The sequence below is a fragment of the Pseudoalteromonas sp. NZS127 genome, assembly GCF_015864805.1.
Classification (GTDB): Bacteria; Pseudomonadota; Gammaproteobacteria; order Enterobacterales; family Alteromonadaceae; genus Pseudoalteromonas; species Pseudoalteromonas nigrifaciens.
The window spans coordinates 1-115,343 of sequence record NZ_JADYWN010000012.1 but is presented as its reverse complement, the minus strand read 5'-3'; the positions used below and the strand labels follow the sequence as shown (position 1 = coordinate 115,343).

110 protein-coding genes, 2 tRNA genes, 1 rRNA gene and 1 pseudogene (1 of these 114 running past the window's edge) are annotated in these 115,343 nt (G+C 40.3%); 37 read left to right on the top strand and 77 right to left on the bottom strand.

Going from position 1 to position 115,343, the window contains the following annotated elements; translation table 11 throughout:
• The 9 genes from rpoD to I6E78_RS12150 all read left to right on the top strand — a co-directional run.
• Positions 1–1,817 carry the 3' portion of an RNA polymerase sigma factor RpoD gene (gene rpoD / locus I6E78_RS12190; RefSeq protein WP_011327061.1) on the top strand. It extends 31 nt beyond the left edge of the window, so only the last 1,817 of its 1,848 coding nucleotides appear in the window; its start codon lies off the left edge, out of view; the stop codon is at positions 1,815–1,817.
• Between the two features lie 82 nt (positions 1,818–1,899).
• Entirely contained in the window at positions 1,900–2,781 is an 882-nt protein-coding gene (gene prmA / locus I6E78_RS12185; RefSeq protein WP_197182610.1) for a 50S ribosomal protein L11 methyltransferase, read from the top strand.
• Between the two features lie 280 nt (positions 2,782–3,061).
• Entirely contained in the window at positions 3,062–4,033 is a 972-nt protein-coding gene (dusB, locus tag I6E78_RS12180; protein WP_058372447.1) for a tRNA dihydrouridine synthase DusB, read from the top strand.
• 19 nt (positions 4,034–4,052) lie between these two features.
• Positions 4,053–4,343 (top strand): DNA-binding transcriptional regulator Fis, encoded by a 291-nt coding sequence (fis, locus tag I6E78_RS12175; protein ID WP_011327058.1) that lies wholly within the window; start codon positions 4,053–4,055, stop codon positions 4,341–4,343.
• A gap of 474 nt (positions 4,344–4,817) precedes the next feature.
• On the top strand, positions 4,818–6,404 hold the full coding sequence (purH, locus tag I6E78_RS12170) for a bifunctional phosphoribosylaminoimidazolecarboxamide formyltransferase/IMP cyclohydrolase (RefSeq protein ID WP_058372446.1): 1,587 nt from the start codon (positions 4,818–4,820) through the stop codon (positions 6,402–6,404).
• Positions 6,405–6,507: 103 nt separating this feature from the next.
• Positions 6,508–7,332, top strand: coding sequence for a class I SAM-dependent methyltransferase (locus I6E78_RS12165; RefSeq protein WP_197182619.1), 825 nt, complete (start codon positions 6,508–6,510; stop codon positions 7,330–7,332).
• Between the two features lie 16 nt (positions 7,333–7,348).
• Complete coding sequence (gene purD, locus I6E78_RS12160; RefSeq protein ID WP_197182609.1) at positions 7,349–8,638, top strand: phosphoribosylamine--glycine ligase; 1,290 nt, start codon at positions 7,349–7,351, stop codon at positions 8,636–8,638.
• 112 nt (positions 8,639–8,750) lie between these two features.
• Positions 8,751–11,291: an EAL domain-containing protein gene (locus I6E78_RS12155; RefSeq protein WP_197182608.1), complete on the top strand. Its 2,541-nt coding sequence runs from the start codon at positions 8,751–8,753 to the stop codon at positions 11,289–11,291.
• Between the two features lie 22 nt (positions 11,292–11,313).
• Positions 11,314–12,123 (top strand): DUF2797 domain-containing protein, encoded by an 810-nt coding sequence (locus I6E78_RS12150; RefSeq protein ID WP_179807990.1) that lies wholly within the window; start codon positions 11,314–11,316, stop codon positions 12,121–12,123.
• Here the strand turns inward: I6E78_RS12150 and I6E78_RS12145 are convergent.
• Entirely contained in the window at positions 12,102–14,648 is a 2,547-nt protein-coding gene (locus I6E78_RS12145) for an EAL domain-containing protein (protein ID WP_197182607.1), read from the bottom strand. The genes I6E78_RS12150 and I6E78_RS12145 overlap by 22 nt on opposite strands.
• A gap of 82 nt (positions 14,649–14,730) precedes the next feature.
• Between I6E78_RS12145 and I6E78_RS12140 the strand changes: the two genes are divergently transcribed.
• Positions 14,731–15,021, top strand: a complete 291-nt coding sequence (locus tag I6E78_RS12140) for a hypothetical protein (protein WP_197182606.1) — start codon at positions 14,731–14,733, stop codon at positions 15,019–15,021.
• On the opposite strand, the gene I6E78_RS12135 is transcribed toward I6E78_RS12140, so the two are convergent.
• The 6 genes from I6E78_RS12135 to I6E78_RS12110 form a co-directional block, all read right to left on the bottom strand.
• A complete protein-coding gene (locus tag I6E78_RS12135; protein ID WP_197182605.1) occupies positions 15,004–15,924 on the bottom strand; it encodes a histone deacetylase family protein in 921 nt (306 codons plus the stop codon). The two genes, I6E78_RS12140 and I6E78_RS12135, sit on opposite strands and share 18 nt — an antisense overlap.
• 116 nt (positions 15,925–16,040) lie before the next feature.
• Complete coding sequence (locus tag I6E78_RS12130) at positions 16,041–17,582, bottom strand: serine hydrolase (protein WP_058372442.1); 1,542 nt, start codon at positions 17,580–17,582, stop codon at positions 16,041–16,043.
• A 21-nt stretch (positions 17,583–17,603) separates the two neighbouring features.
• The gene (locus tag I6E78_RS12125; RefSeq protein WP_197182604.1) at positions 17,604–18,098 is read right to left on the bottom strand and encodes a gamma-glutamylcyclotransferase family protein; all 495 of its coding nucleotides are present in this window, start codon (positions 18,096–18,098) and stop codon (positions 17,604–17,606) included.
• Between the two features lie 34 nt (positions 18,099–18,132).
• Complete coding sequence (locus I6E78_RS12120) at positions 18,133–18,759, bottom strand: LysE family translocator (RefSeq protein WP_197182603.1); 627 nt, start codon at positions 18,757–18,759, stop codon at positions 18,133–18,135.
• 13 nt (positions 18,760–18,772) lie between these two features.
• Complete coding sequence (locus I6E78_RS12115) at positions 18,773–19,546, bottom strand: hypothetical protein (protein ID WP_197182602.1); 774 nt, start codon at positions 19,544–19,546, stop codon at positions 18,773–18,775.
• A gap of 3 nt (positions 19,547–19,549) precedes the next feature.
• Positions 19,550–20,026 carry a CreA family protein gene (locus I6E78_RS12110; protein ID WP_197182601.1) on the bottom strand — a complete coding sequence of 159 codons (477 nt, stop codon included), beginning with the start codon at positions 20,024–20,026 and terminating at the stop codon, positions 19,550–19,552.
• Between the two features lie 254 nt (positions 20,027–20,280).
• Between I6E78_RS12110 and I6E78_RS12105 the strand changes: the two genes are divergently transcribed.
• Positions 20,281–20,610 carry a 5-carboxymethyl-2-hydroxymuconate Delta-isomerase gene (locus tag I6E78_RS12105; protein WP_058372437.1) on the top strand — a complete coding sequence of 110 codons (330 nt, stop codon included), beginning with the start codon at positions 20,281–20,283 and terminating at the stop codon, positions 20,608–20,610.
• Between the two features lie 125 nt (positions 20,611–20,735).
• Here the strand turns inward: I6E78_RS12105 and I6E78_RS12100 are convergent, their stop codons facing one another.
• Both I6E78_RS12100 and I6E78_RS12095 read right to left on the bottom strand, forming a co-directional pair.
• A complete protein-coding gene (locus I6E78_RS12100) occupies positions 20,736–21,035 on the bottom strand; it encodes a HigA family addiction module antitoxin (RefSeq protein ID WP_197182600.1) in 300 nt (99 codons plus the stop codon).
• A 73-nt stretch (positions 21,036–21,108) separates the two neighbouring features.
• Complete coding sequence (locus I6E78_RS12095; protein WP_197182599.1) at positions 21,109–21,414, bottom strand: type II toxin-antitoxin system RelE/ParE family toxin; 306 nt, start codon at positions 21,412–21,414, stop codon at positions 21,109–21,111.
• Between the two features lie 613 nt (positions 21,415–22,027).
• Between I6E78_RS12095 and I6E78_RS18685 the strand changes: the two genes are divergently transcribed.
• Positions 22,028–22,375 (top strand): hypothetical protein, encoded by a 348-nt coding sequence (locus tag I6E78_RS18685; protein WP_231617993.1) that lies wholly within the window; start codon positions 22,028–22,030, stop codon positions 22,373–22,375.
• A gap of 51 nt (positions 22,376–22,426) precedes the next feature.
• On the opposite strand, the gene I6E78_RS12085 is transcribed toward I6E78_RS18685, so the two are convergent.
• From I6E78_RS12085 to I6E78_RS12060, 6 genes are all read right to left on the bottom strand, one after another.
• Positions 22,427–24,004: a non-canonical purine NTP pyrophosphatase gene (locus I6E78_RS12085; RefSeq protein ID WP_197182598.1), complete on the bottom strand. Its 1,578-nt coding sequence runs from the start codon at positions 24,002–24,004 to the stop codon at positions 22,427–22,429.
• A complete protein-coding gene (locus I6E78_RS12080) occupies positions 23,997–24,908 on the bottom strand; it encodes a beta-ribofuranosylaminobenzene 5'-phosphate synthase family protein (protein ID WP_231617997.1) in 912 nt (303 codons plus the stop codon). Before I6E78_RS12080 ends, I6E78_RS12085 begins: the two co-directional genes overlap by 8 nt.
• Before the next feature lie 34 nt (positions 24,909–24,942).
• Entirely contained in the window at positions 24,943–25,647 is a 705-nt protein-coding gene (locus I6E78_RS12075) for a hypothetical protein (RefSeq protein WP_197182596.1), read from the bottom strand.
• Positions 25,648–25,770: 123 nt separating this feature from the next.
• Positions 25,771–25,847 (bottom strand) — tRNA-Ile (locus I6E78_RS12070).
• Between the two features lie 307 nt (positions 25,848–26,154).
• Positions 26,155–26,313, bottom strand: a complete 159-nt coding sequence (locus I6E78_RS12065) for a YqaE/Pmp3 family membrane protein (RefSeq protein ID WP_011327039.1) — start codon at positions 26,311–26,313, stop codon at positions 26,155–26,157.
• 75 nt (positions 26,314–26,388) lie between these two features.
• The gene (locus tag I6E78_RS12060; RefSeq protein WP_058372436.1) at positions 26,389–26,952 is read right to left on the bottom strand and encodes a BON domain-containing protein; all 564 of its coding nucleotides are present in this window, start codon (positions 26,950–26,952) and stop codon (positions 26,389–26,391) included.
• Between the two features lie 315 nt (positions 26,953–27,267).
• Between I6E78_RS12060 and I6E78_RS12055 the strand changes: the two genes are divergently transcribed.
• Both I6E78_RS12055 and suhB read left to right on the top strand, forming a co-directional pair.
• Positions 27,268–27,933 carry a LiaF domain-containing protein gene (locus I6E78_RS12055; protein ID WP_197182595.1) on the top strand — a complete coding sequence of 222 codons (666 nt, stop codon included), beginning with the start codon at positions 27,268–27,270 and terminating at the stop codon, positions 27,931–27,933.
• A gap of 270 nt (positions 27,934–28,203) precedes the next feature.
• Entirely contained in the window at positions 28,204–29,007 is an 804-nt protein-coding gene (gene suhB / locus I6E78_RS12050; protein WP_058374485.1) for an inositol-1-monophosphatase, read from the top strand.
• Between the two features lie 71 nt (positions 29,008–29,078).
• Here the strand turns inward: suhB and I6E78_RS12045 are convergent, their stop codons facing one another.
• From I6E78_RS12045 to queA, 6 genes are all read right to left on the bottom strand, one after another.
• Entirely contained in the window at positions 29,079–30,860 is a 1,782-nt protein-coding gene (locus I6E78_RS12045; RefSeq protein WP_197182618.1) for a GGDEF domain-containing protein, read from the bottom strand.
• Positions 30,861–30,980: 120 nt separating this feature from the next.
• Entirely contained in the window at positions 30,981–31,928 is a 948-nt protein-coding gene (gene secF, locus I6E78_RS12040) for a protein translocase subunit SecF (RefSeq protein ID WP_058372432.1), read from the bottom strand.
• A gap of 9 nt (positions 31,929–31,937) precedes the next feature.
• Entirely contained in the window at positions 31,938–33,797 is a 1,860-nt protein-coding gene (secD, locus tag I6E78_RS12035) for a protein translocase subunit SecD (protein ID WP_058372431.1), read from the bottom strand.
• Positions 33,798–33,816: 19 nt separating this feature from the next.
• Complete coding sequence (gene yajC / locus I6E78_RS12030) at positions 33,817–34,152, bottom strand: preprotein translocase subunit YajC (protein ID WP_011327033.1); 336 nt, start codon at positions 34,150–34,152, stop codon at positions 33,817–33,819.
• A 26-nt stretch (positions 34,153–34,178) separates the two neighbouring features.
• On the bottom strand, positions 34,179–35,306 hold the full coding sequence (gene tgt / locus I6E78_RS12025; RefSeq protein ID WP_011327032.1) for a tRNA guanosine(34) transglycosylase Tgt: 1,128 nt from the start codon (positions 35,304–35,306) through the stop codon (positions 34,179–34,181).
• Between the two features lie 150 nt (positions 35,307–35,456).
• Positions 35,457–36,488 carry a tRNA preQ1(34) S-adenosylmethionine ribosyltransferase-isomerase QueA gene (gene queA / locus I6E78_RS12020; RefSeq protein ID WP_197182594.1) on the bottom strand — a complete coding sequence of 344 codons (1,032 nt, stop codon included), beginning with the start codon at positions 36,486–36,488 and terminating at the stop codon, positions 35,457–35,459.
• 199 nt (positions 36,489–36,687) lie between these two features.
• Here queA and I6E78_RS12015 point away from each other — a divergent pair, with 199 nt between their 5' ends.
• Entirely contained in the window at positions 36,688–39,228 is a 2,541-nt protein-coding gene (locus tag I6E78_RS12015) for an EAL domain-containing protein (RefSeq protein WP_197182593.1), read from the top strand.
• A gap of 187 nt (positions 39,229–39,415) precedes the next feature.
• Complete coding sequence (locus I6E78_RS12010; RefSeq protein ID WP_011327029.1) at positions 39,416–39,628, top strand: hypothetical protein; 213 nt, start codon at positions 39,416–39,418, stop codon at positions 39,626–39,628.
• Here I6E78_RS12010 and I6E78_RS12005 read toward each other — a convergent pair.
• The 7 genes from I6E78_RS12005 to I6E78_RS11975 all read right to left on the bottom strand — a co-directional run bounded on the left by I6E78_RS12005 (position 39,625) and on the right by I6E78_RS11975 (position 48,273).
• Positions 39,625–40,563, bottom strand: a complete 939-nt coding sequence (locus tag I6E78_RS12005) for a hydrogen peroxide-inducible genes activator (protein WP_197182592.1) — start codon at positions 40,561–40,563, stop codon at positions 39,625–39,627. The two genes, I6E78_RS12010 and I6E78_RS12005, sit on opposite strands and share 4 nt — an antisense overlap.
• Positions 40,564–40,645: 82 nt before the next feature.
• On the bottom strand, positions 40,646–41,914 hold the full coding sequence (locus I6E78_RS12000) for an inorganic phosphate transporter (RefSeq protein WP_197182591.1): 1,269 nt from the start codon (positions 41,912–41,914) through the stop codon (positions 40,646–40,648).
• 39 nt (positions 41,915–41,953) lie between these two features.
• Positions 41,954–42,631 carry a TIGR00153 family protein gene (locus tag I6E78_RS11995; RefSeq protein WP_058372425.1) on the bottom strand — a complete coding sequence of 226 codons (678 nt, stop codon included), beginning with the start codon at positions 42,629–42,631 and terminating at the stop codon, positions 41,954–41,956.
• A gap of 149 nt (positions 42,632–42,780) precedes the next feature.
• A complete protein-coding gene (phoU, locus tag I6E78_RS11990) occupies positions 42,781–43,482 on the bottom strand; it encodes a phosphate signaling complex protein PhoU (RefSeq protein WP_011327025.1) in 702 nt (233 codons plus the stop codon).
• Positions 43,483–43,524: 42 nt separating this feature from the next.
• Complete coding sequence (gene pstB, locus I6E78_RS11985) at positions 43,525–44,352, bottom strand: phosphate ABC transporter ATP-binding protein PstB (protein WP_011327024.1); 828 nt, start codon at positions 44,350–44,352, stop codon at positions 43,525–43,527.
• A gap of 22 nt (positions 44,353–44,374) precedes the next feature.
• A complete protein-coding gene (gene pstA, locus I6E78_RS11980) occupies positions 44,375–46,024 on the bottom strand; it encodes a phosphate ABC transporter permease PstA (protein ID WP_197182590.1) in 1,650 nt (549 codons plus the stop codon).
• A gap of 14 nt (positions 46,025–46,038) precedes the next feature.
• Positions 46,039–48,273: an ABC transporter permease subunit gene (locus I6E78_RS11975; protein WP_197182589.1), complete on the bottom strand. Its 2,235-nt coding sequence runs from the start codon at positions 48,271–48,273 to the stop codon at positions 46,039–46,041.
• 358 nt (positions 48,274–48,631) lie between these two features.
• Between I6E78_RS11975 and I6E78_RS11970 the strand changes: the two genes are divergently transcribed.
• Complete coding sequence (locus I6E78_RS11970; protein WP_197182588.1) at positions 48,632–49,138, top strand: glycine cleavage system protein R; 507 nt, start codon at positions 48,632–48,634, stop codon at positions 49,136–49,138.
• Positions 49,139–49,206: 68 nt separating this feature from the next.
• Here I6E78_RS11970 and I6E78_RS11965 read toward each other — a convergent pair whose 3' ends face one another.
• The 6 genes from I6E78_RS11965 to I6E78_RS11940 form a co-directional block, all read right to left on the bottom strand.
• Complete coding sequence (locus I6E78_RS11965; RefSeq protein ID WP_197182587.1) at positions 49,207–49,662, bottom strand: hypothetical protein; 456 nt, start codon at positions 49,660–49,662, stop codon at positions 49,207–49,209.
• A gap of 141 nt (positions 49,663–49,803) precedes the next feature.
• Positions 49,804–52,920 carry an efflux RND transporter permease subunit gene (locus I6E78_RS11960; RefSeq protein ID WP_197182586.1) on the bottom strand — a complete coding sequence of 1,039 codons (3,117 nt, stop codon included), beginning with the start codon at positions 52,918–52,920 and terminating at the stop codon, positions 49,804–49,806.
• Between the two features lie 8 nt (positions 52,921–52,928).
• Positions 52,929–54,689: an efflux RND transporter periplasmic adaptor subunit gene (locus tag I6E78_RS11955; RefSeq protein ID WP_197182585.1), complete on the bottom strand. Its 1,761-nt coding sequence runs from the start codon at positions 54,687–54,689 to the stop codon at positions 52,929–52,931.
• Positions 54,679–56,004, bottom strand: a complete 1,326-nt coding sequence (locus I6E78_RS11950) for a TolC family protein (RefSeq protein WP_197182584.1) — start codon at positions 56,002–56,004, stop codon at positions 54,679–54,681. The genes I6E78_RS11955 and I6E78_RS11950 overlap by 11 nt, the downstream gene beginning before the upstream one ends.
• Before the next feature lie 91 nt (positions 56,005–56,095).
• A complete protein-coding gene (locus I6E78_RS11945; RefSeq protein ID WP_197182583.1) occupies positions 56,096–56,479 on the bottom strand; it encodes a hypothetical protein in 384 nt (127 codons plus the stop codon).
• Positions 56,480–56,567: 88 nt separating this feature from the next.
• Positions 56,568–57,176 carry a paraquat-inducible protein A gene (locus I6E78_RS11940; protein WP_197182582.1) on the bottom strand — a complete coding sequence of 203 codons (609 nt, stop codon included), beginning with the start codon at positions 57,174–57,176 and terminating at the stop codon, positions 56,568–56,570.
• 241 nt (positions 57,177–57,417) lie between these two features.
• Between I6E78_RS11940 and I6E78_RS11935 the strand changes: the two genes are divergently transcribed.
• Together I6E78_RS11935 and I6E78_RS11930 are read left to right on the top strand one after the other, a co-directional pair.
• Positions 57,418–57,984 (top strand): PhnA domain-containing protein, encoded by a 567-nt coding sequence (locus tag I6E78_RS11935; protein WP_011327013.1) that lies wholly within the window; start codon positions 57,418–57,420, stop codon positions 57,982–57,984.
• 147 nt (positions 57,985–58,131) lie between these two features.
• Positions 58,132–58,941, top strand: coding sequence for an META domain-containing protein (locus I6E78_RS11930; RefSeq protein ID WP_197182581.1), 810 nt, complete (start codon positions 58,132–58,134; stop codon positions 58,939–58,941).
• A 56-nt stretch (positions 58,942–58,997) separates the two neighbouring features.
• Here I6E78_RS11930 and I6E78_RS11925 read toward each other — a convergent pair whose 3' ends face one another.
• Complete coding sequence (locus I6E78_RS11925) at positions 58,998–59,837, bottom strand: 23S rRNA (adenine(2030)-N(6))-methyltransferase RlmJ (RefSeq protein WP_011327011.1); 840 nt, start codon at positions 59,835–59,837, stop codon at positions 58,998–59,000.
• Positions 59,838–60,075: 238 nt separating this feature from the next.
• Between I6E78_RS11925 and I6E78_RS11920 the strand changes: the two genes are divergently transcribed.
• The 9 genes from I6E78_RS11920 (at position 60,076) to I6E78_RS11880 (ending at position 67,376) form a co-directional block, all read left to right on the top strand.
• The gene (locus tag I6E78_RS11920) at positions 60,076–60,306 is read left to right on the top strand and encodes a cell division protein ZapB (protein ID WP_011327009.1); all 231 of its coding nucleotides are present in this window, start codon (positions 60,076–60,078) and stop codon (positions 60,304–60,306) included.
• A complete protein-coding gene (locus I6E78_RS11915) occupies positions 60,306–60,611 on the top strand; it encodes a cell division protein ZapA (RefSeq protein ID WP_011327008.1) in 306 nt (101 codons plus the stop codon). The genes I6E78_RS11920 and I6E78_RS11915 overlap by 1 nt, the downstream gene beginning before the upstream one ends.
• Before the next feature lie 59 nt (positions 60,612–60,670).
• Positions 60,671–61,687 (top strand): MBL fold metallo-hydrolase, encoded by a 1,017-nt coding sequence (locus tag I6E78_RS11910; RefSeq protein WP_011327007.1) that lies wholly within the window; start codon positions 60,671–60,673, stop codon positions 61,685–61,687.
• Between the two features lie 56 nt (positions 61,688–61,743).
• Positions 61,744–63,213 (top strand): LysM peptidoglycan-binding domain-containing protein, encoded by a 1,470-nt coding sequence (locus I6E78_RS11905; protein ID WP_197182580.1) that lies wholly within the window; start codon positions 61,744–61,746, stop codon positions 63,211–63,213.
• Between the two features lie 70 nt (positions 63,214–63,283).
• On the top strand, positions 63,284–63,778 hold the full coding sequence (locus I6E78_RS11900; protein WP_011327005.1) for an FKBP-type peptidyl-prolyl cis-trans isomerase: 495 nt from the start codon (positions 63,284–63,286) through the stop codon (positions 63,776–63,778).
• A gap of 31 nt (positions 63,779–63,809) precedes the next feature.
• A complete protein-coding gene (locus I6E78_RS11895; RefSeq protein WP_058372409.1) occupies positions 63,810–64,538 on the top strand; it encodes an SDR family NAD(P)-dependent oxidoreductase in 729 nt (242 codons plus the stop codon).
• On the top strand, positions 64,535–65,374 hold the full coding sequence (locus I6E78_RS11890; RefSeq protein WP_089367628.1) for an amidohydrolase family protein: 840 nt from the start codon (positions 64,535–64,537) through the stop codon (positions 65,372–65,374). Before I6E78_RS11895 ends, I6E78_RS11890 begins: the two co-directional genes overlap by 4 nt.
• A gap of 49 nt (positions 65,375–65,423) precedes the next feature.
• Positions 65,424–66,989, top strand: a complete 1,566-nt coding sequence (locus I6E78_RS11885; protein ID WP_193038832.1) for a S41 family peptidase — start codon at positions 65,424–65,426, stop codon at positions 66,987–66,989.
• 3 nt (positions 66,990–66,992) lie between these two features.
• On the top strand, positions 66,993–67,376 hold the full coding sequence (locus I6E78_RS11880; protein WP_011327001.1) for a hypothetical protein: 384 nt from the start codon (positions 66,993–66,995) through the stop codon (positions 67,374–67,376).
• A gap of 70 nt (positions 67,377–67,446) precedes the next feature.
• Here I6E78_RS11880 and I6E78_RS11875 read toward each other — a convergent pair whose 3' ends face one another.
• The 4 genes from I6E78_RS11875 to I6E78_RS11860 all read right to left on the bottom strand — a co-directional run bounded on the left by I6E78_RS11875 (position 67,447) and on the right by I6E78_RS11860 (position 70,646).
• On the bottom strand, positions 67,447–68,622 hold the full coding sequence (locus I6E78_RS11875; RefSeq protein WP_011327000.1) for a mandelate racemase/muconate lactonizing enzyme family protein: 1,176 nt from the start codon (positions 68,620–68,622) through the stop codon (positions 67,447–67,449).
• Between the two features lie 27 nt (positions 68,623–68,649).
• A complete protein-coding gene (locus I6E78_RS11870) occupies positions 68,650–69,417 on the bottom strand; it encodes a class II aldolase/adducin family protein (RefSeq protein WP_011326999.1) in 768 nt (255 codons plus the stop codon).
• A 191-nt stretch (positions 69,418–69,608) separates the two neighbouring features.
• Positions 69,609–69,932 (bottom strand): c-type cytochrome, encoded by a 324-nt coding sequence (locus tag I6E78_RS11865; protein ID WP_011326998.1) that lies wholly within the window; start codon positions 69,930–69,932, stop codon positions 69,609–69,611.
• A 174-nt stretch (positions 69,933–70,106) separates the two neighbouring features.
• On the bottom strand, positions 70,107–70,646 hold the full coding sequence (locus I6E78_RS11860) for a DUF2058 domain-containing protein (protein ID WP_058372404.1): 540 nt from the start codon (positions 70,644–70,646) through the stop codon (positions 70,107–70,109).
• Between the two features lie 262 nt (positions 70,647–70,908).
• Here I6E78_RS11860 and I6E78_RS11855 point away from each other — a divergent pair, with 262 nt between their 5' ends.
• A complete protein-coding gene (locus I6E78_RS11855; protein WP_197182579.1) occupies positions 70,909–72,057 on the top strand; it encodes an MFS transporter in 1,149 nt (382 codons plus the stop codon).
• Here I6E78_RS11855 and I6E78_RS11850 read toward each other — a convergent pair.
• Together I6E78_RS11850 and I6E78_RS11845 are read right to left on the bottom strand one after the other, a co-directional pair.
• Positions 72,024–72,524, bottom strand: a complete 501-nt coding sequence (locus I6E78_RS11850) for a prolyl-tRNA synthetase associated domain-containing protein (protein WP_197182578.1) — start codon at positions 72,522–72,524, stop codon at positions 72,024–72,026. The genes I6E78_RS11855 and I6E78_RS11850 overlap by 34 nt on opposite strands.
• Before the next feature lies 1 nt (position 72,525).
• Positions 72,526–72,912: a hypothetical protein gene (locus I6E78_RS11845; RefSeq protein WP_197182577.1), complete on the bottom strand. Its 387-nt coding sequence runs from the start codon at positions 72,910–72,912 to the stop codon at positions 72,526–72,528.
• Between the two features lie 167 nt (positions 72,913–73,079).
• Between I6E78_RS11845 and I6E78_RS11840 the strand changes: the two genes are divergently transcribed.
• Positions 73,080–73,155: transfer RNA gene (locus tag I6E78_RS11840), tRNA-Ala, on the top strand.
• Between the two features lie 245 nt (positions 73,156–73,400).
• On the opposite strand, the gene I6E78_RS11835 is transcribed toward I6E78_RS11840, so the two are convergent.
• Together I6E78_RS11835 and proB are read right to left on the bottom strand one after the other, a co-directional pair.
• Positions 73,401–74,648 carry a glutamate-5-semialdehyde dehydrogenase gene (locus tag I6E78_RS11835; RefSeq protein ID WP_058372401.1) on the bottom strand — a complete coding sequence of 416 codons (1,248 nt, stop codon included), beginning with the start codon at positions 74,646–74,648 and terminating at the stop codon, positions 73,401–73,403.
• A complete protein-coding gene (proB, locus tag I6E78_RS11830) occupies positions 74,645–75,751 on the bottom strand; it encodes a glutamate 5-kinase (protein WP_011326992.1) in 1,107 nt (368 codons plus the stop codon). Before proB ends, I6E78_RS11835 begins: the two co-directional genes overlap by 4 nt.
• Positions 75,752–76,614: 863 nt before the next feature.
• Here proB and I6E78_RS11825 point away from each other — a divergent pair.
• Complete coding sequence (locus I6E78_RS11825; protein ID WP_058372400.1) at positions 76,615–78,462, top strand: cation:proton antiporter; 1,848 nt, start codon at positions 76,615–76,617, stop codon at positions 78,460–78,462.
• Between the two features lie 80 nt (positions 78,463–78,542).
• Here the strand turns inward: I6E78_RS11825 and I6E78_RS11820 are convergent, their stop codons facing one another.
• The 15 genes from I6E78_RS11820 to cutA all read right to left on the bottom strand — a co-directional run bounded on the left by I6E78_RS11820 (position 78,543) and on the right by cutA (position 94,143).
• Positions 78,543–79,181, bottom strand: coding sequence for a tetratricopeptide repeat protein (locus I6E78_RS11820; RefSeq protein ID WP_197182576.1), 639 nt, complete (start codon positions 79,179–79,181; stop codon positions 78,543–78,545).
• A 132-nt stretch (positions 79,182–79,313) separates the two neighbouring features.
• On the bottom strand, positions 79,314–80,627 hold the full coding sequence (locus I6E78_RS11815) for an adenylosuccinate synthase (RefSeq protein ID WP_011326988.1): 1,314 nt from the start codon (positions 80,625–80,627) through the stop codon (positions 79,314–79,316).
• A 211-nt stretch (positions 80,628–80,838) separates the two neighbouring features.
• The gene (hflC, locus tag I6E78_RS11810; RefSeq protein ID WP_011326987.1) at positions 80,839–81,717 is read right to left on the bottom strand and encodes a protease modulator HflC; all 879 of its coding nucleotides are present in this window, start codon (positions 81,715–81,717) and stop codon (positions 80,839–80,841) included.
• 5 nt (positions 81,718–81,722) lie between these two features.
• Positions 81,723–82,892, bottom strand: a complete 1,170-nt coding sequence (gene hflK, locus I6E78_RS11805) for an FtsH protease activity modulator HflK (protein ID WP_197182575.1) — start codon at positions 82,890–82,892, stop codon at positions 81,723–81,725.
• Positions 82,893–82,993: 101 nt separating this feature from the next.
• Entirely contained in the window at positions 82,994–84,283 is a 1,290-nt protein-coding gene (gene hflX / locus I6E78_RS11800; RefSeq protein ID WP_197182574.1) for a ribosome rescue GTPase HflX, read from the bottom strand.
• Between the two features lie 16 nt (positions 84,284–84,299).
• Entirely contained in the window at positions 84,300–84,563 is a 264-nt protein-coding gene (hfq, locus tag I6E78_RS11795; protein WP_011326984.1) for an RNA chaperone Hfq, read from the bottom strand.
• Positions 84,564–84,644: 81 nt separating this feature from the next.
• On the bottom strand, positions 84,645–85,562 hold the full coding sequence (gene miaA / locus I6E78_RS11790; RefSeq protein WP_197182573.1) for a tRNA (adenosine(37)-N6)-dimethylallyltransferase MiaA: 918 nt from the start codon (positions 85,560–85,562) through the stop codon (positions 84,645–84,647).
• A 10-nt stretch (positions 85,563–85,572) separates the two neighbouring features.
• Positions 85,573–87,429 carry a DNA mismatch repair endonuclease MutL gene (gene mutL / locus I6E78_RS11785; RefSeq protein ID WP_197182572.1) on the bottom strand — a complete coding sequence of 619 codons (1,857 nt, stop codon included), beginning with the start codon at positions 87,427–87,429 and terminating at the stop codon, positions 85,573–85,575.
• 37 nt (positions 87,430–87,466) lie between these two features.
• Positions 87,467–88,810 (bottom strand): N-acetylmuramoyl-L-alanine amidase, encoded by a 1,344-nt coding sequence (locus tag I6E78_RS11780; RefSeq protein WP_058372396.1) that lies wholly within the window; start codon positions 88,808–88,810, stop codon positions 87,467–87,469.
• Between the two features lie 52 nt (positions 88,811–88,862).
• The gene (gene tsaE / locus I6E78_RS11775) at positions 88,863–89,339 is read right to left on the bottom strand and encodes a tRNA (adenosine(37)-N6)-threonylcarbamoyltransferase complex ATPase subunit type 1 TsaE (RefSeq protein WP_058372395.1); all 477 of its coding nucleotides are present in this window, start codon (positions 89,337–89,339) and stop codon (positions 88,863–88,865) included.
• A 130-nt stretch (positions 89,340–89,469) separates the two neighbouring features.
• Positions 89,470–90,810 (bottom strand): acetyl-CoA carboxylase biotin carboxylase subunit, encoded by a 1,341-nt coding sequence (gene accC / locus I6E78_RS11770; RefSeq protein WP_011326979.1) that lies wholly within the window; start codon positions 90,808–90,810, stop codon positions 89,470–89,472.
• Positions 90,811–90,836: 26 nt separating this feature from the next.
• Entirely contained in the window at positions 90,837–91,298 is a 462-nt protein-coding gene (accB, locus tag I6E78_RS11765) for an acetyl-CoA carboxylase biotin carboxyl carrier protein (RefSeq protein WP_197182571.1), read from the bottom strand.
• A gap of 33 nt (positions 91,299–91,331) precedes the next feature.
• Complete coding sequence (aroQ, locus tag I6E78_RS11760; RefSeq protein WP_011326977.1) at positions 91,332–91,784, bottom strand: type II 3-dehydroquinate dehydratase; 453 nt, start codon at positions 91,782–91,784, stop codon at positions 91,332–91,334.
• A 227-nt stretch (positions 91,785–92,011) separates the two neighbouring features.
• On the bottom strand, positions 92,012–93,823 hold the full coding sequence (locus tag I6E78_RS11755) for a protein-disulfide reductase DsbD (RefSeq protein WP_197182570.1): 1,812 nt from the start codon (positions 93,821–93,823) through the stop codon (positions 92,012–92,014).
• Entirely contained in the window at positions 93,823–94,143 is a 321-nt protein-coding gene (gene cutA / locus I6E78_RS11750) for a divalent-cation tolerance protein CutA (RefSeq protein ID WP_197182569.1), read from the bottom strand. Before cutA ends, I6E78_RS11755 begins: the two co-directional genes overlap by 1 nt.
• A 179-nt stretch (positions 94,144–94,322) precedes the next feature.
• Here cutA and I6E78_RS11745 point away from each other — a divergent pair, with 179 nt between their 5' ends.
• The 4 genes from I6E78_RS11745 (at position 94,323) to rnk (ending at position 97,533) form a co-directional block, all read left to right on the top strand.
• Positions 94,323–94,799 carry an FxsA family protein gene (locus I6E78_RS11745; RefSeq protein ID WP_058372392.1) on the top strand — a complete coding sequence of 159 codons (477 nt, stop codon included), beginning with the start codon at positions 94,323–94,325 and terminating at the stop codon, positions 94,797–94,799.
• 107 nt (positions 94,800–94,906) lie between these two features.
• On the top strand, positions 94,907–95,194 hold the full coding sequence (locus I6E78_RS11740; protein WP_011326973.1) for a co-chaperone GroES: 288 nt from the start codon (positions 94,907–94,909) through the stop codon (positions 95,192–95,194).
• A gap of 48 nt (positions 95,195–95,242) precedes the next feature.
• A complete protein-coding gene (gene groL, locus I6E78_RS11735) occupies positions 95,243–96,886 on the top strand; it encodes a chaperonin GroEL (RefSeq protein ID WP_058372391.1) in 1,644 nt (547 codons plus the stop codon).
• A gap of 233 nt (positions 96,887–97,119) precedes the next feature.
• The gene (gene rnk / locus I6E78_RS11730) at positions 97,120–97,533 is read left to right on the top strand and encodes a nucleoside diphosphate kinase regulator (protein ID WP_197182568.1); all 414 of its coding nucleotides are present in this window, start codon (positions 97,120–97,122) and stop codon (positions 97,531–97,533) included.
• 124 nt (positions 97,534–97,657) lie between these two features.
• Here the strand turns inward: rnk and I6E78_RS11725 are convergent, their stop codons facing one another.
• Together I6E78_RS11725 and I6E78_RS11720 are read right to left on the bottom strand one after the other, a co-directional pair.
• Complete coding sequence (locus I6E78_RS11725) at positions 97,658–98,968, bottom strand: APC family permease (protein WP_197182567.1); 1,311 nt, start codon at positions 98,966–98,968, stop codon at positions 97,658–97,660.
• Positions 98,969–99,021: 53 nt separating this feature from the next.
• Positions 99,022–99,471 carry a hypothetical protein gene (locus I6E78_RS11720; RefSeq protein ID WP_197182566.1) on the bottom strand — a complete coding sequence of 150 codons (450 nt, stop codon included), beginning with the start codon at positions 99,469–99,471 and terminating at the stop codon, positions 99,022–99,024.
• Between the two features lie 224 nt (positions 99,472–99,695).
• Between I6E78_RS11720 and I6E78_RS11715 the strand changes: the two are divergent.
• A pseudogene (locus I6E78_RS11715) lies at positions 99,696–100,186 on the top strand (transposase); the annotation flags it as partial.
• 122 nt (positions 100,187–100,308) lie between these two features.
• Here I6E78_RS11715 and I6E78_RS11710 read toward each other — a convergent pair.
• From I6E78_RS11710 to I6E78_RS11650, 13 genes are all read right to left on the bottom strand, one after another.
• Complete coding sequence (locus I6E78_RS11710; protein ID WP_197182565.1) at positions 100,309–100,698, bottom strand: cation transporter; 390 nt, start codon at positions 100,696–100,698, stop codon at positions 100,309–100,311.
• A gap of 206 nt (positions 100,699–100,904) precedes the next feature.
• Entirely contained in the window at positions 100,905–101,363 is a 459-nt protein-coding gene (locus I6E78_RS11705) for an ATPase (RefSeq protein ID WP_197182564.1), read from the bottom strand.
• Between the two features lie 59 nt (positions 101,364–101,422).
• Complete coding sequence (locus tag I6E78_RS11700; RefSeq protein ID WP_197182563.1) at positions 101,423–102,751, bottom strand: APC family permease; 1,329 nt, start codon at positions 102,749–102,751, stop codon at positions 101,423–101,425.
• A gap of 126 nt (positions 102,752–102,877) precedes the next feature.
• A complete protein-coding gene (locus I6E78_RS11695; protein WP_197182562.1) occupies positions 102,878–104,620 on the bottom strand; it encodes a hypothetical protein in 1,743 nt (580 codons plus the stop codon).
• 101 nt (positions 104,621–104,721) lie between these two features.
• The gene (gene hflC, locus I6E78_RS11690) at positions 104,722–105,681 is read right to left on the bottom strand and encodes a protease modulator HflC (protein WP_197182561.1); all 960 of its coding nucleotides are present in this window, start codon (positions 105,679–105,681) and stop codon (positions 104,722–104,724) included.
• On the bottom strand, positions 105,681–106,655 hold the full coding sequence (gene hflK, locus I6E78_RS11685) for an FtsH protease activity modulator HflK (protein WP_197182560.1): 975 nt from the start codon (positions 106,653–106,655) through the stop codon (positions 105,681–105,683). Before hflK (I6E78_RS11685) ends, hflC (I6E78_RS11690) begins: the two co-directional genes overlap by 1 nt.
• Positions 106,656–106,929: 274 nt before the next feature.
• Positions 106,930–107,574 carry a methyltransferase family protein gene (locus I6E78_RS11680; RefSeq protein WP_197182559.1) on the bottom strand — a complete coding sequence of 215 codons (645 nt, stop codon included), beginning with the start codon at positions 107,572–107,574 and terminating at the stop codon, positions 106,930–106,932.
• Between the two features lies 1 nt (position 107,575).
• Positions 107,576–107,836, bottom strand: a complete 261-nt coding sequence (locus tag I6E78_RS11675; protein WP_197182621.1) for a DUF5676 family membrane protein — start codon at positions 107,834–107,836, stop codon at positions 107,576–107,578.
• 2 nt (positions 107,837–107,838) lie between these two features.
• Positions 107,839–108,120, bottom strand: coding sequence for a YHS domain-containing protein (locus I6E78_RS11670; protein ID WP_197182558.1), 282 nt, complete (start codon positions 108,118–108,120; stop codon positions 107,839–107,841).
• 84 nt (positions 108,121–108,204) lie between these two features.
• Positions 108,205–108,558 carry a cupredoxin domain-containing protein gene (locus I6E78_RS11665; protein ID WP_197182557.1) on the bottom strand — a complete coding sequence of 118 codons (354 nt, stop codon included), beginning with the start codon at positions 108,556–108,558 and terminating at the stop codon, positions 108,205–108,207.
• A gap of 12 nt (positions 108,559–108,570) precedes the next feature.
• Positions 108,571–110,940, bottom strand: coding sequence for a heavy metal translocating P-type ATPase (locus tag I6E78_RS11660; protein WP_197182556.1), 2,370 nt, complete (start codon positions 110,938–110,940; stop codon positions 108,571–108,573).
• 39 nt (positions 110,941–110,979) lie between these two features.
• Complete coding sequence (locus I6E78_RS11655) at positions 110,980–111,399, bottom strand: MerR family transcriptional regulator (RefSeq protein ID WP_197182555.1); 420 nt, start codon at positions 111,397–111,399, stop codon at positions 110,980–110,982.
• Positions 111,400–111,959: 560 nt separating this feature from the next.
• Positions 111,960–112,313 (bottom strand): hypothetical protein, encoded by a 354-nt coding sequence (locus I6E78_RS11650; protein WP_197182554.1) that lies wholly within the window; start codon positions 112,311–112,313, stop codon positions 111,960–111,962.
• A gap of 808 nt (positions 112,314–113,121) precedes the next feature.
• Between I6E78_RS11650 and tnpB the strand changes: the two genes are divergently transcribed.
• Positions 113,122–113,301 carry an IS66 family insertion sequence element accessory protein TnpB gene (gene tnpB / locus I6E78_RS18910; RefSeq protein ID WP_197182553.1) on the top strand — a complete coding sequence of 60 codons (180 nt, stop codon included), beginning with the start codon at positions 113,122–113,124 and terminating at the stop codon, positions 113,299–113,301.
• Positions 113,302–113,538: 237 nt separating this feature from the next.
• Here the strand turns inward: tnpB and I6E78_RS11640 are convergent, their stop codons facing one another.
• From I6E78_RS11640 to rrf, 4 genes are all read right to left on the bottom strand, one after another.
• Entirely contained in the window at positions 113,539–113,721 is a 183-nt protein-coding gene (locus I6E78_RS11640; RefSeq protein WP_197182552.1) for a transposase, read from the bottom strand.
• Between the two features lie 75 nt (positions 113,722–113,796).
• A complete protein-coding gene (locus I6E78_RS11635) occupies positions 113,797–114,039 on the bottom strand; it encodes a transposase (RefSeq protein ID WP_197182551.1) in 243 nt (80 codons plus the stop codon).
• A 243-nt stretch (positions 114,040–114,282) separates the two neighbouring features.
• Positions 114,283–114,597: a helix-turn-helix domain-containing protein gene (locus I6E78_RS18885; protein WP_197182550.1), complete on the bottom strand. Its 315-nt coding sequence runs from the start codon at positions 114,595–114,597 to the stop codon at positions 114,283–114,285.
• 648 nt (positions 114,598–115,245) lie between these two features.
• A 5S ribosomal RNA gene (gene rrf / locus I6E78_RS18905) occupies positions 115,246–115,343 on the bottom strand; the annotation flags it as partial.

Genomic DNA, 115,343 nt, shown 5'->3' with positions numbered 1-115,343 from the left:
TTCTGATTCTAAAAGGTAAAGAGCAAGGCTACTTAACTTTTGCAGAAGTAAATGATCACCTTCCACAAGATATTATAGACTCAGATCAAGTAGAAGATATCATTAGCATGATTAATGACATGGGTATCAAGGTTAGCGAAAACGCGCCAGATGCCGATGAACTAATGATGCAAGAAACAACGACAGACGAAGACGCAGCTGAAGCTGCCGCTGCAGCCCTTGCGACCGTAGAAAAAGAGATCGGCCGCACAACGGATCCGGTACGCATGTACATGCGTGAAATGGGTACTGTTGAACTTCTGACCCGTGAAGGCGAAATTGTAATCGCTAAGCGTATTGAAGAAGGCATTAACCAAGTACAAATTTCGGTTGCTGAATACCCTGAAGCAATTACTTACCTACTCGAGCAGTGGGATAAGTTTGAAGCAGAAGAAATGCGCCTTAGCGATATTATCGTTGGCTTTATTGATCCTAATGAAGATACAGCGCCAATTTCAGCAACTAATATTGGTTCAGAATTAAGTGCTAAGCAACTTAATGATGACGATAAAGACGATGACGACAGCGACGAAGATGATGAAGACGAAGAAGAAGTAGACACAGGGCCAGATCCTGAAGAAGCACGTGTTCATTTTGAAAATTTACGTGATTTATATAATAAAGCACGTGAAACGTTTGAAGCTAAAGGTCGCTCGCACCCAGATTCTCTTGCCGCTATATTTGAAATTGGTGAGTTATTCAAAACCTTTAAATTAATACCTAAGCAATTTGATCGCATGGTTAATAACATGCGTGAAATGATGGACAGAGTTCGCGTTCAAGAACGTCTTATCATGAAACAAGCAGTACAAATTGCTAAGTTACCAAAGAAAACGTTTGTTAAGCACTTTGCTAATAACGAAACGGATGCAACTTGGGTTGATTTAGAAATTGCAGCTAACGAAAAGTACTCGGCAAAACTTGAAGAAGTTAAGCCTGAGATCATTCGTAGTCTTAATAAGTTACGTGTTATTGAAAGTAGCACTGGCTTAAATATTGAGCGTATAAAAGACATAAACCGTCGTATGAGTATTGGTGAAGCTAAAGCTCGCCGTGCGAAAAAAGAGATGGTTGAAGCTAACTTACGTTTGGTAATTTCAATTGCTAAAAAATATACAAACCGTGGTTTACAGTTCTTGGATTTAATTCAAGAAGGTAATATTGGTTTGATGAAAGCCGTTGATAAGTTTGAATATCGCCGTGGTTATAAGTTTTCGACTTATGCTACGTGGTGGATACGCCAAGCAATTACGCGCTCTATTGCTGACCAAGCAAGAACGATCCGTATTCCGGTACATATGATTGAAACGATTAATAAACTTAACCGTATTTCACGTCAAATGTTACAAGAAATGGGACGTGAGCCAAATCCAGAAGAATTAGCTGAACGCATGATGATGCCTGAGGACAAAGTCCGTAAGGTACTTAAAATTGCTAAAGAGCCAATTTCGATGGAAACACCGATTGGTGATGATGAAGATTCGCATTTAGGTGACTTTATCGAAGATACGACCATTGATTCGCCAATTGATTCGGCAACTATGGAGTCGCTTCGTGGCGCAACTAACGACGTACTTGCTGGCCTAACAGCCCGTGAAGCTAAAGTACTGCGTATGCGTTTTGGTATTGATATGAATACCGACCACACCTTAGAAGAAGTAGGTAAGCAGTTTGACGTAACACGTGAACGTATTCGTCAAATAGAAGCGAAGGCGCTGCGTAAATTACGTCACCCTTCTCGTTCTGATTTACTGAAAAGCTTTTTAGACGCTAAATAATAAGCGGCTAATACATATTAAAACTAAAAAGGCCGCTCTTGCGGCCTTTTTTCTATTTACCCCCTTTTATCTGGAAATAAACATGGCTTGGATCCAAATTCGTATTAACGCCAACGCTAATAACGCTGATTTAATTAGTGATCTACTAGTTGAAGCTGGTAGTGCATCGGTTACTTTTATTGACGCCAAAGACACGCCTATCTATGAGCCTAAAATAGGCACTGTGCAATTTTGGGCCGATACTACAGTAATAGGCTTATTTGATGCTAATCACGATATGGATGGCGTTGTAGCGCTGTTAAACGCAGATAAATCAGTTGCGCAAAACCTAACATATAAAATAGAACAACTTGAAGACAAAGATTGGGAACGTGAGTGGATGGATAACTTTCACCCTATCCAATTTGGCGAAAGACTTTGGATTTGCCCAAGCTGGCGCGACATTCCTGATCCAGATGCAGTAAACGTATTGCTCGACCCAGGCCTGGCGTTTGGTACCGGCACTCACGCGACTACAGCATTGTGTTTAAAATGGCTAGAAAGCCAAGATTTAACCGGTAAAACCGTGGTTGATTTTGGTTGTGGCTCGGGCATTTTGGGTATTGCTGCTATTAAGCTTGGCGCAGAGCGCATGATTGGTATAGATATAGACCCGCAAGCACTAGAAGCGAGCTTAGATAATGCTAACCGTAATGGTGTTGCCGACAAATTAGAAGTATACCTGCCAGAAAACCAACCTGAATTTAGTGCCGATATAGTCGTTGCTAATATTTTAGCGCAACCGTTACGTGAACTGCATAGTGTTATTTTAGGGTTATTAAAACCCGGTGGAAAAATAGCTATGTCGGGAATTTTAACCGAGCAAGCGCAATCGGTTGCCGATGTTTATGCCCCCTTTATTGAGCTGGACGACATTGCTATTGAAGGTGATTGGACCCGTGTAAGTGGCACTAAAAAAGCATAAGCACTGCCCAACGCTATTTAGAGCTTTTACTTAAAACAAGCATCTGAAGCCTGTATTTAACAGGCTTTACCATTTATTTACAAAATAAAATTTATCTCTATTTTATACTAAAAATAAAAGCTGCTTAAATTTCAAACAAATAAACCGCTTTGTCATACGGTTATCAAATGTCAATACGAAAAGGGCAAAAAAAAGTTACTTTTGTTCAATTTATAGCCTTTGATTTTTGCTAAAAAAACCGTAAACTTAGCGCCCCTTGAAAAGAGGCCTATTGAATATAGTGCGTATCGGTAAATACCAACTTGAGAATAACGTAATTGTCGCGCCTATGGCCGGCATTACAGATAGACCATTTAGACAACTTTGTCGCCGCTTAGGTGCGGGGCTTGCTGTGTCTGAAATGTTATCATCGAATCCTGATGTTTGGAAAACCGAAAAATCGATGAACCGTATGGATCACAGCGGTGAGTCGGGAATACGCGCGGTGCAAATTGCAGGAGCTGATCCTGAACTTATGGCACAGGCCGCACAATTCAATGTTGCTAATGGTGCACAGATCATAGATATCAATATGGGGTGCCCAGCAAAAAAAGTGAACAAGAAACTCGCTGGCTCTGCTTTATTACAGTTTCCTGAACTTGTGGAAGAGATTATTGATGCAGTTGTTAATGCTGTTGATATACCTGTAACACTTAAAATCCGTACTGGATGGGATCTGGATAACCGTAATGGTGTAGAGATTGCGAGAATAGCTGAACGTTATGGCATAGCGTCACTTGCCGTACATGGGCGCACACGCGCATGTATGTACAAGGGTGAGGCTGAGTACGCCACGATTAGGGATATTAAACGTTCGGTGTCGATTCCTGTGGTTGCAAACGGTGATATTACATCACCGGAAAAAGCAAAGCAGGTATTAGATTATACGGGTGCAGATGCCATTATGATTGGCCGAGCCGCCCAAGGTCGCCCTTGGATATTTAGGGAGATAGACCACTATTTGCGAACCGGAGAGCATTTACAGCCGCCTGCTATTGCAGAGGTGCGCAGTATTTTAATGGAGCATTTAACTAATCTCCATACGTTTTACGGTGAACCAATGGGAGCGCGAATTGCTCGTAAGCATGTATCTTGGTATTTGCAAACCCATGACCGTGATGGTCAGTTTAGGCGAGTATTTAATGCGATCGACAACCCACTTACACAAGTTGACGTATTAGAGCAATACTTTAAAACACTAGCAGCTAACTAAGAAAGAAAGAGATTAAATAATGTTCGAACAAAACGTGACTTCTCCATTTATCACTAACCCTCATGTTCAGGCACACGAGAAACCGCAGCCATTACGTGACGCAGTAAAGAAAGCTGTTCACCACTATTTAAAGCAGCTTAACGGTCAAGATGTGCAAGACGTTTACGACCTTGTTCTTTCAGAGCTAGAAGCGCCATTACTGGAAGAAGTAATGACGTATACACGTGGTAACCAAACACGTGCAGCAATTTTACTAGGTATCAACCGTGGTACTTTACGTAAAAAGCTTAAAAAATACGGCATGAACTAATACTTTTTGTATTGACTGGTAAGCACGCATACTAAGCCAATACATAGGGTATAAATTAATAACCATTTATGGCCATTAATTTATATAAAAGCACCTTAGGGTGCTTTTTTTATGCCTGCTATTTAACCTGTTCTCCAGCTAGTAAACCTATCTCAAGCAGCTATTTTCAACGCACTGAGTAAGTTATTTAATAAGCTAGAATACGCATGTTTTTAATTGGTTGGCATCACTAAGCGTTAGTATTATTCATGCAGATTAGCGTTGCCTTTTAAGCCAAATTTAGGTTACGCACTCAATTATGCTAGTAAAAAATGCATAACATAAGGTTTTACCTTGGTTAATCCATAAGGAGCTGCATTATTGCTACAAGTGCTAATTGCAAAATGCTCACCCTTAATAAGTCGTTTTTTGAGTTGTTATCAGTTAAAATGCCCGCTTCTAAGCTAGCTCATAAACTGAGGAAATCAAACTACAATGGATACACATCGTCCCATTCGTCGCGCACTATTAAGTGTGTCTGATAAAACCGGTATAGTTGAATTTGCCCGCGCATTAGAAGCGCAAGGTGTTGATATTTTGTCAACTGGCGGTACCTGTAAACTACTTGCTGATAACGGCATAAAAGTCACTGAAGTATCAGATCACACAGGTCACCCAGAAATCATGGATGGCCGTGTAAAAACACTTCATCCAAAAATTCACGGCGGCATTTTAGCGCGTCGCGGACAAGATGAAAGCGTAATGGCAGATAACAACATTTCTGCTATCGACATTGTTGTAGTTAACTTATACCCCTTTGCGAATACTGTCGCTCAAGAAAACTGCAGCCTTGAAGATGCTATTGAAAACATAGATATTGGCGGCCCGACTATGGTTCGCGCAGCGGCTAAAAACCACAAAGACGTTACTATTGTGGTAAACGCCAGCGACTACGACCGCGTGATCAGCGAAATGCAAAGCAACAAAGGTTCTACTACCTATAAAACCCGTTTTGATCTTGCTATAGCAGCCTACGAGCACACCGCTCAGTACGATGGCATGATTGCTAATTACTTCGGTAAAATGGTTCCTGACTACACAGAGGAAGCCGCCGAAGACACTAAATTCCCACGCACTATCAATATGCAGTTCACTAAAAAGCAAGATATGCGCTACGGCGAAAACTCGCATCAAGACGCCGCTTTTTATGTTGAAAACGACATTGTTGAAGCTTCAGTAGCAACAGCAACTCAGCTGCAAGGTAAAGCGTTATCTTTCAACAACATTGCTGATACCGATGCAGCACTTGAGTGTGTTAAAGAGTTTGACGTACCAGCCTGTGTAATCGTAAAACATGCAAACCCGTGTGGCGTGTCTATCGGTAGCAATATTCTTGAAGCATACGAACGTGCTTTTAAAACCGATCCTACATCGGCATTTGGTGGCATTATTGCCTTTAACCAAGAGTTAGATGCAGCAACCGCAGAAGCGATTGTTGAACGTCAATTTGTGGAAGTAATTATTGCTCCTAGCGTATCTGATGCTGCAGCTAAAATTGTTTCGGCTAAACAAAACGTACGCTTATTAGTATGTGGACAGTGGACAGGTAAAGCCGCAGGTCAAGACATTAAACGCGTTAATGGCGGTATTTTAGTGCAAGACCGCGACTTAGGCATGGTAACGCAAGGCGATTTAAAAGTTGTATCTAAGCGTCAACCTACTGAGCAAGAGCTTAAAGACTTATTATTTTGCTGGAAAGTAGCTAAATTTGTTAAATCTAACGCCATTGTATATGCCCGTGACGGTATGACAATCGGTGTAGGCGCAGGCCAAATGAGCCGCGTTTACTCGGCTAAAATTGCCGGTATTAAAGCAGCAGATGAAAACCTTGAAGTTAAAGGTTCAGTTATGGCATCGGATGCATTCTTCCCATTTCGTGATGGTATTGACGCAGCCGCAGCCGCTGGCATAACGGCAGTTATTCAGCCAGGCGGCTCAATGCGTGATGCAGAAGTGATTGCCGCAGCAGACGAAGCTGGCATGGCAATGGTACTTACTGGTATGCGCCACTTCCGCCACTAATCACTTATAGAGCTAAACACTGAAGTTTGAGTTTAGCTCTGTTTGTTTGCAATCAATTAACGTATTCTGATTGTTCATTAAACTAACAGTGAAGAATAAAATGATGAAATTTGCTTTAAAATCTATACTTGTCGCCACTATTGCGCTTAGCTCTGCAGCAAGCTTGGCTCATAACCACAGTGAAAACTCATTAATTGCTAATGCACTTAATGATGAGCAACGCGCTACTAAAAACAGTGAGCGTGACGAGTTTCGTCACCCAGCACAAACGCTGGCATTTTTTGGCTTAAAGCCAAATATGAGCGTGGTAGAAATATCGCCCGGCGGTGGTTGGTACAGTGAAATTTTAGCGCCTGTACTCAAAGATAATGGCAAATTTTACGCCGCGCATTTTCCAAAAGATGCGACTGGCTTTTATCAGCGTTCTCGCTCTGAGTTTGAACAAAAAGTAACGCAAGACCCACGCTTTAGTAAAGTAATAGTAACTGAGTTTGCTCCTGTTACACACACCGAACTTGCCCCTGCAAATAGTGCCGATATGGTACTTACCTTTAGAAATGTGCATAACTGGTATATGGGTAAAAATAAAGATGGCGCGCTTAGTGCGTTTAAATCTTTTTATACCGCACTCAAACCAGGTGGCACCTTAGGTGTAGTAGAGCATAGATTGCCTGAAGCACGCGCCGATGACGATCAAAAAAGCAGTGGTTACATGAAGCAAAGCTACGTAATTGAAATAGCTAAACAAGCTGGGTTTGAATTAGTTGCTAGTAGTGAAATAAATGCTAACCCAAAAGATACAGCCGATCACCCTAAAGGGGTATGGACGCTACCACCAAGCTTACGTTTAGGCGAGCAAGATGCCGATAAATATAAAGCCATTGGTGAAAGTGACCGCATGACGCTGAAATTTAAAAAACCGCTTTAAATAGGAATTTTTCGCCATGAATGTTTTAGTCATTGGCAGCGGCGGCCGCGAACACGCTCTTGCGTTTAAAGCCGCTCAAAACACCAAAGTAAACACCGTATTTGTAGCACCAGGTAATGCGGGCACAGCACTTGAGCCAAAACTTGAGAACGTTGCAATAAATGTTGACGACTTAGACGGTTTACTACAGTTTGCACAACAAAATAATGTTGAGCTTACTATTGTAGGCCCAGAGATCCCGCTTGTGTTAGGTGTGGTTGATAAGTTTCGTGAACACGGCCTAGCTATATTTGGCCCAACAGCTGGCGCAGCTCAGCTTGAAGGCTCAAAGTCGTTTACTAAAGACTTTTTAGCGCGTCACAATATCCCTAGTGGCGATTACCAAACCTTTGAACAGGTTGCCCCTGCCCTTGCTTATTTAAAAGAAAAAGGCGCACCAATTGTAATCAAAGCAGATGGTTTAGCCGCAGGTAAAGGCGTAATTGTCGCCATGACCGAAGCCGAGGCTGAAGATGCTATTCGTGACATGCTTGCGGGTAATGCTTTTGGTGATGCTGGTAGCCGCGTAGTTATCGAAGAGTTTTTAGAAGGTGAAGAAGCGTCTTTCATTGTGATGGTAGATGGCAAAAACGTATTACCGTTTGCCACAAGCCAAGATCATAAACGCGCTTACAATGGCGATGCTGGCCCTAACACTGGCGGTATGGGTGCTTATTCACCTGCGCCAGTGGTTACCGATGAAATTCATCAGCGTATTATGAACGAAGTGATTTACCCAACGGTAGAGGGCATGGCGAGCGAAGGCCATCCGTACACAGGCTTTTTATACGCTGGCTTAATGATAGATACCGATGGCACGCCAAAAGTAATTGAGTATAACTGTCGTTTTGGCGACCCTGAAACTCAACCTATGATGCTACGTTTGCAATCAGATTTAGTCGAGCTAATTGAAGCGGCTAATCGTGTTGAACTGGATAAAACCACCATAGCGTTTGATCCACGCGCAGCCGTTGGTGTAGTACTGGCCGCTAAAGGCTACCCTGGTGATTACCCTAAAGGCGATGTTATATCGGGTTTACAGGTTGACTACCCTGCTGGCGAAAAAGTATTTCATGCTGGTACTAAACAAAACGGTAATGACGTAGTAACCGCAGGCGGACGTGTATTATGTGCCACTGCACTGGGTAATACCGTAACCGAAGCGCAGCAACGCGCTTACGAGCTAATAAAGCAACTCAGCTGGGATGGCATGGAATATCGTACTGATATTGCATATCGTGCTATTGCGAGAGAGCAAAATAGTTAAATATAACCTATTGGTTAATATTACTATTAAATGTAAACATCAAAAGCGCAGCTTGTCTGCGCTTTTTTAGTGCTACACTATTTGAAAGGACTTAAAAAAAGCACAGCATAATTTGGAACTTAAAACGTTACGTTATCATGCGCTAGCCGCAGCAATACTTGTATTAATATTTTTTATAATTAATACCTTGGTATCAAACCTGATAACGCCTGCCCGTTACACAATAGATAAAATTGCCCCTATCTATTTAAATTATGCTTATTACATTGATAGCAGTAAACAACTCAGCTTTGACGAACTAATGACTCAACCAGAGCGCTTAATTGCTCAGCCTTTTTCTAAAATACCATGGAGTTTTACTGCACAAAATTATTGGTTATTTATTGATTTAAAAAATAAAAATCTAAAAAGTGAAGACCTTGTTGCCCACTTTGACAACCCTATGGTTGATCACCTAACTATTTATCAACTGAATGATAAAAAACAGTTACTACATACATATAACTTGGGTGACAAAGAGCAAGATCTCTCGTTATTTCAATACAGTGTACCCCATATTCGCTTTACCTTAGAGGGGCAAGCAACCCAGCACTTAGTCATTAAAATAGATACTGGCGGTATAAGTAAAACGCCGGTTAGTTTATATCGCAATAAAGAGTTTGTTGACCTAGTACGCTCGCAAACCGGTATTTGGGGCATATTTGTTGGGGTATTAATAATGGCTGCGCTGTATAACTTAGTACTCTATTTTGGTATTAAAGACCGCGTGTACTTAGTTTACATTGGCTATATTATTAGCGCCATAGTGCTAATGGGAGCTGTATTAGGGTTTGGCTTTTATTTATGGCCAACCCCTTGGCAATTGTTTATTCATGAAAGAGTTGTGTTTGCCAATTACGCTATCGCTTTTTTCACCCTGGCCTTTTGTACACTATTTTTACGCTACCATAAGGATAACTGCTGGCGCTATAAATTAAGTGTAAGACTACTTTCGTTGATGTTTATACTTGCAGTAAGTAGTTTATTTATACCAGAAAATATAGCCGCACCCATCTTTTTTGTAATAATGGCCGCGCTGTATATTGTGTGTATTATTTTAATTTATAATAAATTGCGTAGCGGTTTTAGATGGGCAAAGTATTACGTACTCTCTTGGGTGCCATTAATACTTGGTGCTGCTATTCAACCTTTAGAGTTAACCGGCGTAATTTCCTACAGTTTTACCACTCGCCATGCTTTTTTAGTCGCTATACTATGTGAAATAGTACTGATGGCGATGGCACTTGCCGATAGAGTTCGCTACCAAAGAGAGCGCGCTTTATATCATGCTACCCACACACAGCAAACCAAACTCCTCAACAGTGCCAAATTAAAGCAAGCCTTTATGATGCTACAAACGCAGCAGCGTCGCGCTATTTTATGTTTAGTCAAAATACGCCACTTCAACTCGCTCAATACTATTATTACCCCAGCACAAGGCTACACGCTAATCAGGCATGTCGCCGATAAGTTGGCATTGCAACTGAGTTATGAGCGTGAGTTTATCGATCTTGATAACGACCTCAGCGCCATCACACAATTTTCCGACTTGGGCAGCGGTGTGTTTGCCTTTATTTCTACCAAAACCCAAAGCCAAGTTATGCTTGAAGAGCGGTTAACCAAAGTACTTGCTGGATTACCAAAACAGTACGAAATAAAAGGCCTCAATTTGCAGCTTAACTACTCTACTGGTTTTAGTTACTTAAATGAAAATGACGACTTTGACTACTGGTTACAGCATGGCTATTTAGCACTTGAAAATGCCAAAAACAGCATTAATAAAGTAAGCTCATCGGTGCACGATAAACAACAAGTGATGGATGTGGCTTTGGCCGCTAAGCTGCAACAGGCAATTAAAACCAATAAACTGGCGTTATATTATCAAGCGCAACTTAACTTTAGTGCAAATAAAGTAAACGGCGCCGAGGCGCTATTGCGTTGGCCCGAACCGGCCTTTAAAAGCATTTCAATTGAGAAATTAATAATTTTAGCTGAGCATACTGGTATTATTAACGAGCTTACTTTGTGGATTATTGAGCAAGCTTGCCAAGATATTATTAGGTTCACCCAAAATGGGCACCCTGGGCATACTATTAGTGTAAATTTAAGCGCTAAAAATTTAACCATCAATAATTTAGCCGAAAAAGTAGAAAATATTTTAATTAAGTACCAGGTTCCTGCGCATCTACTTAAATTTGAACTGACAGAATCAGCCTTTGTAGAGAGCCAGGAGGCGCTCATTAAATTAGTAGAGCAATTGAACACCTTGGGAGTTAAAGTGGTACTTGATGACTTTGGTACAGGCTACGCGTCACTTAGTTATCTAGTTAACTTTCACTTTAGTGAATTAAAAATAGATAAATCGTTCGTGCTTGATTTACCCAATAATCATACTCATCAGGTTATTGTGCAAACAGCGATAGATATGGCGCATAACCTAGGTTTATCAATCACTATTGAAGGGGTAGAAACGCAAGAGGTTCACGACTTACTTAAAGGTATGAACGCCGATCATGCACAAGGATATCTTTACGCCAAACCACTCGCGTATGACGATTATTTACTGTACTTAAACAGCCAATATAATTTAAAAATGTTAGACTCCCCTTTTTAACATCTTTAGGGGCCAAGTAAAGATGCAAGGCACATTGCGTAAATTAAAATCGAGCTTAACCGAGCCGGTACAATATCACTTACCTGTGGGTGAGCACTTAGTCGACTTAAATGCATTTATAGGCAAAGAGCTAACGCTTACTTTTAGCGGCACAATTTTATGCTCTAGCTGCGGTAAAAAAACCAAAAAAAGCTATTCTCAAGGCCATTGCTTTGTATGCATGCGCAAACTTGCTAGTTGCGATATGTGTATTATGAAGCCAGAAACCTGCCATTACGATCAAGGTACTTGCCGCGAGCCAGAGTGGGGAGAAGAAAATTGCATGATCCCGCATTACGTCTACCTCGCTAATACCTCAGGACTAAAAGTGGGTATTACTCGCCACACGCAAATACCAACTCGTTGGGTTGATCAAGGCGCTACCCAAGCACTGCCTATTTTTAAAGTGCAAACACGATTGCAATCGGGCTTAGTAGAAGTGGCATTGGCTGAATTTATTGCTGATAAAACTAATTGGCGCAATATGCTAAAAGGCCAAAACGAAGCGCTAGATTTAAAGGCTGCAGCCGCTGAGCTTATTCCACAAATTAGCGCAAAGCTAAATGAGCTAAGCGAGCTATTTGGCGCAACAGCTATTGAACAGCTAGATGAAGACGTAGTTGATTTAAACTTTCCGGTAAGCGAATACCCAACCAAAATCAGCTCGTTTAACTTTGATAAAGACCCGGTAGTAAGCGGTATTTTACAAGGTATTAAAGGTCAGTATTTAATTTTTGAAAAAGGCGTTATTAACATTCGAAAATTCACCTCTTACGAAGTAACCGTAGGCTGAGTGCTGGTCGGTTGAGTGCTCGCAGATAAGTCGTTCAACCGATAAAAATCAAACCATTGCCGCTGCGTTAACGGGCGGCAATAGTAATACCCCTGTATAACATTACACCCTAAGCTAATAAGGTATTTTTTTTGAGCTAGCTGCTCAACTCCCTCTGCCACTACGATTAAGTTTAAATTGCTAGCCAGTGCAATAAGCGCTGCAACTATTTGGCTATTGCCGTATTCATCAGGGACTTTAGCAATAAAGCTCGCGTCTATTTTTAATGTATCAAAAGGCAGTTTAGTTAAATAACTCAATGCCGAATACCCGGTCCCAAAGTCGTCTAATGCTATATGCACGCCCAGCTTTTTTAGCTGCTGCAACTGCGTTTTAGCCTGTGTAAATGAGCTAATAAAACTGCTTTCTGTCAGCTCTATCTCAAGTAAACTGCCGGGTAAATTATAATGTTTAAGCATAGTGCTAATATTGTTTGCCAGCTTGCCTTGGCTTAAATGACATGCCGATATATTTATTGCTAAGCGCCCAGCCACCAGTCCTTCTTTTTGCCATAGCGTTAGTACTTTACCCGCCTGATTAATAACCCATAAATCTAACCGCACTATCAAACCTAGCTCTTCAGCAAGCGGAATAAATTGCGCGGGCGATATCACTCCTAAGTCGGGGTCGTGCCAACGCAATAATGCCTCAACGCCCATAATATGTTCACTTTTAAGGCATTGTTTTGGCTGAAAATACAATTCAAATTCGTTATTATCTAACGCATGCTGAAACCGACTCATCATGGCTAGGCGCTCTAGCGAGCGAGCATTCATAGAAGGTTTAAATAATTGAAACGAATTACGCCCCACATCTTTTGAGCGATACATAGCAATATCGGCATGCTTTAGCAGTGTTTCGCTGTCTAGGCCATCATCAGGGTAAATAGCCGCGCCAATCGAGGCTGTTACACCTACTTCAGCACTTTCTAATTGAAATGGGGTGTTTAAGTTATTTAGTATTTTTTCAGCTAAACTAGCTACTGCATCAATCTTATTTATTTCGCACAGCACTACAAATTCATCTCCCCCTAAACGCGCTAAGGTATCGCCTTCGTTTAAAGTAGCCTCGATACGCGTAGCAACCAGGGTTAATAAACAATCCCCAGCGCTATGGCCTAAACTATCGTTTACTTCTTTAAAGCGATCTAGGTCGATAAACATCACCGCCAATAAATGCTGGTCGCGGTGAGCTGCAGCTAAAGCCATTTTGAGCCTGTCGTTAAACAAACGCCTATTTGGTAGGCCCGTTAATTCATCAAAATAAGCCAACTGCACAATTTTATCTTCAGCATTCTTTCTCTCGGTTATATCACTAAAAATTGCCGCATAAATAGCATCTGAATTATTAGGCTCTTTAATTTCAATTATAGTTAACCACTCTATATAAATATCGCCATTTTTTTTACGATTACAAATTTCGCCCTGCCACACACCCGTTTTGTTAATTGCATCCCACATTTTTATATAAAAGCTTTTATCATGCCGCCCCGAGCTCAATATACTTGGGCACTTACCTATAACCTCATGCTCTTTATAGCCGGTCAATTGGGTAAATGCTGGGTTTACTTGCATAATAGTGCTGTTGCTATGGGTGATCATTATGCCGTCGAGCGATGAATCAATTATTTTATTGGCTAAATATAGGTTTCGCTGCGAGTGCTGTAGGGCTAAATCTCGTTGCACTAATACTTTTTCTAGCTCAGAACAATACGCACTTTCAATTTCATGTATTAAATGTTCGAGTGACAACACACCTTTAATTTCATCATTGTCGCTCACCACTAAATGCCGTACTTGGCTATCTAACATTAATTTGTAAGCATCAAACAGGCTATCTTGTGGGGTTATTTTATAAAGCGGCCGACTTGCTAAATCCCAGCACACACTCTGCTCGCTCTGGCGTGTGATCAGTTGTAATAAATCGCGCTGCGTAATAATGCCATGCTCTTTTTGCTGTTGATTAAAAACCAAAATAACTTTTTCGCTGCGTTCGCGCATTAATTTTACCGCTTCATTTACCGCTAATGAGCTAGGTACAATTGTTATGTTTTTAGTGTACTGCTCGTTAATAGTGCGAAACTGCAAGTAATGATCAAGCCCTTGATTGCGCACAATATCTGTAATGCTAATTACCCCACACGGTAAGTTGTTGTTATCGGTAACGAGTAAATGCCTTACACCATGCTGATGAAAAATTAGTGCGGTATCACTTAAAGGCTGCTGACTAGGAACACTTAAAACCGGGCTCGTCATCACATCATTAATGGTAATATTTGTAACTGCTGGATTGGTAAAGTCGAGTTTTAAACAGTCAGTTTCAGTCCAAACACCTAATATGTGTTGTTGCTGCTCAATAAATATTGCACTGATATTATGTGCCCGCATTAGTTTAACCGCATCAATTAATGGCGTATGCTTGCTGCAGGTTATTACCTTATTAGTAAAAATATCACCTACTTTTTGAAAACGGCTACTGTGTGGCATTATTCAACTCCCTAAATTTGCACTAATAAGCGAGTATAAATCGAGCAAATATTCTCCCTTTGATGTAGGACAATAAATAAGCATGTCGTATCCAAAAATTATTATTTATAACAATGAAATTGAGTTAGCTGAGCAGCCTGATGAAGTAGATGATTTTATATATGCGATGGATGAGCTGCATAAAAGCAGAGTTATTATTTTAGATAGTAAGTATAGTTATACAACATTAAGTGGCGAGCCAAAAACAGCTATTAGTGCCATTGAATTAGCGAATTTAGTGAAGGGTTATTTGCTAAAAGAAGGTCAGTGTTGCCTAAGTAAAATTAAGCAGCTAACACCTGAGCAAGCATTTGCGTTACTCATAATCGACTAACGCTTTAACATGTGCAATTGCACTGCGACCCAATGCAGAAAGCGCATACCCCCCTTCTAAATACGACACTATACCGCGGCAATTATGCTGCTCGCTAAAGCGGGCTAATTGCTCGGTTAGCCAGCGGTAATCTTCTTCTACAAACTTTAAACTGGCCATATCATCTTCAAGGTGGGCATCAAATCCTGCGCTAATAAATAACATATCAGGCTTAAAAGCATTTAGTTTAGGCAGCCACTGCTGCTCAAATACCGCTTTTAAATCGTTACCGTCGCTGGCAATTGGCAAAGGTGAATTAATTAACGTGGTGTTATTTTCAACCACTGTATTGGGGTAAAATGGATGCTGAAATAAAGAGCAAAACAAGACGTTTTTATCATCTATAAATATATCTTGAGTGCCATTGCCATGATGTACGTCAAAATCAACAATAGCAATGCGGTTAACCCCTTTGCTTTGTGCATACTTAACCGCAATAGCAAGGTTGTTAAATACACAAAAACCGGCTGAGGTAGTGCGATTTGCATGATGCCCTGGCGGGCGCACTGAGCAAAATGCAGCATCAAGGTTGCCCTCTAGTATTTCATCTACCGCTAAAATACCTGCTCCTACTGCACGCTCAATTGCTTTTAATGAATCGGGACATAACCAAGTATCACCGTCTAAATCGACAAGCCCTTGGGTAGGTATTTTACTTTCAACAAAGCTAACTAATGATTCGTCATGCGCAAGTAAGTAATGCTCTCGTTGCGCTTTGGGCGCTTGTTTTTGCTCAATAGCAATATCTAACCCACTTGCTAGTAAGCGATCGTTAATGGCATCTAAGCGCTCTGGGCACTCTGGGTGGTCATCAATCATTTTATGTTTACGACAATGAGGATGAGAAATAATTGCGGTACGCATAAAAGCTCCTAACTGTATCATTAAACATAATATAACAAAGCCACCCATAGGTGGCTTTGCGACTTTGGTGTATACCCTTTACACTAGATATAGCAAATTAGGGATAGCAAAAACAGTTATTTTGCTGTTAATTTTAAATTTCTAAAGTCAAAACTAAAGTCGGTTATTTGCGTTGATACTGCACGCATTTTAGCGCTGCTCACTCTGTTTTCTGTATTCATATTAAAGTTAATAAACGCATCAGCCTCAAGTAGTTTTTCATCCCACTTAACAATAAAGGTATTGCCTGTGTAATGCTCAAGCGAGCCTTTTAAGCCCTTGGTATGCGTAAAATCAATATGTAATTTGCCATCAAGCTGCTCAATAATTACATCGCCGTACCAATTATCGTGCAATGTACCAGTGTAATTAATATTAGGTAGTTGCGGTTGATAATCAGCTGGCGCTGCAGGCTTTGCATTAGCGTATGCTTTCTCTTTACTTTCAAAATGCTTTTTAGCTAAGTCTTCAACCCAATCTTTATCTTCAAGCTCAAGCGCATCTTCAAGCACTTCGTGGGTTACTGCCGCTAGCGCACCAAATGCTTGCTGGTTACTTAAAATAACAATACCGAGTTTTTTTTCAGGTAGTAATGTAACCTGCGACACCATGCCTAAAATACCGCCACCGTGACCAAGCTTTTTAAAGCCGTGGTAATCTTCAATACTCCAGCCTAGCCCGTAACCTCTAAATTGCTGATGATACGCCTCAAACGCGCTTTTAGACGCCATAGCCGTTATATGTGGATGCCACATTTGCGCTTGTTGTTTTTCGCTAAATAACTGCTCGCCATTTGGCATTGTGCCACCAGCAAGTTGCGTACGTAGCCATTGGCTCATATCGCTGGCACTTGAGGCTATTGCCCCAGCGCCTCTAAAATCCTCTAGGTAGTTAACAAAAAATGGATGGAGTTGGTTATCCATCGGAATATGCCCCGTTGCCCAGTTTTTATTGCTGCTTGGAATGCGCGAGAATCCTGCTCGCGAGTGAGTCATATTTAGCGGCTGTAACATGTTTTTTTCGATGTAATCGTTCCAACTCATCCCAGATACGCGTGCCACCACTTCCCCTGCGGTAACAAACATTAAGTTGTTATAGGCATATTGGCTGCGAAAGCTGCTGGCCGGTTTTAAGTATTTCAACCCGGCTAAAATATCATCAACCGACTTATCGGTACTTGGCCAAATCATTAAGTCGCCTTGACCAAGCCCCAGCCCACTGCGATGGCTTAGCAGATCGCGAATACGCATTTCGCGGGTTACGTATGCGTCATATAGTTGAAATTCTGGCAGGTGATCAATCACTTTATCGTCCCAGCTCAACTTACCTTCATCAACCAACTTAGCCAGCGCCGCACTGGTAAATGCTTTGGTGTTAGATGCAATGCCAAACAAGGTGTCTTTATTAACCTTATTACCGGTGTTTATATGGGTTACACCAAAACCTTTAGCAAATATTACTTTGTCGTTTTCAACAATAGCAACTGCCATTCCTGGCACATCAAAACGTGCCATGGAGGTTTTAATTACCTGCTCTATTTTATTGGTATCTACTTGTGCCCAGGTACTAAACGTAGCCCCTGCTAATAAAGCAATTGTGGCAAACTTAATTAACTTCATTGTTATCCTTTTTTATTATGATTATTTTTGATGTACTGCAAATTCAATTTCAGCACGTTCTAGGTTGCTGTCGCTTTTTTGCGCGCGGTTTAATATTGCATCACTGTATGCTTTTGGAACGCCGGCTTCAAGCGCGCCGCGATGAACGTGTTTAATGTACCAGTCGTAGGGTAGCGCTTCACTATCGTGGATATTGGCAATATAGCAATGAGCGTTAACGTCTTCGCCGCTTAAAAGCTTTACGGTTATATTTACGCAGTCGTAACCTGCACCTTCTATACCATCTAAAATGACTTTTTCCGCGTCACTTATCTGATAAACAACCCCATAAACTAACGCATCTTCTGCATCACTTGGGCTAATACTGCATTTACCTGAGCCATCTTTAAAATACATATCAAAGGTTAGCTCATAGCCTTGTAATACTGCAGTACCAATACGCTTAGCATTAGGTAGACGCGCCAGTAAGCGGTGAGACGACATGTTAGAACCAAACGAAAAATTATAAAGCGACATACCTACTCCTAAAATTAAATAATGTAACTTAGTTTTAAATTACAACACGAATAGCCAAAGCTATTAAAATAACGCCAATGCAGCGGTCAAACCAATAACCACTGCGCTGGAAAAAGCCACGTACCTTAGTTTTACAAAGCACTAGTGATAACATTGAAAACCACGCCCAGGTAGCCAGCGCCATATAAACGCCATAACTTATTTGTACTATTGCAGGGGTAGTTGGGCTTATGACTAAAGTAAATAGCGACATAAAAAACAAGGTGGCTTTGGGGTTTAATGCATTGGTTAAAAAACCGCGCCGAAAGGCAAACCAAACGGGCTCTGCTGGCACCGTTTTGTTGGCAATATCATCATTTAGATTTGCCCCCGGTTTAGCTGCTCGCAGTGCTTGCACTCCCAAATAAGCTAAATAGGCACCGGCCAAATATTTAAGCCCCATAAACACCTTGGGCGACTGCGTTAGAATAAGTGCCACGCCTAACACGCAATAAGCTACGTGTAATAAAATAGCCGCACCAACACCTGCACTAGTCCAAAGTGCATTGCGCCTACCTTGCTGTACACTTTGCTTTAATACTACTGCAAAATCGGGCCCTGGGCTTGCTACTGCAAAAAAGTGCGCTACGGCAATCAGTAAAAATTCGTCTAAGTAATTCACACAATATCTCTGCTTAGTTTGGCATATACGCTAATAACAGCGGGTTAGCTGAGTTATTTACTAATGCTTTAATTTCTTTTTGCGCTTTTTTAAATTGGCCGCGCAAATGCGGCTTTAAATGCTGCTTAGAGCGTTTATCATTTTTAAAGTAACTCACTAACGCATGCATAAATACCGTGTGGGTTTCGCTCAACGACGTCTCGCGATTTGCATAAGGGTTATAGCAAGAGCCACAGCCGCCCTTAAACTGATATACCGTATTGCTCATCATTACCCCAAAGCCTAAAAAGCATGCCAGTGCATCAGCAGCTTGCGCTAAGTAGTCTTTTCCGCCCGGTGGTAGTACGCCCACATGATGAATTAATATAGTCGCTAATGTTCCAGCAAAACTGGCAACTAAGTCTTGTGGCTGGTTTACTTGGTTTGGATTAAACGAAATATTAATAGCCTGGCTAGGCGGTACAATTAATTTAGCGCCTTCACCGCGTAGTTGTTGGCTAAATTTAAACTGTGGAAAAACCTGTGGAGTGAGCTGCTGCGGTGCAACTAGTTGAATAGGCCATGCTGCCATACCCGCATAACTGCTTACACGGTTAAATACATTACTGGCCATTTCTTCAACACTCGATACCGAGTCGGGAAAGAACTCAACCGTGGGCAAAGTGATTTGCGTATGCTGAGTAAAAAACTCAACATCAAAGTTTTCAACCGCCCATATAAAGGTATCAATTAACCATTGCTGCTCTTGCTCAGCCAGTAATGGTTTAGACTTAAATAACGCTAACATAGCTTACTCTCGCTCTTGCCCAAGCGCCCATTGCCATGCTTGTGTATTGTATAATGGTACAGTAGATAACGCATGATGATGACTCCCCGTAGACTCTTTAGTCGAGTACGACAAATACAATAAGGTATGTGCTTTAGCATCGTAAATACGACGCACTTTTAATGATTTAAATAAAATACTTTTAGATGATTTAAATACCACTTCTCCAGATTTACTCTGATCAATCTGCTGTAATTGCTCTGCGGTAATAACCCCGGTTTGCCGACACGAAATTGACATATCAGAAGGGTCTGAAAAATCTAAATTAGCTTCAATATGGCTAATATGGCACGTTACCCCAGTAACTAAAGGGTCTTGTTGCGAATTTACAATTACATCCTTGGTGGTAAATAGTCCAAGGCTTACAGAGGCAACATCATCTGAGCACGCTGTTAAGGTAAGCATACCCGCGAGTAAAAAGCTGACTTTTAAATACTTCATCGTGTTCTCCAACATACTTAAAGAGGGATACGGTTTGTTTTTCTATACTAAACGTATTTACAGCAGCAAAACACATGTTATAAAAAATAAACATTACGCTATATACATTCACCTTTGCCGCACCATAACACTTCTTAATGGCTAATTGTGCAAAACAAAAAGATGCTAATTCAGCATTGTAGGGGTTAGCGAGTAACCTGGTATTTGGTATAATAAGGTTCACACATGTAGTAACTCATAATAGGAACGCCTAAATGCCGCACATTATTATTGAACACTCAGAAGACCTCCCTGTATTACCACAAGTACTTGTAGAAAAAATTCACAACGCCGCTTTCCAAAGTAATTTATTTGATTTAGAAACCATAAAAACACGCGCCATTTCCTATCAGCAATATCTACTGGGCGCAGGCAGGTCGGGGTTTATACATATCGCGGTACACATTTTGGCAGGGCGTTCTATTGAGCAAAAACAAATGTTAAGTGAGCAACTACTTGAGTGTTTAAAAACCTATTGCAGAGCATCAGACAGCTTAAGCGTTAATATTTACGATATTGAACATGAGATCTACCGTAAAAATTAATAACATATGTTAGCTATCAAGCAATAAAACCAAACATTTAATTACGAAGAGATCCTTATATAGGTTCCCTTTTAAATATCTTCCCATAAAAAACCAGCCGTTAAGACTGGTTTTTACTTATGTGGTTAAGCATACTTAAATAAAGGTATAGCTCGGACTACACCTGGAAGTACCATATTTTCGGCTTCCCAAGTATCTAGCTTTGCTTGCATGTTAATCCAGATAGATACCCCAGTTCCAGTGGCTTCCGAAAGCCTCCTAGCCATTGCATGAGAACATTTTGCTTTACCATTAACAAACTCACTTAATGCTTTTCTAGATATCCCAAGATGCTCTGCAGCTTTAGTAATAGATATGTTTCTTTCATCCAGTATGGTGAACTTAAAAAACTCACCAGGATGTGATGGTTTTCTAGTATGTTTCATTTTAATCTCCAATTTCCTTAATCGCTAAGGACGGCGGTTAAGGTTTTAACCGTCTTTTTTCTAGTAGGTAAAGCTAGCCTGCCTTGATGCTTTTACCATGATAATCACGGTAATCCAAAAGTATTGCGCCATCGTCGGTTATTTGAAACGTGATTCGCCAGTTACCATTGACCTCAATACTGTAAACCCCTTCACCTGAACCTTTTTTTTCTGAAAACTTACTACTGTAAATTGCTTTCAGATCTTTTGGGTGATGAGAGGAATCTATCGCATCTAGTATATATCCTACTTTAGTTAAGTGGTTGTTTTGTATCCCACTTGGGTTGTCATCATAAAAGAATTTTTTAAGCCCTTTATGTTTGAAACTTTTAATTGCCATGCCACACCTCCTTCGCATTCCGTACAATTATTATAATTAGTCATTTTTATGTCTTGTTTTTTAATATTGTTGTATCAACAAACTAATGCCTAACTATTGAATTACTTTATGCCTTTAGCCTTCACTATAGAGTGATGTAGTCACTGACTCAGCAAATGGTAACCTATAACGTTACACCCATCAAGTTGCAAACATCATTATATTTTTATAAAAAGTAGATTTACTGGCTTACTTAGTTAGCACTACTCGTAATTATAGAACTCGTTTACTGCTGCCGCTATATAGACCAATAAATGTATTGTGTAAATGATATACAAAGTACGACTATTGAAGATGCTTATAACTACCGAAACGAGTTCGCAAGCCAAAAAACGCTGGCTGTAATAAAGCCTGAAAGTATCAAATCGAAAAGTCTCGCGCCTATATTTCAGCTCAAACACTCGCAATTAGTAAGCATCAAACTAGAAAGTATAATTTATCAACACAAATAACCTATGCTGCAAGGCTAAGAGCACATGAGCTTTTAACAATTGCCAAAATATCAGAACGTAAAGCAGACAAGCGCCCTGCCCTAGACAGTAAATGGCTTGGTCGAGAAGGTAGTATTTATACAGTGAAAGGCAAAGGCGGCCTAATCCGTGATGTACTAATACCGAATGTATTAGCTAAACAACTAGAACAAAGACGTTTAGCACAGCCTATAACGGTTCGTGATAGGGAAATTAACTATTTGCAACGCTATGATATTGGTGGTGGCCATAACTGGTCGTGCTCACTTTCAAAAACATCTAATCGCACACTCTTTTTTTCAAATGGCGGTCATGGTCTTAGGCATAGCTACGCACAAGAGAGAATGGATGAACTAAAAGGTTTGGGGCTTAGTAGACAAATAGCTCTCGAAACTGTATCACAAGAGCTAGGTCACTTCAGGACTGAAATTACAGAGGTTTATTTAAAGTAAGGAGTAGGACGAAAGGGATTTAATTATTAAAACGGTTAGTTAATATTCAGGCTAATGAGGGAATTCAAACTTTCTAAGTATCAGTTTCGCAAAACCGACTCCTGTATTAGACAAGCGATATTTTCTAATTTTATTAATAACAGCAATTTCAAATAGCTCACTCCTATTCATTTTAAAAAACCTGCCAACATTAGTCACATGCTTCGGCTTAGAAATCCCGTTATTATTAATCATCTCTGTGACCTGGGTGGTTGTAAAGAATTCAGATTTCTCAGCATCTCCTCTAGCAACATATAAGACTAATATAATTAACTCTTTTAGAGAAAGCTTCTCAAAATTAGAATGTTTTTGCCTTGTTTGTAAGCCCTGTCCTGTTAAAGCGAGCTTCGATTCATAGTTAGTATATAAATCGTTCAACGAGCTCTCATTAGATATTTCCACCGCTTTTGCTTTTTCATGTATTAGCTTCGCAACCCCCATTTCCAATTCCCTTTCATCTCTTTCCTGGAGGCCTTCTTCATTAATACTGTCGATAGGCCTGTTGCGCTGATTTTTTCGGTTAAGTCTAAGCTGACTATTGGCTGTCACTAAGACTCTTTTACTTTTATATTTACCAGAAAGATTTTGCTCTATAAACTCTACCTCTTCAACTAAGCGGAAACCAGTAATCACAATATTTTCATCTCCAAAAGAAGATATATATTCAAGAACTTTCTCTGCAACTAGAAATGGAGAAGTCTTCAATATTTCTCTAGCAAAAGCCCCTATCGCAATATCACTTCCCAATCCATGATGTTGCCAATAAATAACATGCATAAAGTCAGAAGCTTCTATGTGTAGGAAATCAAACTTATTTATTAAGTATGTCGCAATTGTGGTTTTACCTGAACAACTTAATCCATAGATAATGTGACAATTAATATTATCAACTAAGCTACCTGTTTTGCTTAATGAATTTGTAATTTTACTTTTCTCTTTAAGCAATTTATAACGATCTAAAACTTTAAACATTTCCTCAAATGCTTTTTTTCTAAAATCATACAGATCTGCTTTTTCAATAGGTAACATGCTCAATACGGTTGAAACATTAACAGGTACAAACCATTTATTAAAAGTTTTATTATCAAGCCACGGGTATATGATATTTGATTCAAAATCGTATTCTTTAATCGTAAAACTGCCTTCTGTCTTACCTACAAAATAAAAAGGCTCTTCTCTAACCTCAGGCAAATATAAAACTAAATCCGATCTAACCGTAACTGAGCGATCATTTCCTAGTAAATCTAGTTCTAAATCAATATCTATAAAATTTGCATTTTCCATCCAATACTTAACATCAAGGCCTGGGTATTCATAGTTATATTTTCTAGAAAGCGCATGAATATCTACAGAGGTATCTTCGATTAAAAATGGCTTAACTGCACCAAGCTTAGATTTTTTAAGTTGAGATAAAGCACTTTGGAAGCTCATTTCAAGGAGTTTGCGTCTATTGTATAATCTTGGTTCTTTGTAGTTTGCTAAACTAGTAATTTCATTGAAATTTCTTATCGTGATATCATAATTTCTACATATATGACGAGCGTTTTGCATCTTTATTCGACTTGAAGTAAAAAAGATAAGCTCAAACATACTCTAACTTCCGTCCAGTGTTATTTGGCTTTAGTAATATCTCATTTAAATTATATTTTTCTTTCACATCGCGAATAACCTTTTTATTTTTTCGAGAAAATATGAATACCCCTGGCCCCATACTACTCATTCCAATACCCTTAACATCTTCATTTTCAAGCATAGAAAAAATATTTTTAACATTAGAACCACTGTATTGAACCTCAGCCAATTTCCAAGCTGTGTTTCTTATTAAATCGATTGCTTCAATAAATGTTTCATAATTTTTGTCTGCTAATGATGCTGAAACCATAAATATTGCGTTATAGCATGCTTCAAAAGAGTCTATTTTAGCGATAGGAGTAATAGCATTAAAAAAGTCAGCCTCTTGCTGCCCGAAATTATTAAACATACCTTTTGGATAAAGGAATACTATATCGCCAAAAGGATAGCTTTTTTGAAAAAGTAAGGTTGGAATTTTATTGGGTTCAACCAAGGCCGAAGGTAAATGCGGTTTATTTTCAGATTGTATTCCTGTATCAAATACGAATCCCCCAGTAAAATATGAATGAAGACCCACCCCAGAAGTTCCACCTCTACCCGATAGTACTTGCAAAAATTGAGACGTATAGTCATACCTATTGAGAATCAAAAGCGCTTCTATGGCAGCTAGAGTTATAGCAGTACCACTCCCTAAACCAATATGTGGCAGAGGAGCATTATATAAACATGCTTCTAAACCATGAGGAAGCTTTAGGTCTTTTCTTATTTGCTCAAGTTTTATAACTATTCTATCTAATGTAGGCCTAAGCTCTTGAGAAGCATGTTTAAATTCAATAACACTAGATTTTTTACCTATTAATTTGAAGCCTGTATCAACAGCCATTCCAAACCCACCATTACATCTAAACGAGCACTGGTGCATTGCAATTAAGTTAAAATGAAGTCTTAACGGAACACTAATCGAAACTTTTTGCATTTTCCCACTCAGTATCGAAAAATTTCTTATAAGGGGCTACAAAACTAGCATTTGAACGAAAATGTATTGAAGGTAAGTATTTTCCTCTTTCATTTTTGAAGTACGGCCCTATTACTGCGTCTTTATCAGTAATAAATAGATTGTGATTAGGCTCATGCTCATAAAACTTTACCTGGAAGCGTTGATTATATTTATCAGTAAGGCGTTTAATCGCTCGTTTACTGATGTCATATGAGGGCTGCTCTTCTGGCTCTAGAAAATCCCGATGGGTCAGTAGCATTCTCACTGTTAGTTTTTGATTGCCATCCAGCTTTTTTATGAGAAAATTATCTTCAGCTTCTTCTTCGCAAAAATCTTCAAAGAAACGCTTAGAGGTGTGAAATATCAGGTCAAATTTAGCATCGGCTTTATTTATTAATCGAGAGTAGTATTTCCTATCACCTCTGGTGCTAAGAAACTCTAAAACACCACAATCCTCAAGCTTTTCATTATTTCGGTAATTTTTATAACCAATCAAAAACTGAACTAAGGAAACTAAAGATGATATTGCCATACCACCTACAATTGGTGCCCACTTTTGATCGAATACCTCTCTGGCATATAAGATAAGTAGAATAGTAGTTATTGAAAATAAAGATATAAGAGCAATTAATGATAAAGAAATATTTACTTTTCGTCCGTGCATCTATAGTCCGTTATGTATTTGATGATTTGTTAAAACTATACTGTATTAATTCAGTATGGTAAATTCAAAAGTAGCACAGGGTAATTTCGGTTAGTAGGTATTTACTTGGAAAGCTTTGAAAAGTGGTGGCCCCTCCCAGACTCGAACTGGGGACCTAACGATTATGAGTCGTGTGCTCTAACCAACTGAGCTAAGGGGCCAACTTTTTGTATAACTGTAAACAGTTAATTTTTTTAAGAAGCGTTTAGCCACATAGCGACTAAAGCGGGGTGCAGTATAAAAAGTTTTTAGGGGCTTGTCACTAGCAAAAGTCTTTATTTTAACAATCAATGGTCTAACTGCTTAAATAGTAATCTTTTTATGGGTGTAATATTAAAATTTGCAGAATTTAGGGTTAATACTGGCAGCTAAGTAAAAATGAAATGGAAGGCTGTATATCGCGTAATTTAAAAATTGGGCTTTAAAGAAGCAACTTATAGCTTATATTACGCGACAAACAGAAATGAATTATTTTTTTGCGATAATGTAGATTGCATGTATTACTCCAGGGAAGTAACCAAACAACGTAAGTAAAATATTTATCCAAAAATGTAAGCCTAAACCCACCTGTAAAAATACTCCCAGTGGTGGCAGTAAGATTGAAAAAATAATACGTATAATATCCATAAGTACTCTCCTTATTTATAAACTAAAAAACTTATAAGCAAAAACCCAGCAGAGCTGGGTTTTATAAATACTATGTTACTTTGCAACTATCGTTAGTTTATCTACTACGTCGCGAACATCTTCAGCATTTTTAGCAATTTTTACTGCAAGCTGTTTTTCAGCATCTGAGTTCACTGTACCGGTAAGAGTAACTATACCGTTGTCAGTATCTACATCAATGTTTGTACCACCGACTTCTGAGTTAAATAAATAACGCGTTGTGATGACTGTGGTAATTTTAGCGTCGGTTAAGCCGCTACCATCATCATCTTTCATGTTGTCATGGCTTTTACTGTTCATGTTTTTCACAACAGTAAGCTGGTTATCAACATCGGTTACGCCATCTAAACTCAGTACAAGCTCTTCTGCTAACTCTTTGTCGAGTTCGCTATTAACTTTACCTGTTAGTATAACTTTGCCATTTTTTACATCAGTGTTGATGTCAAAGTTATTGAGGTTAGTGTTCATAAGAAGCACTGTTTCAGCCTTACCATCAATCCAAGCATCTTTACTTTCATTTTCCCAGCTGCTCGCTTGAGCACCCATAGCCGTAGTACCTAAAACTAACGCCGCAATGATAGATTTGTTAAATGTTTTCATAATCTTTCTCCTTTTGATTAAAGACACTTTAACTAATGCCAGCTTTAGGCCAACTTTAATAAGCAATTAGAATCAAAAAGTTAAGGCAGGGATGTAAAATAACTTCACTTTGTATACATCACTTTTTTACCGACTTATCGGTAAAAAGTTCTCAGTAGTGAAAATAACTAGATAATTACCATTTTGGTTAATGGATCGTTAATATAACAAAGTCACAAATAGGCTAAAAACATAACAAACTGATTAATAACAATAATATTTTTGGTATATGCTTTGCTTATATAGTGACAATAGTAAAATAAAAGGAATACCCTAATGAGCGTAAAAATAACAGACCGCCCGCAAGAGCAAGTGCGCGAAGAAGTGATTGATCAACTAATTTATAATTACAGCCACGGAGTTATTTCTGTTGAAGCATTTGAAAGGCGTTTAGATGAGGCAATGGCTACAAATAATAATGAAACCCTTGTTAGCTTAGTTGAGGATTTAACCCTTAATACTGATCAGCAATATAATGCCCAAAAGCATTCGCAATTTTCACCCAATTACAGCGCTCAACAATCTAGCCAGAGTGACTTTACATTACGCAGTATTTTAGGCTCCAATGAAAGAAGCGGCCAATGGGTTGTGCCTAAAAATATTTACCTGACTAACTTTATGGGCTCGGTAGTACTTGATTTTACTGATGCTGTTTTTACCCACCAAGAGGTAACGATTCATGTTAACTGTATTTTTGGCAGTGATGAAATATACGTACCAGAACACGTCAATGTAGTATCAAAAATGTTTAGCATTATTAGTAGTGTTGAAAATAAAACAGTGGCACTTAACAAGCATCAAGGGCCGACCATCCATATTGAGGGAAAGGCTATTATGGGCTCAGTAGAAATAAAGATTAAGCGCACCATTAAAGAAAAGTTTATTAGCTTTGCAAACCAATTAAAAACCCAGCTTGGTGGTAAAAGTGGTACTCCCATGTGATGTGCTGCCTATAAAAGCATGTTCATAGCTTTATAACTTGGGCCCAGGTTAAAGAGTAAAAAACATGCTACATTTTTAAAGCACTAGGACACATTAAAAAACGCTTTGCAGATTCATCAATGCTGAATTTGTATAAAATGCCCTGCACATCAAGCAAGTACAAAAAACAAACAAAAGTATTTAGGCTTTATTGTTTACTTTATGGTAAAAGTCGCTAAAATACGCCAGCTAAAATATATAAACGTTCTTTTACAACCCAAAGGTAATACCATGCATCCAATGTTAAACATTGCGGTTCGCGCTGCGCGTAACGCAGGCAAAATTATACTTCGTGCAAGTGAAGATTTATCAAAAGTTGAAGTTCAACAAAAAGGCACTAACGATTTAGTGACTAACATTGATAAAGAAGCAGAAGCTATAATTCGCGATACCATTTTACGCTCTTACCCTGATCACTGCATTGTTGGTGAAGAATTAGGCGAGCATAAAGGTAAGGATGCAGATTACCAATGGATTGTTGACCCGCTTGATGGCACAACTAACTTCATCAAGGGTATTCCTCATTTTGCGGTTTCTATCGCACTTAAAGTAAAAGGTCGTTTAGACCAAGCCGTTATTTATGATCCAATTCGTGGTGAGCTTTTCACTGCCTCTCGTGGTCAAGGCGCACAACTTAATAGCAAGCGTTTACGCGTTTCTAAAACAGTTGATTTAGGCGGTTCAATCTTAGCTACTGGCTTTCCTTTCAAGCAAAAACAACACCTAGATGCATACACAGAAGCGTTTAAAGCTTTATTCGTACATACTGCTGATATCCGTCGTGCGGGCTCTGCTGCGCTAGACATGGCTTATGTTGCTGCTGGACGCGTTGATGGCTTTTTCGAAATTGGTTTAAAACCTTGGGATACTGCTGCAGGCGAGTTATTAGTAAAAGAAGCTGGCGGCATGGTTGTAGATTTTGCTGGCGGCGTAAACTATAACAATAGTGGTAACATTATTTGTGGCGCACCTAAGCTAACCCAAGCAATAATTCGCGAAATTCGCCCTGTATTAACTGAGTCATTACTTCGTTAATAAAAATTGCATGGTTTAAAAAAGGAGCTTAGGCTCCTTTTTTGTTGTCTGCAAAAAATTATTTATGACGATTAAACTGCTTGTTGTTCTAACCTAGCAACCACACTACTTGGCTTACTACGCTGACATAAAAACAAATGGCTATGAGCAAAGCGCTTTGCTGATTTTTTAGCATTACTGGCCAATGCTGCAACCTGATGGCTATTCTTATAATGGTGTAAATCGGGAGTAACCAAGCCTATTGCCAGTGTTACTAATGGCACAAATTGTGGCTGCCCTTCTCTATTTTCACTCCAGTACCCCTTATTTTTAATATGTTCGGAACTAAAAAACACCTGTGACTCTATTTTAAATTGGCGAATAATATGCTCGCACACTGTAGCAGCATTATTATCATCAAATAGCACCATAAAATCATCGCCGCCAATATGGCCAACAAAACTGTTTGTATTACTACACGCCTGCATCGTAATATTTGCTAATAGTTTTATTACACTATCGCCGCTAGCATAACCAAATAAATCATTAAACTGTTTAAAATGGTTCAAATCTAAATACGCCAATGAAAATGCCTTCTGTGCAGCTAAACGCCGCTCTATGGCATCGTTAAGAGCTAGATTACCGGGTAACATAGTTAATGGGTTAGCGTGCTGCGCATGACGAATTTTTTCATCTGTTATATGTTTTAATATGTCGCGTACTGGCACAATGCCTAAATACTGCTGCCCTCGGGTGATCACTATATGGCGGCGAATATCAAAGTCGCATTCGGTAATTTGCTGACTAACGTTATCTAGCAGCTGGTTTTCATCTACCACTAGCGGTTGCCTGTCCATTACTACAGTGGCCGCACGCTTGTCATACAAAGCATGGCCATAGGCCGCGGCAAACACTTCACTAAGTTGCTCTTTGTGGAGCAAGCCAATTGGCTGACACTGCGAATTAATTACCACTAGGCTGGCAATTGATTTATCTCGTTCAAATAGCGCATGGGCGTCTTTACAACTGGTTTCGCTATCAATTGTTTGCTGCGCTACTGCAAGCCAACCAATAGCCATAGAGTTATTTAACTGGTTTGTATTTGCGGCAAAGCTCAGTGCTTGAACTTGCCTTGCTGAAAGCACATAACTTGGTTTATTACTTGGTCGTTCAAGTAAAAACCCTTGCACATAGTTGATACCCATTCCTTCTAACACAGTTAACTCTTCTGCTCGTTCAATTCCCTCTGCAATCACTGTCGTATTGGTTACTTTTGCCAGAGCTGTTATTAACTTTAAAAACTCTTTTTTAACCACACTTTTATCGCAATGATCGATAAAATAACGATCGATTTTCACAAAGTCTGGGCATAACTCCGACCATTGTTTTAACCCAGAATACCCCGCACCTAAGTCATCAATTGCAATAGTGAAGCCTAAAGAGCGGTAATGTGCCATGGTTTTTTGTAGTAAAAACTCATCCTCGACTCTTTCTTGCTCTGTTACCTCTATCACCACCCTATTAGCTGCTAAACCAAACTGCTTAATGAGATGCAGTGTTTCGCCTTTAGGATGACTTGGGTCGAGTAACGTTTTAGGACTAACATTTAAAAATAGTTTGCCCTGCAGTTTCAAATGCACAAAGTTCTCAATAGCTTTAGAGCGGCACAGTAGCTCAAGCTCTGAAATCAGACCATATTGATGAGCCGCCTGAAACAGTGTATTAGGCATTTCTAAACAGCTATTTTTAGGCCCTCTGCTGAGTGCTTCATAACCGAGAATGGTCTGCCTGCTAATATCAAAAAGCGGCTGAAACAAGGTGGTAATTGTGCCATTTTCTAAAATTTCATTTAATAATTTACGCTGCTTCATTATTGCTAAGCTCTATTACGATTTGCTCAAGGTAAAGTAGCAAGCGAATATGACATTTTTATGGCAATCTGCAGGCAATAAAAAACCGCCCAGATGGGCGGTTAATATCGGCTCACAAATCTATTACGGCATAGCGTCTAGATCAGCACCTTCTTTTTCAATCACTTCTGGTATTAAATCTTCTTTACTTACACCAAGTGTAATAGCAACTGAGCTGGCAACGTAAATAGATGAATAAGTACCAATAAACACACCAAATAACAATGCAGTAGCAAAGCCATGAATAGTTTGACCGCCCCAAATAAACAAGGCAATTAATACTAAAATAGTGGTAATTGATGTTACTAAGGTACGATTAAGCGTTTGTGTTAAAGAAATATCGATAATTTCTATCGTGTCATCAATACGCACTTTGCGGAAGTTTTCACGAATACGGTCAGATACTACAATGGTATCGTTTAGTGAGTAACCTATTACCGCTAATATAGCCGCTAATATGGTCAAATCGAACTCTAAACCTAATACCGAAAATAAGCCAACGGTAATAATAACATCGTGAATTAAGCCGCTTACTGCGCCTACTGCAAAACGCCATTCAAAGCGAAACGCTACATAAATCAAGATACAAATAAGTGCAGTTAACATGGCCAGGCCACCCTGCTCTTTTAGGTCTTCACCTACGCTTGGGCCAACAAACTCAATACGGCGCATTACTACGCTTTCGTCTGCTAGCTTTAGTGCAGCAATAACTTGGTTACCAATAACTTCAGCTTTTACGTCATCGCCGCGCGGCGCTAAACGAACTAAAATTTCTTGGCTTGAACCAAACAATTGTACCGATGCATCTGCAAAGCCATTTTCGGCAAGTACATTACGCACCTTTTTAAGATCTGCAGGTTGCGAAAAGCCAACTTCAACGGCAGTACCACCGGTAAAATCTAAACCAAAGTTTAAGCCTTTAGTAAAAACCGCTATAAACGACGCTAAAATTAATAACGTTGAAAAACCCATTGCCACTTTTCGAAGAGACATGAAACGTAGGGTTTTGCTACCCAATTTTAAAATTTGCATGGCTACTCCTTAAATTGAAAGTTTATCAACACGTTTACCGCCGATAAATAAGTTGATAATCGCACGCGTACCAACAATAGCTGTAAACATTGACGTTAAAATACCAATTGCTAACGTAACCGCAAAGCCTGCAATTGGGCCAGTGCCCACAGCAAACAAAATAACGGCAGCAATTAAGGTGGTAATATTGGCATCAAAAATAGTGCTAAATGCACTGTCATAACCAAAATGAACGGCTTGTTGAGGGCTACGGCCATCGGCCAGCTCTTCACGAATACGTTCAAAAATAAGTACGTTGGCATCAACCGCCATACCTACGGTTAGTACAATACCGGCAATACCTGGCAAAGTAAGCGTTGCGCCTGGAATTAACGACATAACACCAATAATAAGCACTAAGTTAGCAGCAAGCGCAAGGTTAGCAACCATGCCAAAGCCTTTGTAGTAAATAAGCATAAATGCGAGTACGAATGCAAAACCAAGTGCTACCGCGGTCATACCTGCTTCAATGTTTTCTTGCCCTAAGCTTGGCCCTACTGTTCGCTCTTCAACTATTTGAATTGGCGCTACAAGTGCGCCAGCACGTAGTAATAAGCTTAAGTTATGTGCTTCTGCTGGGTTATCAATACCGGTAATACGGAACGAGCGATCAAGGCGTGCTTGAATAGTCGCTACGTTAATAACTTCTTCAACCTTAATAGGCGGAAGCGCTTTACCGTTGGCATCTTTTTTACCTGATGGTTTGTATTCAATAAATACCGTGGCCATACGCTTACCAATAGCTCGCTTGGTAAAGGCATTCATTTTTGCCCCACCTTTGCTATCTAGGGTAATACTTACTTGCGGGCGTTGGTATTCATCGCTACCTGATTGCGCGCCAGTAATGTGGCTACCTTCAAGAATAATACGTTTTTTAAGTACCACTGGGTAACCGTCACGGCTCATGATCATTTCAGTACCCGGTGGGATACGACCTTGAGCAGCAGCGCTAATATCGGCGTTTTCTTCTACTTCACGAAACTCAAGTGTGGCCGTTGCGCCTAAAATCTCTTTAGCACGTGCGGTATCTTGAATGCCGGGTAGTTGCACAATAATTCGCTCAGCACCTTGACGCTGTACGTTTGGCTCAGCAACACCAATTTGGTTAATACGGTTACGAATAATCGTTTCGTTTTGCTTGATAGCGTAATCACGAATTTCTTTGAGTTTTTGCTCACTCATAGTCGCATAAAATGCGTTATCGTTACTGCTATCATCTATGTATACATTCAATGGATACTGCGTTTTTAAGAAGCGCTCTGCAGCGTCTTTATCTTCTTCGCTGCGCATTTCTACACGCATACGATCAGAGCCCGCTACACGGCGAACACTGCGATAACGAAGCTTTTCTTCACGTAGGTCGCTACGAAAGTCTTCTTCCATTTGCTCAAGCTGGTTATCAACGGCTGTCGCCATGTCAATTTCCATGGTGAAATGCACACCACCACTTAAGTCTAAGCCTAGCTTCATTGGGTTGCCGCCAACCGCTTTTAACCAAGCTGGTTGCGCTGGAGCCATGTTTATAGCAGAAATGTAATCATCGCTAAGAGAGTCACGCAATAAATCTTGCGCTTTTAGCTGCTCTTCAACGTTTCTAAAGCGAACGAGTATTTGCCCATCTTCTAGTTTCGTTGATTTAACGCTAACGTTATGTTTTTTGAGGGTTGCGTTTACTTTGTCTATTACACTGAGATCAACATCAGCACCTTTAGCGCCAGAAACTTGTATAGCCGGATCGCGGCCATACAAGTTTGGAGAGGCATATAAAAGGCCAACGGCTACCACAGCTAAAACAAGTAAATACTTCCAAAGTGGAAACTTGTTTAACACGGGGTCGTCCTTATTATTTTTATAGCGACTTCATTGTGCCTTTTGGCAATACCGCAGTTACGGCTGATTTTTGTACTGTTACTTCTGCTTGCTCGTTTAATGAGATAACAACAAAATCTTTATCATCTGCAATTTTTACTATTTTACCCACTAAACCGCCTTGGGTAAGTACTTCATCACCTTTAGCCATCGCGCTCATTAAGCTTTTATGCTCTTTAACACGCTTAGCTTGCGGGCGATAAATCAAAAAGTAAAAAACCAAACCGAAAATAGCTAACATTATTAGCATTTCCATTCCGCCACCGGCAGATGCAGAACCAGTACTTGCGTGGGCATTCGAAATAAATAAACTCATGATACTTCCTCTTTAATTTTTAAAATTTAATTTGTTATATCTGCAAGCTCTGGCACGTCTTGGCCACGGCGAGCATAAAAATCCTGAACGAACTCATCTAACTTACCTGCGCTAATTGCGTTACGTAAGCCTTCCATAACACGTTGATAATAACGTAAGTTATGAATAGTATTTAGTCGTGCGCCTAAAATTTCGTTACATTTATCAAGGTGATGTAAATAGGCACGTGAATAGTTTCCACAGGTATGGCAATCACACTCAGGGTCAAGCGGGCCAGTATCTGTTTTATGTACCGCGTTACGTATTTTAACCACACCTGTGGTAATAAATAAATGACCATTACGGGCGTTACGGGTTGGCATAACACAGTCAAACATATCAATACCACGGCGTACCGACTCAACTAAGTCTTCTGGCTTACCTACACCCATTAAATAACGAGGTTTGTCTGCTGGCATTTTATACGCACAATGATCAAGAATATTGATCATTTCGTTTTTCGGCTCACCTACCGATAAACCACCTAGCGCATAGCCGTCAAAGCCTATTTCTTCAAGTCCGGCTTGCGATTGTGCACGTAACTCTGGGTACATACCACCTTGAATAATACCAAACAGTGCAGATGGGTTGTCGCCATGGCCTTCTTTTGAGCGTTTAGCCCAGCGAAGTGACAATTCCATTGAATCTTTAGCTTCTTTTTCGGTAGCAGGGTACGGTGTGCATTCGTCAAAAATCATCACGATATCTGAACCCAAGTCACGCTGTACTTGCATTGATGATTCTGGCGTCATCATAATTTTCTCGCCATTTACTGGGGAGCTAAATAATACGCCTTCTTCGGTAATTTTACGCATAGCACCTAGGCTAAACACCTGGAAGCCACCTGAGTCAGTTAGAATCGGGAAATCCCAATTCATAAACTTATGTAAACCACCGTGTTGCTTAATGATTTCAGTACCTGGGCGCAGCATTAGGTGAAACGTATTACCCAAACAAACTTGCGCGCCTGTTGCTTTTACTTCATCCGGTGTCATGCCTTTAACAGTACCGTAAGTACCTACAGGCATAAATGCTGGAGTTTCTATTACACCACGGTCAAAAATCAAGCGGCCGCGGCGCGCTTTACCGTCTGTCGTGTCTAATTCAAATTTCATATTGTCCTCAATGTCGGAAAAACAGTCCAACAAGCTATAATTTAACCGCTCGATTCTACCCTTTTTACTGCGTTAATACTATTAACTGCGGTAAATTCAATGCTGATTTAAAAGCAAATAGCCAGCTTAAACAAGTAAATTTTGTGGTGTTTATTTACGGGTTAAAAACATCGCATCGCCATAACTAAAAAAACGATACTGCTGCTCTATGGCGGTGTTATATGCGCCCATAATATTGTTTTGTCCGGCAAAGGCACTTACCAGCATGATAAGCGTTGACTCAGGTAAGTGAAAGTTAGTGATCATGGCATCAACTACATTAAATTGATAACCCGGATAAATAAATATATCGGTATCACCAAAGTAAGTATCTAACTTGCCACCGTGTACTTTTGCTGCCGACTCTAGCGAGCGTACAGACGTTGTACCTATGGCAATAACACGGCCACCATTGGCTTTAGTGTTTGCTACAGCAGCAACCACATCATCTGGCACTTCTATGTATTCTGAGTGCATAATGTGCTCATCTACCGTGGCAACACGCACCGGTTGAAACGTCCCTGCTCCCACATGCAGTGTAACAAAGGCCATTTGTACGCCTTTATTTTTTAGCGCGGTCATTAACTTATCGTCAAAGTGCAGACCGGCGGTAGGAGCCGCAACCGCTCCAGGCTTTTCGCCGTATACGGTTTGGTAACGCTCACGATCGGCCTCGTTATCAGGGCGATCTATATACGGCGGTAATGGCATATGGCCAATATCATTTAATATATCGAGTACGTTTTGGCTATGATCAAACTCCAGCTCAAATAAGGTATCGTGACGCGCAACCATGGTTGCTTTTGCCTTGCCTTCAAGAATTACTTCGTTGCCAGGCTTTAGCGATTTACTCGCACGTACATGTGCCAGCACTCTATGCTCATCAAGCACACGCTCTACTAATACTTCAACTTTTCCGCCTGACGCTTTTTGACCAAACATACGGGCAGGTATTACTCGCGTGTTATTAAACACCAACAAGTCGTTTTCGTTAACTAATTCAAGCAAATCACTAAATACTTTGTGCTCAACTACACCACTTGGGCCATCCAGGCTCAATAAGCGGCTACTTGTTCTGTCTTGCTTAGGAAAACGAGCAATTAATTCGTCGGGAAGGTCAAAGCTAAAATCAGCCACGCGCATAGTTGGTAATCCACATCATTTAAAGTCGCGCCAAGTGTATATCTATCGCTTATGAAGCTCAAGAAATCAGATAAATTCTCATTAAATTACACTTGTTTTACAGCATTTATTATCAGGCTATAAATACGCTTGTCCTGAGCGGTAAATATCATTACTCTTACTCTTTTGAATAATCGTGATTTTTAGGGGTACTCTAAACGTGGTAAATCAGCTTAAATTGCTAATATTAAACGCCAGCAGTGCTGAGCGTGGCACTATTCGAGCCACTTTAGAGAAATTAAATGTTTTTGAATTTATAGAAGTATCCGATAGCCAACAAGCTTTAAAAATATTAAAAAAACAAGCCGTTAATATAATTATTACCAGCCTTGATGTAGGTAAAATTGATGGCTGGCGCTTCTCAAGAATGATTCGCTCGGGCTTATTAAACACTCCTAAAAATACCCCAATCTTACTTATTCCCCCTATTTATTGTGAACGAATAGCTGAAACTACTGCCCGCAGCTACGGTATTGATGCAGTATTACCTTTTGAGCGCCAAGACATGCTACCGCAAGTGCTGGCAAGTGTGCTCGCTAATCATTTAGAAAAAAGCAGCCGTTTAAATCTATTACTGTTAGAGCCAACTAACACTAAAGCCAATGAAATCAGCAAGCCGTTACTGCTCAATTTTTCGATCACCCATGTTACCTCGAGCCAAGCCGCGCTTAATGCTTATAATCAGCAACAATTTGCAATTGTTTTACTCGACGCAACCGCGGCAAGAGCAGAAGAGTCGAGCGTGCTAGTATCTGAAATTTTACAACATAATCCTATGCAAGCAATTGTAACTATTATAGATAGTGATGATGCAGATTATGCGGAGCAGCTTTTACTTTCCGGCGTAACCGACTTTATACGCGCCCCATACGATCCGCCATTTTTAAATAAAGTATGCGACCATGCAGCGCGCCGCGAAGACTTTATGGTGAGCTATGCCGAATTTGCTAACAAAGTAGAACAACTGAGCTTAAGCGAAGTGCGATACCGAGATTTATTTTCTGCGCATCAACGTATTTTACTGCATTTAAATACTGTCGTTCTAGAACTGGATCAGCAAGGGCTTATTCGCTTTATCAACCCAGCGTGGGAAGCATTAAGCGGCTTTGGCGTTAAGTCGACACTACAACAGCAATTAACTAATTTTTGTATTGCTGAAAGCCAAGTAAAACTACAAGCAACAATAGACGATATTCTTTGTGGTGGTGAGTACAAACAACAAGTTGAAATAAGGCTACAGCATAAAAATGGCAGCCAAATTTGGGTTGAATGTCGGCTACAGCTCATACAAAATAGCCATAATAACGCCACTATTACCGCCACTATCGACAATATTCATGAACGTAAACAAGCGGAACTGCAACTGCGCCATTTGGCACTTCACGATACGCTTACAGGCCTGCATAACCGCTATTACTTTGACCAACAGCTGAATCGTATTTGCCAACCTCAGCACACCCATTCAGATATTGAACACGCACTTATTTATATCGATTTAGATCACTTTAAAATAATTAACGACAGTAAAGGCCATCAGCAAGGCGATATTGTTTTAAAAGAAGTAGCGCAATTATTTATAACAAACATAAGTACCGAACATTTAGTGTTCAGAGTTGGCGGCGACGAGTTTGCAGTGATCCTCAAACATACTAACTTGCTTGACGCGCATTTAATTGCCGAAGGTATATGTAACGCGATTGAACAAAATCAATTTAAATCTGAAGAGCAAATATACTCAATCAGTTGCTCAATTGGTTTAACTCAAATTACCGAAGAAAATTGCGACCCGAGCGAATGTTTAAAACAAGCAGATATTGCCCTGTATATCGCTAAAAATTTAGGTCGGAATTTAGTACATTGCTATGCAAAACAAGATGCCCATAACAATACGCTACAAACAGGTTTAGAGTGGGGGCATGGTATTCGCCAAGCGCTACAACAAGACAGTATTGAACTGCATTACCAACCAATTTGGGATTTTAGGCGCAATGAAGTGGCTTACTTTGAAGTGCTGCTGCGCTTAAAAATAAATGATGAGCTAGTTTTTCCTAATCAATTTATTCCTTCATTAGAAATGCTAAACGATACTTTTTTAATGGATCAATGTGTTATTCGTAACACAATTGCTAATGTTGCTCTCTACCCAGAACTTAACCAAGTAGCTATAAATCTCTCTGCGCAGTCATTTTTAGATGAGCGTTTAGTGCCATTAATAGAGTCAAATTTAGCAAAGTATCAGGTTTTGCCAACACAAATAATTTTTGAAATTACCGAGTCTGCCAGCATTAACAACTTAGCAGCTACGCGTAAAATGATTGAAAAGCTCAATATTTTAGGCTGCCACTTTTCGATTGACGATTTTGGCACCGGCTTTAGTACCTTTAATTACTTGAAACAACTGCCAGCACAACATGTAAAAATTGACGGCTCGTTTGTTTGCGATATGCTCAACGACCCTATTGATTTAGCACTAGTAAAGGCCATTAACGACATTAGTCATTCACTCGATAAGCGCTCTGTGGCTGAATATGTAGAAACCGAAGAAGTGTTTTTTGCATTAAAAGAAATTGGCGTTGACTACGGCCAAGGCTATTTTATAGCTCGCCCTATGCCTATTAAAGGTGTTAAAAGTGAACTTGAAAAGATTTTAAAAAATAAAACGTTTTACCAACAACTACCTAGCAAAAATAAACAACTGTAAACAAAATTAAGCTCTTTACTACTATCATAATTATCTTTCTCGGCTATACTTTACTTACAAATCAGTAAATGTCGCGCAATTAATACGATAAGCGCAAAAAAACATGACATTACAAATCAGCCCAAATAAGACGACAATTTTTTTGGATGTTGGATGTTGGATGTTATTAGAGTTTAAGGAGATAAATATGACACAGTTAGTTGTTTTATTACTACTTATGCATTTTGCAATTGCGTTTCAGTGCTACAGATATGCACACATTAAAGGTTATCCGGTTCGGGTATTTACTGTATTAGGGCTTGTGCCTTACTTTAATCTGGTTGTTTGGGTTTATTTACTTTTTTTACCTAAACTAGAACCATATGAAAGCCATAACCATGAAAACAAGCAGCTATCTTAGCTGCTTGTTACTGTCTCTTTAGCAAAGTCTAAACTACATTGGTGTTTTAAAAACACCTCTAATTGCTGGCTGAACAATTTAAAGTCGCGAATTCGCCCGGTTGTTTTACGCCACAAAATACCAATTTCACGGTACGCCTCATTCGCCGATGGGGTTGCTAGCATATTTTTATTATCTAAAATGCCGGCATTAATCGCCATTTGCGGTAAAAATGTCACCCCCAACTGATACTCCACCATGCTCAATAAAGTATGCAAGCTGGCTGCTTCAAACGGGTTTATGCAGCTGACACGGTTTAAATGACATGCACTAAGCGCGTGTCCGGTCATACAGTGCTCACGTTCTAATAAGAACACGCTGGCGTCGGGTAATAAGTTAAAGTCTTGCACGTTCTTTGCTGGCGTGTAATCTTTGTGATGTACCAAACTAAAGTGATCTCTAGCTAACACCTGAGTATGAAACTTATCGGTTTGATACGGCAGTGCTAATAAGGCTAAATCTATCTGACCATGCTCTAATTTATCGAGTAACTTATCGCTAGTATCTTCTACTAATACCAGTTCTAAATCGCAAAACTCTTGCTTACAAAAGTGATACAAAGGCGCGGCAATAAAGCTGGCAATAGTAGGAATAACCCCTACGGTTAACTTACCGCTAAGCGGCGTTAAAAAGCTTTTAGTGAGCTCTTTTAAACTAATTGTGTCGTGAATTATTTTGCGCGAACGTTCAACTACTTCCTCACCAATGGTGGTAAACATTAAACTGCGGTTTTCACGTTCAATAAGTTGGCAGCCTAATGTTTCTTCTAAGTTTTGAATGGCTGTACTTAATGTTGATTGGCCAATAAAGCACGCACTAGCAGCGCGGCCAAAATGTTGATATTGATGTACTGCTAGCAAATACTGCAGTTGTTTTATACTCGGAAGATTAGTCATTTTTTCTTTCCACAAATAAAAAGACCCCAACACCTAGGGCATTGAGATCTTTTCAAGCTAAAAGTCTTTAAGTACTTTTTTATTAAACCCCAAATGCGGTTCTTAGTACGTAGAAAATAACAATAGCAAGGCCTGCGCCCACTGGCAATGTAATTACCCAAGAAACTACAATGTTTCTAATAACACCCATGTTCAGTGCGGCAATACCGCGTGCCATACCTACACCCAACACCGCACCCACTAAGGTTTGCGTAGTTGAAATTGGTAAGCCTGTACCAGATGCAATTACAACCGTAGAAGCAGCAGCTAATTCAGCAGCAAAACCACGGCTAGGGGTTAAATGTGTGATCCCTTCGCCAATCGTTTTAATTACTTTTTTACCTAAAATAGCTAAACCGGCCACAATACCAAAACCACCTAGTGGTAATATCCACCAAGCAATAGCCGCTTGTTTTGCAATTTCACCGTTGTTTTCAACAATACTTACCACTGCCGCAAGAGGACCAATAGCATTAGCAACGTCGTTAGAACCATGAGCAAATGCCATACTACAAGCCGTTAAGACCATAAGCACAGCAAAGACTTTTTCAACGTTATTAAATTGCATTTTTTTATCGGCCTGAGGGTCGATTTTTAAACGTGAAATTGCAATTTTACCAATAAAACCTACAACTACTGCAATCGCAATAGATAGCCCAAAACCTTCTATGGTGCCTAAATTAATACCAATATGCTTTAAGCCTTTTTTAATTGTCACAAGTGACATAATAAAGCCAGCTAAGCCCATATAAATAGGCACAAAACGTTTAGCATTTTTAAGCGGAGTGGCCGTATCAAAAATAAGCTTTTGTGCGCTCATAAATATTAAGTAGGCAATAAAACCCGATATAGCAGGCGTTACAATCCAACTGCCAACAATTCCTGCAACCTTATTCCAATGAATCGCTTCACTGCCTACTGCAACTAAAGCAAAACCTATAATAGCGCCAATAATAGAGTGAGTAGTTGATACTGGCCATCCTAAAAATGATGCCATTAATAGCCAGGCGCCTGCAGCAAAAAGCGCAGAAATCATACCTAATATCATTAATTCAGGAATATCCATAAATGGCGTTGAATCAATAATGCCATTACGAATTGTCGATGTAACTTCGCCGCCGGCCAAGTAAGCACCTGCAAACTCAAAAATCATCGCGATAAAAATCGCTTGTTTAATCGTTAGCGCTTTAGAGCCTACTGATGTGCCCATTGCATTGGCAACATCATTTGCGCCAATACCATAAGCCATAAAAAAGCCAACTGCTGCGGCAATTAAAATTAATACCGTGCCGTAAGATGCAATGATATCCATTGTGTAACCTTAATCTATCGTTTTTGAACTGATTTTAAATTAACGAGCTAACATCAGCTCAAGACGTGATCCTACGCGCTCTGCAATATCTGCAAGCTCGCCAACCCATTCAATGATCTTATATAAAAACATCACATCAACCGGGTTTAACTCACCTTCTACTGCGCGTAGTTGGCGGCGTATTTTAATTTGCATTTCATCCGTGTCTTGTTCTATGGCATCCAATTCAACGAGCATTTTTTCAACCAAGGCCACTTCGCGACCTTTAAAACCTGTTTCTAATAACTCTTCTAACTCATTTATTGCATTAGATGCTTGTTTAGTAGCATCAACACAACGTGTTAAATAAGCTAAAAAGTCGATTTGAATTACTTTTGGTATGATCATCTCACGACCAATTACACGCCCTGCAATGTCTTTTGCTTTATTGGCAATTTTATCTTGCTGGGTTACTAATTCGAGCAGATCTGTACGCTCTACCGGCATAAATAATCCACGCGGTAGTTGTAAACGTATATTTCTTTTCATTTCATCGGCTTCACGTTCTAAATTACGAATGGTTAAACGTAGCTCTTCAGCTTGTTCCCATTCTTCTTTAAATACGTGATTAAAAAAAGGAATCAAAGCTTTACTAGCTTGATGAACCTTTCGAATATGTTCTTCCATTGGTTTGATAGGAGATTTTGCAAATACTCCTAGAAACGCGTTAGTTTGCATAACTGACCCTTAAATCAATTTAGTATGCTGTGCGGCATGAATTTTACAGTATTAAGCTCGATTGTGAACGCTTTTTATTGCTCAACCGCCAGCAAACTAAAAAAAAAATTATAATTCGTCGTTGTAATAAAAAGGACTAATTAAAAAAATTATAAAGACTTTTCTATATCTTCTTGAGATGTATGACGAATATCTTTTCCATTAACAAAGTAAATAATATATTCAGCTATATTTTGACACCGATCACCAATGCGCTCTAATGAACGAACTGACCACACTAAATCCATAATTTTAGGGATTGAGCGCGGGTCTTCCATCATATAGGTCATAATTTGACGAATAATGGCTTCGTACTCTCTATCAACTTTAGCATCCTCTTTGTGTACTTCAAATGCACGTTGTACGTCCATACGCGCAAATGCATCAAGTACATCGTGCAACATTTTTGATACTTGGCGTCCCATATTTTCAATATTTACTAATAAAGCCTGTTGGTCTTTAGTAAATGAATCTAATGCAACTTTAGCAATTCGCTTTGCTTCATCGCCTATACGCTCTAAATCAGCAATGGTTTTTGCAATAGCCACTACTAAACGCAAATCGCTTGCCGCAGGCTGACGCCTGGCAATAATTCGCGTACATTCTTCGTCAATACTTACTTCCATTGCATTAACTTTATAATCATTCTCTCGCACTTTTTGCGCAAGCATAGCATCATTTTGGCTCACTGCATCTAACGCACTGTTAAGCTGTTGCTCAACCAGCCCGCCCATACTAAGCACAAGGTTGCGTACGTTCTCTAATTCTTGATTAAAACGGCCAGAAATATGCTTATTAATGTTATGTTCCATAGTTATTATCCTATCAATATTGTACACATAATATCGGCTGAATTAGCCGTAACGACCGGTTATATAGTCTTCTGTTTTTTTCTTATTAGGCGTTGTAAATAAGGTGTTGGTGTCTGAGTATTCAATTAGTTCCCCCATATACATAAACGCCGTTTGGTCAGAAACCCGGGCGGCCTGTTGCATATTATGGGTAACAATTACCACAGTAAACTTACTCTTTAAATCGTTAATTAGCTCCTCTATTACTAAAGTAGAAATAGGGTCTAGTGCCGAGGTTGGTTCATCAAGCAGTAATACCTCTGGCGAAATAGCAATTGAGCGCGCAATAACTAAACGTTGCTGCTGTCCACCCGACAACCCAAAAGCACTGTCGTGTAGCCTGTCTTTTACTTCATCCCACAGCGCTGCACCACGCAATGATTGTTCAACTACTTCATCTAACTTACGTTTGTCTTTAATACCTTGTAAGCGCAAACCATAAACCACATTTTCATAAATTGATTTAGGAAAAGGATTAGGTCGCTGAAATACCATGCCTACGTTACGACGTAGCGCCGCTACATCAACGCTTTTATCGTAAATATTTTGTCCATGTAGCAGTATTTCACCTTCTATGCGGCAAATATCAACTAAGTCGTTCATGCGGTTAATACACCGTAATAAGGTTGATTTACCACACCCCGACGGGCCAATAAAGGCTGTTACCTGACCCTTTGGAATATTCATATTTACTTTACTCAGCGCTTGTTTATCGCCGTAGTAAAGATCGAGATCTTTAATCTCTAACGCTGTTTGCTCTGTGGTTAAATTGTCTAAGTCTAACTTCAAGCTGGTATTGGCTTGATTTACTTTTGGAGCGACTGAAATCATGTTTGTTACCTATTAAATCTTATTAAAGCTCAAGCGATCTGAATTTTTCACGTAAATGATTACGTATACCAATGGCGGTTATGTTGAGGGTAATAATTACCGACACTAATAAAAATGCCGTTGCATATACCAGCGGACGCGCCGCTTCAACATTCGGGCTTTGAAAGCCAACATCGTAAATATGAAAACCTAAGTGCATAAACTTTCTGTCTAAGTGAAAGTATGGAAAGTTACCATCAAGCGGTAGCGTAGGTGCCATTTTTACTACACCCACCAGCATTAATGGCGCTACTTCACCTGCAGCACGCGCAACAGCCAGTATTAAACCAGTCATAATTGCTGGGCTTGCCATCGGTATAACAATACGCCATAAGGTTTCTGCTTGTGTGGCACCGAGTGCTAATGATCCGTGGCGTACCGTACTTGGAATTCGCGATAACCCCTCTTCAGTGGAAACAATAACCACAGGCAAGGTAAGTATTGCCAGTGTTAACGCCGACCACATAACACCTGGTGTACCAAATACCGGAGTAGGTGATGACTCAGGGTAAAATAATTGATCAAGGCTACCACCTAGCATATAAACAAAAAAGCCTAAGCCAAATACGCCATATACAATAGAAGGTACACCGGCTAGGTTAATTACCGCAATACGGATCATCTTAGTTACCGCATTTTTAGCCGCGTATTCATGCAAGTAAATTGCAGCAACCACCCCAAATGGCGTAACAATAACAGCCATTAGCATAACCATAAACACGGTACCAAATATGGCCGGAAATACGCCACCTTCGGTATTTGCTTCTCGAGGATCGTCTGATACAAACTTACCTAATTGGATAAAGTAATGGCCCAGCTTGGTTAAAAAGCCCATGTCGTTTGGAAACCACACATCTAATACTTGATACAATGGAATAGTGACTATTTCGCCGCGCATATCTTTAACCATAACTTGGTCGCGCTGTGCTTGTTTACGCAGTGCAAACAGCTGTTTTTCGAGCACAGCATACTCGGCACGTAGTTCTGCACGCGCCTTTGCAAGCTCAGCAACACGCTCGTCTGTAAGCTCATTATCAAGTAAGTAAGATTTTTCTTTTAGCCTTAAGCGTTCCAGTTCATAGTTAATATGACCAATATCACCGTTTTGTAAATCAAGCGCTTCGTCGTTTAAATCAACTGCCCGTTCAACCAGCTTATGTAAAGAGGCTACCTTATCGCCGGTAACGGGTTGTCCGTCTTCAATTACGCCTTCTACATAGCCATAAAAATTACCATTTTTGCTACGCTCAAACACGGCAAGAGTGGTAGGCGTTGATTGATTTTTTATGTCGGTGTTTAAAATCCAACGAAAATCTAAATCTACATATTCACGGTTACCGGTTTTAATTAATAACCGCTCAAATTCTTCCCTATCATATGCCGAAACATCAACACCGGTTGCCGCTAAACGCGCTTTGGGTACTAATTCTCGATCGTAAATCTCACCAATAATAGTTTGTTTTGCAATTGATCCTTCCAGCTCAAATTGCACCACCTCAGAAGGCCAGAAAAAGCTTAACCCTTTCCACGCTATCATAGCTAATAAACCAATTACTGAAATTAAGCTGATGCTCACCGCACCACCGGTCATCCAAATCCAAGGAGAACCAGACCTAAACCACTGCTTTACCATGTCGTGTTCTCCACTTACATTGAGCTGTATTTTTCACGCAGTTGCTGACGAACAAACTCAGCAATGGTGTTAAAAACAAAGGTAAATATAAATAATACAAATGCTGCTAAAAACAATATTCTGTAATGCGAACTACCCACTTCCGACTCTGGCATTTCAACCGCAATATTTGCCGCAAGCGTACGCATTCCCTGAAACACACTCCAATCCATAATCGGGGTATTACCGGTTGCCATAAGCACTATCATGGTTTCGCCTACTGCGCGGCCAAGGCCCATCATTACCGCAGAAAATATTCCAGGGCTGGCGGTAAGTAATACCACGCGTATCAGTGTTTGCCACTGTGTTGCACCCAATGCCAGTGAGCCATTAGACAAATGCTTGGGCACACTAAATACCGCGTCTTCCGCAATCGAAAATATAGTAGGGATTACAGCAAAGCCCATCGCAATGCCTACTACCAAGGCATTACGCTGATCGAAGGTCATGCCAAGCTCGTTAGTTAAATATTGGCGCACGTTACCATCAAACATCCACAGTTCAACAGTTTCGCTCATCGCAAACGAAAACCAACCAATAAATAACACTACCGGTATAAGTATAATGGCATGCGATCCTTCAGGAATTTTATGGCGAATACTGGCTGGTAATTTAGTCCAACCAAGTGCGGTGGCCAAAATACCTAAAGGCAATAACACCAGTAAGCCGACTATGGCTGGCAAGTGCTGCTCTATTAAAGGCGCTAACCATAGGCCCGCTAAAAACCCCAAAATAACGGTAGGAAGTGCTTCCATTATTTCTACCGTTGGCTTAACCACTTTACGCAGTTCACTCGACATAAAGTAAGCGGTATAAATAGCGGCAGAAATCGCGATAGGTACGGCAAATAGCATGGCGTAAAATGCCGCTTTTAAGGTACCAAACGAAATAGGCACTAACGAAAACTTAGACTCAAAGTCGTCACTGGCTGAGGTTGATTGCCAAATATAACCAGGCTCTGGGTAACCTTCGTACCACACTTCTTGCCAAAGTGCAGACCAAGTAACTTCAGGGTGTTCGTTATGAATTTCTAATACGGTTAGTTTGTTGTCAGCAACAATTAGCGCTGCATTTGCACGGGGTGCTATAGCAAAGTTTTTAATCGCTCCTTCGCTTACTTTACCTTGCCACAATTTTGCTTGGCTTGTGGTGTAATAAACACCTAACTCACCATTACTACTGGTAGTAAAAAAGGTACGGCGGTAAAACTCAGTAAATACGTTTAACTTACTTTGCTTTGTTGTTTCAAATGAGCGAATTTTTTGATATTCACGGCCACTGTCGGTATTTATTTCAAACCACTGCGATACCTTTCCATTATCGTTTGCCAACATAAGTGAGTTAGCACCCGCAAGTAATTGCGCCGCAACAATATTGGCATTTTCTTCATTGGCAGACAGTAATTGAATTTGCTCTACTTCGCTTGGGTCGCGCGTATCGTAAACATAAATTTGATTAGCTGAGCGCACAAATACTCGGGTAGTATCTGGCGACATAAGTAACTCATCTACTCGCCCAGCAACATCTAGCTCGGTGCGTTCCACAAGCCATTCTACTTCACCACTAAACATGTTTTCTTCAGCAACAAAGCTACTAAATAAAACGCGCTTGTCGGCCGTTAGCGCAACAACGGCTGTTTTGTCTTCAAAGTGGCTAAATGCAAAACGCTTTATAGCAGCACCTTGCTCGTCTACTTCTAAAGCAAGTTCGCCTAGCGGATAATCTAAACGCGGAGTTAATTTACGTTCGTTATTTGGAAACGTCACCATAAATTTAGGAATAACAATTTTTACACTGCCATTTTCTAAACCATAAGCATATTGTCCCTGAAACGGTGCACTGGTTGCAAAGCTACTCACATCGCTAGGCAGGGTTACCTCTAGCGTTTTTAGCTTTTTACCAAAGTGAGCTTTTTCAACACTATAAAAGTCAACATTCCCTTGTTGGCTTAATAAATAAGCAACTTCAGTTTGTTCCTCAACGCCTACTCCCACTATTTGCTCTGCGTTTGTAAGATTAAAACTGTCGCGCTTTTCAACTTTAGCTGATTCAAAAATTGGCTGTACTATATAAAGAAGGTAGAAAAAAATTAATAGCAACGCTATTAATACCATCACTCCACCTACGGTTATGCCAAACTGGGCAAGTCGGTCTTTAAATAGACGGCTTCGATCCGTATTAAAAGTCGGTTTATTCGGATTGGAAGTCATCAAAACATCCTTTAATCTTAACGTTGCAGTGATTATATTTCATCAAAGTGACAGTAATGTTACAGCGGTAATAATTATTTATCGTGTGATTTAAATATCTTTAAGATCAAATAGCAGCCGTGTTTATGCGGTATTGATGAACTAAATATTATATTTATTGGACAAAGTATTTATCGAGGTCAATACTCAGGGAGCATTTAGTTAATAACTATGATTTGTTGCAAGGGCTGCACTATAGGATTAATGGTCTAATTTTAGCAACTAAATTATTAATATTTAACCTGAACTCTGGATAGAGTTAAACAACACTTAATGCCTATGCATTACCTTATTTGGGCTTTAAAGAAGAGAATTATTTATGAAGCAGTTGGTTATAACCATTTTAGGACAAGATCGTCCTGGTTTAGTAGAGAGCATTTCATCCGTTATTTTAGACAATCATGGCAACTGGCTAAGCAGCAACTTGAGCCATTTACTCGGTCACTTTGCAGGTATTATTCAGATTGAAGTTAGCGAAGAGCATTTTCAGGCACTGCAAAATGCGCTCAATGCTCTGCCTAAACTTGATGTACGTATTGAAACTGGCAATACAGAAATAGAACCCGTCGCACGTGAGCAACTTAACTTTGTTATTACCGGTAATGATCGCCCGGGTATTGTGCAAGAGCTTGCAAGTGTAATTCGTCATAAAGGAGCCAATATTACTCACTTAAACTCAAGGCAACAGAGCGCACCTAACTGGGGCGTGCCTATTTTTAGTGCTGTTGCTACGGTAACGCTACCTAATGGGTTGAATAAAGAAGAAGTAATTAATGCATTAGAGTCGATAACAAGCGACTTAATTGTTGATGTAGAAAAGGTTTAACAAAATAACGGCGCCACACACCATAGTGTAACGCCGTTATTTTTTATCAATTTTAACTGTATATAAATTTACATATCTAGATGTCGGTTTATGCTTTGTACCATTTGTTTTAATCCTTGGTGCTCAAGCTGCAGTATTTGCCCGAGTTTTTCTTTGCCGTCTGCAGTTTGTGTTTTTCCCTCTAAGTACTCATAAGCATTTATTACTTTTTGATGCTGATCAGACAAATAGCCCTGAATAGCTTGCTCATCTAATTGGGTATTTCGATCTAAATCAGTAAAATTCAGCAGCTCTGGATTTTCTGCAAAATACTCATAGCAGTAGGTATCTAACGTATTTATGGTGGTGATTGCTTTAAAGCCAATTAAATCTTCAGCGAGTTTTTTTTCGTATTTAGTGCAGTAATCAACTAATTGAGTATTATGCTCACCTAGTAGTTCCCGCACACTAAAAAAGTTAGCCGCCATTTGTGTATGAAACAAAATAGTCCAGTCATACATTTGTTGAATTGTTTTAACTTGCATCTGCATTCCTTACTTAAGCTGAGTAAATATAGTAATGCGTAAATCGTGCCATATAAAAAGTGTGTAATATCAATAGCAAAGTTGCAGGTTATGTAACTTAATACAATTTTTTCAGTATAAGTTACATAACCAATGTAAATATTATAGGTCGCGTTTGCGCCACAATAAATACGTTGCAGGTATTACTAATAAGGTTAAAACAACAGCACTAAACATACCACCTACCATAGGCGCTGCTATGCGGCTCATTATTTCACTGCCCGTACCGGTACCATAAAGTACCGGTAATAAACCGATAACTATAGTAGCTACTGTCATCATCACCGGACGTACTCTTAGCCCTGCGCCCTCTGTTATTGCTTGCTTAAGCTGCTCATAATTAAGCGGCACACCAGTTTGTTGTGCTTGGGTAATTTTTTCTTGGTAGGCCTGATTTAAATACACCAGCATGATCACTCCTATTTCTACGGCCACCCCCGCAAGTGCAATAAAGCCCACCCCAACAGCCACCGAAAAGTTAAAGCCTTCTAGGTACATAAGCCATATTCCGCCAATCATCGCCAACGGTAAAGTAACGATAATAATCAATACCTCCGCAAAGCTTCTAAAGTTGAGATACAGCAGCACTACAATAATGGCTAACGTTAGTGGCAATACGTAAGCAAGTTTATCTTTAGCACGCTGCATATATTCATATTGCCCAGCCCAGGTAATTGAATACCCTGCTGGTAGTATCAACTGGTCATGCAAAATTTGCTGGGCGTTTTCTACATATGTGCCAATATCAATATTTTCTATATCAATAAAGCTCCAACCATTTAAGCGGGCATTTTCACTTTTTATTCCGGCTGGGCCATCTTCAATAAATACCTTGGCAACATCGGCTAAAGCTATACGCTGCCCGGCTGGAGTTACAATAGGAAGTAACATTAGTTCTTCAGGTGAATCGCGGTAACCTTGCGGGTATCGTAAATTTACCGGATAGCGCTCTTGCCCTTCTACGGTTTGGGTGACATTTGTGCCACCAATAGCAGTGGCCACAACTTGCTGTATATCGGCAATATTTAAACTATAACGCGCCGCTTTTTCACGGTTTATATCGACCTTAATATAACGCCCACCAGCAACACGCTCAGAATAAACGGATGCCGTACCCGGTACATCTTTTAAAATACTTTCAATTTGTTGACCTATTTTTTGAATTTCACTCAATTTAGGGCCAGCAACTTTAATCCCCACCGGGGTTTTAATGCCCGTTGCTAACATATCAATACGGGTTTTAATTGGCATAACCCATGCGTTAGTTACCCCAGGAAACTTCACTAAACTATCTAGCTCTTTTTTGAGTTTATCTAGGGTCATACCTTCGCGCCATTGATCTTTAGGCTTGAGCTGAATAAAGGTTTCTATCATGGTAAGCGGCGCTGGATCTGTGGCGGTTTCTGCTCGTCCTACTTTACCAAATACCGTTAGTACCTCTGGCACAGTGGCAATTAATTTATCGGTTTGCTGTAACAGCTCCCGCGCTTTACCAATTGAAATGCCTGGATAAGTAGTTGGCATATACATTAAATCACCCTCATCAAGGGGGGGAATAAATTCGCTCCCTATTTTATTTACAGGATAAAAGCCAATCACTGCAACCAGCATAGCTAATACCAAGGTTGCTTTAGGGAACTTAAGTACTGCGTTGAGTAATGGTTTATAAGCATTTACCAGCATACGGTTAACCGGATTTTTTTGCTCTGAAATTACTTTACCGCGAATAAAGTAACCCATAAGCACCGGTACTAAAGTAATTGCAAGCCCAGCAGAGGCGGCCATAGCATAGGTTTTAGTGTACGCCAGCGGGGCAAACATGCGTCCTTCTTGCGCCTCTAAAATAAATACCGGCATAAAACTTACCGTAATTATCATTAAGCTAAAAAATAATGCGGGGCCGACTTCACTGGCCGAATCGATCACCACTTGCCAGCGGTTTTCATCGGTTAGTGGGGTTTTTTCCATATGTTTGTGCATATTTTCAATCATCACTATAGCGCCATCGGTCATGGCGCCAATTGCAATGGCAATACCGCCAAGCGACATAATATTGGCGTTAATACCTTGCCAATACATAATTAAAAATGCCGTTAAAATACCCAGTGGTAGAGTAATAATCGCTACTAAAGATGAGCGCACATGAAACAAAAATACAATGCAAACCAAAGCAACCACAACCAGCTCTTCTAGTAGTTTATTGCTTAAGTTATCAACCGCATTATTAATCAAATTTGACCTGTCATAAACCGGGACAATTTCGACCCCTTCGGGCAGGCCATTTTTTAATGATTCGAGCTTTGCTTTTACCAGCTCAATGGTTTTTTGCGCGTTTTCACCGTAGCGCATTACCACTACGCCACCAGCCACTTCGCCTTCGCCATTCAGTTCGACAATACCACGGCGCATTTGCGGCCCTAAACGAATATCGGCCACATCACGCAATTGCAGTGGTGTGCCATTAGTATTAACACCTAAAGGAATGGCTTCTAAATCGGCAACACTTTTAATATAGCCGGTGCTAGTAACCATGTATTCAGCCTCGGCCATTTCGACTACCGATGCGCCCATTTCTTGATTACCTTGGGCAATGGCTGTTTGAATTAAGCTCAGTGGAATACCATAAGCTCGTAACTTGTCGGGTTCAACCGTAACTTGATACTGTTTTACCATGCCTCCTACTGAAGCAACCTCAGATACGCCTGGTACTGTTTGCAATTCAAATTTTAAAAACCAATCTTGTAAGCTACGTAACTGGCTAATATCGTGCTGATTGGTTTTATCTACCAGTGCATATAAGTATACCCAACCAACACCGGTGGCATCGGGGCCAAGCTCTGCGCTGGCTGTAGCTGGTAAACGACTCGCTACTTGGCTTAAATACTCTTGCACTCGGCTACGTGCCCAGTACAAATCGGTTTTTTCATCAAATATTACATATACGTAAGAGTCTCCAAAAAATGAAAAGCCCCTTACTGTTTGCGCTCCTGGCACCGATAACATTGCGGTGGTGAGTGGAAAAGTAACCTGATCTTGCACCACTTGCGGCGCTTGCCCTGGGTACGATGTTTTAATAATTACTTGCACATCTGATAAGTCAGGCAAGGCATCAACAGGAGTATTTTTAACAGCAAATAACCCCCCGCCAATTAAAATAACGGTCAGTAACAACACAAAAAAGCGATTAAGAACGGACCAACGTATAATTGCAGCTATCATATTGCCTCCTAATGCGCGTTATGCAATTGCATAGTGTGATTGTCAGATACGCTTGTAGAGTGCTCGCCATTTATGTGGCTAATCACAAACTCCCCTTGCTGCAAACTAAAGGTAAAGTTTATTTGTTGCTGCGCTGCAAGTGCGGTTAAATCTATATCATCTGCAAAAATAAAATCGAGCCTTGCTGGTTCGCGTCCCCATTTTTCTATTGCACCACGGCTAATATTTGCTGTGCGCTGTGCTTTATCAATACTGTTAATTGTGCCCAAAACGGTTGCTGTATTTTTTTCACTATTTGTTTCGCTATTTGTTGCTGTGCTTTTCATTATATGAATAGCCGTTAATACATAGCTGCCATCAGCTTGCTTAGTCAGCTCAAAATGTAATGTTTGGCCATTTTCAAAAGCAGTAAAGTCAACATCATCAGCAACCGTAAAGTCCATTGTCATACTAGGCCAATCAAGTTCAGCAATCGGCTCATGGCTAATATTAACCATACGATGTTCCGCCATAATGCTATTAACAATACCCTCGCTCCATACAGAGCTAACAGCTTGGGGGGCTTGCATGCGTTTAAAGTCAGAGCTTTTACTTGATTCTGAATCTAATAAAAATTGCGCCGAAACCACCACGTCATCATCTGCCATTATTCCTGATAATATTGCGGTGTTTTTACTGTCACTTCTGCCCATTTCTACGGCCACAGATTTAAAGCGCCCCTCGCCCAAGGCAACCACTACGCGGTTTTGGTTTCCGGTGCGGATCACCGCTTCTTTAGGGACTACTAATTGCGCTTTATTGGCTTGAGTATGAATATTTACTTGGGCAAACATATTAGGCTTAAGTTTATGACCTTCGTTATTAAAGCGCAGGCGCACTCGCAAGGTACGGTTTTTAGCATCAAGTGTTGGGTAAATATAATCCACTTTACCTTGCCAGCTTTGGCCACTTAAATAATCAAGCGTCATGCTTACTGGTTGGCCAATTTTAATTAGCTCAGCTTGGCGCTCAAAAACTTCGGCTTCAACCCATACCTCATCTAGCTTACCAATACTCATCATGGTGGTGCCGGGGTTAACATAAAAACCTTCGCGCACATTTAACTCCTCAACAACACCACTTTGAATGGCGTAAAAGGTAATGTTTTGCATTACTTGTTTACTTTTTTGCAGCCGCTCTACAAAATCATCCGATATATTAAGTGACTTTAAGCGTGCTTTAGCTGCGCGAATTAGCACCTGGTTGTTACGATTTAGCGCTAATACAAACTCTTCTTGGGCATTTACTAATTGTGGTGAATACAAGGTATAAAGTGGTTCACCTTGCTCAACACTGTCGCCTGCAGCTTTGATATAAAGCGTTTCTAACCAGCCCTCTACACGAGGATGAATATGAATAAGTTGATCTTGATTATATTGCACATAGCCAACTGTTTTAACTTCATTTTGTAACGCTTTGTGCTGCACTTTAGCGATTCTTACCCCGAGATTATTAACTACTGCTGGCGAAATAGTCACCGCGCCTGGGCCATCTAAATTGCTACTACTGCCTGGTGCTTCATCGTAAACGGGCACTAACTCCATGCCCATTGGCGAAAGCCCGGGTTCATCACGTCGATAATTACTATCCATGGGAGCAACCCAGTACAGTGGTTGTTTTTCTGTGCTTGCTTTAATATCAGCATTGCTCGCAGGCATAAGCGATAACACTAATGCCGTTACTCCACCACCCACTACTGCAGCTATTAATAGTTTTAAATTAGTATTCACGATTTTGCTCTCCTAATTGCTCAAGCATCACAGCAGCGTCTTGACTACTGGCATAATAATTTAAACGAGCAATAATTATTTGTTGGTCTATTTGAATGTTTAAGCCGTCAATTTTGGCATTAAGCTCACTAATACGAGCGCGCATAACTTCTGAAAAATCACCGTCGTCCCGCGTGTATGCATTGAGTGTGGCCTGGGCTTGCTCTGCCATTTGCGGTAATAACTTAGTTTGATAAAGCGTATCGCGCTTTTGTAGCTGCATTAATTGGCTAAACTCTTTGAAATACATGCCTTTTAACTTTTGTAGTGCTATTAACTTTTGAGTTTTAACCGCTTCAGCTGTCGCTATTGCAGCGTTAACTTGCTGATCTTGGCGGTTACTAGTAAATAACGGCAAGTCAATACTTACCCCAACAGAGAGTAAATCGGCTCGTGAGTCTCCCATAGGCGTATCACCTCGATGGCTATAACCCATATTTACTCCAAACTGCGGCTTATAACTTTGCTTTGCGAGCGCTACTTCGGTTTGCTTAGCTGTTACTGTTTTATCAATAGCAACTATTGCAGGGTGCGCCATGAGTAACGACATTAACGCCTCAAATTCCAGCGTGGTAAAACTAATTAACGGCTCAATAGCTGTATTTTTAGTGCTTACAGGTTGAGTTAGCATGCTCATTGGCAACCATTGCGACAGCCGTTTTTTAGCGCTTTCAAGTTGCTGCGCTAGCATTACTAATTTATCTTCTAGGCGAGTGAGCTCTAACTGAGCGCGAATGATATCTTGCTGACGAGTTTTACCTAGCGAGCTGGCATAACTTGATTCGGTTATATCAATAAGTTGCGAAAATAAGGCTTTATCTTGTTCAATAAGCGCAATGCTGCGCTGAGCTCTGTACGCATTAAGCCATGATTCAATAACAATTGTTTTTACTTGTGCAAGGCGATCGGCTCGCAACCAAGGATGTTGCTGCGCAGATTGTGCTAAGGCTTGCTGTTTTAATGCTAGGCTGTCGCCACGGCTAAACATTTGGCTTACACCAATACTTAGCTGCGTCATACCTTCTTGATCTAAAGCAAAACCATCGGTTGGCACTCCCATTAGACCCAAAGTTAATACCGGATCAGGCAAACTACCGGCGGCTATACTTTGTGCTTGCTCTGCGGCTTGCTGGTACTGGCTTGCCTTTAGCCATGGCTCATGGTTTAGCGCATACGAAAGCGCCTCATCTAGGCTAAGTTCATTACTGTGTGCTGAGATTGCAGTTCCTAGCATTAGCGCTAAAAAACTGACTTTAAATACTGCAAAGTGATTCATCACTTACTCCACTAAAATTAAAAGATTAATTTAGAGGCAGAAAAGGTGAATTAAACGACTTGACCTGATTTTAGGTACACCTATCCTGCAATTAAGCAGACATAGGGGGGCGGTATAGCGAGCTGACTAAATGGTGTTGGTTTTGTGAGGGATAGAGCTGTATTTTTTCAGAAATAATCAGTGGGGTGCTAAATAAGCCATCAACACTCAACATTGAGTACGCTGAACAAGCACTAATTGGGCAGTTACATTCTTGCTCGGTTGCTGCGTCATCGCAACAGTCCATATTCATCATACTGACTGACATTTGCTGATGTGTTTTTTCAATTGCAACATTAGTTGCAACATTAGTTGCAGCATGCTGCGCTTGGCTCATTTGCGGCATTTCACATAGCATAGCAACAGACGCAACAGCCTGACCCACAAGCGTGAGTAACATAGCGATGATCAGTATACTAGAGTGAATGCGTTGCAAAAATTTGCCTTATTTAGGTTCTAGGTTCTAGGTTCTAGGTTCTAGGTTCTATAGAAGTTTATGATAATTGAATAGTTAATACAAACCTTTAAATATTTTTTGCATCGGTTTTAATAAAGCTACTCGCGGCAATGGCAAATAAGCAATAACCGGTAAAATACCAAAAGCCATTCCCCAGTTCGGCGTGCATTTTAATTAGCCCACCAGTTTCACCCTCGGCATTGCCTGCAAGATAAGTAACAATAAGTGCAATAACAAACACATCTACCATGCTCCACTTACTTAAAGCGCAAATAGTTACTCCCAGTTTTTGCTTAAACTTACTCGCTGGCAATAAGCAAAATACTAATTGCATTAGTAACTTAATAGTCGGTATTACAATTGAGAAAAAAGCCACCAACACCGCCACTAAATAATTTTTATTATGAGCCAGCTCGTTAACCGTTCCCCAAATACTGCGTGTTTTTTGATAAGCACTTATCTCACCTTCAAGCTTATCTAACCCAAACATGCTTGATGCCATCATCAGCATGTTTCGAGTGTTACGGTCGCCTTCATCGGCAATCATCTCAATGCCTGTTTGTGCCAATTTAGACTTATCTATTTTTCCTTCTAGGGATAATACAGGCTGGGTAACACCGGGAACCAATAAAGCTAAAGCAGTTAAAATACTAACTATAGGGAGAAGTAAGCGCATCACATATCAAAAAAATAAACCATCATGCGCTTATCATACGCAAACTTAAACGCTGCGTCTTGCTCAACACTAAACCTAGCTTGCTGTATTTTATTATTGTGATTTGCAGTTACAAATAGATTATAACCATACTTTTTATATGGATATGCGCTAATCCTTAGTGCAAATGTACACAAAGAGCCTAGATGGAGGTATAATAACCACATAATATTTTTGTAAAAACAGCATAAGAGCCTCCTATATGAGCATTGAACAAGCCTTAGTAGAACGTAGTAATAACCAATGTGAATTATGTGCAGCAACAGATACTTTATCTGTGTACGAAGTTCCGCCAGTTAAAGAAGCCCACTCAGATAAATGCATTTACACTTGCCAAGTATGTAAAGATCAAATTGAAGACACCGCTGAGCTAACCCCTACCCATTGGCATTGCTTAAACGACAGCATGTGGAGCCAAACTCCTGCAGTTCAAGTAGTTGCTTATCGTATGTTGAGCCGCTTAGCTGCCGACAATGGCTGGGCACAAGACGCCCTAGACATGATTTACTTAGAAGAAGATACATTAGCATGGGCTCAACAAGTACTTGCTGAAGATGACGACTTAAAGCATCTTGATAGCAATGGCGTAGTACTTAAAGCCGGTGATACCGTAACGCTAATTAAAGATTTAGATGTAAAAGGCAGCAGCCTAACCGCTAAACGCGGTACTGCAGTACGTAATATTGGCTTAACCAGTAATCCTGAACATATTGAAGGGCGTGTTGATGGTCAACGTATTGTAATTCTGACCAAGTTTGTTAAAAAGTAAAAACATTTATTTAGGGCGCATAAGCGCCCTTTTTTATGCGTTGTAACAATCACTAAGCCAAACTTTTACTCCTCAATTAAGCCTTGATTAAGTAACTAAGCACTATCATCATTCAAAATCATCTAATTTAGTATTAAAGGAACAACGATGTTTAAACGTAAGCCAAGTTCAATTTTAAAATCGGTAGCAGGGATCAGCTTCTTAGCCAGTGGCGCATTGGTATTATCTGGATGTGATGATACTAAGAACACTGCACAGACAACACAGGCAGAGTCAACAGCAACGCTAACAACTGAAGTTAGTTACCTTGATCGCAGCATGTTGGCGCCTAATTCACAGCTAACAGTAACACTTGCCGATGTATCTAAAATGGATGTTAAAGCAACCGTTATTAGCCAGCAGGTGATTGATTTAAATGGTGGTCCTCCTTATACAGTAGAGCTTGCCTACGACACTAACAAAATTAATAAAGCACTTAGCTACAGCGTTAGTGCACGTATTGAAAATAATGGTGAGCTACTCTACACCAGCACAAGCAATAACAACCCATTCGCAGCAGATGCACAAACCAGCCCGTACAAAATTGTGGTTACAAAAGTAGATCAAAAACCAGATGTTGATTTAGCAAATACATATTGGAAAGCAATCACTTTAGCTGGCGATAATGTTACGGTTACAACAAAAGAACCTTTCATTCAATTTAGTAATGATGGCAAAGTGCATGGGTTTTTAGGCTGCAATAACTTTAACGGTGGTTATGAAGTTAATGAGCAAACGGTGACTTTTGATCACATAGCGGCAACGCAAAAAATGTGTCATGAAAACATGGATCAAGAGGCTGCAATGTCTAGCATGCTAAGTAAAGCTGCGCAGTGGCAAGTTAATGGCGAATCGTTGAGCTTAAAAGATGAAAAAGGTGAGCAACTAGCTACCTTTAAAGCCGTTTACTTTAACTAAAATAACTGCAGTAATAATTAAAATGCCCAGTTTAACTGGGCATTTTGCTATGTGGGTTACTCTGCGACTAACTGCTCGCTGCGATAAAAACCACTTGATTCACTCAATATACTCACCAGCTCTGGCAACACCTCATCCATAACCTGTTTTAATTTCCACGGTGGATTAATTACTATCATCCCCGAGGCAGTCATGCCATGCACGTCGGTATCGGCTTTGGTAGCTAGCTCAAATAATTGAATATTACGCATGCCAGAGTCAATTAGGTCTTGCTCCATGTTGTCAATGCGGCTGCGGTCAACAACAGGATACCAAATCATGTATGTGCCGGTAGCAAAGCGCTGGTACGCTTGCATCAACGTAGTAATAACAGTGTCGTAATCGTCTTTGACTTCATAAGGTGGGTCTATTAACACGCAGGCTCTACGCGATGCAGGGGGTAATAAGCCAACCAAACCAGCAAAACCATTTTCGCCACGTACTCGAATCGAACGCTTCCCTTGCATGTTCTCCTCTAGTAATAACAAATCACGTGGGTGCAGCTCAAAAAACCAGCCTTTATCTTGGCGGCGTAAAAAGTGTTCCGCAATTTTTGGCGAACCCGGATAAAACTCTAAATTGGCTGTTTGGTTAAACGATTTGATCAGTGCAATATAGTCGTTTAAAGCTGAGTGTTTACTAGTGTGTTGCCACAGTTTTTCAATGCCGTCTTGATACTCTTGTGTTTTTTGTGCATCGGCCGCTGCTAATTCGAAAAAGCCCGCACCCGAATGAGTGTCTATATAATCCAGTGGCTTATCTTTTAAAGTTTGGTAACCTAACACTTGTGCTAACACTAAATGTTTAAGTACATCGGCAGGGTTTCCGGCATGAAATGAGTGTCTGTAACTAAGCATTATTTATTTTCGCCATACGCTATTTAATAAAAACAGTGAACCATAAGCACTGTACTTTGACAACCTATCCCCTGATAAGCGGCCATTAAAATGAACCATTTCTGAATGAAAAAGCCAATACACTGAATTATCCCTTAACAGAGAATAAAAATCAGCTAAAACCAGCGTAAATGCTGGTAAATAAACAAACTTTGCTTTACATTTGCATTACCTTAATTACAGTTATATGAGCGCCTTTATGAATAACAACACTCTTCAACAACTCGAACAACTGATCGACCAATTAATTCAGCGTAATAATCAATTACAAGCTGATGTTTCTAATTTAAAAGAACAAAATAGTAAACTCGCTGACGACAACGAGCTTTTGCAATTAGAAGCCCTTGAAAACGAAGAAAAGCAAAAAGATGCCAGCACTACTTTATCTGGCCTGCTTGATAAGTTACAAAGCGCACAACAGGCTAGCTAATGTCTGAGCTGCAAAACCAGCGAGTCACTGTTGAATTGCTTGGTAAAGAGCAGCAATTTGCTTGCCCACCTGGGCAAGAAGAGGCACTTAAAGCGGCAGCTAAAAATCTCAATGATTTGGTTGAGCAAATGAAACAACGCTCTACTGTTAAAAATGAGCAAAATGCCCTACTTATGGCAGCCTTAAATTTAAGCCACGAATTGCTAGAAGCAAAGACTATAAAAGCCGTTGATCTGCAACACCAAGATCAACTCATTGATAAGTTGAGTCAGCACTTATCAAATGACTCTAAACATAATAAATAAAAGCGCCTAGAGCGCTTTTATTTATTACGCAGCTTTTAAACCATAATAGAGAGCGTTATATGAAGTCAGCCCTGCGTTTATTTAAATTAAGTAAGTACCTACTACTGCTTAACTCTTTTTATTTTGCAGCCAATGCTAACGCCGATGTTACGTGGGAGAAAATAAGTCCCAATATTCAATTTTTAAAACAACAGCATAAACTACGTTTTTACGACTCAAACCAAGTATTAATTGAAGGTAGTAAATGCGCACTGTTAGTAGATACCAGCGGCAACTTTGCTGCAGTAGAACAACTTGCTAGCGATTTAAAAAAGCACTTAACAACACCTTTGTGTTACTTAGTCGCCACTCATTTTCATGACGATCATTTGCTGGGGATGGCTGTAATGCAGCACTTTTACCCCGATGCGCAATTAATTACCCATCAGCAAGTAAAAACTGACTTTGCCCTTTATCAGCAAGCATTTAACGATAAGCTAGAAGGATTCGAAAAAAGCATTGAGCTTAGCTACCAACGCTTAGCAACACTCCCCGAAAATGAGCAAGCGCAGTGGCGTACAAAGTTAGAACGCGCTAAACAGCGCCTATTCCGCTGGCAAAAATATCAACTCAATGCACCTGAAATAAGCATAAACACCAATAAAACATTAGACTTAGGCAATTTTGAAATTACTTTAAACGCCCACCAAGCACATACCAATGGCGATTTAACCATTACAACTAACAGTGGCAGCACTTTGATTGGTGGAGATATTGTTGACTGGCTTCCCTACCCTGGCCACGGCGAGCTAAGCAGCTGGCGCGCACTGCTACAACAATATATTAATGACTCAGTGCTAAAAACTATAATTCCTGGTCATGGTGAACTAACTAATAAGTCGCAACTGCAGCAGTCGCACGCATTTTTAACCGCCATTACAGAGCATGTAGCTAATAATAGTGGGCAAACAATAGAGCAGTTAATGCTGTCATTTCCTGATGTCGCGATTAAACCCTACATGCAAGAGTCGCTTAATGCCAAGTCGAGTAATTTATTTTTACAAGCAGGATTAATTCGCGCGATAAACGCAAAATAACTCAACACAACGGACTGTGTTAAAATAGTAAAAGGATTTTAATAGAAGTGAATGTTATGCGCAGTTTGGTTTTAGCTTGTTTAGGTGTTTTTTTATTTGGCTGTGAAACCACCAAGCCAGAGCCTATAGAAGCCCCGCAAATATTTACTCACTTTAAGCCAAGTTACAGCGCCCCTAGTGAATTAAAAACACCGCAAAGCACAAAAACTAACTTACGCATAACGCCGCCTAAAAATACAAAAAATAAGATAATAACGCCACCGGCCAAAACAACTGACTTATGGCAGCATATCGCTAATAATCTGCATTTTCCTATTGAGCAAAATAAAGCGCTGAAAAAGCGTATTAATTGGTATTTGCAGCAACCCGATTACCTGCAAGTTATGAGCAAACGAGCTGCTCCGTATTTATACCATATTGTAAAAAAGGTAGAACAACAGCAACTACCAATAGAGTTAGCACTGCTGCCTTTTGTAGAGAGCGGATTTAGACCCACTGCACACTCATCGCAGCAAGCCGTTGGCGTATGGCAACTGGTAGGAGCAACTGCACATCATTTTGGGGTTAAGTCTGATCAATGGTATGACGGCCGCCAAGATGTACTTGCCGCCACCGACGCAGCACTGGCGTATTTAAGTTACTTATATAAACGCTTTGATGGCAATTGGCTGCACGCTCTCGCCGCTTATAATAGCGGTGAAGGGCGAGTTAAACGCGCGATTAAACAAAATAAAAAGCACGGTAAAAGCACTGATTACTGGTCGCTAAAATTACCTCAAGAAACCGCCGATTATGTACCCAAGTTACTGGCACTAAGCTACTTAGTTAAACATCCGCAACAAGGTTTTAAACGCCCAAAGCTCGCTTACAAAGCATTGACCACCCATATGAATGTAGGCCAACAATTTGATTTTTCAATCATTGCCAAGCTCTCTGGAGTAGGCTCTAAGCAGCTACATGCACTTAATCAAGGGTATTTAAAAAATCAAAGTTCACCCAATGGTCCGCATACGTTATTACTGCCAATTGAGCAACAGGCACTATTAAACAGCTCGTTTTTTAAAACTAACTTTGCTGGAGAGTACATAGTTAAACAAAACGATACGCTTTACAGTATTGCTAGGCGCTTTGGCATGCCTTTAAGTACCTTAAAGCAACTTAATAATAAACAAAACAACTTAATTGGCGTTGGTGAAAAATTACTTGTTGGCCAGCCCAAAACACTTCCGGAATCATTGACTATTGATTATAAAATTAGCCCCTACCTTGAGCATCAAGAAGTGGTAATTGCAACACTCGAAATAGACTATGAAGTGCAACCAGGCGATACCTTGTGGAGCATTAGCCAGCTTTACAATGTGCCGCATAGTGACCTAGCTAAATGGAATAAACTGTCAGCGTCGAGTATGCTCAAACCAGGTATTCAATTAGTGTTATTTATTCCTCAGGCCGAAAAGCCTCAAGTAACAACTATTAAAAAAGATTTATTGTTAGATCTACAAAAAACATTAAATCAGCCACGTTAAGTTTCTAAAAAAACATATTTCGCGTAAAATTACGCTCTAACTAATACAGTCAAAATTTAAAGAGATAAGCATGCAAATTAGTAAAAATTCAGCCGTTGAATTTCATTACACCCTTAGCGAAGCCGGTGAGCAAATAGAAACCAGCACTAACGAAGCGCCTCTTACTTATATTCATGGCAGCGAAGGCATGCTTCCTGGTTTAGAAAATGCGCTGGAAGGCAAAGCCGCTGGCGAAAAGTTTAGCGTTACATTAGCGCCAAGCGAGTCATACGGCGAACGTGTTGATAACTTAGTACAACGCATTCCGTTAAAGCATTTACAAACACAAAGCAAAGTTAAAGTATGGAAACCAGGCATGACCGCAATGGTAAGCTCGGATCAAGGTCGTCATCAGGTAACTATTATTAAAGTAGGCCGCTTTAATGCCGATTGTGATTTAAATCATCCATTTGCAGGTAAAACACTGACTTTTGATGTTGAAGTAGTGTCGGTACGTGAAGCCACCAGCGAAGAAGTATCGCATGGCCATGTGCATGCAGCAGGCGGATGTGGTCACTCTCACTAATTAAAAAGTAATAACAAATAAAGGAGCAAGTATGTCAAAAGTGGCTATTGTTACCGGCGGCACCAAAGGTATTGGTTTAGCGGTAGTACAACGCTTACTAGCAAGCGGCTATGAAGTACATAACCTTGATATAACACCAAGTAACTTTGGTGAGTTTCATCATTGTGATGTAAGCGATGTCACTGTTGTACGTCGTTGTATTAATGCCATAGTTGAGCAAACGCAGCGCATTGATGTACTTGTTTCTAATGCAGGAAAACATTTAAGCGCCAACATAGAAAGTACCGATGAGCAAACTCTCGATGCACTATTTGCGCTTAATGTAAAAGGCGCGTATGCGGCAGTGCAAAGTGTATTACCAATAATGAAAACCCAAAACAACGGCGCTATTGTGCTTATAGCCTCAGATCAGGCAATTATAGGTAAACAAAATTCATTTGCTTATAACCTGACTAAACACGCCCTTGCTTCTATGGCAAAAACCACCGCGCTTGATTACGCGAGTTTTAATATTAGGGCTAATGCCGTGTGCCCTGGCACTATAGAAACACCGTTATTTCATAACGCCATAGACGCTTACTGTAAAAACAGTGGTGCCAATAAAGCACAAACAGTAGCCGAAGAGGCGGCATTGCAGCCACTTAACCGTTTAGGCCAAGCTGATGAAGTAGCCGCTTTAGTGAATTTTTTAGTCAGCGATGATGCAAGCTTTATCACCGGTAGCTTGCAAAGTATTGACGGTGGTTATACAGCGCAATGAGTAGTGCTATTATTGACCCCCATGTGCATTTTTTTAATCTACTTGAGGGGCAATATACTTGGTTACAAGGCGCTAACCCGCCGCCATGGCCTAACTTAGACAAAATAAAGCAGCCGATCAGTGCTGCGCAATTAATGCAAGATTGCGACTTTAAACTTGCAGGCTTAGTGCATATTGAAGCGGGATTTGATAACAGCGCACCTATAAACGAGCTTAACTGGCTCACCAAGCACTTGGCTGGTATTACTTACAAAGCCGTTAGTTTTTCCCAGATTGATCAAAGCAATCAGCTATTTAGCCATGCGCTCAGTAACCTTTCCCATCCAAGCTTAGCGGGCATTAGAGATATTACCCAAGGTGATGACGCCAAACGTTTGCTCAGCAGTAATTGCTACAATAACTTTGAAACGTTACAGCAGTTAAAATTACATTTTGAAGCCCAGTTTGAGCTTGAAAACCATATTATAGTTAAGCAAATTGCTCAATACGCCAAACAGTTTCCACAGTTACAAATTATACTTAATCACGCAGGTTTACCCCACAATATGCCAGCGTGGCAGCAAGGCATTAAATTACTCGCCAAGTACCATAACATTGCAATTAAGTTTTCGGGATTTGAGTTACTTAAGCTCAATAGCGGGCAGCAAGCACAGTGCTTTAATATTATTTTGCAACACTTTGGCGAGCAAAGAATAATGTTTGCGAGTAACTTCCCCGTTTGCCAAATTAATACCCAATATAACGACTTATGGCAGGCACACTTTAACTTATGTAGTAACCAAGCGCTTTGGCAGCAATTAAGCTATAAAAACGCTAAACACTGCTATCAACTCTAAATAAAAGCCGCTATATTTAAATTAATCGTTTAAAAATAGAGCTTCTTATATGCACTCTAAAATTCGTGACAAAAAAACAACAACACTCGCTTCCTTAGCACTGCTTAGCGTTTTATCTGGGTGTGGTGGCGGTAGCGATAGCGAGGGCCTTACTCCTAATAGCAATACCAATAGCTGGAGCGCAGGGGTATTTGCCAGTGCCAGCCAATTTAAAGGACAATGCCAAGCAAGTAATGAAAAAAACTGGCTGCGTTCGTGGAGTAACGAAACCTACCTTTGGTACGATGAGATAATAGATACCGATCCAGCGCTTACAAGCGGCGTAGTTGCTTATTTTAACACCTTAAAAACCAATGAACTGACCGATTCGGGCGCTAAAAAAGATAACTACCACTTTAACTTACCTACCGATGAGTGGCAGCGCCAAAGTCAATCAGGGGTAACCTATGGCTATGGCTTTAATATAAAAATACTTGCTCGCAGCGCGCCACGCCAAGCCGTTATTAGCTATACCGAGCCAAATACACCTGCGAGTAATCAAAACCTTGCTCGTGGCTTTGAACTTGTTGCAGTAGATGGCATTGATTTTGTAAATACGACTTCCAGCAGTGAAGTTGCTCTTATTAGTGCAAGTTTGTTTCCTGAGCAAACAGGTAAAACGACCGAGTTTGTATTTAAAGACATAAATACTAACCAAAACCGTACCGTAACACTCACCTCGCAAAATATTACCTCGCAACCGGTAGTCAATGTGCGTACCGACTTAGCCGATGGCGATGTGGGTTATTTTCAGTTTAATAGCCATAATGCGATTGCTGAAGATCAGCTCTACAATGCATTTAACCAATTTGCAGCAAGTAACATTAAAGACTTAGTGATTGACGTACGCTATAACGGCGGCGGCTTTTTACAAATGGCCAGCCAAGTAGCCTATATGATTGCGGGCCGCGCGAACACCCAAGGAAAAGTGTTTGAGCGTACTGTTTTTAACGATAAAAATCCAAATACCAACCCGGTAACTGGGCAAACACTTAGCCCAATGCCGTTTACTAATCAGTTTGTGGGATTTGCTGATAACCCTGCAACTGTGCCCGGTAGCGCACTGCCAACATTAAACCTAAACCGCGTATTTGTTCTCACGACTAGCAGCACCTGTTCAGCAAGCGAAGCCATTATTAATGGTCTGCGCGGCGCCGACATTGAAGTGATCCAGATAGGCTCTGGTACCTGTGGCAAGCCTTATGGCTTTTATCCTACCGATAACTGCGCAACCACCTATTTTACCATTCAGTTTAGCGGTATAAATAATAAAGGTTTTGGCGAGTATGCTGATGGCTTTGCGCCAAAAAACACTATTGATAACGCTTTTCAACCCGTATTATTAAATGGTTGTGCGCTTGCCGATGACTTTTCTCAGCCATTAGGTAATGCCAATGAAGCACTGCTTAAAACAGCGCTTAACTATCGAAATACCGGTAGTTGCCCTGCGCCAAGCTCCATAAACAGTAAACAAGGTTTTGCACCTGCTATTACAACTGATTCGCCTGAAGTAAAAGATACGCGAATTCAAACCTTGCTTGAGCAAAATACTATTCTTAGCGATAACATGAGATAAACCATGAAAGTACGCCGACTTACAGTAATCGCATTTATAACAACCGCACTCAGCGGCTGCTTAGCACAAAGCGCTGAGCCAACTCCTAAGCTGCAGCATGCGCTATTAGTAACACCTAATAGCATAGCAGTAGCTAATGCTATTGCCAGCTTACTGCATAGCTCACAAGTGCAATTAGCCGATGATGTATTTACTACTAACAGTACTGTGACGCTCGATAAACTCAACCATAAAGACTCTATGGGTAATCCTATTATGGGTAAGCAGCTTAATATGCCCGACCAGTTTGAGTTAATGATTAAAGGCAAGCAATGCTTTGTTCGCCATCTTGATAGCAAAGCAACGCAGCAGTTAAAAGGCGTGCAGTGTAAAATTAATCAGCTATAACAATAACGCCAAATAGCAAAAGCCGCGTAGTGAGCTATCACTACGCGGCTTTTTAATCTGTATGCTAAAACTATTTAATTTCTACACGCTGCGAGCGCATTACAATCTCATCGTTTAATTCAATACCAATACCTGGCTCTTCCGACACTTGAAAAAAGCCATTTTTAGGTTGAGGATCTTGCAGACACAACTCACGGTTCCATTTTTTAATCGCATAAGTATGATGCTCATGAATTAAAAAGTTAGGAATGGCTGTTTCTAAATGCAGTGAAGCTGCAGTCGCTACTGGCCCGCCGCATACATGCGCTTGAATGCGCACATCAAAAATATCGGCGTAGTCACACACTTTTTTCGTTTCGGTAAAACCACCACATAAACCAATATCGGGTTGCAATACATTAATACTTTGATCTTCTAAGTATGGGCGTACACCCCAGCGGTTATACAAGCGTTCACCACCAGCAATTGGCACGGCTACTTTATCAGCCACTTTGGCATGCAATGAATGGTTTAAATAGTTAACGGGTTCTTCAAAAAACATGCAATCGAATTCTTTCGCTATTTCACCCAATTGAATAGCCGAAGTCACCCCTGGTAAGCTATGGCATTCAAAAATAATATCAACTTCATCGCCTACCGCTTCACGTATAGCTTGCATACGCGCACGATACAACTTCATTTCAGCCCGGGAAATAATATTAGTGCGGTCGTAGTAAGTATTACCGTCTTTATCGTACTGAATTGGGTCTACTTTTACTGCATCGTAACCTTCGGCAACCGCTTTTAAAGCCGCTTCGGCGTATTCTTGCGGCTGCACTAATGCTTTAAACTCGCTATCCCAATCAAACTGTAGTTGCGATGCATAAGTGCGTAATTTGTCGTTAACCTTACCACCAAGTAGTTGATACACAGGTACACCCAGTGCTTTACCTTTAATATCCCACAGGGCAGTATCAATCGCACTCATTGCAGCATATACAACAGGCCCGCCACCTAAACCCCAAAAGCTTTCACGTAGCATACGCGACCACAGCTTTTCGGTTTGAAACGGATCGTGGCCAATTAAAAATGCATCGGCCATTTCTTTGATCATAGCGGCAGCAGCACTGTGGCCTAAATCATATGCAAGGCCCGCTTCACCCACACCACTAATGCCTTCATCAGTATGAATACGTACAAATACTGGAGTCCAAGCAGGACGATCTGGGCAATGAATATCAAACACTTCAACGCGATTTACTTTCATTAATATTCCTTATTAACCTTTAAATGGTTATTTTGCAAAACTAGGATCAAGTCGGTACGCTTTGCGCAGCATAGCTGGCCACGCTAACTGCCCGCCAGTACTACCACTGTGCACTACATTTGCTTGATTATAAATATTGTCGATTATAGGCTGCGGGACGCTAATAGCCTGCTGCGAACTGGCTTGAATAGCGAGCTGTATTTCACAGGCGCGCTGTAAATCATAAAAGCGCATAAAAGCATCGCCCACCGTTGGCCCCACTGTTAAGCCACCGTGGTTAACTAACAACATATGGTTAGTATTGCCTAAATCATCTTGTAAGCGTTTTCGTTCATCATCGTTAACCGCTAACCCTTCGTAACCATGATACGAAAGCGACGGCAAAGAGAACATGGAATACTGACTTAGTGGCAATAAGCCATTTTTTTGTGTAGCAACAGCTATGGTTTCTTTCGTGTGTAAATGAATCACACAATGCGCATCGTCGCGTACTTCGTGAATTGCGCTATGAATAGTAAAGCCAGCTGGATTAATATTAAAAGGCGTGTCGTCAATAATATTGCCGCTTAAATCTACTTTAACTAAGTTAGAAGCGCTGATTTCATCAAAGGTTAAACCAAAGGCATTCACTAAGTAATGATCACTGCCCGGTATCCGCGCTGATAAATGCGTGTAAATTAAATCGCCCCAACGAAAATGATCCACCAACCTATAACAGGCGGCTAGATCAACTCGTAGCTGCCATTCTTGTGCTGATACTTTATTTTTTAAATCGAGCTGGGGTAAATCAAACATAATAAGCCTTTAAATACACATAAGATCAATTGAGCAATAGATGTTTAGAAGTCTAAATTAGTATTTAGGTTATAGCAATCAGGAAATTAAAGACTTACATCCCCGACATAAATGACGGGGTTTTTCATCAGGAAATAAAACAGCCACACTAGGTGTGGCTGTTTTTTAATAAAAATAATTAACTGCGTTTATTATTTTACGTTTGCAAGGTAATCAGCAATTGCAGCAAACTCTTCATCTGTTACGGTTGCTACCATAGCTTTCATAGCCATAGACATACCATTACTGCGCGCACCTGATTTAATGTCTTTCATTTGTGCAACTAAATAGTCTTTATTTTGACCATTTAATTTAGGGTACATGCCCATAATAGGTGCCTTACCTTCTGCGCCGTGACACGTTTGGCAGTTTTTAGCAGTGTAAAGTGCAGCACCATCTGCAGCAGCTGCATTAAATGACAAGCTTGCGGCTAAACTAATACCCGCGCCTAATAAAAGTGTTTTAATTTTGCTCATTGTATTTACTCTTCTTTTTTGACGGTTAAAAAACTGTTCTGGTGATTGTAGTCAACAACACTATAAAAAGCATACGTAACTAATAGCATTTGACGATCAATCAGAACAAATACATGTACAGCTCATTTAAGTTAACTTTAGCAAAAATTAAATGAGTCTACACTTAACTAAAATTTACCACGTTAAATCATCTGGTATTTCAAAATCGGCGTATGGATCGTCTTCGTCTTTTTCTTTGCTTTCTGGCTCAACATGAAAAACAATATAATGTTCATCTACTTCAGCTACTTTACGTGCCGGTTCGTCTTCTAATACGTAAAATCGGCCTTCGAGCACACAAATAGCTAAGCGACCACCCGATAACGCTTTTTGCGTTCTTTCGTTTACTTCAATGCTCTTTACTTTGTTTTCGTAAGTAAAGTTAAAAGTACGCTCACCACGTATTGCTTCTTGGTTATGGTGTTCTAAAATTTGTTTAACACGGGCACTTTGCTCGCGCTGCTTTAAACTACCTTGGCGTGCCTGGTTAAGCTCTTCTGCTTTTTGTTGCTGCTCAAGTTTTGTTTGTTGAATATGCTTTTGTAAATCGCTAGGGTTACTGGTTGCACCCTTTTTTTGCTTTTTTTGCTGCTTACGCTTTTCTGATTTAGCAACTTTAGCTTTATGCGATGTTGTTAATCCTGCTTGGAGCAATTGCTCTTGAAGTGACCCCATGGCTCTATTCCACTAAAAACTAATATTAAGACTATTTTAATCACCAATGCCGGCAAATAACAGCGCTATCATCATTAATCTAACAAACGACGATAAAAACACCATGATTTAGCGCAAAGATGATAACTTTTTAGTAAACAATTACTCATTACAATTTATGGGCACACCAATAGTCGCTTAAAGTATTCGTTTTTAGATTATCAAACACAAGGGATTTTTAATATACTGCCACTTAACTATTAGTTACTCACCAAGCTATATAATGCGCTTACCTCACTTGCTGCTTTGCTCTGTATTTATTTTTTTTGTACTTTACGCTCCACAACCACTGCTTGGCTTATTTGCAGTTGAGTTTAGCGTTGCGCCCGCCGTTGCTGGCAGCTTAATGACTGCGGCTATGCTACCACTGGCTATTGCGCCTTTAGTGTATGGGTTGTTTTTAACTAAACGTAATCCTTTATTTATATTACGCATTGCTATGTTGTTATTGGGAGGATGCTGTTTATTATTTGTTTACGCCCCCACCTTTGAGCTGCTGTTATTGGTACGCTTTTTACAAGGCCTAATATTACCAGCGGCATTAACAGCCATGACCAGTTATATTGGCATGAGTTTTAGTGCCGATACACTGCAAAAAAATATGACAATCTACATTGGCAGCACCATAGTAGGCGGCTATTTTGGGCGTGTTCTGGCAGCTATTTTTAGCGATATATGGCACTGGCAAAGTTTTTATTATTTTATTGCCACCATGCTCATTTTGCTTGCGTGGAGTATTCCTCATACCCGCTTTAAAAGTAATAACGTTAAATCAATACTTTCACCTCTAGACTATATTAAACAACTGCGTGAAGGGCCGCTGCTAAAAGTGTATGGTGCGGTGTTTTGTATGTTTTTTTGCTTTGCCGCTTTACTTAATTATTTACCTTTTATTTTGCAAAATACTTTTTTGATCACTAATACTCGCGATATTGGCTTGGTTTACAGTGGGTATTTAATTGGTGCTTTAGCCTCTATTACAACGCCTTGGTTACTTAAAAAAGCGCCCTCGCCATGGCATTTATTAACGGCTATATTTTTGTTTTACAGTGTTAGTATTGTCATGTTAATGAGCCACCAGCTAATAGTATTTTTAGCCGCATTTACATTATTTTGCGGGGCTATGTTTGTGATTCACTCAACTGCGGCGCCCTTAGTGAATAAAATCAGTAAAGCACCACCAAGTGTTACTAATGGCGGGTATGTATCGTTTTATTACAGCGGCGGTGCACTTGGGTCGTTATTACCTGGAGTGATATACCAGCATCATGGGCAAACCGCATTTATGACTGCTTTATTGGCTGTTTGTCTATGCGGCTTGATGCTAATTATATGGGCTTACCTTGAGGGTAAAAATACTACGCGAGGCTGATGCTCAGTAAAGTTAAAAAACAGCTCTAAGTCTGCTTTATTAAGCAACCAGGTTTGGGTGTTTTCAAACGGATGACAATGAAATAACTCGCCTTGCCAAATATCTTGATCTAGCCAAACGCTTACCTCGTTTTGCTTGTCGTTCATTAGACTAAGCATAGATACACACCCAGGCGCTACTTTTAAGTAGCGCGCTAAACGCTCGCTTGAGGCAAATCCTAGCCGCGATAACCCTTGTTGTTTTGACAATATTTTTAAATCAAGTTGCTTGTCATGGGCGGTTATAACTAAAAAGTGCCGCTTACCTTCATTATCACGTAAAAATAAATTTTTAAGTCGTGTACCCGGGCGCTCCACCATAAAGGCATCGGCATCTAAACTGCCATGTAATGGTGGGTGCTCTATCACCTCATAATTAATATTTAACTGCGCTAATAGCGCTGCTAACTTTGTTTTATCAGCTAACATACTACAAACAACGTCCTCTTAATTGCACACTTAAATCACGCCACAGTACCTCATTAATTTCATGCTTAGCGGGGCAATAGTTGCGTGTTTCAAGCTCTTTATTTAAAAATTCAACAGCTTGATCTTCTAACTGCAGTTTTAAAATACTCGACTCTTCAAAATGCTCTTGCGCTGCAAAACGCTCAAAGTCACTGCGAGTGAACTTTTTATCTAAATTAATGTTCTGGCGACTTTTAGCCTTTACCGATACGACATAGGCAAATAGCTTATTTCCTTGCTCATCTTGCTTTTCATGAAACTGTTTATTATTTATTTCATAAGGTTGCTCGTCACTTGAGTTAGCACAGCCCACAAGCAGAACCATCAGTACTAAGGCATACTTTTTCATTTTTAATTGTCTTTTTACTGAATATTGTTGTTGAGTCTATCAAAATTTCATCTAAACGGTAAAATTAGTGAAAAAATACTTGACCTATTTTATAAAAAATCTTAAAGTTCGTCCCGCTTGAGAATCAGCAATCAAGCTTTTACGTAATATGTAAAATTTAGGAATGTGGGGCTATAGCTCAGCTGGGAGAGCGCCTGCCTTGCACGCAGGAGGTCAGCAGTTCGATCCTGCTTAGCTCCACCACTTTCCTACTCCCTCTTTAGTATTGCCTCAATGTCATCTATTTGTTTGTTATTTAATCTTAAGTTTCACTCTGTATTCCAATCCAAAAATATACGCCATATAGTTAAAACTAACGCTATTGCACGCTTTTTAATTTTACTGGCTAGCGCGAAAGTAGAGCCTAAGTTAATTTATTGCACAAAAAAGCCGAGCTGCAGCTCGGCTTTTGAAATTCATAATATGTTTTGTCCTGAAATAAACTAAGTTTATTCGCGGATCTGACCGTCGCCATTAACTAAATACTTTTCAGTAGTTAGTGACTCAAGGCCCATAGGTCCGTAAGCATGTAGCTTAGACGTTGCAATACCAATCTCGGCACCTAAGCCCAGTTGTGAACCATCTGAAAAACGCGATGAAGCGTTAACAGTTACTACCGAAGCATCAATACTACGTTGGAATAACTCTGCCGTAGCAGCGTTTTTAGTACAAATTACTTCTGTATGATGCGAACCAAATTGCGCTATGTGCTCTACAGCTGCGGCAAAACTTGGAACTACGCGAATGGCTATTTCTAAATCTAAATACTCTTCACCAAACTCATCGTCGCCCAGTACTGTTGCATTGTCAAAATACGTAGCTGCTTGGCTATCGGCATTAATTTTAACACCTTCTTGACGTAACACTACCGCACACAAGTTTAAAAACTCATCGGCAATATCTTGATGTACAACTAAGCCTTCTAAAGCATTACACACACCGGTACGTTGCGTTTTACCATTAAGCAGTAGGTTAATTGCCACTTCAAGATCGGCGTCTTTATCTACATACAAATGACATACACCTTTAAAGTGTTGGATCACTGGAATTGTGCTGTTTTCGGTTACAAAGTTTATTAACCCTTCACCACCACGGGGTATAATTAAATCAATGCTGTCACGTTGCTGCATTAATTCCATTAATAAGCCACGATCGGGGTCAGGAATTACCGAAATAAGTGCCTCAGGTAAATTATGCTTTGCTAGCACGCTGTGCATTACGCTAGCAATTGCTTGTGAGCTTTTAAGTGCTTCTTTACCGCCGCGTAAAATTACGCTATTACCCGATTTAAAACACAATGCACCCGCATCTGCAGTTACATTAGGGCGCGCTTCGTAAATCATACAAACTACGCCTAGTGGTACGCGCATTTTACGAATTTTAATGCCATTTGGGCGTTCGGTAATATCGCGTAGCTGACCAACCGGATCATCTAAGCTTACAATCACTTCGATGCCTTCAGCCATTGCTTCTACACGTTCATCGTTAAGCGTTAGACGGTCGACCATTGCGGCTGCTAAGTTATTGTCGCGTGCCGCGGCTAAATCGCTTTCGTTCTCTTTAATAATAAATGCTTTTTCTGCACGCAGTGCTGCAGCCATGTCCAATAGCACTTTATTTTTTGTCTCGGTATCGAGTAACGCTAACTGATGAGCAGCTTTTGCTGCCTGGCGTGAAATATCCGTAATTAAACTCATGACTTCTCCAATAATGCGATATGTTTTTCAGATATAACAGGTCCAATTGAGTCCTGCATTTTTTCGCTGAATTCACTCTGTTCGTTGTCAGCAATAAAGCTCAACAAACAGCTACTATAATTTGCGGTTGCTTTGGCTAAACGCGTACCATCTTCACTACGTACTAAAATAGTGTCACCAATTGCGAACTCGCCATGCACGGCCATTATTTCATCGCCACGAATACAGCCTGTTTCGCCTTCGAGTGACTTGTCAAACGAGCCATCTACAACAACTTCACCCTGCTCATTTGCAGTGTGCGTCATCCAATGTACAGAATCTTGCATTGGTTTTTCGTATGGTAAGAAAATAGTCCCAGGGTTTTCACCTGCAAGTAAACGCGTAAATGTCTCTTCTTTAAAGCCGTTAATAATATAAGTTGAAATCCCATGTGAGGTTGCTTTTTCAGCCGCTTCAATTTTGGTTTTCATACCGCCTGTACCAACTGCGCTAGTTGCACATCCTGCCATAGCATAAATAGAGTCATCAATTGATTTTATTTCAGGCAGTAAAATAGCATCGTCATGCAAGTTAGGATTTTTATCATATAACCCATCCACATCTGAAAATATAAGCAGTGCATCTGCATCAGCAGCTGCTGCAACCATAGCAGATAAGTTATCGTTATCACCTACTTTTAGATCATCGGTTGTTACTGCATCATTTTCATTAATAATAGGTAACACGCCGTGCTCAAGCAAAGTAAATACAGTTTCGCGAATACTTTGATAGCGTTCATGATCACGTAAGTCACCGTGGGTTAATAATAATTGAGCTGATGGAAAGTCAAAAAACCTATCCCACATTGCTATCATTTCTGTTTGACCTGCGGCAGCCATTGCTTTTTTCATCACGACTGAACGTGCTGTATCTGATGGGAACAAATGTGCCCCCGCAGCAACTGAGCCTGACGAAACTAAAATAACTTCAATACCACGAGCACGACAGCGAACAATAAACTGTGCAATGGTTAATATGTAACGTGAACGGCAGCCATCTTGATCCGGTGCAATTAAAGCACTACCTACTTTAAGTACTATACGTCGCCAATTTAACTTATTCATAAATGTTCAACTTTCCATTTTATTTGCGCTCATGCAATGTGATGAGCTAAAACTAGTTAGCTAGGTTTAAAACATAGCTTCGAATTTGGTTTATCATTTAAAAACACTTTTTTACACACGCAAAGCGACTCTATCTAAAACTGTTGTTATAGATTTAAGCGCAAGTACTAAATAGCAACAACTCAACGGTGTTGAATAGTACTAACAAAAAATTTAAAAAGTGTTGTTTATGTATCGCTGCAAAAGCTGTGTGTGGCTTTTTTATTAACAACATACATAGAGCCTCTTAAGTCAGATACACCAACAGATAGGGTGATGACTTAAGGACCGAGATTTAACCGCCACGATGGGGGCTAAATATTGAAAGGTAATAATTCAACTCAAACCTTTATTTATTTAAATAGTTAAATAAACTTGTTTAGCAAAATCATACCAAAGAGTTCGGTAAATGATATTTATACTGCTCAAACCCTTAAATCACTACAAAACAGTATTATACCGCTTTAAAGTGACTCTAATATTAATAAGTTATTATTTTAAAATAACCACTTAATTAGATGACTAATTGTTTGAACACGAAGTATAATACGCTAAAACTGCAGGTAAAATCAAGGTTAAAATTCAAACCAAGTAAAATACAGCTTATTTTACGAACTGTTTTTGTATTAATTATCAGAAAGTTAAACCCTTTTTATAGGGTATTTATTAAAATTACTGATAAAATAACAGACTTCAAAACCCGTAATATCTGATAAACAGCTAAAATTCTATTAGCAAAATTTAACTTATCCGTGTATACCCCTGTATTATAATTAACATAAGTTATACTTTTATCTATCATATCCACAAGGAATTCTTATTCTATGTCAGCAATTTATATAGCCGGTATCGCACTTTGCTCTGTGCTTGCCCAGTGGGTAGCATGGGCGTTTAGAGTCCCTGCTATTCTGTTTTTGTTGCTTACAGGACTATTATTAGGGCCATTTACTGGCGTACTAGATCCTGACGCCCTTTTAGGCGATTTACTCTTTCCTGTTGTGTCACTTAGCGTTGCTATAATTTTATTTGAAGGCTCTCTTACCCTGCACTTCAGAGAATTAAAAGGCATCAGTAAAGTGGTCAGAAACCTGTGCTCTATTGGCATGCTTACTACGTGTATAATCATTAGCTTTAGTGCTTATTGGCTATTAGAGCTTAACTGGCGAGTAGCTGCTGTGCTCGGCGCGGTACTTGTTGTAACGGGTCCTACTGTTATTGCCCCTTTGCTAAACTCTATGCGACCAACTCAAGACATCGACCGAATACTACGCTGGGAAGGCATTGTTATAGACCCTATTGGTGCTCTTTTTGCAGTATTAGTTTTTGAAGCAGTGATGTTGGTTGGCGAAGGTCAAATCTTTAGCCATACCATTATCGCGCTAGTTAAAACCTTAGGTGTAGGCTTAACAATTGGTGTTGTTGCCGGTTGGCTTACTACACAACTTATGCGCCGAGAGTGGTTACCCTTTGAGTTGCATAAGTTTGGTATTTTAGCCCTAGTGCTTATAAGTTTTTCCGTGTCTAATCACTTAAGCCATGAATCAGGTTTATTAGCGGTGACTGTATTTGGTATTTGGCTTGCTAACCAAGATGATTTAGAAATTGATTCGGTGCTTGAGTTTAAAGAAGATCTATCAATGATTTTAATCTCAACACTGTTTATTTTACTTGCAGCAAGGTTAGAACTCTCTGATTTAATGATGCTAGATAGTGACGTTTTTATATTTTTAGCTATTGTGCTATTTATTGCTCGCCCTGTGTGTATTGCAATATCGACTTTTGGTACTGACCTACCAATGAAGTCACGCCTAGTACTCGCTTGGATTGCGCCACGCGGTATTGTTGCCGCAGCTGTTGGCTCTGTATTTGCGCTGAGCATGATGGAAGCAGGTGTTGCTGATGCAGAAAAAATGGTGCCACTCATATTTACCGTTATTATTATTACCGTGGTGCTACAAAGCCTAACTGCCATCCCTTTAGCTAAACTGCTTGGTGTACGTCAACCATCACCAAGTACCATTTTAATTATTGGCGCAAACCATGTGTCGCGGGCTATTGCGCGTGGCTTAAAAGATCAAAATATTCCTGTGCACTTATCTGACCCTGCATGGGAAAACTGTAAAATGGCCCGTATGGATGGTTTGCCTTGTTACTACGGTAATCCGCAATCTGAACATGCTGAGCGTTACTTGCCTTTAACCACTATTCGTAGTGTGTTGGCACTGTCACCAAATCGCCATCACAATGCGCTAGGTGTACAATATTTTTCTCACTTACTTAATGATAAAAATGTGTTTTCGCTACGTTCATCTTCATCGCATGCTAAAGCGAATAAAGACAGTGCGACTTTCTTATCGCGCCAAATTTTATTTGGTGAAAATGGCTCTTATGCACGCTTAAGCAGTGTGATAGCAAAAGGCGGGAAAGTAAGTGCTACCCGTATTTCTGATGAGTTTAGCTGGGAGCAATATCAAGAAATGAACCCAGAGGCAATTCCACTGTTTATTCTCAAAGGGGATAAAGATGGCGATGACGATGCGCCAGTTAAACTTAGACCCTTTACCAGTGATATGGAAAAGCCACCGCAAGAAGGTGAGCGCATTGTTGCTTTGCAACCGGCTAAAATATCACTACTAAAAGATTCACAAGCAAAAGCTAAAGAAGAAAGTTAACACTTTTGTTAGCTTTTAATGTAAAGGCCTAACTCGCAAGAGTTAGGCCTTTTTAGTGTGTTTTTGGTATATCAATATGCTTACATGGGTAGGCGAGCACGAGCCACAACGCTGGCTGGCATTTTTTCAGCTAACTGAGCTAATAAACGCTCAATTTTTCTATGCGTATTGGCATCTGCGACCTTGGTATTAAATAACCAACGATACATATCCTCAAAGTCGCGTGGACTGCCATAGCCTTGGTTAAATAGCTTAACTAAGCGAAACTGCGCTTTTAAATTTCCCTGCGATGACGCTTCACGCAAATAAGTGATTGCCATTGCTTTATCTTGTTGTACCAAACGCCCAATATCGTAGTAACGCCCTAACTGTTCTAAAGCCGCTGCTAAGCCCTGCTCAGCCGCTTTTTGCATATAGTACACACCTAACTCTACATCGCGATCAACACATACGTTATAGGCTAGCATATCGCCATATAAAAATTGATACGATGGTAATGCCATTTTATTGGCTCGCGCTTCTATATCTTGTACTAACTGGCAATCATCTGCCTTAACCCGAGCTAAGTGGGTGTTTTTATTAATTAGCGAAATTAACTCAGTCTCAGTATACAGTGGCACTGCTGCTGCCGTTTCCTCAGCTAAGCTATTGCTGCTCATCAATAAAGAGAATGTCATTAATGGTAATAACAAAACTGAATGACTAAAAAGTAACTGCATCTTCATCACTTATAAAAATAAACCTATTAAATACTATACAAAGATCGTTCCAAGATTAATATTTATACTCTATTGTTATTTTTAGACATAAAAAAAGCTGCATTAAGCAGCTTTTTTCAAGTCTAGCTGATATTAGGCAAACGGATTGCGAAGTATCATAGTTTCTACACGATCTGGACCAGTAGAAATAATATCAACAGGAACACCAGTTAGCTCTTCAATACGCTTAACGTAATCAATCGCTGCTTTTGGTAGACCATCAAGGCTAGTTACACCAACAGTATTTTCTGACCAACCTGGCATTTCTTCGTATATTGGCGTTACTTTTTCGTAACCTTCAGCTGCTAATGGCGTTACGTTAGTAACTGTGCCATCTTCAAGCTTATAACCAGTACAAATTTTAAGTGTTTCTAAGCCATCTAAAACATCAAGCTTAGTTAAACAAAAACCAGAAATACTATTGATTTGCACTGCACGACGCATTGCTACGGCATCTAACCAACCAGTACGACGAAGTCGACCAGTGGTTGCGCCAAACTCATGGCCTTTATCGCCTAAGTGCTTACCAACTGGGTCTTGCTTATCAAGGCCGTCGTAAAGCTCTGTAGGGAAAGGACCTGAACCAACACGTGTTGTATATGCTTTAATAATACCAAGCACATAATCAAGGTGTAGTGGGCCAAAACCAGCACCAGTAGCAACGCCACCAGCTGTAGTGTTAGAAGACGTTACATAAGGGTAAGTACCATGATCGATATCAAGTAATGTACCTTGTGCACCTTCAAACAAAATGTTGTCGCCAGCTAAACGCGTTTGATCTAAAAGCTCAGTAACATCAACAATCATCGCTTTTAAAATATCAGCAACGGCCATTGCGTCATCAAAGGTTTTCTGAAAATCAACAGCATCTACTTTATAGTAATTAACTAAAGTAAAGTTATGGTATTCAAGAACTTCTTCTAGTTTTGCTGCGAATAGTTCAGGATTAAATAAATCCCCTACGCGCAAACCACGACGTGCCACTTTATCTTCGTACGCAGGACCAATACCACGGCCAGTTGTACCAATTGGCTTATCACCACGTGCAGTTTCACGGGCTACATCTAATGCAACATGGAAAGGCAAAATTAATGGACATGCAGCACTGATTAAAAGACGCTCGCGTACAGGTACGCCACGTGCTTCTAACATGCCAATCTCTCTCATTAGCGCTTCTGGTGATAAAACAACACCATTACCAATCACACATTTAACATTGTCACGTAATACACCCGATGGAATAAGGTGCAGAACCGTCTTTTCACCGTCGATCACTAAGGTATGGCCAGCATTGTGCCCACCTTGATAACGAACTACTAAAGATGCTTTATCTGTAAGGAGGTCAACTACCTTACCCTTACCTTCGTCACCCCATTGGGTGCCTAATACAACAACGTTTTTACCCATTGTAACTTCACTTAAAAAAATTAGGACAAGATTTTACCAGAAAACAAAGCCAAAGTTCACCCCGTTTAGCTTATATTTTCCGCTCGTATATTTATATGTATAAATATTAACTAATAACCACATAGATAACAGTGGTTTAATGCATTAAATCTGTTTCAATAAAAAGCCCCACTAACGCGAGGCTTTTAAGATTTAAATATATTGGTTAGCTTTATTGTGCTGTAGCACCTTTCATATATTTAAAGAAGTCGCTATCTGGTGAAAGAACCATTACGTCTTGCTTGTTTTTAAAGGTTTGTTTATACGCCTCTAACGAACGAACAAAACTAAAAAACTCAGGATCTTTATTATACGCATTAGCATAAATAGCTGCTGCATCAGCATCACCTTGACCACGTACTGTACGTGAATTACGCTCAGCATCGGCAAGCATTACCGTTACACGACGATCAACGCCAGCACGAATTGTTTCGGCTTTTTCTTGACCTTCTGAACGATGCTCTTTAGCAACCGCAGTACGCTCAGCACGCATACGTTGATAAATCGAGCTGCTTACTTCTTGTGGTAAGTTTATTTGCTTAACACGCACGTCAAGCACTTCAATACCTAGCTCGCGGGCACTTTCAGAAGCTTGTACTAACGCCTCTTCCATTAACTCGCTACGCTCACCCGACACTATTTCACGAATAGTACGTGTACCAAAGTTAGTACGTAGACCGTTATTTACTTTTTGTTCTAGCAGCGTTTCAGCATATTGCTTGTCGCCACGAGCACGCAAGTAAAAAGCACTAAAGTCGTTAACACGCCATTTTACAAACGAATCAACAATTAAGTCTTTTTTCTCGCTCGTTACAAAGCGGTCTGGTGTACCATCAAGCGTTTGAATACGTGCATCAATACGACGTACTTGGCTAAAAAATGGTACTTTAAATTGTAAGCCTGGGCTGTACACTATGGCTTGATCATCACTGTCTTTTTGTACTTTACTGAATAACAAAACAATTGCTTTTTGCCCTTCAGGTACAACAAAAACAGACGAGAAAGACATTACAATGGCAGCTAATAGTATGACTAAACTAAAGTTTTTCATTATTGTTATCTCCCATCATTAAAACGATCGTTGTTAAAGCGGTCACTACCACTATTAACAGAGCTATTGCGTGACGTATTTACTTTGTTACGTAAATCTTGAATATCACTTGAGCTAGGAAGTGCAACACGTGTTGCTGTGCCTTGCTTTTCCATAATTTTATCAAGTGGTAAGTACATCATGTTGTTGCCACCTTTTACATCTACAAGTACTTTAGAGCTATTGCCTAATACTTCTTGCATTGCATCAATGTATAAACGCTCACGAGTTACTGTTTTAGCCGCTTGATATTCTGGTAATAGCTTTTCAAAACGAGCAACTTCACCTTGTGCCTCAAGTGTAATACGTTCTTGATAACCTTCGGCTTCTTGAGTCATACGGGTAACTTGACCACGAGCACGAGGTTCAATTTCACGCGCATATGCTTCAGCTTCACGGATAAAGCGTTCTTCATCTTCTTGTGCAGCAATTGCATCATCAAACGCGTCTTTAACTTCAGCCGGTGGACGAGAATCTTTAAAGTTCACGTCAGTCACAATTAAACCTAAGTTATAAGGTTCAATAACCTTGTTAAGCTCATCCCATGTATTTTGGCGCACAACCTCACGGCCGTTAGTCAGAACTTGGTCCATTTTTGCATGGCCAACTACATAACGTAGAGCACTTTCTAGTGCTTCTTCTAAGCTGCTATCAGCATTAGTTACACTAAATTTATACAAGTATGGGTCAATAACACGGTATTGCACTTGAAACTCAACGCTTACTACGTTTTCGTCTTCAGTTAACATAAAACCAGACGTTGATAATGAACGAACAGCTTCAATATCTACTGGTATTATGGTTTCAATAAAGGTCATTTTCCAACGCAGACCAGGATCAGCAATACGATCATACTTACCAAATTGAAGAACCACACCACGCTCGGCTTCTTTCACGGTATAAATACCACTGAGTGCCCATACAATTACAGCAATTATAAGTATAAATGAAATACCGGCTCCGCCAAGTCCACCGCTGCTACCATTGCCCGGTTTTTTGCCGCCAAATAAGCCACTAAACTTGTTACTGAATTTACGCAGCACCTCGTCTAAATCAGGTGGGCCTTGATCTCGTCCGCCTTTGTTATTCCACGGATCTTTATCATTGCCATTATTACCCGGTTCATTCCAGGCCATAGCTATACTCCATTGTTATCTAAATAAATAAGGAAATTGAGTTAAATCTAACAAATCTACTGCGTTTCTTATACAAAAACCGACATTAATTACATCAATTTTTAATCACAGACGATAAAACCAGCAATTTCAGGACCAAATTCTTTAATTAAACGATTCCACTCAACTAGAGGCAGCCTAACATCTAACAGCCAGTTACCTTGTTCATCAAAGCGTTCATCGCTTACTGCACTTAAACTAAATAACGACGATCTTAACCGTCCATATTGTGGTGCGAGCAATAGTGTTTCGCTAAGCATTTGTTTAGCAAGTAACTCACTAATAGCTTCGCTAAGTAACTCGCAACCTTCGCCGGTTTGAGCAGAAAGCCATACCCTTATAGGTTGACCTTCATCATCGCGATCAATACGCGCAGTAATATCATCCAGCGCATCAATTTTGTTATAAACCAATAATTGCGGTACTTCATCAGCTTCAATTTCTTTGAGTACTGATTGTACTTGTTCAATATTTTCTTTTAGTCGTGCATCTGCCACATCAATAACATGCAGCTGTAAGTCGGCTTCTCGCGTTTCTGTTAGCGTCGCTTTAAATGCCGCCACTAAGTCATGCGGCAAATGGCGAATAAAGCCAACAGTATCGGCTAAAATAACCGGACCAACATCGCCTAACTCAAGTTTTCGTAACGTTGGGTCAAGCGTCGCAAACAATTGATCTGCAGCATAAACATCTGAGTTTGTAATGCGATTAAATAATGTTGATTTACCCGCGTTAGTATACCCTACTAACGAGACAGTTGGTATTTCGTTACGACTACGAGCGCGTCTACCTTGCTCGCGCTGTACAGCAACTTTATCTAGCCGTGCACGAATATTTTGCAGGCGGGCGCGCAATAAGCGTCTATCGGTTTCGAGCTGTGTTTCACCCGGCCCACGTAAACCCACGCCCCCTTTTTGACGCTCTAAATGCGTCCAACCACGAATTAGTCGCGTGGACATATGACGCAATTGCGCCAGTTCAACTTGCAACTTACCTTCGTGGGTACGTGCTCGTTGCGCAAATATATCAAGAATAAGGGTGGTTCTATCAAGCACACGACATTGCAAAATGCGTTCTAAGTTACGCTCTTGGGACGGTCTGAGTTGATGATTAAAAATAACGACATCGGCATTGTGGATTTTAACAGTCTCAGCTATTTCTTCTGCTTTACCAGTTCCGACAAATAGTTTCGGATGTGGTGCTTGACGGCTGCCTTGCACAACCGCCAAACTACTAACACCAGCAGAAGATACCAACAATTCTAATTCGTGAAGATCTTCGCGATCCCCCTCTTTAGGAAAGTCAATATGAACTAAAACTGCCTGTTCGCCAGATTTATAGCGGTCAAACAAGCATCACGCTCCTAATTTAAATGTTTCCAGCTTCAGGTTCTTCAGTGTCGTCATTTTCTTGAACACCTTGGAAATTAACTGCACGAGCAGGAACAACTGTTGAAATTGCATGTTTATACACCATTTGATTTACGGTGTTTTCTAGTAAAATAACAAATTGATCAAATGACTGAATTTTACCTTGTAATTTTATGCCATTAACCAAAAAGATTGATACTGGGATGCGCTCACGGCGTAGTGCATTCAAAAATGGGTCTTGTAACGATTGGCCTTTTGCCATGTTATTATTCCTTCGTTCTAGGTGTTATTATAATTAAGTGGCTGAACTTATTTAACAAAGCTAAATTTTATTCAACTACTACTAGCTTAGCGAACTTACTACACGATGCAAGTTTTCTTCATCACCCGTTGTTAACCATGTAACATCGGGCCAGCTTCTTAACCAAGTTAATTGGCGTTTAGCCAATTGACGTGTAGCCGCAATGCCGCGAAATACCATTTCATCATGGTCAATTTCACCCGCAAGGTAATCCCACATTTGTCTATAACCTACACAACGAATAGAAGGCATATTGGGGTGTAAATCCTTACGTAGATATAGGGTCGAAACTTCATTTTCAAACCCCTGTTCGAGCATTATTTTAAACCTTTTTTCAATTCGCTGATGTAATTCACTGCGCTGCGTTGGCGCAATAGAAAATTGATGAAAAGTATAAGGTAAAACCGGCTGCTTTTGCTTTTGCAGTTCAGTCATGGTTTTACCTGTTAATTTGTATACCTCTAAAGCACGATTAATTCTTTGTGAATCGTTTTCACTCATTTTTTGAGCTGCTTGTGGGTCTATTTTTACCAGTTCTTGATACAAATGTGGCCAGCCATATTGCGCAGCTTGCGCTTCAAGTTCGGCTCTTATTTCCACGTTCGCTTCTGGCAGTGGTGATAAGCCATCAATCAGAGCTTTGAAGTACAACATAGTGCCGCCAACTAATACCGGCACCTTACCTTGCTGATGAAACTCATCTATTTTTATTATCGCATCACGTCTAAAATCAGCAACTGAATAAGTTTCACTTGGGTCAAGTAAATCAATTAAGTGATGCGGAGCACGTGCTAACTCTGATGCATCGGGTTTAGCCGTGCCAATATCCATACCCTTATATACTAACGCTGAATCAACACTAATTATTTCGGTATTTAAATGCTCACACAATGAAATTGCCAACGCCGTTTTACCCGCGGCGGTTGGACCCATTAAAAATATGACTGGTAAATTACTCAACACGAATACCTTAATCTAATTGCGTTAAATAGTGCTCTAAATCTATTTTAACTGCTTTTGCACGCAAACGTTCAATTGTTTGCGGATTATTTTGCATGCGGGTTTGCTGCGCTAAAAAGATATTGCTGGAATAAAAACGCGCTGGTGTGTATTGCATCTGCCACGCCAACCAGCTTTCTATGTTTTCAAGTGGCGCTTTACACGCTTCCAACAAGCTTTCAACCGCGCTAGTAACATCTAATAAATATAAGCACGCAGGAAGTTTTTTAACCATCACAAACTGCTTTTCAATAATCAGCTCAAAACCTAATAGCGTAAACCACGACTGTTGCGCTGCTATTAGCTCACAGTCTTGTTTGGATAAATTAACTCGCACTGGTAACAACAGCGCTTTGCCCTCTAAGCTGCCCTGCTCTTTTATTTGCTCATGCCAATCATCAACTAATGCATATTTAAAATGTGAGCAATACAATTGCTGCTCGCTGCTAAACACACACACGCCTTCGTTAATGCTAATAATAGCAACCGTTTTTAAAGCAACGCCTTGCTCCACTGCGTGTGCCTTGTTTAGCCCTACAGATACGTGAGCACCTTGGTCAAAATGCGCGGCATGCTGCTCACTCACGCCCTGATAGAAAGCATTAATATCATGATGATTAGTACTAGGTGTAGCTCTGTAGGCACCACCACTTCCTCCCGCACTACGCGAACCTAGCGATGCACCGCCAGAACTAACACTATGAGATGGTTGCAATTGCGATTTAGGATAATCAAATACCTCACCCGACTCAAAATTTGCAGCGGGAGAGCGTGCTGTGTCTGTATAACTAAATGCCGCATCGGCTGGGTTATTTAAAGGCTCACTAGTAAACTCACCTTGCAGTGGCACAACAACTTGTTTAATTGCTTGTAGTATAAAGTCGTGTACTAAACGCCCTTGATGAAAACGTACTTCGTGCTTTGCAGGATGAACATTTACATCAACTTGACGAGGGTCAATATCAATATAAATAACAAAACCGGGTAACTCTTGGCCACCACTTACTTCTTCAAATGCTTGGCGAATAGCGTGCAGTATAAGCTTGTCGCGCATCATACGATTGTTTACATAGGTATACTGCGTGGTGTTAACAGAGCCAACAGGCAATACCCAGCCATGAAGCTGCAAGCCCCCCTCGCCCGATTGAATATGTAAGCCTTGCTCAGCAAATGCTTTACCCGCCACTTGTGCTACACGGGCAATTGCTTGGCTAGGGTCGGTTTTAGCACGGTACTGCCTAACTACTTTTTCGTTATGAGTAAGGGTAATAGATACATCAAATCGACTCAGCGCAATGCGCTTTATAAGCTCATCAATATGGCTAAACTCTGTTTTTTCGGTACGTAAAAATTTGCGCCGGGCTGGCGTATTAAAAAATAAATCTTTTACTTCTATGGTAGTGCCATCTGGGTGCGCTACTGGTTTTACTTGCACAGCCATATCGCGACCTTGTGCAAATGCTTGCCAAGCGGCTTCTTGATGTTTAGTTTTTGAGCTTAGCGTTAAGCGCGAAACCGAACTAATTGACGCCAGTGCTTCACCTCTAAATCCTAGTGAGCAAATATTCTCTAAATCATCGAGGGATTTTAATTTACTGGTTGCATGGCGAGAAAGTGCTAATGTAAGCTCGTCTTGAGCAATACCCGCACCATTGTCACGAATACGAATTAGTTTGTGCCCACCTCGCTCAATATCTATTTGAATGCGTGTAGCACCAGCATCTAGGCTGTTTTCTACTAATTCTTTTACCACCGACGCGGGGCGTTCGACCACTTCACCTGCAGCAATTTGGTTCGCTAAACGTGCGGGTAGTATTTCAATACTCATTCAACTTCCTAACAAACATGACTCTAATGATAAGCAATTAACTTTGCGGTATATCGAGCTCTTGGCCAATAAATAAGGTATTAGAGCTTAGTTTATTCGCCTGCTTTAACTTGTTTATGGTTATGCCGTAGCGACTCGCTAACATGCTTAACGACTCCCCCGGGCGAACTTTATGCTTGGTTGGATATTGCGACTTTAACTTGGCAAATAAAGAATCGTCGGGTGGGTTTTTTAAATAATAATTTTTAATTGAAGTAAATATAGCTTTGGCTAAACGCTCTTGGTGATTAGCACTTTTAAGTAATTTTTCTTCACGGGGATTAGAAATAAACCCTGTTTCGATTAAAATAGAGGGAATGTCTGGTGACTTTAATACCGCAAGACTCGCATGTTGAGGATCTTTTTTATGTAACTTTGCCACCTTACGTAGCTCTTTTACTACTTCATCAGCAACGCTCAAACCGGTTTTCATCGAATGATCCATCGACATATCAAGCAGTGCTTGCGCTAAGTACTTTTCATTGGCAGCATCTTTTATTACATCTGCCGCGCCACCTAAAAGTTCAGAGTGTTTTTCTTTATCTTCAATCCATTTACCTATCTCTGAGTTAGCACGGCGCAGTGATAACACCCACACCGAGGCACCATTAGGACCTGGGCTCGTAAATGCATCAGCATGAATAGAGACAAAGAAATCAGCTTTTTTCTCACGAGCACGATTGGTACGGGTATTGAGCTTTACAAAGTAATCGCCGCTGCGCACCATACGCGAAATCATCCCGCGCTCAGAGTCAATCATCCGCTCTAAGCGTTTAGCTATTTGTAATGTAATCGTTTTTTCATAGGTACCCGATGGGCCAATTGAGCCAGGGTCTTCGCCACCGTGACCAGCGTCAATCGCAATAACAATATCGCGCTCTTGGCTTAATTGACGGTTTTTAGTCGCTGTTTGCGCTGGTGATACTGCTGTGGATGATTCACTTTTGTCATATAGATCAACAACCAACCTGTTTTTATACGGGCCCGTTGGTGCTAATGCAAAAACCACAGGCTTTACCGGGGCACTCAATTCAAATACAAAGCGCACGCTGTGTTTATTTTTTGGCTTAGAATAACGAAGCTTACTGACAATTTGATGCTTAGGCGGAATACCGGGTAACACTTTAAGTTCCCGTGTTTGCTCTAAATCAACCACTAAACGGCTGGGGTTTTTAAGCATAAAATAACTAAAGTCAGGCTTTTCAGTTAAATCAAATACCACCCGAGTACTATCTGGAGATGGCCAAACGCGCACACTATTAATGGTATTTTGTGCCCATAGCGACGAACTCATAGTGATAGCTACAAGATAAATAAAGAGTTTAATTACACCGCGACTCATGTTGATAGTGACTGCCTTAACTATTTTATTATTTGTTATATAACCAATATTATTACTCTGAGGTTGAGTTATTTAATTTTTCAATAATTACGCTACCACGCTCACTGGCACTATTAATAACGATATTTCGCTCATCGCCTACATAGCTTAAAGTAATATTTAAATCTGGCACAGGAATAAACTCTCCGCCTTTTTCTGGCCATTCAACCACACAAATTGCTTGCGCTGAAAAGTAATCGCGTATTCCCATATATTCAAGTTCTTCTGGATCGCCTAAACGATACAAATCAAAGTGGTAAACATTAGCGCGCTCCAGCTCATATGGTTCTACTAAGGTATACGTTGGACTTTTAACCTTACCTGTATGGCCAAAACCTTGCACTACGCCACGTGTAAAGGTGGTTTTACCCGCGCCTAAATCGCCATGTAAATAAATTACCGCACCTTGCTCTATAATAGCCGCAATTCGATTGCCCATTGTTACCGTGGCAATATCATCACTCAAGTGAGACTTAAAACTACGTGACATTATTACCTTTACCTCAAAAATTTATTAAAGCGCATATTTGTTAATCATACCAGATTATTTATTTAAGGTGATACAGCCAATTTTTAAAGATAAAAAAACCGGCTAAGCGCCGGTTTCTATTAACGAGGAATTATAGTCCCAATTTTTTCTCAAGATAGTGGATATTAGTCCCACCATTTTGGAAGTTTTCGTCTGCAAGAATTCTTTTATGCAGCGGAGTATTGGTTTTAATACCGTCGATTACTAACTCATTTAGTGCGTTACGTGCACGAGCAATTGCTACGTCACGGTTTTCACCGTAAGTAATTAGCTTACCGATCATTGAATCGTAATGTGGTGGTACGGTGTAGTCAGCATAAATATGGCTATCCCAACGAATACCTAAACCACCCGCAGGATGAAAACGTGTAATTTTACCCGGTGATGGGATAAACGTTTCTGGGTCTTCTGCGTTAATACGACATTCAATGGCATGGCCGCGAATAACAACATCATCTTGAGTAAACGACAATGGCTGACCAGCAGCAATTTTTAGCTGCTCTTTAACTAAATCAATACCTGTCACCATTTCAGTAATTGTATGCTCAACCTGAATACGGGTATTCATTTCGATAAAGTAAAACTCGCCGTTTTCGTATAAAAACTCAAACGTACCAGCTCCACGATAACCAATTTCAATACAGGCACGCGTACAGCGCTCACCAATAAACTTACGTGTTTCTGCAGTAATTCCTGGTGCGGGTGCTTCCTCAACTACTTTTTGGTGACGACGCTGCATAGAACAATCACGTTCACCTAAATGCACTGCATTACCTTGGCCATCAGCTAAAATTTGTACTTCGATATGACGTGGATTTTCAAGGTATTTCTCCATGTAAACCATGCCATTACCAAAGAACTGCTTCGCTTCTTGTTGGGTTAATGCAATTGAATCAATCAGTTCAGCTTCGCTGCGCACAACACGCATACCTCGGCCACCACCGCCACCAGCGGCTTTAATGATTACCGGATAACCAATGCGCTTAGCAATTTGCATATTGCGCTCTTTGTCATCTGATACTGGACCATCTGAGCCTGGTACACACGGAACACCGGCTTTACGCATTGCTGCGATTGCAGATACTTTATCGCCCATAAGACGAATTGTATCGCCAGTAGGACCAATAAATACAAAACCACTTTGCTCAACTTGATCGGCAAAATCAGCATTTTCTGCAAGAAAACCATAACCAGGATGAATCGCTACAGCGTCAGTTATTTCAGCCGCGGCAATAATACGCGGAATATCTAAATAACTTTCTGTTGCTGCTGGTTTACCAATACAGATGGTTTCATCTGCAAGCAATACATGCTTAAGATCGCGATCTGCCGTTGAATGCACAGCAACCGTTTTGATCCCAAGCTCTTTGCAGGCGCGCAATATACGAAGTGCAATTTCACCTCGGTTTGCAATGACTACTTTATCTAACATTAGAGTTGGCCTTTTAGGTTGCGCTATTATTCAATGATGAATAAAGGTTGATCAAATTCTATTGGCTCGCCATTTTCAGCTAGAATAGCTTTTACTGTACCAGCTTTATCTGACTCAATTTGGTTCATCATTTTCATTGCTTCGATGATACATAATGTATCGCCAACTTTAACTTGAGAACCAACTTCTACGTATGCTGGCGCTTCTGGTGAAGCTGCAGCGTAGAATGAACCAACCATAGGTGATTTAACTTGATGACCTGTAGGGCCAGCTGGAGCAGCGGCTTCAACTGCTGCAGGAGCTGCTGCAACTGGAGCGGCAACTGGTGCTGGTGCATATTGCTGTGGCGCAAACTGAGCGTAGCCTGGGCCTGCACTCATGTTATTACGATTTATACGTACTGACTCTTCACCTTCAGTGATTTCTAGCTCAGCAATACCTGACTCTTCTACTAATTCAATAAGTTTTTTGATCTTGCGAATATCCATAAACGGCCCGCCTATTAGTTTGTGTGTTTAAAATTAATTTGAGTTTTGCAATTGGTTTACTGCAGCTTCAAGCGCTGCGTGATAACCCATTGCACCTAATCCACATATTACGCCTTGCGCCACATCAGAAAAATACGAATGATGGCGAAACGCTTCACGTGCGTGCACGTTGCTTAAATGCACTTCAAAAAACGGAATATCAACACTTAACAATGCATCACGTAATGCGACGCTCGTATGCGTAAATGCAGCAGGATTAATAATTATGTAATCAATCGCTTGCCAAGTATCGTGAATACGCTCTATCAGTGCTTGCTCGCTATTACTTTGGAAATGCGTTAACTCAACATTTAAACTATCAGCGGCACATGTTAGTTCGCTCATAATTTCGCTTAGCGTACGTGAACCGTATTTATCTGGCTCACGTTTACCTAGCATATTTAAATTTGGGCCATTTATAACTAAAAGCTTGAATTTTGCAGCCATAATACGCGATATATCCTATAAGTAATGAGTTAAGCAGTCGTTAGCTAATTTTTTACAATTATGTGAGTATAAAAAATAAGATAACAACAATTTCTCACGTTAACCAACTATTATAGTGATTTCGACGTAAATAACAGCAAAATACTGGTCTTATCTCTGTATTGGGGACAAACATTGAGGTGGTAATAATAGCCCCCACCTTTAAATTATGGGGGGCTATTATATTGCTACTTTACGCTGGCGCGCACTGTAGATAGGTGCTGAGCAAAATCGTCAGCATTCAAAAAGCCGGTAACACGTTGTGCACTTAGCTCCTCTCCTTGGGTATTAAAAAATAAAATACTCGGCAAACCAAACACCGTATATTCTTCCATTAGCTCGATTGTTTTGTTATCGCTGTCGGTTAAATCGACTTGAATAAGCTCAAAGTGACTAAACTCATTTTGCACTTTTGCATCGGGAAAGGTGTAATGCTCAAATTCTTTACACGCAATACACCAATCAGCATATAAGTCGACCATAACCAGTCGGTCTTGCTCATTAGCGTGAGCAACGGCTGCTTTTAACTCAGTTAAATTGGCTACTTGCTTAAACTCATTACTTTGCGCACTTACTTGCATTGTTTGCATGTGTACTGGCCAAAAATAATTTTTAGTTAAGTTAAAGCCACTAACAACGAGTAACGTTGCAGCAAACCACAGTGCTGTTTTTAATTTTCCTTGTATTTGGCTACTTTGCCAGTGATGCAAGTAAAGCGCGGTTGCTAAGGCTAATACTCCCGCCATTAATAAAATAACATCGGCATCTAAAAGGCGTTCAAGTAATATAAGTGGCACAACTAGCATAATAAAGCCAAATAGGGTTTTAACTTGCTCCATCCAGCCACCGGCTTTAGGCAATAGTTTTCCGCCCGATGTACCGAGTAACAATAATGGCAGTCCCATCCCTAAACTCAGTACATAAAGCGTTAATCCACCCACTAAATAGTCGCCACTTTGTGCTACAAACAATAGCGCTGCTGACAAAGGTGCGGTGGTGCAAGGCGATGCAATTAAGCCCGATAATACGCCCATTAAAAACACACCAACGTAGTTGCCGCCTTTTTGGTTATTACTTACTTGGGTTAACTTGTTCATCATGCCGCTTGGTAGCTTTATTTCGTACCAACCAAACATCGACATTGCTAATAATACAAACAATAAACTAAAGCTAATAAGCACATAAGGGTGCTGTAAATACCCTTGAACTTGCCCGCCAAGTGCAGCCACAACCAAACCCAATGCCGCGTAGGTCACTGCCATACCTTGAATGTATACAAATGATAACGCGAAGGCTTTTTTAGTTGAGAGGTTTTTTTGCCCAGCAATTAAGCTCGACAATATTGGAAACATAGGAAATACACACGGTGTAAAAGCAAGACCAACACCGACAACAAAAAATATCAGTAAATTAGTAATCAACCCTTGGCTTGCTAACTGCTCGGTAAAGGTTAGATCTTTTTTAGGCGCATTGCTTGTCGGTTCATTAGTCTCGCTTAATGCTGTAAATGCGTTTGCAGAGGTTGCACTTTGCATAGCATCATCTGCATTTTGCAGCTGTTCACCGGCAATTTTGTTTAGTGGAATACTAATAACTTCAGGTGGATAACATAACCCAGCTTCAGCACAACCTTGGTAACGCACTTTTACTACTGCTCCCTCAGTTACATTACTGAGCTTACTAACAATACTAAGTGCATTAAAAAAAACTTCTGTTTTACCAAAGAACTCATCTTCGATAACCTCACCATCACCTAAGTCGCCTACTTCTATATTCGCGCCCTTGGCAATAATCTCTATTTTATTTTTATATAAGTAGTATTTAGGTGCAATATCCCAGCCTATAAATAAAGTATTATCTTGCTGATCAAAATCAAATACAAATGCTTGGTCTACTTGTAAAAAGGTTTGTTGTGGAGGTGCAAGTAAATCACCAAGTATATTATTAGCCTTAGCTGGAGCCGCTAATAATGCAACCAGTAACAAAAAGAAAAAACGCATTAATTAAGTACCTCATCCATCCAATTAAAATAAGCTAGGTTACCCGTTGCCACATCAACAACTTGGATCTCTGGCACTTCATAGCTGTGTAATGCTTTAATAGTTAAAAATACATCGTTCATTTTATCTAACTTTGTTTTGATCAATAGTTTAGCCTCGGTTGCTTCAACTACTTCACCTTCCCATATATAAATAGAAGCTACCTTTGGTAGAATATTCACACATGCAGCCAGTTTTCTCTCAACTAATGCTTTTGCCAGGTCTCTTGCTTCATTTTCATCTTTGCAGGTAGTAAAAATAAGTTTAAATTGCGCCGCCATAATGAACCTTTATGTGTTTAATAATGTCTGTAAGCATAGTATCTGATAGCGTATGTAATGTGTAGGTGCTATAACTGCAAAAAAATAGCAATAGCGCTTACTGTATCCTTGAAATTAGACCGCTCCACCCTCACTTATATTTCATCAACTCTTTTGAGTTTCATTATTTAGAGAGCTTTATGTTTAGATTTTTATTTGTGTTGTTTATCATTATTCCTATTATTGAAATCGCCTTACTTATACAAGTAAGCGAAGTAATAGGTGGTTTTTCGACAATTGCGTTAGTAATTATTACCGCGATTTTAGGTGCCAAAATGGTAAAACAACAAGGTATGAGCGCACTTCAAAAAGCGCAAACTCAAATGGCCGAAGGGCAAATGCCTGCAAAAGAGTTATTTACCGGTATATGCGTTATTATCGCAGGCGTATTATTGTTAACGCCTGGCATTATGACCGACGTTTTTGGGCTACTATTATTAACCCCAGTAATTCGCAACAAACTGGCAGCTGGCCTTGCTAGCCAAGCTACTGTACGTATGAGTGCAGGTATGCAACAAGGTGGTTCACCATTTACCCAACACAGTCAAACTGAAGCAGAACCTCACCAAGTGAACAAACCGACCATCATAGATGGTGAATTTGAACGAAAAGATTAATTTTTTTAATTTTACGCTTGGATTTTGGCGTAATACCCCCATTATTGAATGCAACCAATATAAGCTTTTTTCTGCCCTTCGCAGAAACTGTTAGGAGAACTAAATAAATGAATATTCGTCCTTTACATGATCGCGTGATCGTTAAGCGTCTAGAAGAAGAAACAAAATCTGCTGGCGGTATTGTATTAACTGGCTCTGCAGCTGAAAAATCAACCCGCGGAGAAGTTGTTGCCGTTGGTAATGGTCGCATTTTAGAAAGCGGTGATGTTAGAGCATTAGAAGTTAAAGCCGGTGACACTGTGTTATTTGGCTCATATGTTGAGAAAGTTGAAAAGATCGAAGGTCAAGAGTACCTGATCATGCGTGAAGATAATATTTTAGGCATTGTAGGCTAAACCTACTTTTCGTTTATAAACATTTAAGAATTTAGAGGAATTTAAAACATGGCAGCAAAAGAAGTACTTTTTGCAGGTGACGCACGCGCTAAAATGCTAACTGGCGTAAACATCCTGGCAAACGCAGTAAAAGTTACATTAGGTCCTAAAGGCCGTAACGTTGTACTAGACAAATCATTTGGCTCTCCAGTTATCACTAAAGATGGTGTATCTGTAGCAAAAGAAATCGAACTTGAAGACAAGTTTGAAAACATGGGCGCACAAATGGTTAAAGAAGTTGCATCTAAAGCTAACGATGCAGCCGGCGATGGTACAACTACCGCTACAGTACTTGCACAGTCTATTGTTAACGAAGGCCTTAAAGCGGTTGCAGCAGGTATGAACCCAATGGACCTTAAGCGCGGCATCGACAAAGCAGTTATTGCTGCTGTTGCAGAGCTTAAAGCGTTATCTGTTCCATGCTCTGACACTAAAGCAATTGCACAAGTTGGCACTATTTCAGCTAACTCTGATAAAGAGATTGGCGATATCATTGCACAAGCAATGGAAAAAGTAGGCCGCAACAGTGGTGTTATTACTGTAGAAGAAGGTCAATCACTAGAAAACGAACTCGATGTTGTTGAAGGCATGCAGTTTGACCGTGGTTACCTATCTCCTTACTTTATTAACAGCCCAGAAAAAGGTACCGTTGAACTAGATAACCCATTTATTCTACTTGTAGATAAAAAAATATCTAACATTCGCGAATTATTACCAACATTAGAAGCGGTAGCTAAAGCAAGCAAGCCACTACTAATCATCGCAGAAGACCTTGAAGGCGAAGCATTAGCTACATTAGTAGTTAATAACATGCGCGGTATTGTTAAAGTATCAGCAGTGAAAGCTCCTGGTTTTGGCGACCGTCGTAAAGCAATGCTACAAGATATCGCTGTATTAACTGGCGGTACTGTGATTTCAGAAGAAATCGGCCTTGAGCTTGAAAAAGCAACAGTTGAAGACCTAGGTACAGCTAAGCGCGTAATTATCACTAAAGATGATACGACTATTATCGATGGTGCTGGCGAAGAAGCAGGTATTAACGGCCGTGTTTCACAAATTAAAGCACAAATCGAAGAAGCAACATCAGACTACGATAAAGAAAAACTACAAGAGCGCATGGCTAAACTAGCTGGCGGTGTTGCAGTAATCAAAGTTGGTGCTGCGACTGAAATGGAAATGAAAGAGAAAAAAGACCGCGTTGAAGATGCATTAAATGCAACTCGTGCAGCGGTTGAAGAAGGCGTAGTACCTGGCGGCGGTGTTGCACTAGTTCGTGCAGCAAGTAAGCTTGTAGATTTAGTTGGCGACAACGAAGATCAAAACCACGGTATAAAAGTCGCTCTTCGTGCAATGGAAGCGCCACTTCGTCAAATCGTAACAAATGCTGGCGAAGAAGCATCTGTTGTCGTTAACGCAGTTAAAGCAGGTTCAGGTAACTTTGGTTACAATGCTGCTACTGGCGAATACAATGACATGATTGAAATGGGTATCCTAGATCCAACTAAAGTAACACGCTCTGCACTACAATTTGCAGGGTCTATTGCGGGTCTAATGATCACTACCGAAGCTATGGTAGCTGAAATCCCAAAAGATGATAGCGCTCCTGATATGGGTGGCATGGGCGGTATGGGTGGAATGGGCGGTATGATGTAAACCCCCTCCTAAACCTCCCGGTTAAAAAAACCCAGCCTCGGCTGGGTTTTTAATGTTATAGAAAAAATAAAAAACTAACTATACTCTTTAGTCACTTAAGTACTATTGCTTAAGATAGTTGATTATTGAGTTGCAAATAAAAATTACTTCAACGTATTCTAGTGCAATTAAGCTTATGCCGAATCATACTCAGAGTAAGTTTTATTTACATAAACATTATTAAGGATATTGAGTTGAATAAAAGACCTGAAATAATCATCTCATCACTAGATGCAGATAGACTATATGATTTAATCGAATCATTACCTGCAAACAGTTTTGCGGGTGAAAAAGAACTCGAAGCAGAATTAGGACGTGCAACTATAGTTGATCCTAAAGACGTTCCAGCAACTATAGTTACCATGAATTCGACGGTAAATTTTGTTGTAGAATCTTCAAAAGAAGAATTCAATTTAACTCTTGTCTACCCGAAAGATCTTGACGCTAGCGGCCAAAAAATATCAATTTTAGCCCCTATCGGCGGCGCTTTACTTGGGTTATCACAAGGAGATGAAATTGAATGGCCTAAGCCTGGTGGAGGGTTAATAAAAGTAAAAATAAAAGAAGTAACCTATCAGCCTGAGCGTGCTGGTGAGTTACATCGTTAAGATTAAATTTTTACTATAATCTCCCCACAGTTCTATGTAATATGCAACCCAGTCGCGGCTAGGTTGCATATAGAAGTGTCCTGTCAAAAATAACCTTTTATCTCAATCCTATTAATCGGCTAATTTAATTTTCGCTCTGAATCTTACTCAAATAAAGCTTTTCGGATCCCACTATCACTAACAAGCCAACTATCGCAGACCATATTACCAACATGTCGCTGGATGCTTTAATCCAAACAAACGCACTTAAAACGACAATATCTAAAACGATTGCGCTGAGCACTATAATGGCGTTCGCATTAACTTCTTTACGCAGATGTTTGAATACCCCCCAATGAATCGCTATATCCATTAAAAGATAAAAGATAGCTCCAAGAGATGCGATTCTACTCAAATCAAAGAATATCGTCAGTAGTATAGCGATTGCCACCGTATACACCACAGTGTGCTTTTGTATTGTACCTGGCATGCCAAAGTGACTATGTGGCACCAATTTCATATCAGTCAGCATCGCTAACATACGAGAAACTGCAAAAACACTGGCAATAACACCAGATACTGTCGCAACAATTGCAAATCCAACGGTGATCCATAAACCGCTTTTACCAAACGCGGGTTTTGAAGCTTCTGCAAGCGCATAGTCTTTAGCAACTACAATTTCATCTATTGATAAATTTGTTCCTACAGCTACTGCCACTAGCATATAAATGATGAAGCAAATAAAGATTGAAATAATAATAGCTCGCCCCACATTTTTCTTGGGGTTAACAATCTCGCCGCCGCTATTAGTAATAGTAGTAAAGCCTTTGAAGGCTAATATTGCTAATGCAACTGCACCTAAAAAATTACTCAAATTTGTTTCAGCGGCAACAGTAAAGGTGCTGGTAATACCGGAGTCTGCAACATAGATGCCACCGCCTGCAAGAACAACTAGACCCAAGGCTTTTGCAATACCCATTATAAATGAGGTCGTTTGGATAACTTTGTTCCCAAGGACATTAATTAAAAATGCCGCAATCAACAATGCAACACCAAGTGTAGGAACAAGCCAACCCCCTTGGTCAGTATCAAAAAGTTGAAGTACGTAATTACCAAAAGTTCGTGCAACTAAGCTTTGATTGATTACCATCGAAAAGTACATTAGTAAAGCACAGCAAGCGGTTATAGTGCCTTTCCCGTATGCCTTTTCTAAAAACATCGCAATGCCGCCCGCTGAAGGATATGCGTTAGCAAGTTTTACATAAGAATAAGCACTCGCTGATGATATTATTGCTGCGGCCAAAAAAGCCCATGGAAACCATTCTCTTGCTAGCTCAGCAACTTGACCAGTTAACGCAAATATGCCGGCACCAATCATAACACCTGTGCCCATCGCTACGGCGCCAGCTAAACTCAGACTACCTTTGTTATAATTAGAATGTTTATGCTCTGTCATAGTATATCCTTTTAATAGCGAATAAGTATGGGTTAGCGAGGGTATGATGATGACTACATATCTTGAAAGCGATTTAAGCCCTGTGCCATCAGTACTACCTCTTGATTTTCAAGCTTTAGTAGGCGGTCTAGAAATTCTTCATGATGAGGAATAACCGCTTGACCTTTTAAGTATTTATACAATTGAATTACTTGTTGATGCTGTTCAATTACGCTTGAAACTATCTCTGATTCCGTTTTGCTTTCAAAGTCGCTATGATCGTGCAAAATGATGGGACTTTTATCTAGGTATTCAATGAATAAGATTTCTAGCTCACTTGTCTGAGCCCTATCAGAAGATGCTTTGACCAAAGCTGCTAAATGTTCTTCATGAACAATTAAGTACTGCATCGCCATTTGAGTACGCTCAGAATGACACTGTGCACAATGCTTTAAGCACTTAGCCAATCGCTGATGAAATTGAACTGTCCATTGCAATATGCCTCGCATATTTTCTATTTTCATATTTATCCTTTAAAACCATAACAGCTAAGACTACCTCCACACTTACCAATCTAATTTGTACATGCGCAAATTACATTACCGTTACATTACATTTGTATGACATTTCTGTAATGTAGCTAGGTGCAAAAGATAATTACTTTTTTAAGCACAATTTGAAGTAATATAATATTTATAACTGGTTTGAGCTATTTATTATAAAATCATGCGCATATTATTTCGCAAATTCAACCTTCCCAGAAACTGAGATTCAGTTGTGTATCGTTCATCAAATACGCAACTCAATGAAGTATGTTGCTTCTAAAATCAAAAAAAGCGTTATGGCTGATTTAAAGCCTGTGTTCCGTGTGCCAACGAAAGAGGTAGCTGAGTTAACCCTTGATGAACTTGGTGAGGCTAAATCAGGCAGCGCTTATCCGCTTAATTAATTGTTGGCGTAATAAATGACATAACTTATCAGCTTACTTTAAGACCCTGGGCACATTCGCAAATATGATTTATACGACAAATACTGTTGAGGTTGTTCATCGTCAGTTTAAAAAAATTAACGAAAACTAAAGCCGCTTTTCCGAATGAAAATAGTTTGTAGAAGTTACTTTATGCTGGCATATTAAACGCTACTGAGAAATGGATAATGCCAATACATAATTGGATCCTTTGTTTCTCTCAGTTAGCTATTTATTTCGAAGGATGTTTAGACAGCATTCTTGATATTTAAAAATTTAAGCTGACACAGAACTCTGAACACCCTCTTCAAAATATATAACTAAACTTACGAAACCAACTAAAACATCTATTATGCTATATACGTTTTCTATTGGTTCCGATTGATTATACACACTAATTTTTTTTGTCTCGTAATTTTTTACTTTTTGCACTACCCGGTGGCGATGCATGGCAACTCCATGGCTTGTGCTTAGCATTTTCTTTAATATTTTTATCTACGAACTCATAATAACCTTCTTTAAAGTTAGTCCACCAATCATACGAAATATCTGCACCATTTATTTTAATTATATTTTTAATACTCTCTAAGCTGCAATGTGTTGCGTCATAGCTGACGTGTAGAGTTTGCTTCTCATATTCAAATGACACTTCATTAACGCCAAAAGTGGTATCAATATCATGAAGAATCGCATCTACTTTAGTACCATCTACATTAGTGAGTTTTAAATAACGAACCACTAAATTCACCTCTGATACCCCAACTTTATGCTCAAATTTGCTCATACTAATTCTCCATTTTTTGAAAAGTGTAAATTTTTATAATATCTAATACATAATGCTGTTAATTTGTACTTAAAACTGATCAACAGATCTGTATTGTTTTTGATAAACGCAGACCATTAAATGCCATTGATTAGTTGCTATAGTTATCGTCTAATCAATAGCAACAAAGTCCCTTACTCAATGAGCATTATCAGCTACATTGTCAATTACATGTCTGAGAACCGATTAACCGCTTGTACCATTCGTTTAATTTCATTTTCCTCAACATCTTTTATTGTATTGATCAACTCTTTGGCACTGTCTATATTGACGCGAGAATAAAGGTGAGTGTATAACTCAATAACTTGTTCGTGATGGTTTACTGTCTTTTCCATAATGTGCGTCATATCTAATTCTTTAAAGGGTGAGTCGCAATGACCATGCTCAATAATGGGGTGCTTTCCGATATAGTCATAACACCAGGTGTTCAATGCTTTTTTATCAGCAGTATTTACAAACCCTTTCACAATGCGCTCTAAACTCGCTTCGTGACCAGACAAATAGTGAAGAGTCATTTGTGCCCGCTCATCTTTATTTTGTTCAGAACAGTGTTTTAAGCAGTCCTTTAAGTTTGTATGAAATGAAACAGTCCAATTAAGTACGTCTCTAATAGTTTCAACTTGCATAGTGTTATTCCTAAGTTTAATCGTATTTATCTTCGCTAATTATTTGATTAAGGCTCTGATTACTCAGATGTTTCATTTGAGCCTTTACCGTACCATTTAGACAAGTAAAAGCGCTCGTATGAAAATATGCTAACAATAGCAACCGCTGAATACACAACGATGAGCGGATCTGTGTTTATTTTGTACATTGTAAGAGCCGTTAGAATAATCGCATCGAAAGTCAACGCCATCAAAATTATCGGTGACGAAGCACTTATTTCCTTTCGCATATAGCGATAAACACCCCATTGAATGATCATGTCCATTACGATGTATAAAAAAGCGCCAAGAGAAGCAATCCTTCCGATATCAAAAAATACGGCAAGTAACGACGCAATCACCACAGCATATACAAGTGTGTGTTTACGAATAGAGCCTGACATCCCAAAATGGCTGTGTGGGATCATTTTCATATCTGTCATCATGGCCAACATGCGCGATACTGCAAAAACACTCGCCAATACTCCCGACAATGTCGCCACAGCAGCAAGGACAATGGTTAAATAAAATCCAGTGCGACCAAGAGCAGGCTCAGCCGCTTCTGCCAACGAGTAATCTTTTGCTGAGATAATTTCTTCAATGGAAAGACTAGAGCCAACAGCAAATGTGACAAGCACATAAACGACAGCACACAATGCAATAGAAATAATGATAGCCAAACCGATATTTCGATGCGGGTTAGTAATTTCCGCCCCGCTATTTGTAATGGTAGTAAAGCCTTTAAAGGCTAAAATTGTGAGCGCCACTGAAGCGACGAATCCAGTTAGACTAAAGGTAGATATCGAATCAACGTTGGCCGAGAATTGAAACCCACTTGACCATAATGCGGCTATGGCAAACAGGGAAATACCACCAATTTTAATGACTGCCATAATTGCCGACAGAAAGCCAACCGAACGATTTCCAGCCATATTAACAACAAACGCAAAAAGTATGACGCCAACAGATATGATGGGCACTAATAGACCACCGGTGATATCGAAAGGTCGCAACACGTATGAGGCAAATGTTCTTGCAACAAGGCTTTCCGCAATGACCATGGATAGTGCCATCAATAAAGCTGCGCCTGCGGCAATGGCACCAGTGCCATACGACTTTTGCAAAATCATTGCAATGCCACCCGATGATGGCCAAGCATTGGACATTTTTATATAACTGTAAGCGCTGAATCCAGCAATAATAGCACCGACAATAAAAGCGAATGGAAAGAAAGGCCCGGCTAATTCGGCTACTTGACCTGTTAGTGCAAAAATACCGGCACCAATCATAACGCCAGTTCCCATCGCAACTGCACTAGTAAGAGAGATTGACTCTTTGCCCTGTTCGTTGTTTTTATGATTATGATCCATATGTCGAACACCCTATTGGTAATTGAATTAAAATGTTTACTGAATTAGTTTTACAAACCCCATCGACTCAAATTATATAATTAAGGTAATCTTCCGAATGAACATAATGAGCCTTCTATTGGTTATTTATCTGCAGTTACTTACCGCTATTGTACCAAACACCAATTCCTTTAATTGCGTACAATGGGCTTCTGTTGGCGCTGTTTCAGCATCAATTTCATGAGCTGCGTTAAAGTCCAGCCTCCCTTCGCCATCGAATACCAACCAACTACAAGTTTCATTAACAACGATTTCCGGTTGGCCACATGCAAGTCGTAAATACCAGTCGACTAACATGAAACGACGACCGGCAAACTCTGGCGCAGTAGACTTGCCGCGAACGAGTGCAAGGTAGGAATCATGTTCGAGTGACTTTACTGTGTTTTCTTCAATTAAAAACAATCGGGTTTCATGTTGCACAACCGCTTCATGGCAACCGATATTGCTGTGACCAGCAATATCGAAGAATTCATTGTCCGATTCGGACGAGGTTGAACAAATTATTTCACCAGGGTCAATTGGTCCTTCGTAGACCGGTGCAAAACCGCCACCTAGGGTACGGAAATTTGTAGTCTGGCCTTGATACAAGCGTGCAGCGACCCATTGCACCTTGTCGTCATAGATGTAGTTGCGCAAATCGAATTTGAGAACTTGTGCCGGTTCGTGATCCGAAACAACCCGACTACCGGGTACCACCAAAGCTTGTGCTATATAACCACCTGTGAGGATTTCCTTCCAGACACGCTTTGTTAACTTGTCGCCACGGTAGGCAGCGCGACCGCCAAACCCAGCGAAAGGCTTGAAAAAAAGCCCTCGGCGCTTGCGCCAAAGGCGCTCCGCGTTCTCGGCTAGCACAATCTCAGTGTGGGGGATCGCTGCAAGCAAAATATCTTGTGTGGCCTTTGGCACCCCTAATGCCTGTAGCCGTATTGGATCACTAAGCAACACAAGGTTACGCTTGTCCGCAAACAGGGCGTGCGCCTGCGGATTGGGCGTGAGCACTATAGTGTTTTGCAAATAAGCCTCACGCAACGTAGCGCTGGCAGGCTCACTAAGGGTAAAATCTGTCAGTCTGTTGTATACCAAGTCGATATTCATATTGCCGTGTTTAAGCACACCTTTATGCAAAGTGAACTCACATGGGTCTGCAATCACGACCTCTAATCCGTGTCTTTGAAACAGTTGCTGAAACAACAGAAATTCTGGATATAGATACTGTTGTGTCGGGTTCTCATCGACTATGGCTATGCTACGCAACGCTCGTTCATGACCTGATAGAGACCACTCTTGACGGAACATCGCTACAATTTCGTCTTCAAGGACGTTGGACTTGTTTTGCGCTGACACAATTTTTTCTATTGCCGGACAGCATGCCCGGTGCGCCCTTGCCAATACTGCGTTGAGCATGGCTCCACCCGCATTGGTGTTAATCTCGATCAGTCCAAAGCCGCCTTCAGTGACATGAAAGTCGTAACCGAAAAATACGCCCTTAGCGCCACCTGGATTATGGCTCGCAATGTGCGGTGAATCACCTAAAATTTCTTCGCGATAGGCCGGCAATGCCACAACTAACTCGATAGCATGAACGACTTGCTCCATGCGTGCCATATTTGCCTGAGAGACAAATACAGGGCGTGTAGCGAACAAATAAGGGCAACGCTGCTGAATCAAATCAAATAGGCCAGGTTGACCAATTTCAGACTCCAACGCTTGTTTTAGCGCTTTGGTATCAAGGCTAATGCAAAAACATTCACTGTTGAGTATCTCAATCGAATCAGGTCCAGAGGATATGGTAGCCGCAATAGAAAGACCTGGTATTTTATCCGTCATAAAAAATTCCCCTCATTCATATAATGCTCCATTAAAATGCTTCTGTTTTATCCACTTCACTTTCTCTAACAAAGGTTCACAAAATATAATGAGGTAGAGATTCATTTTTCGACAACCGTTTTTCCATCACTTAGGAGTTTGTATAGCGCGCTGTCGGTCGTCAGCACAAGGGTGGTATTTTTATCAATAATAGTTTGGTAAGTTTTTAGGGTTTTTACGAAGTAGTAAAGTGATCGTGATTCTTTGGACTTGTTATATGCTTTAGCATAAATTTCAGTTGCCTTTGCGTCTGCATCACCTTGAATTGTTTGTATTGTTTTATAGGCTACCGACTCTATTTCCCGCAGATCTTTTTCCATATTTCCAATTATTTTATTGGCTTCACCTGCCCCTTCAGAACGAAAACGTTCAGCAATTTGTTGTCGCTCACTGATCATGCGTTGATAGATTTTCTGGCGAACACTTTCGTTATAATTGATCCGTTTAAAACGAATATCCAAAAGCTCAATGCCAAATTCCAAGAGTTTATTAGATGCTGCCGCATAAATATCCTGTTCAACTTGACGGCGACCACGGGTAATTGGAAGCAGTGTGCTAATGTTTGCATTTTCTAATAAAGGATCCACGGCTGGCTTTCGATCCTTAGTAGTACGGATAATTTCTATGAGTTCGTGTTTGGCAACGGCGTTGCGTGTCTCACTGCCAAGAATGTCTTCCAGCCTCGATAGTGCGCTGCGTTCATCTCGAAGTCGTAAAAAATATTTTAATGGATCTTTGATTCTCCATCGCCCGAATGTATCGACAGTAATATAGAGCTTATCTTTAGTCGGCATATCGTTGGCCGCTCCATCCCAAAGTAAGATGCGCTTTTCAATTCGATTGACAGTTTGAATAAACGGTACTTTTAGCTTTAACCCTGAATCTGAAATGACTTCGCCAATAGGCTTGCCAAACTGTGTGATGATGATTTGTTCTGTTTCATCGATCTTATAGAGGGATTGAACCAATAAGATGCTCCCTAGAAATATTGAAACTGCTAAAGTGATCAGTATCTTTTTCATTATTGGTTTCCTTGTTGACGATTTAGATTAAGCAATGGCAGTACGTTTCCAGCTTTCACATCCAGAACGATTTTTTGTTTAACCTGTGGTAGCACTTCCGCCATCGTTTCTAAGTACAAGCGGCGTTCGGTGACTTCGGTGGCCTTGACATATTCGGTGAGCAAAGCATTAAATTTGGATGCATCTCCTTGTGCTTGATTTACTCTTTGAATAGCATAACCTTGTGCGGCTTGGATATTTTGATCCGCTTTACCTCTTGCCCGTGGCACGGCTTTGTTGTATTCCCCATGGGCAACGTTAATCATTCTTTCTCGTTCTTGTTGAGCCTCATTCACTTCATCGAAAGATGATTGAACTGGGTCGGGTGGATTAACATTTTTAAGTTGCACTTGGTCAATGCGTAATCCCATTTCATATAAATTAACGACCTCCTGCATTTGAATTTGCGCATTAGTTTCTATTTCTTGGCGTCCAACGGTTAGTACTTCGTCCACTGTGCGATCCCCGACAACTTCGCGCATAACTGACTCCGAAATATCCCGTAGTGCTTCACCTGGGTCTCGCACTTTAAACAAAAAGTCGAAGGCGTTCTCAATTCGAAACTGAATCACCCACTCCACTTGCGCAGTATTCAAATCGCCTGTGACAATCGTAGTTTCTAAATTCCATTGTTGCTTTGATGCCACTTGGCTCTTAAAGGTAGCTCCCGGCGTTCCAAAACCAAACTCTTCTTTCAGCTGACGCTTGATAGGTACTTGTATTACTGTGTCTACACCAAACGGAATTTTCCAATGAAGTCCTGGGTCAACGATCCTGTGGTAGTGACCAAAGCGCTGCAACACACCAACTGATTCGGCAGACACTGTGTAGTAACTGCTGTACCCCATATAAAGTAGTATCGCGGTGATAATGCTCAAAGTGATAGTTTTAGGTGAAACTTTTATATCCGGCAGTTTTTGTAGTTCTTGTGCCATGGAAATCTCCTAATAAATTATTTAAGTACCTATTTCAGCGACTTTGCTATTACTATGTCGATGCGCTGGCACAACTAAATTGATGGGCGCAAGTCTCTTTCAAGGACGCGCCTGTCAAATCGAATTTTTAGCCATTGCTAGAGTAAAAACCAACGATGACTTTAGATCGGTTGAATTGTTAAACTACAAAGAAGCAGCATTACTCCTTTATAAAATGTGTACATCGATAGTGACTGAGGCTAGTGACATGGCGCTTCAATCTCCACTTTCGTATTTATTTCGATTGAGCGATAAAAGACTTCCATTGCGATACGCGAGGAATAAACATTGGTACTCGTTTTTGATATTCGATATATTCCTCACCAAATTCTTTTATTACCGCTAATTCTTCCCGTTTGGATAGTCGGTAATAGATAAAGATGATAATCGGTAGCAATCCAACAGAGAAAAGTGTTGGCCAATGCACGACGCCTTCACCAAACAATGCAATAAATAACCCCGTGTATTGTGGATGCCGTGCCAGGGCATAAAGTCCATCAGTCACTAATTTATTTTCGTGTCTGGCTCGGTGTACTTGACGCCAACCTTGAAAAAAGATACCGATGCCAATGAAAAGCAAGATGTAGCCCAAAATCATTGAGATCATCATCCCTGTTTCGTCCATCCCCATCAAAGAAGACCACAGATTGGCACTGAGTCCGGTTCGGTCGAGACCACCAAAACGCGCAAGTAAATAAATAGTTAATGGGAATCCATACATTTCCGCATATAATGCAATAATAAAAGCTTGTACCACCCCAGCCCCAGCCCATTCATGCCAAGATGAAGGGGCCAAATATTTATACATATACCATGAGACAAGCACAATCATGATCGCCGCTAGTACCCATATCCCTGAATGTGCTATTGGTTCGCTCATATTATTTCGCCTTGCTTCCAAAGAAGTTATATAGAGGCACCCAGATAAGCGTGATAAACCAGCCATACATATAACTCTCAACAAGCCCTAAAAAGAAACTCTGCCAGCTTATCCATTCAAAACCAGGCAACAGTTTTAACCACACTTCATACATCGCGTGTTGCGGAAATAACAGATCAAACACCACACAAAGCGTAAAACTAATGCTGATGAATAGACTGCTTGCGTGGCCAAAGGCCATTAAAGATATTTTGTGGTTCACGTTCAGGCTCCTTTGTCGCTTGTTTGGGTTAAATATTTATCAGGATTTTGGTCAAATTCATCAAGACAGCTTTTAGAGCAAAACCGGTAAAGAGTGCCCTCATGCAACTTTCCATAACCTTTATCAAGTTCAACTATTTTGTTGCAAACTGGATCGACATTTGACTCTGTCTTATCTGTTGTTGCGTTTTTGTGATGACCATGAGCCATATGCGATCCGCAGCCAAACCGCATCATCAAGTAAAAAAAGCCTGCAAATAATAAAAATGAAATTACCCCATCCATAATTTATCCCCTTTGTTAATGTTGAGCGTTTTTGCTCTTTTTTTACGAGTGAAAATATAAGTAAGTGCATAAACGTCACTCGACTTATTCAATAATTAACTCACCTACATACATCTTCATTTGACAGTGAAATGCGTATCGTCCGGGTTTGGAAGCAGGGATCGTTACATTCACTCTTTTATTCAAACCCAAGGTCGCATTAATGTCTAAATCTGGAATTTGTAAAGTTTCAGAACACGGTGATGCATCAGTTCTTATAAAAGTGATTGTCGATTCTTCGTTAGCCGGTACTTTTATATTTGATGGTTGATAAACACCTTCCTTCACTAACACCTCTATTGCACCATCTTGCATACCAACACCAGACGATTTGTACATCCAAAACCACCATACAATAAGTGCTATAAGTGCTACCCCTACTAAGTTTATCCACAGCATAATTTGATACTCCTAATGGTCTTTCGCTTTAAAGAAGCGAAGACGATTTGCGTTAGTCACCACGGTTAGTGAAGAAAAAGCCATTGCAGCCCCTGCAATAACTGGATTTAATAACAAACCAAAGAATGGATATAACACACCAGCTGCTATGGGCACGCCCGCAACGTTATATATAAATGCGCCAAACAGATTCTGTTTAATGTTCGTTAAGGTTGCCTTGCTCACAGCAATAGCATCGGCTAAGCCATGTAACGAACCTCGCATAAGCGTGATATCAGCACTCTCAATTGCGACATCTGTGCCAGTTCCAATTGCAAAGCCTACATTGGCAAGCGCCAGTGCAGGTGCATCGTTAATACCATCACCGGTCATGCCGACTATTTCGCCCTCTTCTTGCAATTGAGCGACTTTGTTGGCTTTATCCTCGGGCATTACCTCAGCAAAATATTCACTGATACCTACTTGGGCTGCTATAGCCTTCGCGGTTAATCGGTTATCACCCGTCAGCATCACAATACGAATACCGTTTCTTTGAAGCCTAGCGATAGCTTCAATAGAATCTGCTTTTATAGGATCTGCCACTGCTATAATTGCGGCCAGCTCATTATTAACCGCAAAATACATAGGTGTTTTTGCCTCTTCGGCGAGCGCTTGCGCTTTATCTACGAACGTATCTATACTGATACCTCGCTCTTTCATTAGCTTTTCATTACCGAACAAGAGTTTATTTTCATCAAGTGAAGCCTCTACACCTTTTCCGACTATTGATGAGAATCCCTTTACTTTTTTAGGCTCAATACCCTGTTCATTAGCACTTTCGACAATTGCCATTGCCAGCGGATGTTCTGAGCCAGCCTCAATACTCGCTGCAAGCATTAGTATATGGTCTCGGGCCTGACCATCAGCCAACAGTACGTCGGTGACCTTGGGTGCACCCTCAGTAATAGTGCCGGTTTTATCTAGGATCATGGTGGTTATTTTTGACGCCGTTTGCAGCGCTTCACCGTTACGAATCAATACACCAGCTTCTGCTGCTTTGCCTACACCCACCATTACCGACATAGGTGTTGCTAAACCCAACGCGCAAGGGCATGCAATAATTAATACCGTAGTTGCCGAAACAATCGCGAATACCAAGGCTGGCGACGGTCCAAAGTTCAACCATGCCAGCGCACTTAAGACAGCAATAATCATGATTACCGGTACAAAATAAGCTGAAATAGCATCTGCTAAACGCCCTATCGGTGGTTTAGAGTTTTGCGCTCTTTTCACCATATTGATGATCTGTGCTAGAGCAGTATTTTTACCAACACGCGTTGCTTTAAACACTATTGAACCAGACTTATTGATGGTTCCTGCGACCACCTTGTCACCATCGCTTTTTTCAACCGGCATGGGTTCGCCCGTTAACATCGATTCATCCACAGCGGTATGACCTTCTTCTACAATGCCATCGACTGATATTTTTTCGCCTGGCCGTACTCTTATTAGATCATTAAGCAAGACATTTTCTATAGGAATATCGATGTCTTTATTATCTCGAATTACTCTCGCTGTTTTGGCTTGCAAGCCAATTAATCTTTTAATCGCGTCAGAGGTTTTTCCACGCGCTTTGACCTCTAGCGCTAAACCAAGATTGATTAGGCCAATAATCATAGCCGTTGCTTCAAAATAGACATGGCGTGCCATTTGCGGGAGTAATTCAGGAACCGAGACCACTACCATTGAATATATCCAAGCGGTGCCGGTGCCTAATGCAATAAGGGTATCCATATTCGCTGAATGGTTTTTTAGCGAGTTCCACGCACCAACATAAAAATGCTTACCTGAGAAGTACATAACGCCAAGGGTTGCGAGGCCGACAGTGAACCATACGAGTCTCTCGCTTGTGGTATTAACGGTCATTTCGCCAATCATTAGGCCATAGACCATTAAGGGTACGCCCAGTGTTAAGGCAATGACCGTGTCTCGCATTAGCTTTTTATAATATTGCCAATCGGCCTTTTCTTTCTCGTCTAACGCTTCTTCATCTGACTCACTAGCGTCAATTTTTGCGTTGTACCCAGCAATTTCAATGGCGCTTATCAAACTGGCATCATTTACATTTCCAGTAACCATAACGCTGCGCTGCGCAAAATTCATTTCAGCAGTTTGTACACCATCAACACCGCGCAATGCTTTTTCAATTTTACTTACGCAGCTAGCACAACTTGCACCTTCAACAATTAGATGGTGTACCTCTTGTGTCAGCACATCATTTCCAGCGATTGCTCTTTCCGACTCTTTTTTGATATCTTTAATTTCACTATTGCTGGCCGCTACACTTTTATTTCGACAGCAAGAGTGTTTACTTGCCTTGCTGTCATTGTTTGTATCACTCATAAAACCCTCTTTTTTCGAAAGTTAAGTACTCTGCTATTTCTATTTCCCACTTTCAGGTAACTGATAATTATCAATTAAATGACAAATAATATTATTACTGGGCGCCTTATCAGGCCTGTTCTTCCATGTCACCATAGCCGCACGCATTCTATTTCTCAACTTTGTCATTTCTATAAACCTTTGCTCAGTTTCGTGTAGTCTTTTTTCAATTAATACTCTTACTGTTGGACAAGGTGCTTTACCCACGTCAGACTCTGATAATATTTGTTTTATATCTTCAATCGAGAAACCTAAATCACGTGCACTCAATATGAACTTGAAGCGATTTTGATCAGTTATAGTATAAAATTTATAGCCATTTTCTACTGATTTTAATGGGCGCAACAAACCTATCCGTGTGTAATATCGAATTGTGTCTTTATTAACGCCAAATGTTTTTGCTAACTCACTCACCTTCATGTCTACCCTTTTTATCTTTAGTTAATCGCCGTATTTATGATTTATTACCAAAGAATAAACCTATGAGTGGCTCACAGATCAATGGCTTTTTTAACTATTTACTGGTATTGATCAAATAACAACAGCTATTAACAATGTTAAAAGAATGATTGAATCGAATAGCTTTATACAATTTTAATAAGTCTTATTTGCCCACTTTACTAACAAGCAAGGTATTAATATTATTTATACAAGAGCAGCAATTCTTTAGAAGGTAAGTTTATGGCTTCAAGAGTGTTGTATTATCTCAAATGTGAACAAGAAAACAGGAGGCTAATATGAATGCACGCCTAATTGTGTGAGCCTTACTAAACACTACTGCCCAAATACTTAAGCAGTATCTGCTTTCTATACACTGAAGCAGTCGAGCCACAATAAAAAGCATCCCAAAGAATAGCTACTAAGGGTTTATCGTTGCTACCACGCTTCTAATAGTTTGCTCCACTGGTTAAATAACTATCAAGCCGATACGGCTCTTTTGATTGTTTTAATTCACTTTATCACTATTGTAAGTTAGCTCATTATTTGGGTGTAAATTCAATGATATCACTGGGCTGTATTTTGCCACTTAAGATAGTCGCGTTAGCGAAATGTTTGTCTTTTGTATTACCTAAACGCACTTTCCCTATGTACTCTCTAGCGTAACCTGATTCACCTTCTACCGTTACAGTCTCGTCGTAAACAACACGATAAACGCTAAAAACAGTATTTTTTTGCAAATTAGTTGTATCGGCTACGCACACAACCAATTCACTTCCTTTTGTTGATACAACCTGACCACTCATAATATAATTGTGATAGAGTTGACTTGCACAACCGGCTAAAAAGAACAAAGAAAGCGTTAAAACTGCCAGTACTCTAGTAATATTCTTCATAAGTCATTCCTATTGATGTTGACGAAAATATTTTGCATGCACGTTGTAAACCGATCACAACACTAACGACAGCTTACTTAAATTGCATACAACTTATATGATCTACATCAATGGAAATGCTGATAACTTTATATGAGGTAAAAGTTTAATATCTCATCAACTTGCTAAGTGGGTAGATAATTACCCGTAATGACCGCTGATTTACCTGCTCATTTAATATTCCACCCTACAGAACTTAAATCGACAGCGTTACGAATATAAGCTTGAATACTGAAGTAAACTAGTAAACCATCCCACCTTCGAGCCCTAAACTGTATGAAAATAGGATAAATTGTACAAGATCATACATTATGAATTCAGAAGTAAGTAGATCTGTCACTAGGCTAATCATGGCTTAGAGTACCTCTACACCATATAAACTCGTAAACGGCTGACAAACCACAACTAGCAACAGCTATTTTTGTATTTGAAAATACCTCCAATCATTTGTTGGAGGTTATTATGAGCTCACTCATCTCTGAGCGCTAGCAAGATATGCTTGCCCTTCCTCCTTCACTTTCTGATACTAAGGAGCATTTTTGTCAGCATCATCAAGTGTCTATCAATTCGTTTTATAAATATAAAAAGAGACAACAGAGCCTTACACCAGATCCCTCAACCCGATTTGTGCAGTTTCGGAAGCACAGGTCACGCAAGTAAACGCCATTCTATAGCCGTCGATTTACTTTTATACCCATAATGACCAACTGACACTACCGGCCACACTCAGCTATGATGTGATTATTAATATCATTAAAGGCTTATCAGCATGACGATGTTCATTGACCCACTTGATGTGTATTTATGTGCAAGCCATGTGGATTTTCGAAAGTCTATTAATAGGCTAGCAGCTTTGGTAGAGGGTGAGTTATCTGAACTGTCAGGTGCGTTATTCGTATTCTGTAATAAAAAACGCGACAAGTTAAAGCTCCGCTTGCTCTTCTTTTAATCTATCAGCTGGCTTTATTTTGATTAGCATCGTATTTAACCAGTCTATGACTTCAACATTGGCTGTCTCAACATCCAAAGTAAGTTCAAGAGCCGATAGTTTAGTCGCCTATGATTGATAAAAATTATCGCGCACATAGCGCACCATTCGCTCTGCTTTGCTTTTTTTTGTGGGCGGTAGGGTTTACATAGCTTTGGAATGAACCCCATTTCTTTACTAAATTGATAAAAGTGCTTATTAAAGCGATGCCTCACCGTAAGAATCACGCTCTATCACTACAGTTTTCATGTTGTCATACCATACTTGCTGTGGAATACCTTGGAAATACTCAAATACTTGGCGGTGATATACTTTCAGTGTCTCATAGCGCATGTTATCAGTAATAGCGACAAACAATGCACGGCTATAGCCTAATAGCATTTATTAAGTGATCAGGTTTATCCATGCTCTAGATCACATACGTTTCACACTAGCAACATCTGAGCGAAACATATTTCACGCTCTACTTACTTGCTCTACAATATCGTCATAATTTGAAAAAGTCCGATTTGATAGCGCTCTGTTTCGCATCCATACCCATATTTGTTCAACTGGATTAAGCTCTGGTGAATAAGGAGGCAATGGTATCATCGACACATTTTTAATGCCTTCATGAACATTGCCCATATGCCAGCTTGCGCGATCAACAATAACCACTGCGTACCGTCCACATGGCGTCGCATCTGAAATTAGTTGCAAGTGCTGTCACATTATATCCTTACTCAAGTAAGGAGCTATAATTGCCTCTGTTTGTCCTGTTACAGGACATACTGCGCCAAAATTATGGGTGGATAGAAATTGTTGCTGCCAACAACACGTGGCCTAGAGCCTTTCTTAGCCCAAATCTTTGAGGTGGTATTTTGTTGCCCAAATCGCGCTTCATCTTGAAACCACACATCCACTCTATCAAGTGCTACGTGGCCTGGAATTGTGATGATCGTATTATAATAGAATTTTTTTAAAGTGTTCTTGTGCTTCAATTGACCGTTTTGGGTGTTTAGAGCGCGACGTTATCCATGAAAGATTCAGCTCATGCATCAAAAGGTAAACATTGTTGAGTGTGTATTGGATACTAAATGTATCGCGAATGTATTCACGAATATCTTCGCCTATTAATCTACCGCCATCGGCCTTCACTGCATGCGAACAGATATAGTCTTTAAGCTGCTGTTTTTGCTTTTCAGTGAGGCTGTATAGACGGCCAGATTGCTTTTTAATGTCAAGTGCTTCAAGGCCATCAGATAAGTATGCAGTCACCCATTTATTAACGAGTCGACGACTAACAGCGGCTTTTTTGGCGACAATAGTTCTATTTTTTATTTCGAGGAATAGTCGAATAACTTAATAGCGTGTTTTTAATCGCGCGTCTCTGGTATATGGGAAGTCAGTAATAGTAGACAAGTAAAACTAAATAGAATAACTGATTATCTCGTATTACAGCATAAAAATCGCATAATTAAAATAGATCATAAATTTAATGTGATTAGTATCACAGTGCAAATGCACCACACTCTTTGGTCAGTGGTGATATTTTTATGATTTTAGTATCGGGTGTCGCGTTGCTCGCCCGACCTACGTGGGAGACTTGAGTGTATATTGAGTGTGTATTATTCACCCATCTTCACTTTTCTGCAGACGTAAAAAAGCCCGAATCGTTAGATTCGGGCTTTTTACAATTTGGAGCCTGGTAATGTCGTTGTGTCCACAGCGGTAGAGAGTCACGTAGCAAATGCGACACACCCATTGGCTAGTGGTTATATTTTTATGATTTGAGTGTCGGGTGTCGCGTTGCTTGCCCAACCTGCGTGTTAGGAGGAACTGAGTGTACATTAATTGCACTACCCTCACTTTTCTGCAGACGTAAAAAAGCCCGAATCGTTAGATTCGGGCTTTCTACAATTTGGAGCCTGGCAATGTCCTACTTTCACATAGCAAATGCTACACTATCATCGGCGCTGTTTCGTTTCACTACTGAGTTCGGCATGGGGTCAGGTGGGTCCAAA

Bases quoted from the DNA above. Each gene is read 5' to 3' on its own strand.
- I6E78_RS12005 (WP_197182592.1), bottom strand. From the start codon at position 40,563: ATGACTAATCTTCCGAGTATAAAACAACTGCAGTATTTGCTAGCAGTA.
- tsaE (WP_058372395.1), bottom strand. From the start codon at position 89,339: ATGTCACGTAGTTTTAAGTCTCACTTGAGTGATGATATTGCCACGGTA.
- I6E78_RS11745 (WP_058372392.1), top strand. From the start codon at position 94,323: ATGTTTAGATTTTTATTTGTGTTGTTTATCATTATTCCTATTATTGAA.
- I6E78_RS11885 (WP_193038832.1), top strand. From the start codon at position 65,424: ATGCACTCTAAAATTCGTGACAAAAAAACAACAACACTCGCTTCCTTA.
- I6E78_RS12065 (WP_011327039.1), bottom strand. From the start codon at position 26,313: ATGGATATTATACGTATTATTTTTTCAATCTTACTGCCACCACTGGGA.
- purH (WP_058372446.1), top strand. From the start codon at position 4,818: ATGGATACACATCGTCCCATTCGTCGCGCACTATTAAGTGTGTCTGAT.
- I6E78_RS12105 (WP_058372437.1), top strand. From the start codon at position 20,281: ATGCCGCACATTATTATTGAACACTCAGAAGACCTCCCTGTATTACCA.
- I6E78_RS12010 (WP_011327029.1), top strand. From the start codon at position 39,416: ATGACACAGTTAGTTGTTTTATTACTACTTATGCATTTTGCAATTGCG.
- I6E78_RS11910 (WP_011327007.1), top strand. From the start codon at position 60,671: ATGAAGTCAGCCCTGCGTTTATTTAAATTAAGTAAGTACCTACTACTG.
- I6E78_RS11970 (WP_197182588.1), top strand. From the start codon at position 48,632: ATGAAGCAGTTGGTTATAACCATTTTAGGACAAGATCGTCCTGGTTTA.
- I6E78_RS12075 (WP_197182596.1), bottom strand. From the start codon at position 25,647: ATGCACGGACGAAAAGTAAATATTTCTTTATCATTAATTGCTCTTATA.
- I6E78_RS12060 (WP_058372436.1), bottom strand. From the start codon at position 26,952: ATGAAAACATTTAACAAATCTATCATTGCGGCGTTAGTTTTAGGTACT.
- I6E78_RS11850 (WP_197182578.1), bottom strand. From the start codon at position 72,524: ATGTTAGCTGATAAAACAAAGTTAGCAGCGCTATTAGCGCAGTTAAAT.
- I6E78_RS11665 (WP_197182557.1), bottom strand. From the start codon at position 108,558: ATGCTGTGGATAAACTTAGTAGGGGTAGCACTTATAGCACTTATTGTA.
- I6E78_RS11650 (WP_197182554.1), bottom strand. From the start codon at position 112,313: ATGAAGAATATTACTAGAGTACTGGCAGTTTTAACGCTTTCTTTGTTC.
- purD (WP_197182609.1), top strand. From the start codon at position 7,349: ATGAATGTTTTAGTCATTGGCAGCGGCGGCCGCGAACACGCTCTTGCG.
- cutA (WP_197182569.1), bottom strand. From the start codon at position 94,143: ATGGCGGCGCAATTTAAACTTATTTTTACTACCTGCAAAGATGAAAAT.
- proB (WP_011326992.1), bottom strand. From the start codon at position 75,751: ATGAATAAGTTAAATTGGCGACGTATAGTACTTAAAGTAGGTAGTGCT.
- I6E78_RS12095 (WP_197182599.1), bottom strand. From the start codon at position 21,414: ATGGCAATTAAAAGTTTCAAACATAAAGGGCTTAAAAAATTCTTTTAT.
- I6E78_RS11660 (WP_197182556.1), bottom strand. From the start codon at position 110,940: ATGAGTGATACAAACAATGACAGCAAGGCAAGTAAACACTCTTGCTGT.
- I6E78_RS11835 (WP_058372401.1), bottom strand. From the start codon at position 74,648: ATGAGTTTAATTACGGATATTTCACGCCAGGCAGCAAAAGCTGCTCAT.
- prmA (WP_197182610.1), top strand. From the start codon at position 1,900: ATGGCTTGGATCCAAATTCGTATTAACGCCAACGCTAATAACGCTGAT.
- I6E78_RS11710 (WP_197182565.1), bottom strand. From the start codon at position 100,698: ATGAGCAAATTTGAGCATAAAGTTGGGGTATCAGAGGTGAATTTAGTG.
- groL (WP_058372391.1), top strand. From the start codon at position 95,243: ATGGCAGCAAAAGAAGTACTTTTTGCAGGTGACGCACGCGCTAAAATG.
- phoU (WP_011327025.1), bottom strand. From the start codon at position 43,482: ATGGAACATAACATTAATAAGCATATTTCTGGCCGTTTTAATCAAGAA.
- I6E78_RS11895 (WP_058372409.1), top strand. From the start codon at position 63,810: ATGTCAAAAGTGGCTATTGTTACCGGCGGCACCAAAGGTATTGGTTTA.
- I6E78_RS12055 (WP_197182595.1), top strand. From the start codon at position 27,268: ATGAGCGTAAAAATAACAGACCGCCCGCAAGAGCAAGTGCGCGAAGAA.
- I6E78_RS11725 (WP_197182567.1), bottom strand. From the start codon at position 98,968: ATGACAGAGCATAAACATTCTAATTATAACAAAGGTAGTCTGAGTTTA.
- queA (WP_197182594.1), bottom strand. From the start codon at position 36,488: ATGCGCGTGGCTGATTTTAGCTTTGACCTTCCCGACGAATTAATTGCT.
- I6E78_RS11870 (WP_011326999.1), bottom strand. From the start codon at position 69,417: ATGTTTGATTTACCCCAGCTCGATTTAAAAAATAAAGTATCAGCACAA.
- I6E78_RS11720 (WP_197182566.1), bottom strand. From the start codon at position 99,471: ATGAAAATAGAAAATATGCGAGGCATATTGCAATGGACAGTTCAATTT.
- I6E78_RS12085 (WP_197182598.1), bottom strand. From the start codon at position 24,004: ATGTTTGAGCTTATCTTTTTTACTTCAAGTCGAATAAAGATGCAAAAC.
- I6E78_RS12125 (WP_197182604.1), bottom strand. From the start codon at position 18,098: ATGTCGCTTTATAATTTTTCGTTTGGTTCTAACATGTCGTCTCACCGC.
- hflC (WP_197182561.1), bottom strand. From the start codon at position 105,681: ATGAAAAAGATACTGATCACTTTAGCAGTTTCAATATTTCTAGGGAGC.
- fis (WP_011327058.1), top strand. From the start codon at position 4,053: ATGTTCGAACAAAACGTGACTTCTCCATTTATCACTAACCCTCATGTT.
- I6E78_RS12000 (WP_197182591.1), bottom strand. From the start codon at position 41,914: ATGGATATCATTGCATCTTACGGCACGGTATTAATTTTAATTGCCGCA.
- I6E78_RS11905 (WP_197182580.1), top strand. From the start codon at position 61,744: ATGCGCAGTTTGGTTTTAGCTTGTTTAGGTGTTTTTTTATTTGGCTGT.
- I6E78_RS11900 (WP_011327005.1), top strand. From the start codon at position 63,284: ATGCAAATTAGTAAAAATTCAGCCGTTGAATTTCATTACACCCTTAGC.
- I6E78_RS11950 (WP_197182584.1), bottom strand. From the start codon at position 56,004: ATGAATCACTTTGCAGTATTTAAAGTCAGTTTTTTAGCGCTAATGCTA.
- hfq (WP_011326984.1), bottom strand. From the start codon at position 84,563: ATGGCAAAAGGCCAATCGTTACAAGACCCATTTTTGAATGCACTACGC.
- I6E78_RS11815 (WP_011326988.1), bottom strand. From the start codon at position 80,627: ATGGGTAAAAACGTTGTTGTATTAGGCACCCAATGGGGTGACGAAGGT.
- accC (WP_011326979.1), bottom strand. From the start codon at position 90,810: ATGTTAGATAAAGTAGTCATTGCAAACCGAGGTGAAATTGCACTTCGT.
- pstA (WP_197182590.1), bottom strand. From the start codon at position 46,024: ATGGTAAAGCAGTGGTTTAGGTCTGGTTCTCCTTGGATTTGGATGACC.
- I6E78_RS11780 (WP_058372396.1), bottom strand. From the start codon at position 88,810: ATGAGTCGCGGTGTAATTAAACTCTTTATTTATCTTGTAGCTATCACT.
- secF (WP_058372432.1), bottom strand. From the start codon at position 31,928: ATGCAAATTTTAAAATTGGGTAGCAAAACCCTACGTTTCATGTCTCTT.
- I6E78_RS11755 (WP_197182570.1), bottom strand. From the start codon at position 93,823: ATGCGTTTTTTCTTTTTGTTACTGGTTGCATTATTAGCGGCTCCAGCT.
- I6E78_RS11825 (WP_058372400.1), top strand. From the start codon at position 76,615: ATGTCAGCAATTTATATAGCCGGTATCGCACTTTGCTCTGTGCTTGCC.
- tgt (WP_011327032.1), bottom strand. From the start codon at position 35,306: ATGAAATTTGAATTAGACACGACAGACGGTAAAGCGCGCCGCGGCCGC.
- I6E78_RS12150 (WP_179807990.1), top strand. From the start codon at position 11,314: ATGCAAGGCACATTGCGTAAATTAAAATCGAGCTTAACCGAGCCGGTA.
- I6E78_RS11890 (WP_089367628.1), top strand. From the start codon at position 64,535: ATGAGTAGTGCTATTATTGACCCCCATGTGCATTTTTTTAATCTACTT.
- I6E78_RS12145 (WP_197182607.1), bottom strand. From the start codon at position 14,648: ATGCCACACAGTAGCCGTTTTCAAAAAGTAGGTGATATTTTTACTAAT.
- hflC (WP_011326987.1), bottom strand. From the start codon at position 81,717: ATGAAAAACTTTAGTTTAGTCATACTATTAGCTGCCATTGTAATGTCT.
- I6E78_RS11930 (WP_197182581.1), top strand. From the start codon at position 58,132: ATGTTTAAACGTAAGCCAAGTTCAATTTTAAAATCGGTAGCAGGGATC.
- I6E78_RS11880 (WP_011327001.1), top strand. From the start codon at position 66,993: ATGAAAGTACGCCGACTTACAGTAATCGCATTTATAACAACCGCACTC.
- I6E78_RS11975 (WP_197182589.1), bottom strand. From the start codon at position 48,273: ATGACTTCCAATCCGAATAAACCGACTTTTAATACGGATCGAAGCCGT.
- tnpB (WP_197182553.1), top strand. From the start codon at position 113,122: ATGACGATGTTCATTGACCCACTTGATGTGTATTTATGTGCAAGCCAT.
- yajC (WP_011327033.1), bottom strand. From the start codon at position 34,152: ATGAGTTTATTTATTTCGAATGCCCACGCAAGTACTGGTTCTGCATCT.
- I6E78_RS11865 (WP_011326998.1), bottom strand. From the start codon at position 69,932: ATGAGCAAAATTAAAACACTTTTATTAGGCGCGGGTATTAGTTTAGCC.
- I6E78_RS11920 (WP_011327009.1), top strand. From the start codon at position 60,076: ATGAATAACAACACTCTTCAACAACTCGAACAACTGATCGACCAATTA.
- I6E78_RS12165 (WP_197182619.1), top strand. From the start codon at position 6,508: ATGAAATTTGCTTTAAAATCTATACTTGTCGCCACTATTGCGCTTAGC.
- I6E78_RS11700 (WP_197182563.1), bottom strand. From the start codon at position 102,751: ATGGATCATAATCATAAAAACAACGAACAGGGCAAAGAGTCAATCTCT.
- I6E78_RS11670 (WP_197182558.1), bottom strand. From the start codon at position 108,120: ATGGATGGGGTAATTTCATTTTTATTATTTGCAGGCTTTTTTTACTTG.
- I6E78_RS12115 (WP_197182602.1), bottom strand. From the start codon at position 19,546: ATGTTAGCGTTATTTAAGTCTAAACCATTACTGGCTGAGCAAGAGCAG.
- pstB (WP_011327024.1), bottom strand. From the start codon at position 44,352: ATGATTTCAGTCGCTCCAAAAGTAAATCAAGCCAATACCAGCTTGAAG.
- I6E78_RS12080 (WP_231617997.1), bottom strand. From the start codon at position 24,908: ATGCACCAGTGCTCGTTTAGATGTAATGGTGGGTTTGGAATGGCTGTT.
- I6E78_RS11705 (WP_197182564.1), bottom strand. From the start codon at position 101,363: ATGCAAGTTGAAACTATTAGAGACGTACTTAATTGGACTGTTTCATTT.
- I6E78_RS11995 (WP_058372425.1), bottom strand. From the start codon at position 42,631: ATGCAAACTAACGCGTTTCTAGGAGTATTTGCAAAATCTCCTATCAAA.
- I6E78_RS11960 (WP_197182586.1), bottom strand. From the start codon at position 52,920: ATGATAGCTGCAATTATACGTTGGTCCGTTCTTAATCGCTTTTTTGTG.
- I6E78_RS11935 (WP_011327013.1), top strand. From the start codon at position 57,418: ATGAGCATTGAACAAGCCTTAGTAGAACGTAGTAATAACCAATGTGAA.
- I6E78_RS11925 (WP_011327011.1), bottom strand. From the start codon at position 59,837: ATGCTTAGTTACAGACACTCATTTCATGCCGGAAACCCTGCCGATGTA.
- I6E78_RS11940 (WP_197182582.1), bottom strand. From the start codon at position 57,176: ATGCGCTTACTTCTCCCTATAGTTAGTATTTTAACTGCTTTAGCTTTA.
- I6E78_RS11875 (WP_011327000.1), bottom strand. From the start codon at position 68,622: ATGAAAGTAAATCGCGTTGAAGTGTTTGATATTCATTGCCCAGATCGT.
- I6E78_RS11845 (WP_197182577.1), bottom strand. From the start codon at position 72,912: ATGAAAAAGTATGCCTTAGTACTGATGGTTCTGCTTGTGGGCTGTGCT.
- I6E78_RS12130 (WP_058372442.1), bottom strand. From the start codon at position 17,582: ATGAAGTTAATTAAGTTTGCCACAATTGCTTTATTAGCAGGGGCTACG.
- I6E78_RS11680 (WP_197182559.1), bottom strand. From the start codon at position 107,574: ATGAGCGAACCAATAGCACATTCAGGGATATGGGTACTAGCGGCGATC.
- aroQ (WP_011326977.1), bottom strand. From the start codon at position 91,784: ATGGCTGCAAAATTCAAGCTTTTAGTTATAAATGGCCCAAATTTAAAT.
- I6E78_RS11860 (WP_058372404.1), bottom strand. From the start codon at position 70,646: ATGGGGTCACTTCAAGAGCAATTGCTCCAAGCAGGATTAACAACATCG.
- I6E78_RS11640 (WP_197182552.1), bottom strand. From the start codon at position 113,721: ATGCTATTAGGCTATAGCCGTGCATTGTTTGTCGCTATTACTGATAAC.
- mutL (WP_197182572.1), bottom strand. From the start codon at position 87,429: ATGAGTATTGAAATACTACCCGCACGTTTAGCGAACCAAATTGCTGCA.
- I6E78_RS12100 (WP_197182600.1), bottom strand. From the start codon at position 21,035: ATGAAACATACTAGAAAACCATCACATCCTGGTGAGTTTTTTAAGTTC.
- I6E78_RS11965 (WP_197182587.1), bottom strand. From the start codon at position 49,662: ATGCAAGTTAAAACAATTCAACAAATGTATGACTGGACTATTTTGTTT.
- accB (WP_197182571.1), bottom strand. From the start codon at position 91,298: ATGGATATTCGCAAGATCAAAAAACTTATTGAATTAGTAGAAGAGTCA.
- I6E78_RS11820 (WP_197182576.1), bottom strand. From the start codon at position 79,181: ATGCAGTTACTTTTTAGTCATTCAGTTTTGTTATTACCATTAATGACA.
- I6E78_RS11655 (WP_197182555.1), bottom strand. From the start codon at position 111,399: ATGAAGGTGAGTGAGTTAGCAAAAACATTTGGCGTTAATAAAGACACA.
- I6E78_RS11915 (WP_011327008.1), top strand. From the start codon at position 60,306: ATGTCTGAGCTGCAAAACCAGCGAGTCACTGTTGAATTGCTTGGTAAA.
- hflK (WP_197182575.1), bottom strand. From the start codon at position 82,892: ATGGCCTGGAATGAACCGGGTAATAATGGCAATGATAAAGATCCGTGG.
- hflK (WP_197182560.1), bottom strand. From the start codon at position 106,655: ATGGCACAAGAACTACAAAAACTGCCGGATATAAAAGTTTCACCTAAA.
- I6E78_RS12140 (WP_197182606.1), top strand. From the start codon at position 14,731: ATGTCGTATCCAAAAATTATTATTTATAACAATGAAATTGAGTTAGCT.
- I6E78_RS11740 (WP_011326973.1), top strand. From the start codon at position 94,907: ATGAATATTCGTCCTTTACATGATCGCGTGATCGTTAAGCGTCTAGAA.
- I6E78_RS12110 (WP_197182601.1), bottom strand. From the start codon at position 20,026: ATGAAGTATTTAAAAGTCAGCTTTTTACTCGCGGGTATGCTTACCTTA.
- I6E78_RS12135 (WP_197182605.1), bottom strand. From the start codon at position 15,924: ATGCGTACCGCAATTATTTCTCATCCTCATTGTCGTAAACATAAAATG.
- I6E78_RS11695 (WP_197182562.1), bottom strand. From the start codon at position 104,620: ATGACGGATAAAATACCAGGTCTTTCTATTGCGGCTACCATATCCTCT.
- suhB (WP_058374485.1), top strand. From the start codon at position 28,204: ATGCATCCAATGTTAAACATTGCGGTTCGCGCTGCGCGTAACGCAGGC.
- I6E78_RS11855 (WP_197182579.1), top strand. From the start codon at position 70,909: ATGCGCTTACCTCACTTGCTGCTTTGCTCTGTATTTATTTTTTTTGTA.